Here is a 92,418-nt window from a genome sequence, read left to right as displayed (position 1 = left end):
GAATACATTACTAATACGCCATAAGGCGAGGGTGAAGCCTGGCCTAATTAAAGAGAAAACAACGAAGAAAGGGAGTTCTTGACATGGTGCCGCATAAGAAACAAGCATTTTCACACTGAGTTTCATTCTCTCTCCTTGCTGGTCGTCCAAAACCGGATCGGACCGGGAAAGAAAAGCCTACTCGTCAAACAACAAAAAGCGACAGGATTTGTCACACGGACGTGACCATCGTGTGTCACATGTCGAATATTTTCGTGACAGAAGGAATGAGAAACATTCCAAAAGGAAACGGCTCATGGGGTTCGCAAATACACGGCCAGGGCGGCCAGTCCCCAGGCAAGGCAACAGAGGCCGCTGGTGGCAGGGATCATCCACCATTTCAATTGCACGGCCTTGCCTCGTAGGTTGAAAGCGGCGCAGCACCGAAAAAGCGACAGAATCATCTGCATCAGCAGCCCAGAAATCGAAAGGGCAGGGACAGCGAAAACCCAAAAAATCGGGTCGGAAATCCATGAGACCGTCATGCCGTCAACTCATGACCCAATCGGCCAGAAGCGGCGGACGACCAAGACCGCGTATCTGCCGGAAATGACACTGAGCGGTCAATTCCACGCCGTTCTTGATGATGGAGACGGGTCGGTCTGACGACACGACAACCACCACGATATCCTCGTGTTGAGCAGTGAACCGCAGTGCGGAATTGAATCGCGCTCCACGCGCCCGATTCTCGCCGGGAACGCATCGACCATCCATAAGGCATCCGAATCCGTACAATTGCAGGTCCCGATAAATATGCAGGCCGCCATCCAATTTCGCCAATGAACAGGCAAGTTTGAGCTGACTGCTTTCCTGAAGATCGAGCGGGGCTTCGAGGTGCTGCCCGGCGGTCTTGAGAATCGAGGCCCCAGCATCCACGATCAGTGTACATCCGTGTTTGCGGTCGCGCACCCGATTCACGATGTGCGACGCGATGCGGAGCAGGGTGTGTTGATCTTCCATGGTCAAATCGGTTTCCAGCAATTGTTCTTCGAGCTGCACCAGATTGGCCTTGAGATTCGAAGACAGGAAACGACCATCGGAAAAACTGCAAACCAAATCGTCCTTGATCCATAAAAATCCATGTGTTCCGCTAAATTGTGCCGCCAAATACGCACCGGGCATGGGACCGATCGCTATGCCGAGCACCGTGGAGCCGTCCGAAACCAGCACCCGACCGGAAAATTCCACGGCCTGCAACAACTTGCGAACGTGCTTAGTATCAAACAACCGGGGCTGTTCATGCAGGGGGAATCGACAGATGAATCGCACCTGGTCAAGCTGGCTCGGTTCCACCACCACGATCCGTCCCCGTGGCCACGCGCCTTCTTCCTTGGTTCCGGAAATTCCCATGATCGCATCCAGAAAAGGATAGACTCGAATTTGCGTGTCCATCCACCCGAGACGACTCCGTTTATCGACGATATAATTTCGGATGGCATGGGTGGCGCAATGTTGCAGCATGAATCCCGCCGTGTCCAACCCCATGACGTTGCAGGTCTCGAAATTTTGCGAAACGAGTTCTGCGGCGTATTCCAACCAGTTGCTCGTCGGGCCAAGAGAACACATGTCCGGGTGTTCCTCGGTAAACCACATTTGGTAGTGCATGGGCCGGGAATGCGCGCCCAATGTGATGATACCGGAGAGATCCAACCCAGCTTTATCTGACGAAATCACGTCCAGTTCCTGACCAAGCGGAAGCCGACCGCGCCAGCGGTTCGAATTGAGATAATAGTCCCGTAATTTAGGCTCGTGGCCTTCCAGCAAATTTTGTGGATCGCAGATGCGGGGTGGAGAATTGCGCGTCTGGGCATAGACCACAGCGGCTCTGCTGCGAGAGGAAAAATGGGACAATCCCTGACGAAGTCCATCCAGAATATGAAAAATGCAGATACTTTCAAACGATGCTTCAGGCATTCCGGCTCCAACAGTCTGAATCGCTTTCTCACGAGAATTCATATGGACGGTAGACGAAAAATCTCAAGGCTGTCCAGAAGGAAGCCCAAAATTTTCCCCGCCATACAGTTACTCCCTGGCGGCCTCCAGCAGGTCCGCGAGTTCCCTAATCACTCCCTGACCACCTCGTGCCCTGGTCACGTAATCGGCCATGGCGAGAATGGATGGATGCGCGTCGGCCGGTGCCACCTTGAACCCGGCAAGGGCCATGCCCGTAGCATCATTCGTATCGTTGCCCACGAACAGAATTTCAGCGACCGATATGGACCGTTTCTCCGCCAATTCGAGCAGGGCGGTTGCCTTGTCCCGAATACCGTGAATCGCTTCCAGTCTGATTTTATCGGCCCGGGCCTTGACCACGGGATTAACCTCAGTACTCAGGATGACCTGTTCGATACCGAGCGACCGAATCATGCCGACCCCCATGCCATCGCCCCGGTTGGCACGAATGGACTCCCGTCCCTCCTGATCCACCTGAACCGTATTGTCCGTCATGACGCCATCGAAATCATACACGATCAGCCTGATGGAGCGGGCACCGGACAATCCGCGTTGTACGAGCGAAATCATTTCACCGTCCAACCCGAGATAGAGCGGCCTGTCGCCCATGAGTTTTTCTGCCCGTCCTCCGCCGTGTTCCAAAATGGCAGAAGCGGCCCGGTCCGTATCCGAAACTTCAAGGGTCAAGACCACACACCCTCCGGCCATGGCGTTTTCGGTTTCCACCAGCCGAATGCTCTGACCAAATGGCCCCACCAGCACCGAATCCCGCGCACAATCAAATCCAAGGGCCTTCTTGTAAAATGCGGCAGACCGCTCTCGATTTCTGACCAATAGGGTGACAATAGGGGAGGGCATTTTTTCGACTCCTTTGAAAAGTTACTCTGAAATAGACCGTACCGTGGGTATGCAAACGACGCAACTGCTCTACGACATTCACCGGAAACCATGCACACCCCGAACCTTCAGATTTCACAAAAACCGGGGAGGGCGGTCCTGAAGACAAATTGAATTCAAACGGGTTACCGTTATTACAAGAATTTCTCTCGTCTTTTTCACATAAAAAGGAAAGGACACAACGTCAGCGTCTTGGAAACACGCAACATAGCACGCTATGCAGTAGTTTATAGCAAACTATTTTTATCTTCTAACACTTAAAATATTTGACTATGATTTCAAGACAGCGAGAATTTCGACATTGGCAGCCTGCCAGGCGGGGTAGGCTCCGGCCACCAGGCCGAGGACACAGGAACCAATGAGAGTCGAGACCAAACTGGTGGGTTCTATGATGATGGGGAGGTCGGCGATCGTGCATCCCACGATGACCAGAATAACCGTGGTCAACACCCCCAGTCCACCGCCCACGGCGGCCATGAGACCCGACTCGAAAAGAAACTGACGGATGATATCCCGACGTCGGCCACCAACGGCTCGGCGCACACCGATCTCAACTCGACGCGCACGCACGACCAGAATCATGATGGACAAAATACCCAGTCCTCCAACCCCAAAGGAAATGGACGACGTGATCCCTCCCAAGGTGGTCATCAGGGCCAATGCCTGTTGTTGCAACTGCATGGCGTCCTTGGGTGACATGGAGCTGAAATCGTCTGGTTCCCCCGGATCGATCTTATGCCGCAACCGCATGATCGATTGGACCGCTTCATCCACAACAGCGCGACTGGCGTCCTTGGACAACCGCAAAAACACGCCGCTGGTCCAGGTCTGGTTACTGGCCCGCCGCATATACGTTGAGATGGGCACAAGCATCACTTCATCCTGATCGGTGCCGGAAAGATCCCGGCCCTTGGATTCCATGACGCCAATAACCCGAAAACTGGCCCTGAACAGATAGATTTGCTGCCCGACCGCTTTGGCTGGCTCGTCAAACAACAATCGGGCGATGGTTTGCCCAAGCACGCAGACCTTGGCTCGATCATCCACTTCCTGCCAATTGAAAAATCGACCAAATACGGGTCGAAAATTTCGAATATCCTGATAATTCGGCCACGCAGCCAACAACTGCGCGGTCACGGCATTTCCGTTTCCCCGAATCTGCATGGATTGCGCGACATAGGGGGTGCCTTCCATGACAGAGGGGACTCCGGCGATCAAGGCCTGAGCGTCCTGAATGGTGAAATTTCGGGTCACTCCGGAAAGCCGGGCATTCCCGCTTCGGGTAAAACGCACCTCGCCCGCCATGACAGAGTAGAGATTCGGCCCAAGCTTTTCCGTCTCCAATTCAGCCCGTTTCACCATGATCGTGGACACATGCTGAACCCCGGTAAAGGCAAGTGCCCCCAAAAAAACGCCCATCATGGCCAAAATGGCGCGCAACTTGTGCGCCGAAAGGGATGAGACAGCGATTCTAAAATTGAGAGGCATCATTTTTCACCTTCCTCAAGCCGACGATTTGATCACGATGACACAGGGTAGCCCGAATTCCATGCCGTATTTCCATTGAAAATATGCTGCCACAGCCGTTCAAAGGCATGTCCGGTGTTGTACTCGTCAAACGGGTCTTGTTCAACCAAGTGCAAACAGTGTTGATAGAAAGATATTGGCCGGGTTCGAATACGATCTCCTGATACACAAAAATTGCCCGTAGGCGCACGCACGATCAACTGTTCGGGCATGGGGACATGAAAAAGCTCTTCAAACACCGCACCGACAGGAATATCTCGCCCCCATCCGGCCCAACGGCCCTTGTTCTCCAGCTTCCGCAGATCATGAGGCCGCCCCAGCCGGTCACATTTGAGTTTGAACCAAGCCAGGCCTTTGAAGGGAAGGGCGCGATCCACAACATCCACAAGCTGCTTCCGCAAGCCGTCAACATCGGTTCTACCACGATCATCAAGGTGATCGAATGGGTCTCCCTGTACAAAAACATTCATCGGAGAAAGGGTCTCATACTCGTTGACGATATGCGTGAAATATGTGTGGGCTTCTCGACCAATATTCTCCAATTGGCGGGCATTTTCCGCTGGTGCATCACTTTTGTCGTACACGACAGAGTTATACCCCAGCCGCTCAACCCAACTGACATCCTCCGTGTATCGCGCAACGATCACCGTGACAGCGTCATCCATTCTTCCACCTTTCAAATTTTCGATTGACCACACGGTGATCACTATCGTTTTTCAGCCTTGACTCTGCTGATAAAAACCGCTTTTGCCGTCATTATTTTTTGCAGCAACCATTTGCACACTGATTTTATCCCGATCAGACAGACGTGATCACACAAAAAATCACGAAAAAGTATCACAATTTTAATAAGATAGGCAAACTCTACACATTTAGTCATCAGATTATCATCACGGGAGCATCGCATCTGGACATTCACAAAAAATATCACTCTTTCCTGATATTCCAGGGTCTTGTACGCCTCGTACATACCGTATTTCACCAAGCAACCATTTCACGATATCGCAGTCGCTGTCGTGCTTCAATGGCTTTTATCCAACTCAGTCGGGAATGACCCGGATATGTCTCCACGGTCCCTTATAAAACCGAACGACGAATGACACAGACATGGTCAAGGCATACAAGAGCAGGAACGTCCATGGTGCATAAATCTGTCGAATCCCGAGATAATTGAGTATCAACAGGGGGATAACAATACACATCATGGAACTCAAAAACATGGTTTTCATAATGTATTTAGTATCGCCAGCCCCTTTCAATCCACCCACGTGGACCACGGCTACCGCGTCAATCATGGTAAACACCGCCGTAAATTTCATGAGCATCACGCCCATGACCAACACATCATGAAAGTCTGCCGCCGATTCGCCACGAGCCTTGAACATGTTCATCAACACGTCCGGCAACCCGATAAAAAGCACCGCCATACAGGCCATATAGACAATCGCCAAATGCAGGACTGAACGGGTCGCATAGGCAGCCTGATCCGGTTTGCCGTCGCCCATGGCCTGTCCGACCATGACACTGGCCGCAACGTGCAGTCCGATCGTGGGCAAAAATGCAATGTTATAAATGGAAAAGACCGCATTGGTCGCAGCCAATTCGACTTGACCAAATCGACCGATCATGAAGACGAAAAACGACACCGCAAACAGATCAAGAAAAAACTCCACACCGCCCGGCAGCCCGAACCGCAAAAAACGCGTGAAGAGTTTCCGATCAAACCGCCACCCTGACCGCACTCGATACCATTTTTCATTCTCAGCGGTAAAAATCAGACAACTGTAACAGATCACAGGCAGGACATACCCGGTCACTGTTGCCAATCCCGCGCCGACAATACCCAACTCGGGAAACGGACCAACACCATTAATGAAACAGTAGTCCAACGGCACGTTCACGATCATGGCCAGCAAACTGATAACCATGATCGGCTTGGTCATGCCCCGACCAGAGTAGAAACAGGAAAGACACCCGCTGACAACAAACGCACCGCCACCCACTGTCAAAATCTTGAAATACGCAATCTCCAACTCAATAACCTGGGGAGGGTGCCCACTGAGTTCAAACAGGGGCCGGGCCAAAAACCACAGGGATGCCAGCACGACCCAGGCCGGAAGACAGAACCACAACCCTTGCCACAAAGACCGGCCGACGTCTTCATGCCGTCCCGATCCGGTAAACTGGGCCACGAACACACCGGCGTATTGAGCCACACCGAGAAAAAAGGCCAGAAACATGAACGCCGTCACACTGGCCGGCACAGAAGCCGCCAACGTGTCGGTCGAATAATTGCCCAAAAACATTCGATCGGTAAACGTCATCACCGTCGAAGACACCATACTCACGACAAGCGGAAAACCGATGACGAGGGCTTCTTTGTAGCCGCCTTTCGCCGTCCATCGTTCCATCACATTCATACCTATCTCCAAACACATTCAGTATCCAAATGTGTATAAATATTTGTTTTATTTTTTCCGTCACCACGTACCCCGTTTTTACAAATCCTTCTGTTCTCTTGTCCTTAGGAAGACTCCATGATAGTGGACTTCTTCCATACGAGATACACAGGGATATATATGTCGCACGCTGATACTTCTTTCTTTTTTACACGTATTTCAAATCTTTATCGACTTTACGCAAAAGCATTGGACGCTCGACTCGAGCCATACAACGTCCGGCCGGGATATATCGAAATCCTGAACAAACTCTGGCTGCAAGACACCATCACACAAAAACAATTGCATGCCCAACTTTCCATTGAACAAGCCACTCTGTCCAATACTTTAAAACGTATGGAACGTGATGGATTGATTCAACGGAAACGAAGTCACACAGACCGTCGCAGTGCGCTCCTGCTCCTGACGGATACCGCAAAAGACCTTCAAAAAACCGTCCACGCAGCCGTGACCGATCTTCAGTCGGTTGTCAACCAGGGTCTTTCTATTAATGACAGACGGTACTTTGCCAAAATTCTTCACCAAATGACGACTCATCTCGAAAGCGATGTCGAAAATCCCTGCCTCGTTCTTTTTGATGAAATTCTTGAAAAATAGAGAGAACTCCAACCATCCACAACTGCCCACGGCCTCTTGAGGAATTCGCTTTTTCTTGAAACGTCCGGCGGTCTGCCTGCCAAAAAACAGTTCTCAATCCACCCACCATCTTCGGAAGTGGGGCGCTGTGTCGCCACGGCAGCAAATTATCAGTCCGCACATGAAAAATCGGTCGCCATGGGCTGTTTTTTCTTTTTTTCTCTCAATCCATCGAAAAACCGATAAAAACCCGCGATCCCTTTGCATCATTGAACCTTTTCCACACCGATGCAGTCATGGCCCAATGCCCTTTTGCACTGGAGAAAACAACAACATACTGTAATTCCAATCTATCGACATTATTCTAGATTATATCTAGACAGCATGTGACATCATTGTACTTTGTTGACAATCTTTGACTCCTTATGTCAAAGATTGAACATCATACGTCAAATAGTGACATTATGAATACCAAAGAAGCACGCACGCCCCCAACCTTGTTTACAGTCCGTGAAGTTGCGGACTTTTTACGAGTGCATCAGCGAACAGCGTATCGACTCATTACACGCGGAAGTATCAAAGCGATCAAAATCGGTAGCCAATGGCGGGTACCGGAAAAAGATCTCATAGAATTTATAGAGAGTGGATGGAAGGTTGCCGCGTCCAAAGCCAAAAAAGGCCGGAAACCCGATCAATTCAAACTCCCCTTGGACTAAGGAGAAAAACATGTCAAAAAAACCAATTGGCGGTCACGGCGGAAACGATCCGATCCTCACTGTCAATCTGCCCAATGATTTTGGACAAGACATGGGTGTTACCGGCCACCTGATCGGCGAAGAAATGTACTTCGACGACAATACAGGGATGCTGACCATGGAAAAGCTGTACCGGGATGAAGAGGGCGCACTCGCCTATGGAATCATCTCAGCTATTGGTCATGCCCGGGAACGACGCGCGTACACCATCGAGGAACAGGACGAAAGTTGCATCGTCTCCAACGGCAGCCTCAATCTCGAATTTTCCTACGATGAACTGTTTGAGCTGCTAGCCGTTGCCATGGCCGCTGAAGTGGAAAGCCCGAGCAAACAGGTCAACGAACAGATTCGCCGCAGGCTGGCCGCCAACGAATAATCCGAATTTCCTGAAAGACAACGAAAGGGAGGGGCGTGTGCCTCTCCCTTTTTTTATTCCATGTAGATATGCTGGCCCGTGGATTCCATCACCGCGCACCAATAGTCGGAATCAATATTGATATTTCGCCGCTTGACGGTCACCAGGTCGAGAGGCAGATGAACCAGGCTTGATTTGAGCCGCGTCACTACCATGCCTGTTTTTCCGGCCATGGCCGCGTGAACGGCATTCTGTCCAAGGAATCCACAATAAATTCGATCACCCGCATTGGCCGGAACCGATCGAATAATATAACTCGGATCGATGAACTTCAAATTCATTTCCAATTCGCGATCGCGACAATGCTGTTTGAGCTGCGTGATGATATGTCCGCAAATATCACCCAACTTCGGATTTCCTGAGGGATCGCGTTCCAACGTTTTCCCCAACACATCCTGTCCGGCACCTTCTGCACACACGATGATTGCATGATCTCGATCACGCAGCCGTCTTTCAACCGCTTGCAGCAGCCCGTTTTCCCCTTCAAGGGTGAAGGACTTTTCCGGAACGAGCAAAAAATTCACTTCCTGAAGGGCGAGTGTGGCCTGCGCCGCGATGAATCCGGCTTCGCGCCCCATGAGTCGGACGAGTCCCACGCCCTTGTCCACGCCGGTGGCTTCGACATGTGCACACTGGATGGCTTCGGTGGCCTTTTCCACGGCAGTGTCAAACCCAAAGGAGCGACTGATGAAATTGATATCGTTGTCGATGGTCTTGGGGATGCCGATAACCGCAATCTTTTTCTTGCGGTCCGAGACCTCTTGCACAATGGACTTTGCGGCCCGCATGGCCCCATCGCCGCCAATGACGAACAAAATGCCGATATTGAGTCTTTCCAATGAATCGACAATTTCTTCAGAGTCTTGCAGTCCTCGCGACGAACCAAGAATAGTCCCGCCAAACTGATGAATATGCGAGACATTCTTCGGGGTCAGCTCTTTGACCTCATACCCATACTTTGGAATGAAACCTCGTAGTCCGTTGGAGATGCCGAAGACGGTATGAATACCGTAGTGGTAGTGGGCCTCATTGACGATGGAGCGGATCACGTCGTTGATACCGGGACACAACCCGCCACAAGTGACAATGGCGCACCGGGTCTTTGACGGATCAAAATAGACTTTTTCCCGTGGCCCGGCTTTTTCGAATTCCTTTTGCAGGGTGCCTGTCTTCAACTCAGTCAGTTCATCTGACGTCAACATCAATTGCAGGGGAGATGCCTCGTTGACATAGCGAGGATTTCTGACTGGGGTCTGTATCTTGGCAGGTCCTAATGTCGGAATATCTGTCGAGAATTCAAGGTTCTTTGTCTCCATCGCTCACGCTCCAACGGTTATTCATGCCGCCCTGCGAATCAAACGGGCACGGCGTCTCAGTTCAACTTGTCCACAACGAAACATCTGGCTCCGGAAGTTCGTCCATAGATTCGAGCAACTCCGCAGGTGTCGTGGTTGCTGCACCGACCTGACCGACCACAACGCCAGCCGCATAGTTGGCCAAGGTGCAGGCGGTCAAAAGATCAACCCCGGCGGAGAGGGCAAGTGCCGTGGTCGCGATGACTGTATCACCCGCTCCTGTCACATCAAAAACCTTTTGAGCAAAGGTCGGGATATGGTGAACCGTGTCCCGCCCCTCGAACAGTGCCATACCATCCGGGCCAAGCGTCACTAAAAGATTGGTACACTGCAATCGATCAAACAGCACTTCACCGGCCTTGAGCACAGACGCCTTGTCCGAAACCGCCATGGATGCACCTTCACCCGCTTCCTTGGTATTCGGTGTCAAAAGATCAACTCCGGTATACAAATCGTAATTCACGGTTTTCGGGTCAACCAACACTTTTGGGCGGGGCGAGCAGGTCTCGATCAACACCATGAACCGATCCATGAAAGAACGAGAAATCAATCCCTTACCGTAATCAGAAAGGATGATGACAGGATAATCCTGAACAACAGATTCAATGGTTGTAAAAAGTGCTTCCTGCGTCGCATCACTCAAAGGAGCAACCAGTTCGTGATCGACACGAACCACCTGCTGATTGTGTGCAATGACCCGCGTTTTCTTTGTCGTGGGGCGGGTGACGTCGCGAACAATCCGCGTCTTGAGTCCAGCCTTTTCACACAGATCGTCAAGCAGGCATCCATCTCTATCATCACCGACTACGGTGACGAGCAGAGGGGAACCGCCCAAATCAGCAATATTTCGTCCCACGTTCCCGGCGCCGCCAAGGACGACTGATTCCTCACGGACGTTGACCACTGGGACCGGGGCTTCCGGAGAAATCCGATCCACGGTTCCCATCAGGTAATGGTCGAGCATAAGATCACCGATTATCAATACATTATGTCCAGCCAGCGAAGCGACCGCTTTTCGAATTTTCTCTCGTGCCATCTTTCTGAATTCCATGCTTCATGCGTTATTCGTGTTACAGCAAACAAAGTGTCATCATGCACGTCATCACACTATGATTATCACCAAGCAATCAATTATCCATCAGGACCTCTTAGAAGTAGGATTCAGCGAGCAGACCGGAAAGGCCTCCAAGCTTTTCCACAACAGACCGCAAATCGTCTTCTGAAGCATAACTCACGGTAACTTTGCCTTTTTTCGACGATCCGGAAATTTTGACATTTATACCCAACGACTCGGACAACACCGACTGAAGATCTGCCAAACGAGGGTCCAAAGGCGTGCTTTTCGATGTGCCTGCCTTAGGCGTCCCTTTGGTCCCGACTTCATCTGCGCCCGGCAAACGACCATGTTCTTTGAAAAATGAAGCCTGAGCCTCAGCCTGACGCACGGTCAATCCATTTTCGACGATCCGACCATGAAGGGCCTTCTGTGTCTCGGCATCCGCAACCGCCATGATCGCCCGTCCATGTCCAGCAGAAAGGGCACTGTTTTGGATATCTTGCTGCACACTGTCAGGCAGATTGAGCAAACGTAATGCATTGGCAACAGCAGATCGGCTTTTCCCAACCTGTCGCGCCAGCTCTTCCTGACTCAATCCGAACTCCTGCTGGAGCCGCTGGTAGCCGAGCGCTTCTTCCACAGCGTTCAAATCTTCGCGCTGCAAATTCTCGATCAGGGCGATAGCCAGGCTTTCCTGGTCAGACATTTCCCGAATCAACGTCGGAATTTCTGTCAGGCCCGCTTTTTTAGACGCCCGTAACCGGCGTTCACCAGCGACCAGCTCAAAACGATTATTCCCGAGAGAGCGGACCAGAATCGGCTGGAGCACCCCACGAGTTTTGATAGAAGAGGCAAGATCTTTCAGTCCGGACTCTGAAAACTCTCGACGAGGCTGATGGGGATTTGGCGAAATCGCTTTCAGGGAGATCATCCGAACTTCTGCGGAATCGGCTGTGACCTTTTCATCTTCACGGACCCCACCCAACAGGGCATCAAGTCCGCGTCCCAATCCTCGATTACCTGACATCATAACAATTCTCCTCACACGTCTGATTACACGCTTGCTCATTGTGGCCTGAATGCCTATAAAACCCCGAAGACAAGCGAAACCAATCGGAGTAATCATGTCTGATCACATTAATGAACTCTTTGACAAAGACGGCAACCTCATTGGAGCGTTGCTGTCTGCTGAAGCCTGGACTACTGTCAAGAAGCCGGTTTTGGACACCCTGGGCATTGTTGACAATCATGCTGAACCTGAAAGGCCCGAACCGTTGGCCGACTGGGAAACCCTCAAACAGTACTGGGATTTTCCATACCCGGTCGACACCGATGTGGCCTGTGAACACTGTGGCAACTCCACCCAGGATTGGGCCAAGGATGACCCACGTCTCTTTAGATTGTCCAGTGCAAACCTCGCTGGCCTTGTGTGCTTTAAGTGCATGAAGTGTCAAGCCAAGATTCTAAAAAGGCATTTCAAAGACGAAATCACCACAGAATGTACACCATTCCAGTCTTCAAAAATATCATCTAAAGAAGGCCGATACTCTCGCTGATCGCCAGATTCTCACTTGTCCCGCCATGATGAACACATGGCGGGTCGCCTGCACTAAAAACATCTTACGCCCTGACAGCACTGCTTCTTGAGACCTCCTGAGCAAGCGCCAGATAGGCCTCGGCCCCTCGTGATTTTATATCATAGTTGATTACGGGTTTACCAAAGCTCGGAGCTTCCGATAACCGTACATTCCTCGGAATAATTGTTTCGAACAAGTGCTGAGGGAAGGCTTTACGCACTTCGTTTTTCACCTGCCAAGACAATCTGTTTCTGGAATCATACATGGTCAGCACCACGCCGAGAATTCCCAATTCGGTATTCAGACGTTTTCTCACCAGTTCATATGTCATGAGTAATTGAGCAATTCCTTCCAGTGCGTAATATTCACACTGCAATGGAACCAACATCTCTTTGGCTGCACACAGTGCATTGACCGTCAACAAGCCAAGAGAAGGAGGGCAATCGATTATGATGAAATCATATTTTTCATCAACGGTATCCACCAGCTCTCGCAGATAATATTCCCGCCCGAACTTATCGACCAGTTCAATTTCCGCCCCAACCAGATCCTGCGTCCCTGGCAATAAATCCAGAAACGGGACCCCAGTTTCACAAATGGCCTTCTCAATTTTTTTGGGATTGAAGAGGGCAGTATAGATATTCTCTCGCTGGTCGGCAGGGTAGAACCCCAACCCACTGGATGCGTTTCCCTGAGGATCGCAATCGACCAGCAACACCTTTTTTTCCATGACCGCCAACGACGCCGCAAGGTTCACGGACGTGGTTGTCTTGCCGACGCCACCTTTCTGATTTGCTACAACAATTCTTCGTGCCACAAAACCCTCGCTTTCATGCTCCAATTCACTCTCAAATGGATATTTCGAGTGTTTCACGTGAAACATTTACCCCGCATCCAATGTTTCACGTGAAACAAAAACCACTCTTTTCCTCTGCCATTGGTAGGCTGAAACAAAAACTAAGGCAAGTGCCGTTCAGCAAAAAGGGGAGAAATACGCAAAAAAACATGATCTTCACGCAATCATCGAGGAATCATGATCAAGAATCACCCCTATACGACACAAAAAAATCAGACCCTCAACACGGGTTGAGGATCTGATCTATAGGCGACCATGTCGCGATCAGGCGAAAGGGGACAGGCTGCGTCACCCTGTGGATGACATCAGAACGTCTCCAGACGGTCTGTTCTATTTATTATAATATTCGCGGTACCAATCAATGAAGTTCCGGATACCGACTTCGATGGATGTGTTGGGTTTGAAATCAACATCTCTGACCAGATCGCTGACATCGGCTTCCGTAGCAGGGACATCGCCTGGTTGCATGGGCATGTAATTATAAATTGCTTTTTTACCCACGACTTCTTCGATGACTTCGATGTACCGGGACAGCTCGACAACAGCATTGTTGCCGATATTGTACACGCGATAGGGGACCTTGCTGGAGCAGGGGTCCGGAGCGTTCCCGTCCCAATTCTCATTGGGCTGTGCAGTATGGTTGACCACACGGACAACGCCTTCAACAATATCATCAATATAGGTGAAGTCCCGTTTCATCTTTCCATAGTTGAAAACATTGATGGGCTTTTCTTCAAGAATATTTTTAGTGAACAGGAAAAGAGCCATGTCGGGACGGCCCCAAGGACCATACACCGTGAAGAAACGCAACCCTGTGGTCGGCAAGTCATACAGGCTGGAATAGGAATGGGCCATCATCTCATTGGACTTCTTGGTCGCTGCGTACAAACTCATGGGATGATCGACACCTTCATGCGGATTCAACGGCATTTTGGTGTTCATTCCATAGACAGAACTGCTTGAAGCATACACGAGATGCTCGACCTTATTGTGACGGCAGCCTTCCAAAATATTCAGAAATCCAACGACATTTGAATCGATGTAGGATTTGGGATTTTCAATGGAGTACCGAACGCCAGCCTGAGCAGCCAAGTTGACAACATGCGTAAATTTCTCGGCGGCGAACAGATCGCTCATGGGCTGATCGTCCTGGAGATTGATATTCACATGACGGAAAAGAGGGCTTTCGCCAAGAAGCGCCAAACGAGCTTTCTTGAGATTCACATCATAATAGTCATTGAGATTGTCCAAACCAACAACTTCATGCCCCTCACCAATCAATCGTCTGGAAAGGTGGAACCCGATAAATCCGGCAGCACCGGTGACAAGTATCTTCATATTTTTGTCTGTCCCTTATCCCCAACACTCTGGTCGGGATTAATGGTTGGGAATTGCATTTCAAGCGTCGCCGCCCGATATCATCAGCAGGTATATCGACACAGCGACATGTCAATGTGTCACCCGCTCATACTCCACACATATCACACAGCGCAAGTGTGAAAAAAATCATTTCTTGATACAGCGTGGTCATCTTTTTTAAAAAAACCACGTAAAAAATATGTATCAGCCCAAAATATCGGCTTAAACGCCCGGAAAGCCTTGTGCAGCAAGGGTTTTTCAAGGCATCTCCCAAAACTGCGACGAGAGACGTTTTTAGCTGGAAGAGGGGCGAAGGGCCGCCGAGGCTGCACGAGTCTCTCTCAAAGGGAATATGAACGAAAAACGGTCAAAAAGACTCAAAAGATCAATTAGAGCCGTATCTTGAACAATTCCTCAACGGATATTTGCTGTTCGTGCGGAAGCAAGGTCACCAAGTGTGAAAGCGGGGCCATTTTGTGCACGGTCACATATTCCAGCATGTGCGTTGTCACATTCGGGTCGGCATCAGGCAGAACAATTTTCAAGGCTTCTTCACCAAAACAGACAATGTTCGGCGCGCGCCATTGTTCCCATCCCTGCCAAAACATCTGTGTACTCGGTTGAAGTGTTCCATCTTTCAATGCCGCGACCGGCCAAAAATTCATCGTCCCTTGCGGCCACTTGAGATGAGCCTGAATGTTCTTCAGTACAGATGAACGCCGATGGTCAGGCTGACCACCAAAATCCAGCCCAAGCTCCATATACGTCATGAGGACTTTAGGCGCAGCGGAACGAGCAAACCGCATGAATCCATTCCACGGAGGAGGAAAGACGGGGGCAACGGGGCGTTGTGCTGGTTGCTGAACCCGGGTCTGCATTGGCCGCTGAACCGGGGGTTGAACCGGCTGTTGCACCGAGCCGTGTGTCGAGTGCTGCGACGGCGATATTGGCTGAGAAGATGTCCCGTGAGCCGGGTATTGGGCCGCCGGTTGCCGAACCGAAGAAGAGGCCTGTTGCGAAACAGGATGATCCGCTTCCGGCTCGGTCGTCACGGCGTGCTGTGAAGAACTATTTGAAAGGGCAGCTTCACCCACGACTGCTGTGCGCAAAACAAACTCAAGGCCGGATTCGATCCACGGCCTCAAGCTTTCTCGCGTTTTCAGTCGAGCAGAAGGTGATCCCATAATCTCCACGCTACTTCAGTTTTCGGCAGTTGCGACCACAATTCCTTGCGGCCCTTGGCATCCAACACAAAGACCTGATTTGTCGGAACACCAAATCCGCTGCCGTCCTTGGAAATATCATTGGCCGCAATAACATCGAGATTCTTGGACTCAAGCTTTCTTTCGGCCTGTTCTCGAAGATGCCGTGTTTCGGCCGCAAAACCAATGAGTTTTTGCGAACTCTTTTTGCACGTCCCCAAACTCTTAAGGATGTCCTTGTTGGTCTCGAACTCAATTGACAAACCGGCGCCAGCCGTGCTGGTCTTCTTGAACTTGTCAGTGCCATACGGAACAGGCCGATAATCGGCCACCGCAGCGGTCAAACATCCCATGTCCATTTCAGGCCACAGATCCATGCACGCTTCGTACATCTGCTGGGCAGTGGTCACAGACACACGGGCGATTCCGACAGGAAATTCGAGTTCGGTCGGTCCGGTCACAACAGTGACATCCGCTCCGCGCAAGTAAGCGGCCACGGCCATGCAGCCTCCCATGAGACCACTGGACGGATTAGACCAAAACCGGACTGCGTCCCAGGGTTCCCGAGTGGGTCCCAAGGAAACAAGCACCTTTTTCCCAGCCAGATCCTGAGGACTCAGGGCCTTCAAGGTCTCAATAAAAATAGCGTCAACAGGAGCCAGTCGTCCAGTTCCCGTATCGCCACACGCGACATGACCGGAATCGGGCTGAATCCGAATGTACCCCAATTCGCCCAGCATGTCCCAATTGCGCTGGGTGGCCGGAGCCGCCCACATGCGGGGATTCATGGCTGGAGCAATGAGCTTGGGACCGGAAAAAGCCAGAGCCTGGCACGACAGCATGTCGTCAGCCAGTCCAAACGCAAGCTTGGCCATAGTGTTGGCCGAAGCCGGGGCAATCACCATGACATCGGCAAGCTGCCCTGGTTCCAAATGATCGAACGTAGTATCTGAACCGGAATTCGCTTCAAACATCTTCGTATACACCGGGGATGCCCCCAATGCTTCAAAACTCAACGGCTGTATAAACTTGGTACAGGCCTCGGTCAGCACGGTGGAAACCATGCACTCGGATTCCTGAAAAGAACGCACCAAATCAAGTGCCTTGTACGCAGCAATGGAGCCGGTCACTCCCATATGGACGCGTTTGCCCATGAAACCGGAAAAACTGTAATGAGATTGCATTGAATTATTTACTCTTCAGGCCATGACCTGTCTCTTTGACTTCAACGGCAAATATGGTGGTTGTGGCTGTAGCGAAACTATCATCAATCTGAATCACACAGCTTTTGTTGAATTTCTCAAAATTCAACACATGCACCTTACTTGCCTTGTTATTGGAGAGCAGCGTCCAATTGTCCTTGGTCATATTGTTCACGAAATACTGCACCAGCTCCATGACTTCGACCCGACCAGAAAAACGCATGATCGCCGCACGAAACTTGGAATTGTCAAGCTTGTAGGAGTCGTCAGCCTTATAGCTGATCTCCTTGGGAATCATGATGTCGTCAAAATCGAGATAATAGTCCGGTTCCTGATATTGAGCGGAAGGGGACTGACCAGACACATTTCCGGTGGACGTCGTGCCCGTGGTCGTACACGCCATGAGTCCCAATACACACAAAAGCGGCAGTACCAATCTGAAAATACGCATGTGGTCTTCCTCCGAATACACTGAAATTTACTGATGCCTGCACCGATTCAAGACGCCGACGCCTTGAGCCGATCTATCTTGTCTTGCAGATATTTTTCCATCTCACGCCGATCCTTGCGAAGCCGTACAAGCTCCGACTCAAGAATCTGCAACTTGGCTTTAATGTCCGAAGTGTCAAACGTCAACTTGACCGTCATTTCTTCGATCTCGGCGTCTTTCTGCTCCAAGGCCTTGGTCTGCTCCAAAATTTCATCTGGCAACCTCGCCTCGGACATGGGCAGTTCCTTCAATTTTTTCTGACTACGCGCCAAAAGAACAAACGCAGTCTTGAGCTTCTGAATGTCTTCCTGCTGTGAATCAATGATGGTCTTCTGGTCGGCAATAACGCCCATACAGGCAGCAACCTTGCCGATAACCTCATTGAATGTGGATGCCAATTCCATGGAATTTTCCCGAGGAGCCACACCCGTGATCGACGAATGTTCCACCTCGATCGTCCGCGGAAACTCTGTCCGCAAGATCTCGTCGATCTCATTCGTCACACGGCCTTCACCGTAGAGTCGAGAAATTCGTTCGAAAATAACAAGCGATTCTTCAGGATACTTGGTGACACGGCCCATCTTGCGGCCGCCAAGGAAATCCTTGAACAGCGCAGCATACCGACGGGCGGTCGGTGCGGGGATTCGAGTGCGTTTGGCTATCTCAGCCACGGAAAGCCAATTCATATTTATGGAATACCATGATTACCACCAATATCAAGCCCCAAGCGAAAAGCGACCGTTTTGCACACAACATGCTGATATTACAGGAAAAGAAAAAGATTCCGTTGCATTTCCAGGTGTTGTACAACACAAAGTTCCTCCAACCGATGGATATATATTTATGGAAATACCCGAAGATTACCTGCTTGAAAGCTATAATTACGACCTTCCAGAGGACCAGATCGCCCAAGAACCGGCTGATCGTCGTGACGGATCACGCCTTTTGGTGCTCGACCGCACAACGAACACAACGACCGTGTCCACCTTTTCTGATCTGCTGGATCACCTCCCGGACAACGCCTTGCTCGTGGCCAACAATTCCCGAGTCATTCCGGCCCGGGTTTTTGGCACCAAGCCTACAGGTGGACGGGTCGAATTTCTGCTGCTCACCCCGTTGCCGCTCATCCAGTCTCGTGAAAAAGACGGCTGGACAACGGCCACAGTGGAAGGGCTGCTCCGTGCCTCGAAAACACCAAAACCCGGAACCACCATCACCTTTACCGACACGTTTTGTCTGGTCGCAGGGACAGCGGGCGAATTTGGTCGTTGGCAGGTCGAACTGCAATGGAAGGGCGATCTGACAGAACTTTTCACCGAGTTGGGGCACCTGCCACTGCCTCCCTACATCAAACGCCCGGATTGCGAGGCAGACAGAGAACGGTATCAGACCACCTATGCCAACGTAGACAAGACCGGATCCGTGGCCGCACCCACCGCCGGACTTCATTTCACGCCGGAAATACGGGGAAAAATCCAAGACAAAGGGATTGAATGGGCGGAAGTCACACTGTATGTCGGCTATGGCACGTTCAGTCCGGTCAGGGCAAAAGACATCCGTGACCACCAAATGCACTCGGAATATATAGAGGTTCCCGACTCTACCACCGCAGCAATTCTGAAGGCCAAAGCCGAGGGTCGCCCGGTCATTGCGGTGGGCACTACCAGCGCACGAACCCTTGAAGGCATGGTCCGAGAGTCCGGCAAAATCGGACCATTTCAGGGAGAAACAACTATTTTCATATCTCCGGGCTATGAATTCAAGGTCATCGATGGCATTCTAACGAACTTCCATTTGCCAGAATCATCGCTCATCATTATGATCTCGGCTCTTGCTGGAAGAAAGACTATTCTCTCGGCCTATGAACATGCCTTGAAAAACGGCTTTCGCTTTTTCTCCTACGGAGATGCGATGCTTATCATATAGACGGCTTTAACCTTTTACTATCATTCACAGAACTGGAGTAATACATGTCTCGAATCGAGGTCCAGGAAGATCGGTGCAAAGGGTGCTTGCTCTGCACCACCGTCTGTCCTGTTGACATCATCGTCCAATCGGACCGGTTCAACCTCAGTGGCTACAAGGTCGCTGAAGTGCCCGAAGCTGATGCGGACAAATGTACAGGTTGCGCATCCTGCGCCACTATCTGCCCAGATGTGGCAATCACAGTGTATCGCACCCCAAAGAAAAAGGGGGGCAAATAGTATGACCAAAAAAGCAGAACGCATTTTTGTTAAAGGAAATGAAGCCATTGCTCGCGGCGCACTCGCTGCCAAATGTCGCTGTTTTTTCGGGTATCCAATCACCCCTCAGAACGACATCCCCGAATTCATGTCGTCTGAAATGATCAAGGCCGGCGGCGATTTCGTTCAGGCCGAATCCGAAGTGGCCGCAGCAAACATGCTGCTCGGAGCCGGAGCAACCGGTGTCCGCGCCATGACCTCTTCCTCATCCCCGGGGCTTTCCCTGAAGCAGGAAGCCATCTCGTATATGGCCGGTTCAGAAGTCCCGGCAGTTGTCGTGAACATGAACCGTGGCGGACCGGGTCTTGGTGACATCGGCCCGGCCCAGGGTGACTATTATCAGTCCACCCGAGGCGGCGGGCACGGCGACTATCGCCATTTCACCTTTGGTCCCGGCACCGTGCAGGAAGCCTATGACCTGACCATCCGCGCCTTTGACATCGCCTTTGAACACCGGACTCCGGTTCTCATCCTCGGCGACGCCATTCTCGGCCAGATGAAAGAACCGATCACCCCGTGGGAACCTGAAGATGTTGACGAAAATGGCGGACGCGACTGGGCCATCACCGGCCGAGACGGTGGACGCGACAAACGTCTCATCAAATCACTCTTCCTCGCAGAAGGTGAACTGGCCGAGCAGAACAAACATCTGCAAGCCAAATATGACGCCTGGACCGATCTGGCAGAATGTGAACAATTTGAAACCGAAGACGCCGATCTCATCATCTGTGCCTACGGTTCCATTGGCCGCATCGCCAAGACCGCTGTCCGCAAATTCAGGAAAGACGGCAAAAAGGTCGGCCTGTTCCGACCCATCACCCTGTACCCGTTCCCGTCTGCCGAACTCAAGGCACTGGCCGAGCAGGGCAAACGCTTCCTGACCATCGAACACAATCTGGGCCAGATGCTCGACGATGTCCGCCTTGCGATCCGCACAGTGACCGATTCGGACTTCTACCCGATCTATCCCGGTAACCTGCCCACCCCGGACGAGCTCGAGGAGCCAATCCTCAAATGCTTGGAGGGTAAATAAATGTCAGATACACACGAAAAAATAGTATTCCAGAAACCGGAATCCGTTATCGATCGTCCCACCCACTATTGTCCCGGGTGTCACCATGGTGTCGCCCACCGACTGATCGGTGAATTGCTGGACGAGATGAACCTGGCGGAAAAGACCCTCATGACCACCTCCATCGGGTGTTCGGTCTTCCTGTATAATTACCTGAACGTGGATGCGGTCGAAGCCCCGCATGGTCGCGCACCCGCAGTCGCCACCGGCGTCAAACGTTCACGTCCGGACCACTTTGTCTTCACCTATCAAGGTGACGGCGATCTGGCCTCCATCGGCATGGCCGAAATCATGCACGCCGCCAACCGTGGCGAAAAGATCTGTGTTGTTTTCGTCAACAACACCGTCTACGGCATGACCGGCGGCCAGATGGCACCCACCACACTCATCGGACAGACCACGACCACCACTCCGGCCGGTCGGTGTCAGACCCATGAAGGTGCGCCCATCCGCATGACCGAGATCATCGCCTCCCTTGGCGGTGTCGCCTTTGCGGCTCGCGGCTCGCTGGACTGCGTCAAGAACATCCGTCAGGCCAAAAAGTACCTGAAAAAAGCCTTTGAATTCCAGCTCAACAACACTGGATTCGGTTTTGTGGAACTGCTGTCTGCCTGCCCGACCAACTGGAAAATGACCCCGTTGCAGGCCAACGAGCGCATCCAGAAGGAAATGATCCCGTACTACCCACTTGGCGTGTACAAGGACGTATCCGAAGAAGGAGGTGTCTGCTAATGCGGTACATGGATACCATCATCGCGGGCTTTGGTGGCCAGGGCGTCATGCTCATCGGCAACCTGCTCGCCTACGCAGGCATGAAAGACGACCTCAACGTCACCTATATCCCGGTCTACGGCCCGGAAATGCGTGGCGGTACAGCCAACTGCACCGTGGTTCTTTCTCAGGAAGACATTGGTTCGCCCATTATCCTTCGGCCCAAATCCCTTATCGCCATGAACCGCCCGTCTCTGGACAAATTCCAGCCGCGCGTGGAAGACGGTGGGATCCACATCATCAACTCCTCACTCATTGACATGGAGTTGGCTGATACGGATCGGCTGAAATGTTACGGCGTTCCCTGCAACGAGATCGCCGACGAGCTGGGCAACACCCGCATGGCCAACATGGTCGCCATCGGCGCGTTTGTGCAGGCAACCGGAATCATTCCTCTCGACGCCGTTATCGGCTCGCTCGAAAACGTGATTTCCGCTCGCTATCACAAACTTATTCCCGCCAACACGGAAGCCATCAAGGCCGGAGCCAAGCACGTCAGCTAGGCACCACCGAAACAGCACTTATACCGCGCCCTGTCAGCACACGCTGGCAGGGCGTTTTCCGTGTTCAAGGGACCGCTTCATCCCGTCTTTTTCAAAAAGGAGACTTACCAGATCGCGTCAGTTAACGAACCGTTCAAAGGATAGGAGAAGGTTTCACGCCCAACCGTCATTTCTCCGGTGAGTGAAAACATGGTGCGAAAAAGGTTGTCGGGATCAAGCGTGGCCGAGCCGGTTGATTTATACATGAACGGACTTTTCATGGAAAAATCGCGAATATTCATGGTCTCATGATCGATTTCAGCCATGAAGGCAAAATCTTCGACACTCTTGTCCCCAGGCAAAACCAGCCGTTGCGATCGAATATCCACCCAGCCCGAATGTGGCAACCGGGCACCATCAGGCAAGAAGAGGCTTCCGGATGCGCGCAATTCTCCTTTGAAATCACTCATGCCCAACAAATAGGTCAGGTTCAGGTCGCCTTCAAACTCGAACACGCCATTGGAAAACAACTCCAGCACACATTGCGGACCGCCGGTATCCAGTCGAACCGTGGCCAAAGGCGAAAATCCCATGGAGACATACGCGTGTTGAAATCGCAAGGCCCCAGGGGTCTGCGCCATGGTTATCCTCAAATTCCGCACACGAAAATTCAGCGGACCGTCCCGGTCGATCGCGTCCCATGTCAGCCCCACGGAAGGAAGCTGCATGTCCACACGGGCCAGGGCCGATGCCCAAATCTTGTTCCACGGCATGAACAACGCGATGCCGATCGCAAAACCCAACAAAATCAGGAAAAACCGGGCAAGAATCCGTCCCGGGAGGGATGAACGCGTCTGCAAAGAAGGCATGATGGCCATGACGATCACCGGGACAGCACGAGATGCACGTCAGCCAGACGCGGATCATCGTTGTTGCGAGTCAAAGTGAATTCAGGCGTTTGCAGACTGGCTCGGTCCCGCAAATCCTGCAAGAAATCTGTCAACATAATCAGGGTCACCCCGGTAAAAGTCACCTGAACGGCATCGTTTGAATCATTCAAGCCAGTGGACCGAATGGACGTCAAACGGCTCTCCAACATTCTCTCATCAATGATCCGCCACGTTGCGTCCTTGACCGTCAGCCGGGCCAGGTCTCCCTGTTTGGCCCGCAGCGCATGGATTCCCTGAACAATCGGCATCACCCGCGCGTATTGTTCCTTTTCGGCGACAATCTGCTGCTCCAAGGTGCTGGTAAACAGATACACGCCCACAAACACGGAAAAGAAAGCACCGGCCAAGCCGAGCAACACCATTTTGAAAAGCCGTTGTTGCGACGCTGGAGGCCAGTTGCTCCATGGATATGTCCGTTCATTGTGCGCCATTATTGCAACTCCACATGCAGAATAAACACCGAGCCGTTTTCCATGGGATCACGCTTGTATATTGAAAACAGGTAGTGATCGTCGTTGGTCAACGTCTCCATATATGCCTTGAATTCCTGTTCGCTCCCGGAAAAAACACCGCGAACCCGTCCGGTCTTGCCACTCAAGGTCACGCCTTCGAGCCGCAGATTTTCATCCGCAGGTCGGCTCAGGGCCGCAAGCAGTCTGAGCGGGTCCAACCCGATCCGTTTCGATGCCAGGAGCTTCCCGTGTTCAAATTGGAGACGGCCAAACGGTGAGTTACCGATATCCTGCCCAAGAGCTGAAATATATAAAGATTTTATTTCACTCCGAATCTGCGAAAGCTGTGTGAAACGGAACATGTACCGAAGTCCTTGTCCACCAAGAAACAGCCCACCGATCACGAGCACCCAGACCAGATTCCGAAGGAACCGTCTGGACGCCTTGCCGGACCTGAAGGCAGGGACAGAAGTATTGGATGCTGATTTCGTCATAATCTGTAGCATTGAATACGCGAAAGCCTGACACGGGGCAAGGTGCGGCCTAGCGATAGGCGCGGCAAAACAGGGTCCACCAGGTATCGAGTGGACCCTGCAAACTTTTTTCGTACTGTTTCAACTCCACCCAATTTCAACACGGACATTTCCAAAGGATGAAGCGAATTACTCAGGTTCTCCCGGAGGATGCTCCGTTGTTTGTGTCGCTTCATAGACGGCATTGCCAGAGGTTTCATCGTCATTGAAATTCATTGCATTGCCGGTATCAATATCTCGCTGATCGATTTCGTCCGCCATCTGTTCATACGTATCGCTCGTGGAATCCAGGGCCAGATCAATCATGCTCACAGAAAACCAGACAAGGGCGATCAAGGCGACCGCCAAAAGTATTTTCACCAATTTGCTGTCCATTTTCATCCCCCTCATATGTTGGCGGTGATCTCGGGAAACACCAGATAGAACATGATATACGCCATGATAAGGGTCAACGTGAGGTTGAAACCCTGTCCGCAAAGATAAAGGATCACGGGCTTGCCTCCCTTAAAATAAGGCGCCAATTCCCTGAAATTCGTTGCCAAACCAATCGATGCAAAGGCAAGGCAGAACAACCAGGCCCGCAGTGGGGCGGTCATCCCTCGAATAACACCGTTTTCAAGCAACGCGCTGCCCACATCCGTCCCAAACGAAGAGTAGAGCAGAGAGAAAAAGACCGAGGCGAAAATAAAGCCGAGAATAAACTTGGGAAAACGATTCCAGATTTCGCCGCCGCCTATTTTGACATCGTCATCTGTAACATCCACCCGCGTTGCCCAATACACGGCAATACCCAAGGCAATACCACCAATCAGCATGTTCTGAATCATCTTGATGGTTGCAGCCACATACATGGCTTCCTCGGACAAAAAAGCACCGGCAGCGGCCACGGCTCCAGTTGCGTCAAGCGTTCCGCCAATCCAGGCCCCCCCGAGAATATACGGCATCCCGGTCGCCTTGATAATCACCGGAAGCACGATCATCATCACCGAAGTAAAAAGCAAAGAAAGCCCGATGGAAAGCGTCAGCTCCTCCTTCTTGGCCTTGCACGCAGCGGCGGCGGCAATGGCAGCGGAGGTTCCGCACACTGACATATCCGCAGAAATGACCATATTCATGGTCTTGGAAGGAATCTTCAAGATCTTCTGACCGAATTGATACGACAGGATCAGCACGGTGGGCGTGACCACCCAGGCAACAAACAGCCCGGGAAGCCCGATGGCCAGAATCTTGGTAAAAAGCAATTCGCCACCAAGAAGCACCAACCCGGTCTTGATGTAATATTCCGTTTCAAGCGCGGGCTTCATCCACTTCGGCGTGCCAACGGTATTTGAAATAATCATCCCCGTGACAATGGCCCAGGCCGGATACCCGAACCCAAGCCGCTTCATGGTTTCCTGCTCTCCCATCATGTAACTGAACACGGCCAGGAGCATAAGCACTGGAAAGGCCAGGACAAACCCTTTGACGTCTTTGCCCATGGCATACGCACCAATGGCAAAAACACCGGCAAGCACCGCCGTCAACACGATCAGCCCAGGAAAAATATTGTACCCCGTCGCCTGAACCCGGGCCTTCAGCCCCTTGGCAATGCCGTGTGCCTCATGCCACGCGTCAATGGCGGCCTCGGCACCCTCATTCAGTATAATGTTGTCAAACCCGCTTGCACGGGCATCAGCTTCGGCCTGTTGAGCCAGCACAAACAAACCATTTTCCTGTTGCATCGCCTCCGCATAAAGGGCACGCGTGTCCTCGTCGGCCGCCATATCCTGCGCTGATCTAACAAAAGCCGTAAGGGGATTGAAATCCCACCGTTTCGGCCGAGCGACGTAGGAAGCTATCTTTCGCCCCAAAGGTTCCCGTCTGGCCTGAATACCGGCTTTCTCTTCGACCGCAGTATAATAATCGATGGTTTTGAACGGAGCCTCGGACGCTGCCAAGTCCAACTTCGCATTGATGGTTGTCAGACGACTTTCAAGATTGACAGGCCGACTCAGGCCGACAAACAACCCCAGGCCGACAAGCAAAAAGAAAAAACCCAGCCAAATGGCCCAATAATCTTCTGTTTTCCATACATCCGAAAATCCTGTCATGGTGCCTCCAAAAAAGATTTTTTGAGAGATACGTCACACATACCACGATGGGAGAAAAAAGGCACTTGTCCCCAAAACGAGCCGATCGAATAAAAAACCACTTCATTCGACAAGAATGTAAAAATACGTCATATGAATATGAGGACTGTCATGCGCTTTCAAAGGAGAATTCCATGAAGAAAAAAACGCTTTGCTCCCTGATGTGCCTTTTTTTCGTGTGGGGACTATTCGGTTCTCTCGCCTTTGCGAAATCACAACAGCCGAATATCCTCATCATTCTGACGGATGATGTCGGTATCCTCAATGTTGAAGCCTACCATCGCGGGTTGATGAGCAGCCGAACGCCAAATATCGACAGACTCGCCGATGAAGGCATGTTATTTACCGACTATTATTCACAGCCAAGTTGCACGGCCGGTCGATCCGCCATGATTACCGGCCAGCTCCCTGTCCGCACCGGTCTCCATTCCGTGGGCCTCCCGGGCGGTCCTGTCGGTCTGCATCCCGACACCCCGACACTCCCGGAACTGCTCAAGGAACTGGGGTACACAACCGGACAGTTCGGCAAAAACCACCTGGGAGACCGGGACGAATTTCTCCCGACAATGCACGGATTCGACGAATTCTGGGGATGGCTCTACCACCTCAACGCCATGGAATACACAACTGACCCCGAGTTTCCAAAAGGGGAGGCCGGGGCACCATTTGCTCCGCGCAACGTGATTCACGCATGGGCGACATCCGACGGAAAACAGACAATTGAAGATGACGGTCCACTGCCCCCCAAACGCATGAAAACACTCGATGATGAGGTCAACAAGCACACCCTCACTTTCATCAGAGATGCCGTGGACAAAAAGAAACCGTTCTTCGTATGGTATTGTCCCTCGCGAGGCCACGTCTGGACGCACCTTTCTCCCAAGTATGAAGCCCAACTCGGTCAGGAAGGGCAGGGCTTGCAGGAAGTCGTGATGAAGGACCTGGATGATCATGTCGGGGAAATACTCGATGAACTCGACACGCTTGATATCGCCGAAAACACCATCGTCATCTTCACCGCAGACAACGGCCCTGAAATCATGACCTGGCCCGATGGCGGCATGACTCCGTTCCGGGGAGAAAAGGGCACGACCTGGGAAGGTGGCGTCCGGGTTCCCATGCTCCTTCGCTGGCCTGAAAAAGTGGCTGCCGGGGCTGTTTCCAATGGGTTATTCGACGGTCTCGACCTCCTGCCGACACTGGTTGCCGCAGCGGGTGGTCCGTCAGACCTTCGGGAAAAAATGCAAAAGGGATATAAAAAACACACGGCATATCTCGATGGATACAACCAACTTCCCATGCTCACCGGGTCCGGTGAATCCACTCGAAAAGAAATCATCTATTACGAACGAGCCACGCTTCAAGCGGTCCGTTATGGCAATTGGAAAGCCCATTTCGTTGTCCAGAATCATGGTTGGGCAGGGGCCAAGGAAAAACTCAACGCACCATTGTTGTTCAATCTGCGACAGGACCCTCTGGAACGGACCGCTGAAGAATCAGGGATGTACCTCCGCTGGATGGGACAAAAGATGTGGGCCTTTGGTCCGGCGCAAATGATCGTGAAAAAACATCTGGAAACATTCAAGGACTGGCCACCGATATCCGCTGCCGCACAACAGAATGTCGAGAATCTCAGCAGCACCCTTGAAAATGAAGGGGGCGTTGGCCAGTAGGCCGTCCTTCCCAAGCCGACGGAAAATCGGTCCCGCACGTCACACAGAAAACGAACCAGCCCCTCACACGAAGAGGCTGGTTCGTCCTTTCATCGCTCCCGAGAGATATCTCGCGTGACAGCGGCTTCCCAGCCAACCATGGCACTTTTCCGGGCGTGTCCCCACCGATAGTGATGAATACGACCGGCTTTTGAAATAACCCGATGACACGGAATCAGGTATCCGATCGGATTTCTGGCAATGGCCGATGCAACCGCCCGAAACGCCTTTGGTTTGCCAATGGAGGTGGCGACATCCTGATAGGAGACGACAGCCCCTTCCTGAATGGCCAGTAGTGCTTTCCACACATTCACCTGAAAATTCGTCCCCTTGACGACCAGGTTCAAAGAACGGGACGCATCGTGCGCGTCTCGGTTGAAGACCTGATCGAGCACCAGAGAGATGGCCTGCCCATCCTCCGTGAACATGGCACCCGGCCACTGGTCGAACAATTGCTGCATCACATCCTGTCGATCACCATGCTGCACGAAACCAAGAGAGCAAATCCCGCGAGGCGTTGTTGCCAGCAGACATTCCCCGAAAGGAGAAGGGCCAAAACCGTAGGTAATCGTCAGACCACGTCCCTGTTTCTTGTATTCTCCGGGGGTCATGGCCTCAAAATTCACGAACAGATCATGCAACCGCCCGGGACCGGACAATCCGACATCGTGGGCAGCCTCCAACACGCTCCGAGCCTGGGCAAGTTTGTGTTTCGTATATTCAAGCGTCATGTATTGCTGAAATTGAAGGGGGCTTACCCCGGCCCAACGTTTGAATAATCTGTTGAAATGGAATTTACTCAAATTCACACTGGCCGCAATCGCTTCAAGGCTCGGTTGCGACGTGAAATTGTCTTCAATAAATAGAATGGCGCGTTCTATTCGGTCATACTCTTCCGAGTCAAATGCAGTGTCTTCCATGTATCATCCTCCATGCTGTGCAAAACCGAGAGTACCCGACTTCCGGTATGCCCGGCCACCCGAATATTGCTGTTTTCAGCACTATTCGGGTAAAAAACGGACTGAACACCGTGTTTGATATGGACTGAAGCCCCAAGGAAAAGCCATGAAAAAAAGCACGTGCTTCAGAGAAAAGAAAAGGGCTGTTGAACAGACTCCATTTCCCATTGAATACCAATTGACTGCGCCATACTTTTTTCATACACGATTCGATTGTTCTTGAATGTTTAGGCATAGATGAAAAAGGATTTCGAATGAAAATGAAAGAATTGAAGGTCATGGTCATTGCCCTGATCATGTTGGTTGGCATGGCCAGCTCGGCAGTGGCTGCGGCCCCCGTCAAGATCAAGGTCTTTGTGGGTGCCCAGTTTGAAATAGGCAAACTGAGCGGCGACAAGGCCGGTGAATTTCAGCACTGGTATGAAGGGTATCTCAAAGATTCGACGGAATATACGGTTGTCGGGGCCGAGCGGCCTGTCTGGGTCAACAAGGACGGCGTGGCCGGCAGTGTTCTGGGTATGGGCAAAGTGCGCAGCTCGTCCAGCATGACCGCCATTCTCGCAAACCCCCAGTTTGATTTCTCCGACACGTATTTCATCATCACCGGGTGCGGCGGCACGCCGCCCAGCGTTGGCACTGTGGCGTCCGTGTTCTGGGCAGACTACTTGGTGGACTACGATCTCGGGCACCGTTGGGGCGCAGGCGAAGTGCCTGAAGGCCAACCGCTGTTTTCCCTTCGCAAGGGATATGAAGCTGTTCGCACGATCACAATCAATCCCGAGCTGGTGAAGCGCGCCTTTGAATTGACCAAAGACACGCCGTTGAAGGACTCCGAAATGTCCCAGAAATATCGTCAGAAATACCCTCAGAAAACGGCACAACGGACACCGTTCGTTGGCGTGGGCACGCATGTGGCAAGCGATACGTTTTTCCACGGCCCGACCCTGTCCAAGGAAGCGCAATACGTCTGTGACGTCAACAACGCCGGCACCTACATCATCACCGAAATGGAAGGCGTTGCCGTTGGGTACGTCATCAAGAAGTTCGGCCATGGCGACCGGGTGCTGAGCCTGCGCACGGCAGTAAACTTCGATCAGGGGAACCCCAATGAGACCACGCTGGAACATCTCGATCCGGCTCCGGGCAACTACCCCGGCGGCTTTTCGACCGGCATTCGAAACACCTATGACGTCGGTTCCGTTTTCGTGAACGAAGTTGTCAGCCACTGGTCCGAATGGAAAGACGGCGTCCCCGCCAAATAAGTCCATTTTCGTCACCATCAAACACCACAGGGCCACCGCACGCGGTGGCCCTGTGTCTTTTCAACTCGCGGCTTCATGCACTGAAACCATTTTCTGACAGCTTGAGCACCAATAATTGTATCTGGGCTGAGACAACAAAAGCATCATGCCTGGAATAATGAATAGAATAACCCAGAAAGACACTGACCCAGCGAACCTCAATGACAGTTCTGGGTTGAGCCGTAAGCTTGTCAACACGCCCAAGGCGACACATACACATCCGCCAACTCGCTTATCGAGCTTGTGGACCTTGCTGTTGCATTCGTCACAATTCATACCTACTCCCGCATAAACCAATACGCTCATTGTTTTTCTTGATTTGGACATCATGAGGCAAAAACAACACCAAGGGCATGGGGACCATCCGGGGTCATTGATCATGCTTCCAACGATTCTGCCGCCAGGACCTTCGTCAAATATTTGGAACACCCCAAGCGGATCAGGTGCGGTCCACCGGCCAGTGTTTGGATCGTAATCACGCCAACAAACAGCACGTCTTATATCACGTTGCCCAATATGCCAGCAACAGCGCGCAGGGAACCAACTTGATCGTAATGCAAGGCTAAAGCCTGCCCCTATTGTCTGCGTGAAGAATTCAGGATATTCTCTCAAATGATGGCATCGACCGCTCGAATATCATGCACGAAATTGCATGTGTCCCATCTCAACCACTGAGGATTTTATGAAAACTCGTCTCTTGATTCCACCCTCTGAGGGAAAGGCTGATGGAGGGAAGAACAATCCCTTGAAGTCTGTATCGGGCATCACGGCTGACTTGCTTGCTGCGATTGAAAAAGCTGATCCTCAAAAATTATATGGACTCAAGGAAAAGGCGCTCAAAAAAGCACAGGCTGTCAACGCCAACGTCCTCAATTCAAAAACACTGCCAGCAATCGAACGCTATACGGGTGTTGTGTACGACGCTATTGCATATCACACGCTGAAAAACACATCCGACTTCAACGACAAAGTGCGCATCGTCTCAGGATTGTTCGGCCTTGTTGCCCCGACTGATTTGATTCCCAACTATCGTTTGAAAATTGATAAACTCCAGGCCGCCAAAAGGTGGGTAAATGCCAATTCAGAGCAATTGAAAAACACCTTTGTCATTGATGTCTTGCCGCAAGCACACAAGAAAGCGGTCAGATATGAGCATGGAATTGAAGTCGAATTCGTCCTGAAAAAAGCAGGAAAAAAGATGCCGGCCGGTCATCAGGGAAAACACATCAAAGGTCGATTTGTCAGATGGCTTATTGAAAATGCCATCACCGACCCAAAGCAATTCATAGATTTCACGGAAGAAGGGTATACGTGGACTGGTGAACTCTTCTTGAAGAACGTTTGACCCTTTTCAGGGACCACCAATTCCCCAAATCGTGCGGCCTGACGACACACCGTGCCCATGCTCCAAGCACGCGCTCACCCTGTTGCGAAGTCCGCTTTCTCTCAATGTGCAAAAAGCCGAGCGCGTTCTATACGCACTCGGCTTTGTTCCGTATCATGGTCGGTTCATATGGTTTCTAATATGAAACAGTGACCGCAGAAGAAACTTTTTTTGCCTTCTCCACAGCACTCGTCACGTCATCAGCAAGGGCCAGGGCAACGCCAAGCCGACGGACTCCAGCACATTCGCCTTTACCGAAAATCAGCATATTTGTATCCGGCTCGCGAAGCGCATCATCAACGCCATCAAAGGCGGGTTTGTCTGATGTGCCGTTGGATAAGATCACACTCGAAGCGGCGGCTCCGTATTGACGGATACCCGGAATCGGCAAGCCCAAAATAGCTCGTACATGCAGGGCAAATTCACTCAAATCCTGAGAGATGACAGTCACCAGTCCCGTGTCGTGCGGGCGAGGGGAGACTTCGCTGAAGAGGATATCATCATCTTTGACAAAAAGTTCAACCCCAAAAAGGCCGCGCCCACCCAGAGCGTCTGTAATTTTGCGAGCATAGTCTTGCGCTTTGGCAAGGGCGGCCTCACTCATGGGTTGCGGCTGCCAGGATTCCCGATAATCCCCATTGTCCTGTCGGTGCCCAATCGGCTCACAAAATGTTGTTCCATCGACGTGACGCACGGTCAAAAGGGTAATTTCATAATCAAAAGGAACGAATTTTTCGACAATGATACGCCCTTCGCCAGTGCGTCCGCCAGACTGGGAATACTCCCACGCCTTTTGGATATCGGCCTCACTTTTCACCGTGGATTGGCCTTTTCCTGAAGAGCTCATGACAGGCTTGATCACACAGGGGATGCCGATTTCAGCCACGGCCGCCCGGTATTCTTCTTCTGTGTCGGCAAAGCGGTAAGGCGACGTGGTCAGACCGACCTCTTCAGCGGCAAGACGCCGAATCCCTTCACGATCCATTGTCAGCTTCGTGGCATTGGCAGTGGGGACAACATTGAATCCCTCTTTTTCAAGCTCGACCAAAGTCGCCGTGGCAATCGCCTCGATTTCAGGCACAATATAGTCGGGTTTCTCTTCTGTGATGACTCGACGAAGCGCATCGCCATCCAGCATGGACATGGTATAAGAGCGGTGCGCCACCTGCATGGCAGGGGTGTCTTCATAGCGGTCAACCACAATGACCTCAACGCCAAGACGCTGCGCTTCAATCGCAACTTCCTTACCAAGCTCGCCACCACCAAGCAGCATCATTTTCTTTGCAGATGCCGTTTTGGCTGTTCCCAATAGTGTCATAGTAAAATCCCTTTGAATGAATTGAATTCACGCCGTATGCAGGAAGTATCCATGCCAAATTCCACCCCGAATTGAAAGGATTTCTCTTTTTGATTTCAGAGCGAGTATGGCTTGCAACGAACCAGAGAAGAAGGGTTGGTGAACGACAATTTTCAGGATGACTGTCGGCTCATTTAAAAACAAGGCCACACTCTCCAAGGAACAAACACGAAAAAAGGGGCGAACGATTTCTCGTTAACCCCTTATCTTTCCTCATGGTGCGCCAGGGAGGATTCGAACCCCCGGCCGTCGGCTTAGAAGGCCGATGCTCTATCCAACTGAGCTACTGGCGCACGGGCGTTTCTCATAATAGAGAAAATGGCAAAAGGTCAAGAATATTCGTGCCGGGCTATTATTCGCCGATGATCTTAACCAGGACGCGTTTCCGGCGGCGACCATCGAATTCTCCGTAAAAAATGCGCTCCCAGGTGCCGAAGTCGAGTTGGCCGTCCGTGATCGCCACCACGACTTCCCGACCCATGACCTGCCGCTTCATATGGGCGTCCGCATTATCCTCGTATCCGTTATGCCGATACTGATTCACCGGCTCGTGTGGAGCGAGTTTCTCCAGCCAGACCTCATAGTCATGGTGCAGACCGGATTCGTCATCATTGATGAACACCGACGCCGTAATATGCATCGCATTCACCAGGCACAGGCCTTCACGAATGCCGGATTCCCGCAGGCAGGCCTCCACGTCATCCGTGATATTGATGAACGCCCGGCGTGTCGGGACCTCGAAAAACAATTCCTTGCGATATGATTTCATGGAACATCCAATTTCTTTTTTTTAAACAAAACCACGTCAAATCAGCCCCTCCACAAATTGTGCAGGGGCGTCAAATTTCAGGGCACACGAGGTATTATCTCGTTTCAGCCAGATAGCCCAATTCGCGGGAAAAATCGTCGGTATCGACAGGTTTGTCGTGAAGCAAATGGCCCAGACGCATCATGGGACCGGTTGGGAAATCCTTGCTCCAGCGGTCATAATAGCCGGTAAAACCATACATCCACAGCATCTCGGAAGCCTGGGTAAAGACCTGATCCGCCAGTGATCGCCAGGTGGTCGTGATGTCGATTTTCCAGACAGGAAATTCGTCGCCATCCACTTCGCGTTTTCCCTTGAACTCGACAACGACGTCCAATCTGTTCTTTGGCCGGGGAGTGATTGTCCAATAATACAACCAACCTTCGCCACCCCATTCGAATTCAGTATGCCGATAATCCGACCCCATATCGGTTGGAGCGGACAGGCCATGGACATCGCACAGACACCGGAACAGATCCTTGAGCGGTTCGGAAAACGTGGAGTGAACGCTCAGGTCATAATGAGAATCTCCGGCTATCAGCCGACATTCCAACCGGCCCGAACTGATTTCGGGAAGAAAAAATTGAAAACGTTCACCAGCCATCCGTACCTCCAAGGAAAAACGGTTTCACAAAGACTACACAACTCCCCACAGATTGGCAAAAAGAATGGCGGTATCCCGCTGTTGCAGCGCGGACAAAACCATTTCACACCCCCTGTCAAGCTGCAATCTTATACGAATCAAATGATTTTACTGTACATTCAATGACATTCTCCGCCTTTGCAAAAAACCCGTGCTACGGTTGTCCAACCGGCCCGGAAGTCTCGGCAGACGGCCCTTTATATCGCGACAAAACGGTTTTTGCCCACGATTGTGAGGACACCCGTTGACAGGACACAGCTCGGATACCCGGACTCGTTGAAAACTCGTAAAGGACAAGGAGAAAACGATGTCCACAACTGTCAGTAATGGTTTTGTCACCCAATATGTTGAAATGGTCCATCAGGCCTATCAGGCCCAGGGATCAAAGATGCGCCAGACCGTCCGGCTTCAAACCGAAGTCGAAGGGTCGAAATGCGTTTTTCAGAAAGTCGGCAAGGGCGCGGCAGGCAAGAAAACCCGCCACGGCAACGTCCCGCTCATGAATCTCAATCACTCGAATGTGTCCTGCACGCTGTCTGATTGGTATGCCGCCGAGTACATCGACAAGCTCGATGAACTCAAGGACAAGGGCGATGAGAAACAGGTCGCCGCCAACGCCGGAGCCTGGGCCTTGGGCCGCAAGATCGACGAACTCATCATCACCAAACTCGGCGGGGCCGCCAACGTGGTCGCCCAAGCCGATACCGGGCTGACCAAGGACAAGATCCTTCAGGCCTTTGGAACGATGAACGCCAACGACGTGCCGGACGACGGCCACCGTTTCGCGGTTGTCGGGCCGCATCAGTGGAATGAATTGCTCAATATCCAGGAATTCAAGTCCAGCGACTATGCGGGCGAACAATATCCCTGGCTCAAAGGCACCGAATCCCGCACCTGGCTCGGCATCACCTGGATGTTCCACACCGGCCTGCCGCTGGATGACGGAATGCGCAAGTGCTTTGTCTATCATCGCAATGCCGCCGGGCTGGCAGAAGGGCAGCAGGTCAAGGCCTTCGTGGACTGGGTGCCGGAAAAAGCCGCGCATCTGGTTGACCACATGCTCAGTGCCGGAGCCTGTCTGATCGACCCCGACGGCGTCATCGAAATCCAGTGCGACGACGACGCAGTGATTCTCTAACCATCCCCCCAACCACAACCGGGGGGGATCAATCCCCTCCGTTCTCACTATGGAGAATTGAACAATGGCATATATCAGTGAAGACATGCGGCTCATGGGCGGCGTCCCGGGGCAGCAACTGTTCCTCTATCGCTCAAAAGACCCCATCGCCACCGTCAACCATATCGGATACTTCGACAAAGCTGCCATCGATTACACGCTCGACACCGGCGACATCATTCTCGTCTGCTCGGGCAACAATCAGGCCGAAGCCGTGGATATCCTCGTCGCAACCAATTCCAACGGCACCGTCTCAATGGTCAGTGGCACCTAGCCAACCAATACATTCCATCACTTGCAACAGGGCCTTCTGAAAAGAAGGCCTTTTTTTAGGAATGCCTTCGGCGACCAGAGAACCTTTTGAAAAAGGTTCTCTGGACTCTCCAAAACTTTTTGGGTCGCTGCGCGAGAGCTGTCGGCAGCGCGAGTTCGTGCGATTTAGTAGAAATACGGATTTTGGAATGCCTTCGGCGACCAAAGAACCTTTTGAAAAAGGTTCTCTGGACTCTCCAAAACTTTTTATGTCGCTGCGCGAGAGCTGTCGGCAGCGCGAGTTCGTGCGATTTAGTGAAAATACGGATTTTGGAATGCCTTCGGCGACCAGAGAACCCTTTGAAAAGGGTTCTCTGGACTCTCCGAAACTTTTTATCGCTCGCTTCGCTCGAAGCTGTCGGTAGCGTGAGTTCGTGCGCTCCTTGGGAGAGTGTTGTAAAAAAATGCTTTTTTTACAGACTCAATAAAAAACTTAAAACGCATTCTTTTTGCAAAACTCTCTTACTTCTTTCCCCATCCCCTCTTTCCTTTCTCCCACTTCTCCAATCCCACTCAACCGATAACGGATGGCCTCGCCGAAGGCGCGACAAAAAGTTCTGGAAGGGAGCCCAGAGGGGAACCTCTTCCAAGAGGTTCCCCTCTGGCCGTCGGAGACATTCCACATTCCACAGCCCACACCCCACACGACAGCCGTGCCCTCACACGAGCGCACACACCTGCCGAAGGCACACAAAAAGTTTAGGAAAAGAGAGGAATAGGGGGTCTGGGGAAAAGGGAGAGAAAAAAACCTTTTCAAAGGGTTTTTCTCTCCCTTTCCCCCAGTTGCCGAAGGCAATACCCCCACAAATTAGACACCCATGATGTTGTAGCCGGAATCGACAAACACGATATCGCCGGTTGTTCCAGAAGAGAGATCCGAGGCGAGATAGAGCGCGGTTTTGCCAACGTCATCGATGGTGATATTTCGATGCAAAGGGGCTTTTTCCTCGATACGACCAAGAATGGACTTGAAACCGGAAATACCGGACGCAGCCATGGTCTTGACCGGACCGGCAGAGATGGCGTTGATGCGGACATCAGCCTGTCCGAGATCCACGGAAAGATAGCGTACACAGGCTTCGAGAGCGGCCTTGGCGACACCCATGGCATTGTAGTTGGCCACGACTTTTCCGGCACCGTAATAACTGAGTGTCAAAACGGACCCACCGGGCTTGAGCAATTTTTCATAGGCACGGCACAGGGCGACCAATGAAAAAGAAGACACATCCAAAGCGACCTTGTAGCCTTCACGACTGGTATCGATGAAGCGTCCCTTGAGATCTTCACGATTGGCATAAGCAATGGAGTGAACAAGAATGTCCACATCGCCCCATTGTTCCTTGACGAGCTGCGCACCTGCGGCAATTTCATCGTCAGAGGTCACATCACATTTGAACATGAACTCGCCGCCAAGTTCTTCACAGATCGGTTCGAGCCGACGCTTGATCGGCTCTGCGGCGTAACTGAAGGCGAGACGGGCACCATGTTCCTTGAATTGCCGAGCGATTCCATAGGCAATGGATCGATCGTTGACCACACCAAATATCAGGGCTTTTTTTCCTTTTAAAAGCATATATTCTCCTTGCGTTGCCCCGGAGTATAGCTGCGTTTGGAATTTGTAGCGACCAAAAATATTTTATTGCGCAAAGATCGATTCCAAGATCCGGGCACTATTCGGCCCACCGTTCAGGTCCAAACCAAGCGGAGTGGCCTTCTGATCAAGTGCCCGTGCCATGTGACTGGTAAGGATGGACGGAACGAGGTCGTCGGATGTGATGACACGCAATCCGCCTTTTTCTTCAATACGCCGGGCGCGCATATTCTGCTCACGGTTCTGGAGGAACGGATACATCAATCCAAAGGTGTTGGTGGCCAACAGGTTCATGGTGGTGTTGTAACCGCCGAGAGAGACCGACAATCGGGCCAATTCCAGATAGGCGAGGAAGCGTTTGGTGAATCGCTTCACCGTGATGTGGTCATGCGCAGCGGCCCGGGCTTGAAGTTCCTGAACATGCGCGTCGGTGGCATAGGGACCAGTGAACATGACAAGTTTGTGCGGATGGGTTCCCTGAAGCAGGGGAGACGCGCCCATGATACCAGTGAGCATGTCGTGCCCAATGTGACCACCGCCAACGGAAGCGACGATAAGCGGGGTGTCACCCAAGTTCAATTCATCAGCCAGGGCAGCGGTTTCGATGGGATCGGGCTGGCGTGCGACATAGCCGGTATAATGCACTTCGGGGACAATGCCGTCCACACCGGGGAAGGTCTCGTCAAGCGTGACCAGATTGGGATCGGAATGGACCAGCACATGGTCGAAATTCGGGTTGAGATAGCCATGAACGCGCTCGACCTGCCGTTTCATGTCATTTTTTTCAACGAGAATATCTCGCACGCTACAGACGGCCTTGCAGGTGCCGTATTCTCCCTTGCGAACTTTCTTGAGAATGGGCAGCAGCTCGAAACGGAACTTTTTGCGGCCAAAGGGAAAAAGTTCGACCATGAAAATATCCGGCTGATATTCGGCCATGATCGCCTTGAATTGCCGCAGACGACGAACCAGAACCTCATCGACCTCAGCCCCTTCTTCAAGCGGAATGAAACGGGTGAATTTGGAATCCATCATCAGACCGGGAAGTTGAATCTGCGTCATGTTGGCCGGGGGATCGAAATCGACCTTGGCACCGCCTGTTACGAGAATGACCTCGTGGTTGGCCAGGCCTTTGACAATTTCAAGTGAACGGAACATGTGCCCCACACCAAGGACGTGCTGACAATAAAAGACAATACGCATTTACAACTCCATATTGAATTGACCCGGGGCCAACTCATTGTCCAGACATTCAATTCGATGCAAGTGATACGGTTTGATGGGAAGCGGTTCGTTGGGCATGAATTCCAATCCGCTCAACGCATAAACCAATGATTTGAGCACACAACTGTGGGTCACCACCAGAACGGCAACGTCCGGATGATCCTCGGAAAAATCGATCAACGCGTCACAGGCCCGCATCAACACGTCATTCCGACTTTCACCGTGTGGCGGTCGAAATTCAAACCCTTTATATTCCTGCTTTTTGACCTGTTTCTTTATTTTTTGCAGATCAGTATTATCCAGTCCGGTCCAATCTCCCCAGTCCTGTTCGCCGAGACGGCTGTCTTCGAACATCGGCACCTTGAGGGTCTCATTGATGATTGCAGCCGTTTCTTTGGCCCGATCAAGGGAACTGGTCACAATGCACTCAAAATTGCCTTGGGCCAGTGTTTTTGCCCATTTTCGAGCCATTTCACGACCTTCATCATTCAGGGACGTGTCCTGTATCCCCTGAATTCTGGATGCCTTATTCCAGTCGGTCAGTCCGTGACGCATACAAAAATACGTGGTCATTGTGTCACTCCATTACGCACAATGTCTTCCATGATGCGCACGATTTTTTGATAATTGATGTGGGTACAATGTTCATTTTGAACATAGTTGAAACACTGTGCTGACAGATCGGTTCGCAAATCGGGATGCGTCACCAACTGTCTGATGCCTGCGGTAAAATCATCCTGAGTGGCGTGGGTGATGAGACCGGTCCGGTTGTGCGCCACCACCATGGGCGCGCCTTCATCGTCCGTGGCGACCACGGGCAAACCACACATCTGGGCCTCCAGATAGACCATGCCCAGACTTTCCTTGAGACCGGGAAACGCGAATAGGTTTCCGGCACTGAAAATAGGACCAAGCGACCGCCGTTCAATCATTCCGAGAAAACGCACCCGCTCGCCGAGCCGGGTATGGGCCAGGGTTTCGAGATCAGTACGACACGGTCCGTCTCCGGCCACAACCAGCGTGATATCTTGGCCTTCCGCGACCAGTTCGGCGCAGGAATCGAACAGCCAGCGCAATCCCTGTTCCTTGACGCCGGGCCGCATCATGGCAGCGGTCACGATCACCACGGATGTTCCCGTGTTCCAGGTTGCTCGCAATGCGGCTCCGGCTGCTGTGTCGCGTTCAAGCAATCCCGTGGGAATTCCCGGTTCAACAGGGGAGTATGCGGTTTTTGGCAATAATTTTGAACAACCACGCACGTCGTTGCGCCGGTTGCAAAAGATGTGATCCGCCCGAAGCATGGCCCGTTTATTCAAGACATAGCCCGGCCAGGTGGCCAATTTCTTGCCCCGGTTTTCGGCGTAACTCGCCTGAATGATGAAGTAGGGTATCTGCAACCGACGAGAAGCGGTCGGACCGAAGACATCCGGCACCTTGTAGTAGGACCCGAACGTCAGCCAGCAATCCGCTCCACGGGCCGCATCAGTCATGCGATTGATCGCCCCCACGGCACCAAGCCAGCGGGAGGGCTTTTCATAAATTTTCTTGGCAGGAAAAAAGGGGAGTTCAACAACGTCATGCCCCAGATCCGTCAAGGTATTCGACAAATCCTGCGCAATTGTCACGTCACCCGAGACAGACGGATTATCCAATGGCTTGAATGGGGTGCAGAGGGCTATTTTCACTGACACCTCTCAGGGGATGAACGATACATAAAAGACACCTCTGTCACCATATCCACAGACCAACCAATCATTCCTCAATTCTTCGGAGGAACCAATGGAATCGGCTTTTTGGGAATGTCCGGCAGATTCGCCAACCGGGATTCCACAACCCGTCGATTGGGATAGGTATCGACAATGGATTCCAGCAAGGATTTCGCCTTGGCATAGTGCCGATCATTCTCATAGATATCAGCCAGCAAAAAAATGGAAAGGGCGCGTATTTCATCGGAAGTGCCGGATAATTCGAGCACCTTTTCAAGCGCGTTTTTTGCCTGGGACCAACTGGAAATAAAACTGTAGCTCTGCGCCAATTCATAGAGGCAATTCGCCTTGTCTTCGACATTGGGAGCTGTCTCGGCACAGAGTTGCAGGGTATCAGCCACTTCACCATAATTGCCCATATCCCGATACAAACGAGCCATACGCAATTGAGTTCGTGCCGTTTTTTCAGGGAATTCTGCGGCATGAAGCAAACATTTTTCAAACGACTCGATGGCCTTTTCCTTTTTACCAAGCACGGAATAGACATCTCCGAGCTGATACATGGCCTTCCAGCCGGATTCAGGATCATCACCAAGTTCCAGATACATGGCTTCCAGCAACACCACAGCCCGATCATATTCGCCTTTCACGGACACGGCAATTTCAACCAGCCGCTCCCAGGCCTCCTTTCGAAAGACACCTTGAGGTGCAGCCTGAAGATACCGTTCATATTCCTTTTCGGCTTCAAGATAGAATCCTTTGGAATACGATGAACGGGCTTGCTCAAGGTCATTCGCTCCCGGTGTCTTTTCGGTCGAGCAACCGACACAGCAAAAAAGGAGCAGGCACAATAGACTTATCTGAACAAAACCACGCATCCAACCCTCACAGATAGCAAAAATCGAAATGTATATATCACGGGATCATCCCGAAAAGCATCACGTTCAAAAAACAACAGATGGTCGGGAAAAAGGACAAGAGATTTTTGTCCACAGGACACATTCTTCCCTTTTTCCCGACCACTCAAAGGCTATTATACTACCTTATTTTGTTTCGTTGAACTCGTCTTCATCATCCATGACCAGATCAAATCCGGCCACCTTGTTATCAGCATCCATCCGCACCAGACGCACACCCTGTGTCGCACGACCTCGGGTCTGGCTGACTTCGCCAACCGACATGCGAATGACCTTGTTCTGTGTGGTCAGCAGGATAACGTCGTCGGATTCATTGACCATCCGGGCACCAATGACCTTACCGGTCTTGTTGGTGAGGCGCATGTTCAAAATGCCCTTGCCGCCACGAGTCTGGCGTCGGTACTGGTCAATGGATGTCCGTTTTCCGAATCCACCTTCCGAAACCGTGAGCAACTGATCCCGTTCGTCATCACCCGTGACTTCACAGGCCACCACTTCGTCATTGAGTCTGAGGGCCATGCCCTTGACTCCGGCGGTAGCGCGTCCCATGGGCCGGGCGTCATTGATATTGAACCGGATGGCTGAACCGTCTCGGCTGGCGAGAATGCAATCCACATCCCGATCCAGTTCCCGCACGGTCATCAGCTCATCGTTGTCACGCAGATTCACGGCTCTGATTCCGGTGGTCCGACAATTCGCGTACAAACCAATGGAAGACCGCTTGATCATGCCTTTCTTGGTCACGAACAGGAAGAACCGATCATCATCGAATTCCCGCAGGGACAGACAGGTCGCGATATGCTCATCCTTATCCAGCGGCAACAGATTGTTCACATGGCCGCCTTTGGCGTATCGGCTGCCTTCCGGCACCTGATGGACCTTGATCTTGAACATCTTGCCGAAGTTCGTGAACAGGACCAGATGCTGATGATTGGTGGTCAGCATGAAGGTGTGAATAAAGTCGCCATCACCCGTCTGAACACCGGCAATTCCCTTGCCGCCACGACGTTGAGCCGTGTAGTTCGACAACGGGGTCCGCTTGATATAGCCGCGTCTGGACAGGGTGATGACTGTCTCTTCATCGGGAATGAGATCCTCGATGTCGATAGAGTCGAGATCCGCCATGAGCAGTTCGGATTTCCGCGGGGTCGAGTAATTTTCCTTGATCTCGATCAGCTCGTCGCGAATAACGCCCTTGAGCACATCGGGATTGTCAAGAATAGACCGGAAGTATTCAATCTTTTTCATCAACTCAGCCAATTCTTCGAGCAGTTTGTCCCGCTCGAGACCAGTGAGTTTCTGGAGCCGCATATCCAAAATGGCCTTGGCCTGAATTTCGGATAACTCGAAACGGTCCATCAATGCAGTCCGGGCTTCTTCGGGAGAACCGGATGCGCGAATGAGTTTGACCACTTCGTCAATATTGTCGAGCGCGATGTGCAATCCTTCCAAAATGTGGACGCGTTTTTCGCACTTATCCAAATCGAATTTGGTCCGGCGGATAATCACTTCACGACGATGATCCAGGAAGTATTTCAACACCTCTTTCAGATTCAACAGCATGGGACGTTTGCCAACGACCGCCATCATGTTGATACCGAAGCTGCTTTCCAAAGGCGTGAATTTATACAGTGAATTGATGATGATATCAGCAATGGCACCGCGTTTGAGATCCATGACGATACGGATGCCGTTCCGGTCGGATTCATCACGCAGGTCGGAAATGCCTTCGACCTTTTTCTCGTGGACCAACTGGGCTATTTTTTCGACCAGCGTGGATTTGTTGACCGCAAAAGGAATTTCCCTGATGACGATCCGTTCTTTCTTGCCCTTATCGGCTTCTTCTCTTTCAACAACACCACGCATCTTGATGGACCCGCGTCCCGTGGTATAGGCGTCGATCAATCCCTGCCCACCGAAGACGGTGCCCCCTGTGGGGAAGTCCGGGCCTTTGATAAAGCCCATCATGGACTCGATGGAACACTCGGGATTATCCAAAAGATGGATGGTCCCATCAATCAGCTCGCCCAAGTTGTGGGGCGGGATGTTCGTGGCCATACCAACCGCGATACCCGTTGTTCCATTCAGGAGCAGGTTCGGCACCTTGGTCGGCAGCACGGACGGCTCTTGCAAGGTGTTGTCGTAGTTGGGATTGAAATCAACAGTCTGTTTCTCGATATCACCGAGAAATTCACCGCACAATTTGGCCATACGGACTTCGGTGTACCTCATGGCCGCCGCGGAGTCGCCGTCAATGGAACCAAAGTTACCCTGACCATCCACCAGCATGTCGCGCATGGAGAAGTCCTGAGCCATACGCACCAGGGCATCATACACGGCTGAGTCGCCATGAGGATGGTATTTACCGATGACGTCACCAACCACACGAGCGGACTTCTTGTACGCCCGATTGTGGTAGTTCCCGAGATCGTGCATAGCGTACAAAATACGCCGGTGAACGGGTTTCAACCCGTCACGTACATCCGGGATGGCGCGTCCTATGATGACAGAGAGAGAATACTCAAGATAACTTTTCTTGAGTTCACTTTCGATAGTAATCGTATCATTCATTCGTTTGCCTCAACCTTAAATATCAAGTTCTTGCACAGCCAGTGCATTCTTTTCGATGAATTCTCGACGGGGTTCCACATTGTCCCCCATGAGGTCCGTGAAGATGTCATTTGCCGCAGAGGCATCTTCAATGTTCACCTGGAGCATGGTCCGTTTTTCAGGATGCATGGTGGTTTCCCACAACTGATCCGGGTTCATTTCACCCAAACCTTTGTACCGCTGGATATACCAACCGCGATGGGCCTCATCGATGACCGCGTCATAGAGGCTGAAGAAGCCGGAAACAGCCTTCTCGCTGTCTTTCAGCTTCAACGTGAAGTCTGCATTGCCGCAAGCCTCTTGAAGCTCTCTATACGTATTGAAACCATTTTTGTAGACCTTGGAATAAAAGAACTCCATGGCCAATCGCGTCCGGTGTCCATTTTCATTTTCAAAAACGAGATACGTCCGATCCTTTTCCAATTCCTGATCGCGTTCTGTCTCGATTTCGGCTTGATACCCGTTGCTTTCAAAAATCTTCTTGAATGTCTCCGGGCTGTTTTCCTCAAAATACGTATACGAAATCCGTTCCGGGAAATTGAGCAGCTTCTGATACAGCATCGGCTCGATACCCACGGTTTCCGCCTCATTGAATCGACTCCGCAAGTCACGGATCTTTTCCATCAGGCCCATCAGCTCATTGCCGACATACGTTTTCTTCTCTGCTTCGATCGTCAGGTCGGCACCGATCTTTTCAAACAGGAAATTATCCAGTTCAAGATCATCCTTGATGAACTTCTCGAACTTGCCCTTGTGGGCACGATACAGAGGAGGCTGGGCAATATACAGATAGCCCTGGTTGATGAGTTCCTCGTACTGTCTGAAGAAAAACGTCAGCAGCAGGGTACGAATATGGGAACCATCAACATCAGCATCAGTCATGATAACGACCTTGTGATACCGAAGCTTGTTGTAATCCTTTTCTTCTTCCTCATTCCCGATACCGATACCGAGCGCGGTAATCATGGCCCGGATTTCCTTGTTCCCGAGCATCTTGTGCATACGGGTCTTCTCGACGTTGAGAATCTTACCCCGTAAGGGAAGGATGGCCTGGCATTTGGGATCTCGGCCCTGTTTGGCCGAGCCTCCAGCGGAATCACCCTCAACAATGAAGATTTCAGATTCCTCGGGTTTCTTGGACTGGCAATCCGCCAACTTGCCCGGGAGCGAGTTATCCGACAACGCGCCCTTGCGTCGAACCAGATCACGGGCCTTGCGTGCGGCTTCACGAGCGCGAGACGCATCCACGACCTTTTCAATGATAAACCGCGCTTCCTTGGGATTTTCCTCAAAGAAGGTATTCAGTTTTTCATAAATGACACCGGCAACCAACCCCGAAGCCTCGGAGTTCCCCAGCTTGGTCTTGGTCTGTCCTTCAAACTGCGGGTCAGGCAGTTTCACGGAAATAACCGAAGTCAATCCTTCACGAACATCATCGCCGGTCAGTCGTTTGACAAGCTTTTTCGGCAGGTCCGCGTTCTGGATGTAGTTGTTGATGGCGCGGGTCAATGCCGTCTTGTAGCCGGCCAGATGTGTTCCACCTTCAACAGTACGGATGTTGTTGGCAAAGGTGTGCGTGTTTTCCTTGTATGCCGAGGTGTACTGCAACGCGAACTCGACCACCATGTTTTCAGACTCGCCTTCACCATAGACAATTTCGCCGATGGCCGTCTGGTTCGAGTTGAGATCCGTCACATACTGGACAATGCCGCCAGCAAATTTGAATTTTTCACTTTCGGCTTCAGGATTGCGTTCGTCCTTGAATTCGATTTCCAGACCGGAATTCAAATACGCCAGTTCCTTGAAGCGTTTTTTCAGGACACTGTAATCGAATTGATTGACCTCGAAAATCTCTTCATCGGGACGGAAACGCTGGGATGTTCCCTGGGAATCGGCCGTACCGACTTCTTCCAGTTCCTGAACAACCGCACCGCGTTCGAATTTCATTCGATATGTGGTGCCGTCCCGTTTGACCGTGGTTTCCATGAATTCGGACAGGGCGTTGACGCATGACACACCAACACCGTGCAGACCACCGGAGACCTTGTATGAATCATTGTCGAACTTACCACCGGCGTGAAGGGTCGTCATGGCCAATTGGACAGCCGGAACTTTTTCCTTGGGATGAATGTCTACCGGAATACCACGTCCGTTATCAGTCACGGTGCAGGAGTTATCCATATGCAACGTGACCTTGATTTTGTCGCAATACCCGGCCATGGCTTCATCGATGGAGTTGTCGATGACCTCATAGACCAAGTGATGCAAACCACGGATATCGGTTGACCCGATATACATGGCAGGCCGTTTACGGACGGCCTCAAGCCCTTCAAGGACGGTAATTGATTCGGCGTTGTACTTTTGTTCGCTCATTTATGCGTTTTCCTCGGTGTAGTAAGTCTCTTCCTGGATCATCATCGGCATGACAATCACCTGATAGTCCTTGTCATCCTCGCCGGTCAGCCCGCAGGGAGCTTCGGTTCCGGTCAGGGTGAACTTCACTGTATCAGAATTGAAATGATTCAGAATCTCAATGAGGTTTCTGGTCGGGAAGGCAATCCGTTGCATGTCACCATTAAAAGTGGCGTCAATGGATTCCCGGGCCGTGCCGGTTTCCTGTCCCTGTGCCGAGATCGTGACCTCGGATCCGTCAAATGCGAAATAGGCGCACCGATTGGAGTCTGTATTGAACAGGGCCACGCGGGACAAGGCATCCACCAGGTCAAGCCGGTTCACTTCCAGCGTTGACACGGAATCATCACCCAACTTGGCCAGGAAGTTGTTGTAATTTGGATATTGATAATACGACAGCGGCAGGGTGAAGGTTTCCCGCTTGTCGCCAGTTCTGAAGAACAGCCGCTTGTCGGAAATGGCCAGCTCGATTTCATCGGCGGTCAACCACTTCTTCAACTCGGTGAGATATTTCTTCTGAATGAGCACGCCTTCTTCGGGAAGCATGGCGTAAATGTCATCGTTCACGAAATTGAGCATGGCGAACTGATGGCCATTCAATCCACACACCTCAACGGTCTTTTCTCCCAAAACATCTCTGGGAACCATGTAGATGCACGCGATTGCTTCCATGGAGTCTTCATCAGAAATGCAAAAGGAAATCTTGTCGATGATCTCATGCAGGAAATCACCCGACCAGAAAACCGTTCCATTCTCCGGGAAGGTGGAAAATTTCTGAAACCATTCAGGATCATTCACGGGGAATTTGTATTTCCTGGCTTTCTGTTCCACCAGGACATTCTTATTGTCTTCATCCGTTCTGATGGTCAGCTCTCCCTGACCACTCTTGAGCTGCTTGACCAGATCATAAAAGGCACGTCCCTGAACTCCGGCCAGACCGTCTCCTTCAAGAGCGGCTGGATATGATCCCATGAATTCAAGATTGGAGTCCGTACTCATGATATTCAGATTGCCTTCTTCGCATTGCAACCAGATGGTGCGAAGGAATGCGGCTCCGGTTTTGGCCGGGATGATGTTGGCCGATTTCTGGAGTCCTTCAATGATTTCATCTCTGTTCACTTTCAGAAACATAAATAATATCTCCTTTATTGTGATTTATTAGGGCGGTTCCTTTGTGCGTAAACCAATTAACTAACTTGAATGGCTGACTTTTTTTCGCACATTCAATGTGTGTCATTAGGAACCTTACTTTCGTAAAACGGTCACTTTCCACGTTTGTCACTCTAAGCGACATTTATTCTTCAACGTTTTCAACAGTTGTTTCAATTCGAAATCATCCTCTTGTAATTGTTGGATTTTTTTAACCGAATACAGGACTGTTGAATGGTCTTTTCCTCCAAACGCCCTGCCAAGGGCCGGATAGGATGTTTTGAGCATCTGACGACAAAGGAACATGGCAATTTGTCGGGCCTGAGCGATGTGCTGGTGCCGTTTTGTGCCGATGAGGTCTTTGACGTGGATGTTGAAATGTTCGGAAACCACAGTGAGGATTTTCTTTGGCGTCAAATCATCAGTGGTCTTTTCCTCGGTATTTGCCAGGATATGTTCAAAGTCTTTTTGAGACAGGTCCTGCTTGACCAGTTCCTTGAAGGCGAACAGCTTCAGGAGGATACCCTGGAGGTAGCGAAAATCCGTGAAGCGTTGCGCCAGCGTGAGGATTTGGTCCTTGGTCAGGGTCAATCGTTTTGCCTTCGCCTGACGTTGAATATACCCCACTCTGATTTCGAGATCAGGTTCTTTCAGCGTCACGATCAGGCCCCACCCAAGCCGGGATTGGAGACTGTCATCAAGAAAGTCGTAACTGGTCACCTTTTCTCGACATGCCAGAACCATCTGTTTCTTGTTGTCGTAGAAATGGTTGAAGATGTTCACAATTTCTTGCTGAAAGTGTGGGTACTCCTTGATCTTCTGAAAATCGTCAATAAAAATGAAATCGTATTCGAACAGGTAGTTTCGAGCCTTGAACGGGTCGCCCTTGAACCGGATGGTATACAGGGAGTTCAGCTCGTCCATGGACCCCATGAATACGGTTGAATAATCATTTTTTTTGCTGATTTCATTGCCCACGGATTTCAACAGGTGGGTCTTTCCGGACCCGCCCGGGCCGCAGATGATGAACGGATTGAACAACGATCCGATCTGTTTTGAGACTTCCTTTGCCGAAGCAATGGGGAAGTAGTTTTTCTTGTTGATGAGAAACGTCTCAAATGTGAACTCCTGCCCGAAAGGGAAGTCGATGCGTTTGACGACGTCGGCAACTTGGACGCCTTTGGCCTTGTCTGGTGCCTCACTGTCCTTGTAACTGACGAGATAGCCGTTCCCGAAGAACAGGTTCAGCTGTGCTTCAAACTTGTCCTGAATGTCCGTTTCAAACCATTTCGCGAAAAATGAATGGGGAAACCCGACAGTCAGGCGTTTGTTCTCCTCGGAATAGTCCAATTTCAAAGGGTCAAACCAACGCTTGAGATCTTCATCCGAGCATGTTTGTAGAAGGTGTTGACGAAGTGGCTCTTTCACGGTGTGATCTTTTGGTTAAATGTCATTTTCACGAGGTTTTTTCCCGGTGTCGGAAGGACTCGAAATGAATGTCTCAAAAATACCTCGAAATTTCTTAGGATCTATACCTTATAATATACCTAAAGCCAAGCTTTTCAGCCTGTATTCATGGGAAAATCCATTCGAAATTTACTCTTGAACAACCTGATATATGTTACCTGTTGAAAACATGATTTTTTCACATGGTGGGCCGTGATGCATTGTGGAGAAAATTTTTGGAAAACAACACGGTTTTCCTTCGTTCAAAATTCGATTACACCTATTCGAGCGACAAACGGGATGCTTTTCAGTATACACTGTGGGGTATGGAGTTCAGGCATGGAGCCGAGGATTCTTTTTGAACAGCAAGGTTCCTGATTACCGGAGGCGTTTTTGTATGGCACAATATGCGGTGAATAAGACGGTCAAAGAAATTAATGAACGGATTCGCAAGGGCAAGGCCGTGGTGGTCAATGCCGCCGAAATGATCGCGATCGTCAAGAAAGAAGGGAAGGTCAAGGCGGCCCAGGAAGTGGATATCGTCACCACCGGCACCTTTTCCCCGATGTGTTCATCGGGGCTTCTTTTCAACATCGGTCAACAACCGCCAGTCATGAAGGTTTCAAAGCTGTGGCTGAATAACGTCCCCTGTTACTCAGGCATTGCCGCCGTAGACGCGTATCTTGGGGCCACAGAGCCGTCCGAGGATGATCCCTTGAACAAGGTCCACCCAGGACGGTTTGCATACGGTGGAGCGCATGTGATGGAAGATTTGCTCCGTGGCAAGGCCGTGCATCTGCGCGCCGAGGCCTATGGGACGGATTGCTATCCACGCCGTGAGTTGGACAAGGACGTAACTTTGGCTGATCTGCCCAATGCGGTGATGTTAAATCCTCGTAATTGTTATCAAAATTATAATGCTGCCGTGAATCTGACCAGTCGCACCATCTATACCTACATGGGACCGCTCAAATCCAATTGTTCCAATGTGAACTTTGCCACGGCAGGCCATCTCTCGCCCTTGTTCAATGATCCCTATTATCGGACCATCGGCATGGGAACTCGCATCTTCCTCGGTGGCGGTATTGGCTACGTGATCGGCGAAGGCACCCAGCATGTGCAAAAGCCGACTCGCAATGAACGCGGTCTGCCTGAAAATCCGTCCGGGACACTTATGCTCAAGGGTGATTTCAAGCAGATGGATGTTCGTTATGTCCGCGCTCAATCGCTGATTGGATACGGTGTCTCTCTCGCCATTGGTGTCGGTATTCCGATTCCGATTCTCAACGAGGAAATGGCCTGGTTCACTGGTGTGTCCGATGCGGATATCACCATGCCCATCAAGGATTACGGCTACGATTACCCCAACGGCATTCCCCGCGAACTCGGTCGGGTGACTTTTGAACAGCTTCGCAGCGGCGAAGTGGAAGTCAATGGTAAAACCACCCCGACGGTGCCCGTCACAAGTTATTCCATGTCTCTGGAAGTTGCTGACAAGCTCAAGGACTGGATCGAAAAAGGCGAGTTCCTCTTGACCGAAAAAGTCGATGATATCCCTAGTTTCTAAGCAATAAAAAAAGAGAATTCAAAAGCTGCCGGCTCATGTCGGTAGCTTTTTTTTTGATATGCCTCCGGCGGCTGGGGGAAGAGGAGAGAAAAACCCTTTGAAAAGGTTTTTTTTCTCCTCTTCCCCCAGACCCCCATCTCTTCTTTTTCCCTAAACTTTTTATGTGCCTTCGGCAGGTGTGCGCGTTCGCGTGCGGGGAAGCTATCGTGTGGGAGGAGAATGCCTCCGGCGGCCAGAGGGGAACCTCTTGGAAGAGGTTCCCCTCTGGACTCCCTTCCAGAACTTTTTATCGCGCCTTTGGCGAGGTCCCATGACATCCGTTGAGTGAGATTGAAGAAGTGAGAGATATGAAAGAGGAAAGGGTAAAAGAAGTAAGAGGGTTTCGTAGAAAAGATATGTTTAAAATTATTCCATAGAGTCTGTAAAAAATATCATTTTTTACAACGATTTTTTAAAAGAGCACCGCCCTATGCCGCCGACAGCCTCGAGCGAAGCGAGCGACAAGAAGTTTAGGAGAGTCCAGAGAACCCTTTCCAAAGGGTTCTCTGGTCCCGCTGAAAGCGACCGCGTGGAATGCCTCCGGCGGCCAGAGGGGAACCTCTTGGAAGAGGTTCCCCTCTGGACTCCCTTCCAGAACTTTTTGTCGCGCCTCCGGCGAGGCCATCCGTTATCCGTTGAGTGGGATTGAAAAAATGAGAGAGTTCAAAGAGAAAAGGGTAAATGAAGTAAGAGAATTTCGTAGAAAAGATATGTTTAAAATTATTCCATGGAGTCTGTAAAAAATATCATTTTTTACAACGATTTTTTAAAAGAGCACCGCCCTATGCCGCCGACAGCCTCGAGCGAAGCGAGCGACAAGAAGTTTAGGAGAGTCCAGAGAACCCTTTTTAAAGGGTTCTTTGGTCGCCGAAGGCATTTTTTTCTTCACGCTTTCGTCCGCCCTGTGCTGCCGACAGCCTCGAGCGAAGCGAGCGATAAAAAGTTTTGGAGAGTCCAGAGAACCTTTTTCAAAAGGTTCTCTGGTCGCCGAAGGCATTCTTTATTTAACAGCGACCCAACTGGAGCTGATGGAAACGAGGGTCACGGCAGCGGCGAGAGTGAGGAGTTGTTGTGCTGGCAGGAATGATATTTCGAAGAGGAAGGGGGGGAAATTGAGTGCATCGGCGATGAAGGAATGAACGATTGCGAGCAGGAGGATGCCGAGTCCGGAGCCGATGAGACCTTGGATGCAGCCGCCGGTGAGTAATGGCCAGCGAATGTAGGCGGGTTTTGCTCCGACGAGGGAGAGTATTTCGACTTCATCCATGCGAGTGAGGAGCGAGAGCTTGATGGTGTTGTGCACAACGAGCGAGATAATCAATCCGAGAAAGGCGATGACGGGCCAGATGACGGCCTGTGCCATGGTGTGCCAGCTTTGGGCGAGATCGGCCTGAAACGGGGTGTATTTGACGGCATCCACGGCGGGCAACTCGTTGATGGCAGTGAGGAGTTGGTCGGCCCAGCCGGAATGTTGTGCCTGTGGTGGAACGGCGAAAGATGCCAGTGCGGTGTAGGGAAGCGGGTTGTTGTCGGCCAACCAGGAGAAGTCGCCGGTTTCTCCGAGCGTGGAGGCGAGTTCATTGAGTGCGGTTTGTGGGGTGAAGGTCTTGAATTTGGTCAGATGATCCATGGATTTGATGGATGTCCAGTCGTCGAGAACGGTTTGTACGTCGGCCCGAGTCTGCCAATAAATTTGAAAATCCACTTGGCCACGGGACTTGAGCAGTTCGAGATTGACGTTGTGCAATCCTATGAGAATAAGCCCGGTGAGGAGCGTGACCATGGCCACGGCGACGAGGGTGAGGAGTTGGGCAAAGGGATGGAGCCGCAAATCCGCAATGCCGCGCCTGGTAAGGCGAAGAAATTGGGCGATCATGACTGCACCTCGCCCAAAATGGGTTCTTCGTTTTCGGTCATTGGCTTGCTGACGTCCATGAGATGTCCGTCATGAAGATGGAGTATCCGCGCGTTTGGCACACATTCCAAGACCTTGTGACTGTGGGTCGCCATGATGACAGATGTTCCGTATGTGTTGAATTGCTTGAAAATTTCCATCAAATGCATGGTGAGTTCGATGTCGAGATTGCCGGTAGGTTCGTCAGCGAGGATGAGTTCCGGGTTGGCGACCATGGATCGGGCGATGGCCACCCGCTGCTGTTCGCCGCCAGAGAGCCGTTCGCAAATGGAATAGCTCTTGGTTTCCAAGCCCATGGCCCGAATGATGGCCCGGACGCGGCGTTCGAGATGAGTGCGTGGCATTCCTCGGACTTCGAGGGCCATGGCCACGTTGTCGAAAACGGTTCGGTCGAGAAGAATTTTGAAATCCTGAAAGACGACTCCGACCTTGCGACGCAGTTGGGGGATGTGACGTTTCTTGAGGGCGTTGAGTTGGAATCCGGCAACGGAAGCGCGTCCCCGGGTCATGGGCAGCGCACCGTAGAGCAACCGGAGTAAGGTGGTTTTTCCTGCGCCGGAGTGGCCGGTCAGGAAAAGGAATTCACCTTTGTCCAATGAAAAGGAGATGTCCTTGAGCGCCCAGTACGCACCGAAATTATATGAGAGGTGTTCGACATTGACCATAATGCGTCTCTATGTACCTGTCCTGACAGTTTTTGTACAGCCTGTGCATTTTTTTTCAGGAGAGCGTGTGTCATGGTGTTCCGATAACGGCCTTCATGACGGTCTGGCAGGTGTCGTCGTCGGGGACAAAGGCGGTTTCTCCGATGGCCACGACCGGGCGCATTCCGACTATGGAGTTGAGAATGTAGGCGCTGCGGTAGGAATCCAGGGATTCCATGGATATTCTTTCCGGGAGAATATCCAGGGTATTCATCGCGATGGACAGGGCAGTGGATTGCAGCTTGTGCGGGGATTTCGTGGTGACGAACGATGTGTCTTTTTTGAATATCAATGCCCCGGTGGTCGCTTCAAGCAGGTTTTCGCGAAAATCGAAAAGCGCGGCATCGTCGAATCCCCGGGCCTTGGCCTGTCGCATGGCCAAGTGAAAGAACATGTAGTTGGTTGTTTTGTGGTTGTTGAGGGTGGAAATATGGTGATCGTTGCAGACGCAAAGCCGATAGGCCTTGTACGGTTTCGGGGTATGCGGAGCCGCGGTGATGACTGGCGAGGCACTGTCTGTGCCCATGGGATAGAAGATGTTGATGCGTGCGGTCTGGCCGGTCAGTCCGTTTCTGTTGATGACCTGTTCGATGATGGTCTTGAAATCCACGGTTTCATACGGGATGTCAAAAGAACGGAGAGAGTGGAACACCCGATCGAGATGCAGATCGAGATGACAGACGTTCTGTCCGTTGTAATAGAGGGTTTCGAAAAACCCCGCACCATAGCGGAAGGCGGGCATGGTGGGATCGAGCTTGACCGGACCGAGGGTGTATTCGTTTTTGTAAAAGTGGATCATAATGCCCCCAAGTCGGTGAATTTTTCGGCTTTTGCCATGGTTTCATGATATTCGCTGACCGGATCGGAGTCCACCACGATTCCACTGCCGGCATACGAGTTGAGCTGTTGTGTCTGGATGTCATAGGTGGCGGTCCGAATGGCGATGGAGGATTCCATGGTCCGTTCGTCCTCGATGATGAAGATGGACCCGCAATAGATACCACGGCTATGGGGTTCCAGTCGCTCGATGATCTCCATGGAGCTTCTTTTCGGACAGCCGGTGATGGAACCACCCGGAAAGGCGTCCAGAAAGAGATCAAGGCAATCTCGGTCCGCCTTGAGCGTTCCGTGCACATCGGCATACATCTGGAGCAGATTGTCCACCGCAAAAATGGATTTGTGGTTTTCGACATGCACGGACCCGTATTCGCAATTGGCGGAAATATCGTTGCGGACCAGATCCACGATCATGGAGAGTTCCGCTGATTCCTTGGGTGAATCTGTCAATTCGGCGTATAAGTCCGGTGTCAGCGTCTCGAATCGAAGGGTGCCCTTGATCGGCTGGGACAGGACATGCCCTTCCCGGACCGTGAGAAATCGTTCGGGCGAGGTGGAGAGAATCCGTTGATCGCCGCTGGTGAACCAGGCGTAAAACGGGGCTGGATTGGACCGATACAAGGTTATGAACATGGCCAGGGGATCGAGATTCGGGCAGTGCCAGGACAGGCGTGTGGTCAGGTTCAATTGATAGGTATGACCGGACTTGATGTATTCAAGTGTTCGACGCACGCCGTCTTCATATTCGAGTTCGCCAAGGGAAGCGGTCATTGCCGAAAACATGTCCGAAGGAATGGCGGGTGTGTGACAGTTTCGGGATTGATCCAGCTCGGCAATCAGGCGTTTTTCGAGGGACTGATTGTCTGTGGTGATGGCGAGCTGTTCGTTTTCATAGGTGATGATCGCGGCGTATTTCTTGAGATGGCCCAAGGGAAAATCCAGCGGTTTTTCAGAAGGAATTCCGCGTAACAGCATTCCGTAGGTGTAGCTCAGAAATCCGATGGCCGGGCCGGGTGATCCAAAACAGAACGCCTTGATATCGGCAGGAGTGGTGGCGGCAGTGACGTGCAGCTCGCTGGTCCGCTGCACACCGATGATCGAACGGTTTCGAGTGGGGTAGCCGTCAGCGGACAGGAGCAGTTCTCCGTCCATGGTCCGGGCCAGATGTTCGGCATACCGGGTGAAACGGTCCAGACTAATTGATGCCGAGAAAGCGCAGTGCATAGGCAATGTACCAACCTCCATTTGGGGTCAGGAATGATTCGGGATGGAATTGGTAGCCCAAAATCCGTTTGTCCGCGTTGCCGAGACACATGATGGTGCCGTCCGCATTGGTGGCAAACACGTTTAATTCCGGAGCCTTGTGATTGACCTTGAGCGAATGATAGCGGGCGATGACCCGTGTTTCACCATCCATTTCGATGACGTCGGTCTTGCCGTGAACACAGTCGTCGAGCCGACCGATTGTCCCGCCGTGCAGGGCGTTCATGATTTGCATCCCAAGGCAGATTCCGAGCACTGGTTTGTTGAGACGAAAGACGGTTTCATAGCCAGGATATTCAGCCGGTTCACCGGGACCGGGTGAAATGACGATCAGATCATATGGTGAGAAATCAAACTGTTGCAGTTGCGAATACGGTGTGATGACAACGCTACAGTCTTTCACGGCCGATATCAGGAGATGCTCGAGATTCCGGGTGAAACTGTCGTTGTTATCAATCAGTAGGATATGCATGGATTGGACACCTTCATTTGGGCAATTGATGCTGCTTTTCAGGAAGGAGGAGACAAAAAACGGAAAAGGCGTGCCCGGATGAAAAATTAACGACATCCAGTGGTTTAAAACGATCGGTGTCACACGGGCATTTCCCGTGTGACATGATGTTGGTGCCGTGCGTCATTCGGTGTTCGCACCGCTGTGGAGAAACAGCGGCTTCAGGTGGCGATATCTTCGCTAGATTTTATCTTTGACCTGCCGGAAATACTCCTGAAGAAATTGTGAGGAAACTTCCTTTTCATTGACATCGAGTCGTTCGAGCAACACCACCAGGTTTCCTCTTGGAGTGGTTGTTGACGAAAAATACAGGGCCTGTGATTCCCCGTTGGGCGCGTGTATAATGAAAACCCAGACATCGCCGTGCTTGTACCATTGGGTCTGGGAAACACCGGCTTCTTCGGCCTCTCGGGTCAAAATCTCCACAAATCCGGACAGGGGCAATCGACCTGGCACTCCGAGAAACTCATCCACATCGTTCTTGATGACAATGGGGGTGTTCAAAAATGCGTCAGATGGCCGCTGGGATTCGGTGTCCTTTTCAAGAGAATAGGAATTCACTGCGCCTTCCGGGGTCCGGACATTGACGATTTTTCGGGCACGAACCGGCGATTCAGAATCCGTTTTGGGCGATGATTCTGGGGCTGAAGCCGACTTTTCGGGGACAATCTTCTGTTGGCCCATGAGTTGTTGCATGACTTCGCTATTGCGGGACTCGTGCTCAAGCAGTTGTTCCAGTGTGGATTCGACCTTGCGCAATCGCTGTTCGGCCTTGGCCTGTGCAGTCGCCAAGCCTGCCATACCCTGCATCATCTGTCCGGCGGTGGCGAAAAACTTTTCCATGTATTCCTGAGAAATTCCCGCAGGAGCGGCGACTTTGTGCGCGGACCCTGGTGTACGTCGAGGACGGGAAACCGGCTCCTCCTTGAAATTCTCCTTGAGCACCTTGAGCGTCTCGTTCACGGACATGCCTTTGGCAAAGCAATCGCGGATCATGAGACAGATACTTCCGGCTTCCTCTTTGAAGCGAATGGGTTTTCCCCGGGTCAAAACCGGAATGAAGCCGGGAAATTTGCGGCGGTAACTCTTGATGGTGGTTTCGGACACGCCACACAGGGAAGCGAGATCTTTATGCGTATAGGTATCTGCCATGATGTCTACTCATTTGGTTATATGAAAACAGTCGCACAGGGGGTATAAATCCCTGTCTGGTAAGGAATATATATCCTGAATATCTCAGTGTGATCCGCAGTTCCTGGCCTGTCAACAAATGCTGGTTTCAGTGCGGTTTCAATGTCGATTGTCCCTGATGAAAATCCGTGACCGGCGTGTTTTTTGATTCGCATGACGTATACCCATCGTCACCAATCGTCACCCCTGAAAAATATGGAGAAAACGAAAAACAAAACTTATCGATATCGTATAGCGAAAGAGGGTGGTGGTCAAGCGTTCGACCGGGTTTTTCCGCATGGAATTATCTGGCTAGTTGATTTTGATGGTGGCCACATCCTTTTTGGGGACGGTGACGAGTTTTTTATCGAGATTCTCATCCATGATATAGAAACTGTAGGTGTCCGGGCTGTCATTACCGATGTAGACATGCGCGTCTGTGAAGACCAGTTCCTTGCCTCGTTTGGTGGTGATGATGAAATTGTTTTGATCCTTGAACACGAACGCATTGAATCCTCGCAGGTCCGAGAATCGGGTGAAACTGACAATGGTTGATGACCGTCCGTTGAGTTTGCCGGACAGGTAGAGATAGAACTTGTCCAGCTTGACCAGTTCGGTGATGACCAGTGTCGAGCCGTCGGCGAGTTGCATGGTACCGACCGGGCCTTCCGGTATCGGGTCGGCCACGGCGGTGGGGTCGGCGGCCTGTGTCGGTGATTGATCCTGGGTCGCGGCGGCATCTGGCGGTGTGACGGGTGATTCCGGTGTTTCGTCTTTGGTGCCGCAGGCTGCGAGGGTCAATGCAAGCATCAGGGCAATGAATATGGTCCGCATGGGTCCTCCATGGAGTTGTCATTTGAAAGCCTGTTTTAGCAGGGAACCGGAGGAGAATCCAGAGCCGTTTTATCCAGATGCTTTTCGAATCGGGTGTGGGCAGGAAGTCGGGTCCCCGATCACGGTGTGGTCGGGGACCCGGTTGTTTAGAATCGTTCAAAGCCGTCTTCAGAGGATGGCAGTTGTTGTGTTGGTGTGCCGTGGGAAACAGCGCGCGTGCCACGGTTTTCATTGAGTTTGAAGAAACTGATGGAGGCATCCAGCTGTCGGACTTTGTCCGACAGACTGACAGCGGCGTCGGCAACTTGTGATGCGGCTGCGGCGTTGTGCTGGACCACTCTGTCTGATTCCTGCAAGGCCGTGGTGATCTGTGAGACACCGGTGTTCTGTTCCGCTGTGGCGGTCGAGATTTCCTGAATTAGCTGGGCGGTGGACTGAATGTCCGGGACAATTTGTTCCAAGAGTTTTTCGGCTTCTTCGGCGACCGCGACACTGCTGGACGACAATTCACTGATCCCGGCGGCCGCGTTTCCACTGCGTTCCGCGAGCTTGCGGACTTCTGCCGCGACAACGGCGAATCCCTTTCCGGCTTCACCGGCCCGGGCCGCTTCAATGGCTGCATTGAGGGCCAGCAGGTTTGTCTGCCGGGCGATGTCTTCGATGATGCTGATTTCTTCCGCGATTTTCTTCATGGCATTCAGGGTCCTGTTCACGGCCTCGCCACCCAGTTCAGCATCGTCAGCGGCCTTGGAGGCCACCTTTTCCGTTTTGTTGGCGGTCTCTGCGGCCAGTCGAATGCTGCCGGACATCTCATCCATGCTGGCGGAGACCTCTTCAAGCCCCGCAGCCTGTTTGGTGGCCCCCAGAGACAAGGCTTCACTCGCCTCGGTCAGTCCGCTGCATTCGGTGGAGACATCCGTGGAGACCTGCCGGACATTGAGCAATGTCTCATTGAGCCGGTCACTCATTGTCCCGATGGCCGTGAGCATGACGCCCATTTCATCGGTGCGGTCATTGGTCTTGATTCGGCCAAGATCTCCTTGGGAAATACGGGCAACCTGCTGACTGCAATCAGTGATGGGAGTCATGACGGACTGGTGCAGCACCCAGAGGATAATGAGCACCGGTGCAATGACCATGGCGAGCATGATGCCCATGATGATCCACATTACCGTGGAAATCATGGCTTCCTGCGGTGAAATATCCATGGAAAGAACAATTACGCCGATGGTTTTTCCTCGATAATCCATGACTGGGAACGCGCCTAGCGCCTGATCTCCGTCAATGAAAATCGAGGTGTCGTTCATGCCGTTTCGAAGCAGTTCCTCGGTCGCCGCTTCCCGTGTGACGGTGTTTTTTTGTCCGTAGACAAGGACGTATCGACTGTTTTTGATCGGGTTCTTTTTTTGGTCCTGCAATTTGGTGGTGATGGGGAGTAACCCGGAGTCCATGTACAGCAGGGTTTTCATGCCCCCGGACGACTCCATGGTTTTGAGAATACCGTCAAAACCGATGAGCACTTCGACAGACCCGAGGTGTGTTCCATCGGTCCCGGTGACGGGAGCCAGTCCCCGGATGGTGAATCCGCCTCGGCCAGGCTCGATGCCCTGGACTGGACGATGGTTCTGGTTGACGTCAATGACTGTATTGCGAAACGAGGAGAGATCGTCTGAAATGTCGACCCATTTGCCGTTTTTCTTGGCCTGTTTTTCTCGCCAGACCCGAACGAGGCTCCGTGCTGTGGGCAGATGAAAATGTGCCTTGAAGTTGGTTCCGGTCGCTTCCTTGTACCCCCGAAGCACTGGTGAAAGGGTGGTTCTCAGGCGTTCCCTTGCTTCCTGTGCTCGCGAGTCTTTCGGATCATTCATGTTTCCTTGGCTGGCAATGGTAAAGGCCTCCACCACTGCCGGCATTCTGCTGAACAGTGCGGCCTGTTCAAGGGCATTTCTGGACATCTTCGTGATGGATTGTTGGGTGTCTTCCACTTTTCCTTTAATGATAAGGGAAACGAAAGACCCTTTGAGCGTCTCGAATTGTGATGTGAGGCAGAATATTCCGCCTGTAATCATTATCAATGTGACGATTAATAGAGGGGTGAAAATTTTGGTTCTGATACCCATGGGAATCTCCCTGCATTCTTTTATGGATGATATGAAACTGTTCGTGACCCAATGGAGGGCCTTCATTATATAATGTTTCCACTCTTTCGCGTGGATGTGTTCTGAAAAATTTATGTCACAGTAGCAGAGACTCGTTCTCGTTCCTTTCTGATATATGAAAAAAGTGTTTTGGACATATCGCCATAGACTTTGATTGCATCCATATCCAATTCGATATGAACACGTTGCATCAATATTCTGTCATCACCATCGTGGACGTGTGGCATGATTCCGGCGAAAGAAAATCCGAGGTCTTCGCAGTCTGCAACCACGTCAGGGGATGCGGGAACTCCCAGTGGAAGGAGAATATACACAGCATCGTGACGGGCGTTTTCACACTGCCGAAATCCTTCGACAATTTCCTGTCGTGTGGTGGAGCCGATGGTGTGAACGGTGATGAAGGCGACATTCAATTCGTCAGGGAGCGGAAAGACCGTGACAGATGATTTTTCAATCAATGGCTGTGAGGAACCTGCTTCAAACGTCCTCGGGAGATCAAGCCAGGTGTAGATCTCGGCGATCATATCCCGATGGCGGGTGGGGATAAAGAGCGTCTTTGGTGTCCGGTCAAAGGCGTAATAATGGCTCATGACTGAGCCTTTTTCCTGCCGCGAGGTGGCGAGTTCCTTTGCTTGCATTCCCGAGGCTGCGATTCCCATGAGCAGAGAACAGGGGCGAGATCCCATTTCCTGCATCCCTTTTTGGGAAAAGGTGTGCGTAGTCACTGAACAATCGAAAATACCCCGGTCGCCTTCCTGTTCGGCAATATCGAAAAGCAGTCGTGCCAATTTTTTTGGCAGTCCCGGCGAACGGTATGTCGGGTCAACAAAGGCCAGCCCAAGTTCGGGAACCTTGACGGCCGGATCGTGATATTTGAAACCGGCATGGCCGATCATGGCCCCGCTTTCCGGGTCGAATGCCGTGACAGAGGTGAACTCATGGCGTTTTATTTTTTGGGTCAGTGCATCGAGATCATAGAGAAAATCTTCCTGAGTGAATCCGTAACATCGCCAGGCCAGCCGACAGACTTCAGCCAATTCATCGGGACTGGTCAATCGAATGTCCGGGTTTTTGACCGTTATCCGTTTTTTCCCCTGTCTGTCTGCTGTCGATTCGACCAGTTCCGGGGGCAACGCTCCGTATGCGAGTCGTTTCTTCAGCCGGGTTTCCTTGCCGTCTCGGCCATGGACAAACAGTTCGACGGAATCCATTGATTGGTGCATGAGCAGTGTGCCCAGCCCAGGTTTGTTCATGGTGTCCAGACTCTCAGGCGTGTAACGTTCAGCTTGTCGGCGATCAAAGGGAATCCCTTTCTCCCGAATGGAGATGACCAGCATGTCATCTTCTATGAAAAATTCGATATGGATTCGTTCATCAGGAGTGATTACTCCTGAAAAATGCTCGACAGCATTACAAAATGCTTCATCAACGGCGAGCTTGATGCCAAAAATTCCTTTTTCATCAAAAGAAAGTATTTTGGCAACATGCGCTGCACAGTCTACCGCAGACCTGGTCATCAGTGTGCGAACCGGAAGTGTGAGTTTGGCCAGGAAAATGGTTTTTGAAAATTCTGTCTGCTGCTTCATAATCCTCTCGTTACAGTCTTTCCCTTGATAAAGGGTATATTTGCGCGGGTCTATAGCTGATATCTTCAATTCATGCAACGGGTTATATAGATACAGGGCTTTTTCACATGCGGGCATGGGAGGAGCGTCATCAGGAAAAAAGCAGAAGAAAGGCTTGTCCGGCGGAGAGATTGCCCAAAAGAGCGATGAGGAGGAGCTTCCTTAAGAGTATAGCTGACAGTGTTGGTTCGTTAAAGGTATATTTGTTTGCGGAATCACGAGGGTTTGGGTAAGACTTTCAGTGCTGTTGCCAACCTCAGATGGATATTTCATATGATAGCCAAAGTCTCTTGCGCCGCCCTCATGGGCATTGACGCCTTCAAAGTCGAACTCGAAGTTGATTTTTCCCGGTCCGGGATGCCGTGTTTCACCATGGTGGGTCTTGCTGAAGGGGCGGTCAAGGAATCCAAGGAACGGGTCTTTTCCGCGCTCAAGAATTGTGGCTATAAAGTGCCTCCCGCCCGGATTACGGTGAATCTCGCTCCTGCTGATGTCCGCAAGGCAGGCAGTGCCTATGATCTGCCGTTGGCCATCGGTATTCTTGTGGGAATGGGGGTGCTCAGTCAGGAGGCCATCGATCCATGGTTTTTGGCTGGAGAATTGTCCCTGACCGGCGATCTTAAATCCGTTCCCGGCGTGTTGCCGCTGGCACTCACCGCGAACGAACAATCGGGCACGGGGATCATTGTTCCGGCGGCCAATGGACGGGAAGGGGCGGTGGTCAAAGATATTGCCGTTGTCGGTGCCACGGATCTCGGACAGGTGGTTCGTCTGTTGTTGGGGGAAGAAACCGTTGAGCCGATCGCTATAGATATCAAAACATTATGGAATGAACGGCAATCCCATCAAATTGATTTCAATGAGGTCAAAGGGCAGGAGCACGCCAAACGCGCCATCGAAATAGCGGCGGCTGGCGGTCACAACCTGTTGTTTATCGGGCCTCCCGGCTCGGGAAAGACCATGCTGGCCAAGCGGATTCCCACGGTTTTGCCGCCATTGCGTTTTGAAGAGGCGTTGGAAGTGACCAAGATCTATTCCGTGGCCGGACTGCTTCCCAAGGATCGGGCGTTGCTGGTGACCCGTCCGTTTCGGACGCCGCACCACACCATTTCGGACGTGGGATTGATCGGTGGTGGACGGTATCCTCAACCGGGTGAAACCTCTTTGGCACATCGGGGCGTGCTTTTTCTGGATGAGATGCCGGAATTCAAGAAAAGCGTGCTTGAAGTCCTGCGGCAACCACTTGAAGACGGGGAAGTCTCGATTTCCCGGTCGCTGATGACTTTGAAATACCCGGCGGATGTCATGTTGGTTGCGGCAATGAATCCCTGTCCGTGCGGCTACATGTCGGATGACACGCATGTCTGTACGTGTACCCCGCTGGCGGTACAGCGGTATCGGGGCAAGATTTCCGGGCCGCTTCTCGATCGTATCGATTTGCATGTGGATGTGCCCGCCGTGCCGTATGAAGATCTGAAACGGGCCGGGAGTACGGTGGATTCGGCCACCATGCGAGCTCGAATTTTGGCCGCGCGCGAAATTCAGCTCAAGCGGTACGCCGATCGACATTTTTCACTCAATGCGTCGTTGGAAGGCGGGGCTTTGGAGAAGTTTTGCGAATTGACAGAAGTTGAGCACGGCTTTTTGAAACAGGCTGTTGAATCGTTGGGACTGTCTGCGCGAGCGTATACGCGTATCCTGCGGATCGCCCGGACCATTGCCGATTTGGCGGACGAGTCCGCCATTGGGGTCGATCATCTGGCCGAGGCCGTGAATTATCGGGGGATGGACCGTGAAGGCGGGACGGCCTGTCAGTCTGCCGAGTGATGCTCGGAGATACTTCCACGGCCCAGCAGAACCGCGATCATGGTGGCGATGAAGAGAATGGCTCCGGCGGTCAGGGCATAGCGAAACCAGTCGATTTTGCGGGTCTGGAGCACGAACCAGTGGTTGGCGATGTTTTTGTACTCGGCGGGGGTGATATCGGAAAATCCCTGGTCCACCACAGTGAGAAGTGGGGTGTTTCCTTTGGCAACCGCCCCGTGAATGTTTCGTTTGAAGAGAATCTGTTTGACGAGAATATCCTGCCCTTTTTCGAGTTTTCGCAGTTCGAATCCAAGAATGGGGTGGTTTCCGGCGGCAGCCTGAATGGTTTCGTTAGCCAGTGCGTGTCGCATATCGCTTATTGCGGTGAATTGGCTGACCTTGAGCGTGGGATGGGCTTTTCTGATGAAGTCTTCTGTGTAGCCCTTTTTGAGAACACCGACGGTGAATGTGCTGTATAATCGAGAGAGTGCGACATCGTTATTTTTTGTGACAAGCAGGGCGGATTGAATTTCGTGAAACGGTATACAGAAATCCAGAAAGGCTGAACGTGTTTCACTCATGAACAGGCCTCCGTGGATATCGTATGTCCCTTGCGCCACGCCGGTCAGTGTCTTGTCCCATTGGGCGAATTCGAAATGAACGGGAATGGCAGTTTTTTCAGACCATTTTTTCCATATATCGATAAGGTAACCCTTGGGTGTTCCGTTGATACCCAGAAATGACAGCGGGGCGGAATTCGGCGGGTTGACCACGGTGACACCGTGATCGCGGTACCATGCCATATCCTTGGCCGTGGCCGCCGCATCCAGCACCGTTATCAGCAAGAATATACCCGTGATTAGGGGAAAAATGGTGAACATCCTGTACACAATCAGGAATTGGTGATTTTGGGGTCTCATAATGGCACCAAGCGTACCTGATGCTAACAGTTGTTGGCAATCATTCTCACAAAAAAAGAGGGGATGCCGGTGAGCATCCCCTCTTTTTTTTGTGAGAATGGAATTCGTCTAATTACATTCTGCCGAAGGCTTCCGCCAGTTTGACCCCATCCTCTTTTCCGGGATTGACCGGAAGTCCCATGAGGACGCCAAGACCTTCACTTTTATCGTGAAAATCCTTGGCAGACAACGAGGTAACCGTGGCTGTGTGGACCATGGCGTTCACCTTGATGACTTCCAGAGCCAGATCCAAGGAAGTGAAGTCGTGCAACCCTTCATCGATGACGACGAGTTTGACGGCCCCGTCCTTGACGGCTTCAAGGGCGGCTTTACCAGAGGACACCACATCGATTTTCTGTCCGCTGGAATCAGTCAGCGAGTCCATGAACTCACCAAGTGATTCGGCGCGGGTTGTTGCAAAGACGATAGACATGGGGTTTACCGGCCTCCGCCACACGTTTGTTCAGCGGTGAAAACAGGCAGGCTGTCATGCAGAAATGCTTCAATGGCAGTCTTGACTGTGGGGGCACCGTTGCCGTGGAAAACCTGGATGCCGACCTGGTTGAATCCCATGAGCGGACGCATTCCCATGCCGCCGGAAATCAGGGCCTTGACCTTGTGGTCAGCCAGGTATTGAACAGGAGCCATGCAGCCACCCTGTTCGTGGGGGCAGCTCGGGACCGTGGTGACTTCTTTGACGGCACCATCGGCGATCGCTACCAGTGTGTACATGCCGCAGTGGCCGAAGTGGGCGTCAACAGAGGCGTCCATGCCACCTGGTTCCGCAGTGGGAACAGCTACGAGAGTTTCCATATTCCTATCTCCTTCTGAAGGTTTGGTTATTTCTTGATATCCTTGAGCATGTCCAGAATGTCCGACCATGCCTGTTTCAGTGTCGCTGAAAGCGGTCCATCTTCATATTCTGTAATGACTTGGCGGTGTAACATCGAATCCACCACTTTTTTGTCATGCGGAAAACGGCCAACGACAGTATAGCCTTTTTCGGTACAGTATGTCTCTATTTTATCGGACAAATCCGGATTGATATCCCACTTGTTGATCAGGACGGCGACCTTGGTCCGGAATCCGTCACACAATTCGGCCACACGTTTGAGGTCGTGCAGACCGGAGAGTGTCGGTTCCGTCACCGCCACAGCCAGATCCGTTCCGGCCATGGAGCTGATGACCGGGCACCCGATACCAGGGGCACCGTCACACAGGACGATATCCAGCCCTTGCTCTTCAGCCATTTCCCGTGCCCGCTGTTTCAGCAGTGTGACCAGTCGCCCGGAGTTTTCCTCACCGGGAAAGAGTTGGGCGTGAACCATCTCGCCGAATCGGGTTTTGGAGACATACCATTGACCGCAATGCCTTTCCGGGAATTCAATGGCCTCGGCCGGGCACAGAGTTACGCAGACCTTGCAGCCTTCACACTGCATCGGATCGATGGTGAACAGGTCGTCTTTGTGGCTGATGGCATTGAATCGACAGAGTTCCTCGCATCGGCCGCAGCCTGTACAAAGATCGTTATCGATAACTGCCTCATTGCCGGACCTGAAGGATTCCTCGAATTCGATTTTGGGATCGAGCAAGAGGTGCAAATCCGGGGCATCCACATCCAGATCACAGAGAATGGCTTTGTCCGCGAGGTGCGAAAATGCGCCGGTGATCGAGGTTTTGCCTGCACCGCCTTTACCGCTGATAATGACGATCTCATGCATGGCTGACCTCCTTGGCTTTTTTGGCAGCAGCCCGCATGTTCTCACGCAAAGCCGTAAAGGTGGGTTCCAGTGGCTTGAGTGCCTTGGCGATCACATCACCTTTGGAATACGCTTCGGCGACTTCGCGGGAGTAGGGGATTTCCGCCCAGATGGGGATATCGTTGTCCGCACAGAAGTTCTGTACGGTGTTGTCACCGATTCCGGCGCGATTGATGATGGCGCCCATGGGTTTGCCCATGGGTTTGAATGCCTCCCACGCCAGCTTGAAGTCGTGGAATCCAAATGGTGTGGGTTCCGTGACCAGCACGATGCAGTCCGCGTCCATGACCGCGGCCATGGCAGGACAACTCACACCGGGAGGCGCGTCGATAAGGACATCGCCTTTGGCCTTGAGCGCGGGGAACTCTTCCCGAATTTGGCGCATGAGCGGAGGGCTCATTGCTTCGCCGATACGCAGACGGCCCATGATGAAGTCATTGCCGTCCGCTGTGCCCCGGCAGATTTCACCCAGCTCCCGTTTGCCGGGAGTGAGTGCGCCTTCGGGACAGACTTCGAAACACCCGCCGCATCCGTGACACATCTCCGGAAAGGTCAGCAGGGTATCAGCCATAATCGTAATTGCCTTGAATTGGCATATGTCGGAACAGGCCCGGCACTTGGTGCATTTGTCTTCGTCAGCCTCTGGCACCTCGATATACGCCTTCTGAATGTCGTTCAGTTCCGGCTTGAGAAAGAGGTGCAGATTCGGCTCTTCAACATCCAAATCCACCAGAGTGATGGGGGTATCCCAGAGGGCGGCCAGGGACGAAGACATGGTTGTCTTGCCCGTACCGCCCTTGCCGCTGGCTACGGCGTAGATCACTTGTTGCCCCCTGCTTGTGCGTTGGCGTTGTCGGCCATTGGCACTTCGCCTTTCTTGAATTTTTCAATTGCTTCACGCACGGTCATTCCGGCCACATCCTGGCCGATTTTGACACCGGCGGCCTGCAAGGCGGTGAAGGCCTTGGGACCGACAAATCCGGTCAGGAGCACTTCGGCACCAGCGTTTGCCACGTTTTCAGCAGCCTGGATTCCGGCACCCTGAGCCATGGCCTGAGAAGACCCGTTGTCCAGGTATTCGGCGTTCATGGTGTCGAGATCGACGACGACAAAGCCACCGGCTCTGCCAAAACGGGGATCTACTTTGTCGTCGAGGGTCGGTCCTTCACTGGTTACTGCAATTTTTTTCATCGTATTATCCTTAACTTGTTGGGTTGAATTGAATTGTTGTGATGTATTTCCTGTGCCCATGGAACGAGCCATTCCTTGGTTGCCGCCGCTCATGCCTTGACCACCCATGCCACGGCCCTGGCCGCCCATGCCTCGACCGCCGCCGCCCATGCCGCGACCTTGACCTTTGCCCGGGCCCATTCCGCGACCCTGGCCACCAACGCAGCGACCCTGACCCGATTGACGGCCTTGTCCCTGACCTTGACCTTGTCCCTGACCTTGGCCCTGACCCATTCCGCGGCCTTGTCCTTGACCCTGGCCTTGGCCCATTCCACGACCTTGACCCATTCCGCGACCACCGCCTGATCCATTACCGTTCATACCTGGCATAGCTTCCTCCTCATCTTTTAAAGACGAGTTGTCCGATTGCATTTTGGGGCAGGGTGCCCCTTTACAAGCAAGGGTGTAATGTCCGCCTTCAATGCGAATGGCGTGTCCCTTGGTCAATGCGTGTGCAACGATTGACCGGGCCGCACCGAGAATTCGTCCGAAAGTGGCACGGGATACTCCCATTGCCTTTGCCCCGTCCATCTGGGAAAGCCCTTCCGCATCCGCAAGGCGTATTGCTTCGAGGTCTTCGAAGGTCATCGTGGCACTCTTCAGTTTCTGCATGGGAATTCCTTGCGGCTTGTAAAAAGTCGTATCGGGTTCCTGTTGCACCATCCGCCGTTTTTTCTGTCGTCCCATGGTTCCCTCTTCTCATATGAACACGTGTTGAAATGACCATACGCTGATAATCCTTATCGTCAAGCGAAATGAGCATATGCTCAAAAAAAATTTTATAAACAGTGATAAGTCAATAGGGTATCGGCCCCTATCATTTTTTTCGATAATAAAATATATTGTCATCGAATATTCAACCGTACAGGGTGGGCGTGTGAACAAAAAATGGCTGTTTTTTTTCATTATTTTTTTCAATTCGTTTGTATCTCCCGCCTATGGAGAAACGGTGACGGAAGTCTATACCACTGGTCCGGCATGGGAGACCTTTACGCATGAGGACGGGACTGGGTTGTATCATGAGGTGCTTGACGCGGTGTTCGCCCTGTATGGAATCACGGTGAAGCATGAATATGTTCCAACCAATCGGGGGGATGAGTTAGTGCTCTCGGGTCAAGCGGATATGATGATTTGTGATGACAGGGCCACGAGTTCCAATTTGCATTTATCCCGGTATCCTTTGTACGTGAACGACTACCATGTCTTTTATAACAAGGAGACGGTTGGCCAGTGGCAGGGGGTGGACACGCTCAGGAACAGGGAAGTTGTCTGTCAGCTTGGCTATTACCATGAATGGGATTTTTCCGTGCCGGTCCACATCAGGGACATGTCGTCCGGTATCAAATGTTTGCAAATGATCCTGATGGGGCGGTCAGATTTCTACGTGGATGACCGGCTTTTCATCGAACATTCCATTGAAGTCTCCGGCCTTCCATTCAATCGTGACGAGTATGATTGTCAGGTCGTGGGGACCAGATCTTATCATCCAGTTCTGGGCAACACGCAGCGGGCTGACCAGGTCATGCGTTTGTTTGACGAAGGAATCATGGCCCTGCACAAGGCCGGGAAATTGGCCGCTATCTATGAAAAGTGGGGACATCAATACCCGGACTTTGACCGCTTTTAATTCGTGAGTTTTCCTTCATGGACAACTGATTTAACTCCGTGTAAAGACCTCTCCCATGCGTACTCAAGCAGATAGGCTCCGCCACACAATTATGTTTGAAGTCATCGGACTTCTCACCTGTACCCCGCTTGCTTCCTGGATTCTTGATCGGGAATTGCTCAAAGTGGGGACCATGTCCATGATCATTTCCCTGACAGCCATGGGCTGCAATTACATATTTAATCTCGCTTTCGACCATCTGCTCGTGAAGTTGGGGCGAAAGGTCAATGACCGGCCGCCGTGGCTCAGAGCCGTTCATGCCGTGAGTTTCGAGGCCAGCCTGCTGGTTCTTACTGTTCCCTTTGTCGCATGGTGGTTGGAGCTTTCTCTCTGGGCCGCCTTTGTCACGGATATTGGCTTCGCCCTGTTCTTTCTGGTCTATGCCTATCTCTACAATTGGGCGTATGATGCCATATTCCCCATGCCCTCGGATCAACCACAACCGACCGGCCACTAAATCGGAGGAACATCCATGTTCGGCACCCATGATCTCGTATTGTTCATACTTTCTGGGCTGCTTTTGAATATCACTCCCGGACAGGATGTTTTTTATATTGTGAGCAGGGGAGCCTCCCTCGGTTGGAAAGGCGGTGCCCTGGCTGCGCTCGGGGTCGGCTCCGGCTGTTTCGTTCACGTTTTCGCCGCAGCCCTTGGGCTCTCCGCCATTCTCGCGACATCCGCCACCGCCTTCATGATCGTCAAGTATGCTGGTGCCGCCTATCTCGTCTGGATCGGTGTCACCATGTGGTGTGCCGGGAAAAAAGATGCGCCCTCCGTATCCCATCAATCCCTTTCCAAGCGAAAGGTTTTTGCCCAAGGTTTTTGGACCAACGCCCTTAATCCCAAAGTCGCCCTTTTCTTTCTCGCCTTTCTCCCCCAATTCGTGTCCGCCAACGCCCAATCAAAGCCCCTGGCCTTTCTCTTTCTCGGTATTTTGTTCACCCTGAATGGCACACTCGTCAATTTCGGCTGGGCATGGACTGCCGCCAAGGCTTCAAATGCCTTGGGCAACGGTGGCAAATACCAGCACTGGATCAAACGTGCCGCCGGTACCCTCTTTATCGGATTCGGTCTCCGCCTCGCCCTCACTGACTCAGCCTCATAGCCTAGTATGAAGAATTGCCTCCGGCGGCTGGGGGAAAGGGAGAGAAAAACCTTTTGAAAAGGGCTTTTTCTCTCCCTTTCCCCCAGACCCCCTATCTCTCTCTTTTCCTAAACTTTTTATGTGCCTTCGGCAGGTGCGCGCGTCCGCGTGAGGGGACGGCTGTCGTGTGGGGTGTGTGCTGTGGAATGTCTCCGACGGCCAGAGGGGAACCTCTTTCAAGAGGTTCCCCTCTGGACTCCCTTCCAGAACTTTTTGGCGCGCTTTTGGCGAGGCCCTACGACATCCGTTGAGTGGGATTGAAGAAGGAGGGGATGGGTTAAGAAGTAAGAGAGCTGTGCAGAAAAGACGTGTTTTGAGTTTTTTTTAATAGAGCCTGTAAAAAAAAATATTTTTTATGACGCCTTCCCAAAAACCGCACGAACTCACGCTGCCGACAGCTTCGAGCGAAGCGAGCGACAAAAAGTTTCGGAGAGTCCAGAGAACCCTTTTCAAAGGGTTCTCTGGTCCCGCCGAAGGCGACTGCCGGTAGGCTCCCGCTGAAGGCGACCCCCGGTAGGGCCACGCTGAAGGCGACTGCCGGTAGTCTTTATTACAAAACGGTTTTGATATCGAGATCGAGTTTGGCGTTTTCCATGGCGGCGGTTTCACCGAGCACGCAGATGGCGCCGTGTTGAGCGTTGATTTGCATGGCTTTGGCGAGTGCTTTGAAATCATCCTTGGTTGTTGCGAGGGCCTGGTCTCTGAGTTGTTGGAGGGCGTCGTCATCCTGGTGGGTGAGATGTCGAATGAGGGCGGTGAAGCCTTTGGCATCTGGCAACTGGTAGGAGTCCATTTCGCCGATGGCACCGATGACGGCTTTTTCGAGTTCGTCGGTAGAGACATCGAATGTTTCGAGATAGTTGGCAACGTTGTCAAAGGCGACGACGGTTTTGGCGACGTTGGGATCGCGATAGGAGACGAAGGCGAGCGCACCGCTGAGTCGGTCCATGAGGCAGAAAGCACCGTAGGCTCCGCCTTGGACGCGGACTTTTTCCCAGAGGTAGCCGGTTCGGATGAGTTTGTTGATGACCTGTGCCGAGCCGGTGAAGGAGAAGCCGTGGTCAGAGACAGAGCAGCCTTTGCCGACATAGTTGACCTGTGCGGGGATGGCGAGTCCTTCTCGGGCGGGCAGATCAGGGATGGCGCGCGTTACGGTTTCGGCGTCGGATTCGGGCAATGCAGTGATGAGCGTGCGAAGATCGGCTTCGATGGGGGTGAAGGTCGCAGCATCCATGGTCGCGTTGATGATGAGGGTGTTCTTGGCGATGACGAGTGAACGGAAACGTTCGAGATCGTCGGCCACGGATTGGAAATCCTGCTCAACCCGCTGTTCGAGATGGCGCAGGAAGTTGAGATTGGTCAGTCCCGACATGGCTTCTTCCATGGCATGCCCGACGTGCGTCCGAGCGCGGAGCCGGGTGGCAACGACCATGTGACCGGAGGGAACAAGTCGTTGTTCGGCGCGGGCGCGGGCTTCGGCAACGATGCGAGCGACGCGTTCCTTGTTGTCGAGGGTGGCGGATGTCAGGATTTCCGTGAGGATGTCCAAGGTTGGGGAGAGCTTGTCACTGGTGGCCTTGGTGCGAATGAACAAGCGAGCCGCCGCGAGTTTCGAATCGCGAATGGGCGAGGAAAATGGCTGGGCGGAGATGCCGCCGGATGTGCGGGCAATGCGCTGGGACAAGTCGATGTAGTCCCGCTTGGCGGTGCCTGATTCGAGCAGAATGCGACCGAAAATACCGGCGTAGGGCACGAGATTTTCCGGCACGCAGGAGAGATCGAATCCGAAATCGAGATAGCCGATACCGTTGGTGGGCAGATCGTGCGAGACGAGCGTGCGGCCTTCGATGTCGCGGATGTCGGTGGGAATGATGCGATTTTTCAAGGGAAGATCCGTGACGGCCAAACGGGGAATGGAGGCCAGTGCTTCCGGGCTGTCCGGCGCGGCCTGCAAACGGTTCAATTCCTTGGCCTCGGCCATGACCGCTTCGATTTGTTCGTCGGACATGGCTCTTTTGGCGGCAGCCAGTCGATCGGATTCGGTTTTGGCCTGTTTCCGGGCCATTTTGTGATCCGGTTCGAGCAACACCGTGGTGCGATGCGTGTTGTGCAGGAAGAGGCGGGCCAGAAGTTCCTCGAAGATCTTGTCGCCGTTGGCAACCCAGCTTTTGATGTTGTTGAGGGGCTTTTCAAACGGCAGGAGCAGCAGGGGATCACCGTCGTTTTCGTCGTCGTAGAGCCAGGAAGACAGGGCCTGGAACATGAGTGACAGACCGCGCGGATAGGAGCCGGTGTTGTTTTCCCGCAGGGAGAATTCCACGGAATTGATCGCGGCTTCGATGTCGCGGGCGTCAATGCCGTTTTCCACGAGATCCTTGATGGTGTGGAAAATGATGGATTCGACCTTGATGGCGTTGGACGGGTGCATTCCCTTGAGTCCGATGGAGAAAAACATCTGGCGAATGTCCGCTTCGAGACCGACACCGGCGAGATCGTCACCGAGATTGGAATCCATGAGTGCTTTTTTGAGCGGGGAACTTGGCAACCCGACAAGGATGTGTTCGAGCACATGTAGGGCCAGATTCAGGTTCGGGTCCGCAGTCTCGGCCAGCAACCAGTTGACCGTGAACATGCCCTTGGCCAGACGGTCGGAGGCAGGATAACCCTTGCGGATGGCCTTGGCCTCGGTGAACCGTTCCTGAACAGGAATGCGGGTTGAAGTCACGTCTATGGCATCGAATCGGGAGAAGACCGCGTCCAGAATTTCGAGCCGTTTTTCCGGGTCGTCGTCGCCGTAGAAAAAGGCGTAACCGTTGGACGGATGGTAGTGATCCTTATGAAATTTCATGAATTGTTCAAAGGTGATATCCGGGATGACCGCCGGGTCTCCACCGGAATCCAATCCATAGGTGATATCCGGGAACAGGGATTGCTGGGAATGTTCGTACAGCAGGGAATCGGGCGAGGAATACGCGCCTTTCATCTCGTTGAACACCACGCCTTTGTACGTGAGGTCACGGTCCTTTGCTTCCAATTCGTAATGCCATCCCTCCTGTTTGAGGGTGTTTTCCGTGAGACGGGGGTAGAAAACCGCGTCCAGATAGACATCGATGAGATTGTAGAAATCCTGCACATTGGCCGATGCCACGGGATAACAGGTCTTGTCGGGAAAGGTCAGGGCATTGAGAAAGGTCTGGAGCGATCCCTTGAGCAGTTCGACGAACGGCTCCTTGACCGGGAACTTGTCAGATCCGCACAGGACCGAGTGTTCCAGAATGTGTGCGATGCCCGTGGAATCCTCGGGCGGCGTCCGAAAGGAGATGCCGAAGACCTTGTTCTCGTCGTTGTTTATCATGGACACAACCCGTGCGCCGGTCTTGTCATGCCGGTACACAATGGCTTTGGTGTCCATTTCCGCGATGTCCATTTCCCTGACTTTGGTGAAACCGTGGCTCATATATACTCTCTTTGTTGATGTCGTGGTGCTGCCGGAGTGTTCACACCTTTTTCGTTCCGGCACGAAACTTCAGTATACACGACCTCGCTCCGGGGGAAAAGCTCGGAAAACCGCAAAAAAGACTTGACGATATTTCGTCTTCACCGTAGTTACTTGATAACGCGAATCGTTACTATTAAAATAACCAAGCAAAGATGAAGGATATGTATATGAGCACTGAACATACCAACGAAGAGACCATGCCTGATTTTGCCAAAGTCGGCCAACCTGTTCCCGAGTTTGTCATGGAATCCTATGACCCGACCGAGGGCGGATTTTGTGAAGTGGACCTGGGGGCGTTGCGCCGGGACGGCAAATGGGTTGTCCTGTTTTTTTATCCTGCGGACTTCACGTTTGTCTGCCCCACGGAATTGGCTGATTTGGCCGCCAAGCATGAGGTTCTGAAAAAAGAGGGAGCCGAAGTGATTTCCGTGTCCACGGACACCAAATTCACGCATCTGGCCTGGAAAACAGATGAGCGGTTGCTGGCGGATGTCCGGTTCAAGATGGCTGCTGATCCCACGGGTGAAGTCTCCCGGTTCTTTGACGTCTGGGATTTTGATACCGGTCTGGCTCTGCGCGGAACCTTTGTCATCAACCCGGAAGGGATGTTGGTTTCGTCGGAAGTCAACTATTACAATGTCGGTCGAAATGCCGACGAACTGGTTCGGAAAATGGAAGCAAATACCTACTTGAAGGACCATCCTGCCGAAGCGTGCCCAGCCAAATGGACACCGGGCGAAAAAACATTGACCCCCAGCGAGAAAATGGTGGGTAATGTGTACGAAGCATTGAACGACTAGTTACGATCTCACACTCTCGTAACTGCTGTTGCATACAACGTCCCTGTCGGTTGATCCGGCAGGGACGTTCATGGTTTGGGCGGGTGATGGTCAGGACAGGATATCCTGCAACGCGTGTTCAAGGGTGGGGATGGCAAATTTATATCCCGCCTTGCGCAATCGGGTCGGGTGGGCCATTTGGCCTGACAGAAGCAGTTCGTCTGCCATTTCTCCCAGAAAGAGTCGGAGTATTGTTCCGGGAATTTTCATGGCTGACGGTCGGCCCAGCACGGTCCCGAGGGCCTTGGCAAAGTCGCGAAAGAGGACGGGTTCCGGTGCGGTCAGATTGTACGGGCCGTGTGTTGCCGTGTTTTCGAGCAGGAATCGGATGGCTTTGACCTCATCGGCCAGATGAATCCAGGATACGCCTTGCTGGCCGGACCCCAGTGGGCCTCCCATATAGAATTTGAACGGTGGCAGCATCCGTTCGAGCGCGCCGCCATTGCCGAGTACCATGCCAGTCCGAAGGAGGCACCGGCGGACCCCCATGGTCTCCAGTTCTGCGGTTGAGGCTTCCCACTGACGGGTGACATCAGCCAGAAATCCCGTGCCGGACGGGGTGTCTTCGTCAACAGGAGTCTGGTCACACGGACCATAGTAACCCACCGCCGAGGCCTGAATCATGACCGATGGCAGGGCACCACAGTCTTTTATGGCCTGCACCAGCCGTGTACCGGTCTTGACCCGGCTGTCGAGGATTTGTTGTTTTCTGGCCGTGGTCCAGCGGCCAGCGGCGATATTGGCCCCGGCCAGATTGATGATGGCCGTTTCCGGGCCGATCAGGGCGGGCCAGTCGCCATTGTCCCAGTTCAGACCGATGACGCCTGTTTCAAAAGTGTCAGCCACCTTTGCGGGACGTCGGGACAGAATGACGATTTCCCAACCGTGGTTCTTTAGCTCTTCAACGAGGGCCTGACCGATGAAGCCGGTTCCTCCGGCAATGAGTGCACGCAATTGACGCTCCTTCCTGTTTTCTGTCGCTTATACGTAAATGGCATATCGTAAAAGGAGCACGGGACACAGTATAATTCCAATTCAATGACAAAGGGAAGGTTCACGAGCGTTGATTTCGGAGGGAGATTTCGGGACGACGGGGAGAAAAAGGGAGGAAGGGAAAGGATCAGGCGTCCGGCAATTCGAAAATGAAAACAGTGCCGATGGGGTCGTTTGCCTGGGCACGGACCTGCCCGCCGTGATCGGAAACAATGGTTCTGACAATGGTCAGTCCCAGGCCGGTTCCACCTTTCTTTTCGGTATAGTACGGCTCGAATAATCGGGATGAATTGTCTGGCAGCCCCGGTCCATTGTCCGCGACGGTCACGATGATATGTCCTTTTTCAGTGTCGTGGGTGGCGGAGATCTCCACCTGGGCGTCGTATCTGTCCTTCAAGGCTTCGGCCGCGTTGGTGAGCAGGTTGATAAGCACTTTGCGAATGGCTTCGCGATCAAACGGGAAGTCGGGCAGGGGCGGCTCCGGGGAAAGCGTCCAACTGATTTCCCGGTGGGTGTTTTCGAACATGGCCGAGACTTCTTCAAGCAGCGGTGCCAGTGAATCGGGTTTGGGCTGAACGTCCGGCAATTTGGCATACGCGGAAAATTCGGTGACCATGTTCTGTAATCGTTCAACTTGATTGACGATCAGGCCGGTACATTGATCGAAGGTCGGTTCGCTGATGGTCTCGCCATATTTGCGTTGCAGCCGTTGGGCCGACAGTTTGATGGGGGTCAGCGGGTTCTTGATTTCGTGGGCGATGCGTCGTGCGACTTCCCGCCATGCCGCCAGCCGCTGAATCTTTTCCAGCTCGGTGATGTCTTCAAAAACCGCGACATGTCCGGCGTCACGACCACCCACATTCTTGAGCGACACCACATTGACCAGTACCTTGATGGTCTTGCCGCGCACAGGTAAATCCAGTTGTCGCTGCCAGACGCCACCCGATTTTGCCGACAGTTGTTTCAAGGCGTCTTCCATCATCCGGGCAAAATCCCCGGACAGGAAGTGGTGTGGTTTTCGTCCGATGAGAATCGCACCGGGGATGCCGAGGATGCTTTCGGCGGCAGTGTTGACCGTGCCTATACGCCCGGCGGAATCCATGGAAATGACCCCGGAGGTGATGTTGTTGAGTACGGCTTCGATGTATTGACCGCGCCGTTCCAGTTCCTGATTCTGCTGGGCCAGCCTGATGTTGGCCTGTTGGACGGATTCCTGACTTTGTTCCAGGTCTTCGGCCATTCGGTTGAAGGATTGGACCAGAAAACCCAGTTCGTCATCGGATCGGTCTTCGAGTCGGACGGACAAGTCGCCTCGCCCGATGCGTTCGGTTCCCATGGCCAGGGCCTGAACCGGCGCGGACAGCTCCTTGGCAAGCCGGAAGCCAAACCAGATGGCCCCGAGGATGATGAGCAGGGCCATGACACCAAGCGTCAGATAAAGATTCATTTTCCACGGATATTTCCGTGACTTGAGTTTTTTATATTCATCCAGACCGCGCACGATCTGATCGAGTCGGTGCAAAAGTCCCTGTCCGACGGTTTCTCCGATGACGAGATATCCTGATCGTCCTTCATCTACGGGCGTGACTCCAAGCACGAGATCGCTGCCGGGTTTGGGGATGATGGTTGTCCAGGATCGAGGATCGGCCTTGAGCGACTGCCAGTCGATTTTTTTCTTGATTTCCGGCCATGAGCCACGCCATTGGGCTGAGGAGTGGGTGTTCTGCTCATTGCCTTCCGGGGTGATGACACCGACCAGACTGAGGTCATATTCGCCGAATTTTTTTTCCAGATATCGATCCATGGCCTTGCCGCCCCAGGCGAATTGGGAGGAAATGATCTCGCCGATCATGACCGATCCACGCCGTTCGAGCCGGTCTTGTGCCGAGCCATAAAAGGCGCGGCCCAGCTCAAGGGCCTGTTCCATGGATTCTTCCACTTGTCCCTTGAACCAGTAATCCACCGAGGTCTGGACGAATTTGACCGAGACCAGATAAATGAGGGCCGTCGGAATGAGGGACAAAGAAATAAAGGCCAGTACCAACCGGGTTCTGAGCTTGGAACCAAGGACTTTTCGGCGTCGATCCAGAATGAGGCGGACCGCATTTCTCGCCACGTAAAAGACCATGGCCAACAAGAGCACTACGTTCAGGATGAGGAGATTTAATATAAGGTAATAGTCGCCGCTCAAGTATTTCAACTCAGCCCAGGTCAGGCCGAGAATGAGCACCAGAAAGACGACAGCGAAAATGTATTCCCGTTTGCGCCGCTTTTTTTCCCTGTGGGTGGAAGAGCTTATGCGAATTGGATCGGGCGTCATCGGGCGTGACCTTTGCTAGTAGGTAAAGTCGAGCTGAAACGAGTTGTTGGCTCCGGCATCCCAGGACCAGAAATAAACGTATCGCATGAATCCTTCAGGCGCGTCTTTTTCGGTCATGGAGGTGTGTAGCCGCAGACTGTATTTCGTGCCCCTGTCCAACAGTGCCCACGACCCCAGTCCCGCTTCGATCACGCTCCACCCCTGATCCAGCAGATGGCCCAGATTCTTGTTGCGCAACGGTGTTTCCCGACCCGGAAGTGTCATGACGAATTCCTGTGTCAGTGGATCGAATTCCAATTGGCTTTCAAACAGTTCGGAAGAGATCTCGCTGTCGAGCCAATATGTGCTTTCTTCAAAGAGTTTCACCGAGCATTTCAACACCAGGACAGCCCCGTCTTCAAGCTCTCCCTTGAGCACGGGTTTTTCTTCCACAGTCACACCGAATCGGGCGGTCAGGCGACCATCCACATTGGCAAGGGACGGGGCCATGAGGCTCAGGCTCTGGGCGGAGGCGTTTGTGGCAAGTATGAGTGCGATCAGGATGGCTCCGAAAACAATCCCGATTCGCTGGGGGGCAATGTCTGTCATTATCTTCAAGGCCATATCAGTCGCTGATACAAAGAACAAGTCCTCCGGGGTTGTGTTTTCCTTGTGGATTGACATATCCTGTGTCAGCATTTTCAGAATTTCATGCTCAACCGCTCACAACGGAGTCAGTCATATGCAAAAGGAACTCTTGCTCGCCATCGGCGATGACCGCGCCGCCTCGTTTAATTTGCGTTTTCTCAAAGAACTTTTTGATAATTTTTGTGACATCAAGTTGACGCTTTTTTATGTCGCTCCCAAGTCCGCTTCCTGGGCCATGCACGAGGAAAATCTGGTGCCGGCCGGTGATGATCTTGTGGAATTCATGGCTCACAAGAAGGACAAGGGGAAAAAAGCCCTTGTCGAGTCCCGGCAGTGGCTCAAGGATATGACCGGGTGCCCTGATGACAATGTTCGGATCAAAGTCATTCATTCCAGAAAAGGCACGGTTCGAGAATTGATCGAGGAGTGTCGAAGCGGGCTGTATGATGCCATGCTCCTTGGCCGGAAGGCTTTTTCGTGGTTCGAAGCGGTGTTCGAAAATTCCGTGTGTCACGAATTGATCTGGCAGGACATTGATTTTCCCATCTGGGTGTGCAAGCGGCCCACTGGCGAACCGCGTCACGATGTATTGCTCTGTCTGGATGGTTCCGATGCCAGCCTGCGCATGGCGGATCACGCCTCATACATGTTGGCTGACGAGACAAAACACGCCTTCACGCTGTTCCATACCGTGCCGAAAGAGGCTGAAATCGCAGTGTCCGATCCGATTTTCAATGCGGCGGTGGAGGTCATGGAACGCAACGGTGTCACCCGCGAACGGATTGTCTTCAAGCCCGTGGTGGAAAGGAACGTGGTCAAGGCCATTGTACAGGAAACGGCTCAGCACCCATATGCGGCGGTGGGCGTTGGTCGTCATGGTACCACCAGACAGGGCACGAAGGAAAACCTGTTTCCAACCTCGGTGTCCATCAATCTTTTGCGACAGCTTCCTGACACGGCCCTGTGGGTGAGCAAGTAGCTTTTCAGGCCTTTTTCAGGGACCGATCCGTGCCCCTGTCAAGGTGTTTTTTTATACCTGTCGGCTGATTCGAGTATACATTCAATGACATTTGCCGGTTTTGCGAAAAACCGGGTCTATCCTTCTGGAAAACACTTTCACAGGAGGATTTTTCGTATGGGAGGATCAGCAATGGTAGCCGCAGCCATCATCAGTTCTGTCGCCACGACAGCCACGACCATGATGCAAAAGGACACTGGTTCATCTGGCATGGAAGACGAGCGCAAGGCTCGGGAAGCGGAACAGCAAAAGCGGGAAGCCGATGCGCGTCGAAGAGAGCGGGAAAAGGTTCTTGAAGCCCGGCAGTTGGAAGACAAGCGCACGTCAAAGGCCCTTTCGGGCGGTTCGGCATCGCTTGTCGAAGAGGAAAAAGCCAGCCCGACACGGCTGAAAACCAAGCTGGGGGAATAGCATGGACGCAACAGAACGTGCTCGTTCCCTGCTGACACGATTCAGCGGATTGGAAGAGCTTCGACAGCCATGGGTCAGTTCCTGGCAGGAGCTGACCGAGTACATGCTGCCTCGCAAGAACAGTTTCACCGCACTCGGTGGGGTCTCCTCATTTCGCGGTCAGACGGGCGATGAACGCATTTTCGATTCCACTCCCATGTATGCGCTGGAGCTTTTGGCGTCATCATTGGGCGGGTTGCTGACCAATCCGTCGCTGCCGTGGTTCGATATCTCGGTCAAGGATCGACAGTTGGCTGACAGCAGCGAAGTGCGGGCCTTCCTTCAGGAGGCGCGTGAACGGATGGTGTCGGTGTTCAATGCCGAGGATTCCGGGTTTCAGACCCATGTCCACGAATTGTATCTGGACGTGGCACTGCTTGGAACAGCGGTCATGTATGTGGAGGCGGACACCACCACCTTTGTCCGGTTTTCCACTCGTCCATTGGGTGAAGTCTATGTGGCCGAATCCATTCGAGGACAGGTGGACACCGTGTATCGCAAGTACGAGATATCGACTCGGCAGGCGATTCAGGAGTGGGGGAGCCGCTGTTCGGACGAAACCAAGCGCAAGGCCGAGGACAAGCCGGATGAACCCGTGGAAATTCTCCATGCGGTCTATCCTCGTTCCGATCGAAATCCGACGGGATTTGGGGTGGCGAACTTTCCCTATGCCAGCGTGTATATGGAAACAAAAAACAATCATATCGTGGAGGAGAGCGGGTATCTGGAAATGCCGTACATGGTCCCCCGATGGGCCAAGGCCACCGGAGAAACCTATGGTCGCGGCCCGGGGCAGACTGCCTTGTCCGATACCCGGGTGCTCAATGCCATGGCGCGAACTGCGCTCATGGCTGCGGAAAAGATGTCCGACCCGCTGCTCATGGTACCGGACGATGGATTCCTTGGGCCGGTCCGATCCGGTCCAGGCGGGTTGTCGTATTATCGGGCAGGATCATCCGATCGGATCGAGGCCCTGCCGGTGCATGTGGATCTCGGAGCGACCGAAGAGATGATGAATCAACGTCGCGAATCCATCCGGCGTATCTTTCTCAGCGATCAGATCGCTCCGGAAGGCCCGGCTGTCACCGCCACCGAAGCGGTCATCCGTCAGTCCGAGAAGATGCGGGTGCTTGGTCCCGTACTGGGCAGATTGCAAACTGAATTCCTCAGTCCGCTGATCAAGCGGGTTTTCCGTATCATGCTTCGTTGTGGTGGATTGCCGCCGTTCCCGGAAGGGCTATCCCCCGAGGACTTGGATGTGCACTACACCTCGCCGGTCGCTCGTGCCCAGAAGCAATATGAGGCGCAGGGACTCTCCCAGACCATGGAATACCTCAGCCCGCTGGTGGGCGGAGCCGATGCTTTTGGCATCATGGACAACTTCGATACGGACCGGGTGGCCCGGCATGTGGCTGAACTCTTTGACACGCCGTCGGACTATTTGAAGCCGCAGGAAGACGTTGCCGCTGTACGTGAAGGCAAGAGCAAAACGGCCAGCGGTGCCCAGACAACGGCGTTGGTGACCAGCATGGCCACCATCGCCAAGACCTTGTCCGAGTCCTACACGGATCGGCCCAATGTCCTGACAGAACTTTGGGGATTGCTCACCGGAGTGCTGGGAATCAACGGGCCGCCGCCGGAACATATGGTCCCGGACCCGAATGTCGATTCGTCCTCGATCATGTCGCCCGGGCAGGCCATGCAGCCGGGGCAGAAACCGATGACCATGGAGGATCACCATGGCTGATCATACCGCATTGGAATTGCATCGAGCTTATAAACGGCTGTTCGAGTCGGTCGATGGAGAAACCGTCATGCAGGATTTGGAGCGGCGAGGGAATATGCACTGTTCCTCGTTTTCCACTGATCCGGGGCGAACGCAGTTCAACGAGGGCCGCCGATCGCTGGTCCTGCATGTGCAGCATATGCTCAACGAGCAAAACTTTATCAACAAGGAAGAGAATCGATGAAAATGACGACAAACAGACAGTGGCAGAAAACCCTTCCCGAAGAGTGGACCGTCAGGCAGGCGGATGAAAACGGCGTTGAAACCGAGATGCCGTTGCGAGATCACCCCGTGCTTGCCAAGTACGGCTCCAAGGACGAGGCAGTGAAGGCCCTGGTTCATGCTCAGCGCATGATTGGCAAGAATCCGGAGGGCTATGTTCGTCTCCCCGGTGAAGCTGATGGGCCGGAAGAATTGGCCGCGTTTTATGCTGCGCTGGGCCGTCCCGAAGCGGCAGACGGCTACGAGTTGCCGGAGGTGGAGGTGCCTGAAGGATTCGAGGTCCGACAGGATTTGATCGAAGGACTCCGCCAGAAGGCCTATGAACTTGGGCTGACTCCGAAACAGGTCTCAGGGTTGTATGAATGGTTCATGCCGCAGGTGATGGATGCTCATTACGGATTGGAAAATGAGGCACAAACTTTGCGGGACTCTGAGTTGGAATCCTTGCGGTCGATCCATCGTGGCGACACGCCGACCATGCTCGACAACGCCTTGCGCGCCGCCGAAGTCATTGGTGGCGACGATCTTCTGGCCGCACTTGATGCCACTGGAGCAGGAAATCGGGCTGCGGTCGTCAATGCTTTTGCCAAGATGGCTCCGCTGGTCCTTGAAGGCGGATTGCGCGGTTCCGGCAAGGGCTGGGGTGAGGATCTGTCCATCGAGCGGCTGCGGGAGATGATGAAAGACCCTCGTTTCAATGATCCTTCCAAGAAAGATCCTTCTTTCGTGAAAAAGGTCAACGAAGGGTTTGAACTGCTGTATCCCGGTGAATATATCCCGGGGAGCAGGCTGTAATTTAAAGAAAACAGGCCGGGGAACAACGTTGTTCCCCGGCCGATTCGCGTGAAGGGTGAAACGAGTCTTCATTGGTGACAGTGTTTCGCGACTTGACACGGGCGGTCATGCCGGACACAACGGACGCGCATGCAAAATCTTATTGAATTGACAAAAAATGACCTTGAGGCGTTCGTTGCCGAAGATCTGAAGGAACCCCGTTTTCGGACGGAGCAGATTTGGCAATGGCTGTGGCAGAAACGCGTCCGTTCCATCGACGCTATGACCAACCTGTCGAAATCACTCCGGGAAAAGGTCGCGACCATGGCGACCATTGCCTGGCCGGAAATCGCCAGGGTTGCCACCAGCAAGGATGGCACCATCAAATTGCTGTTGCGTATGGGAGACGGCGCGCTCATCGAGACCGTGCTCATTCCCATGAATGACCGCTACTCCCAGTGCCTGTCCACACAAGTGGGCTGCGCCATGGCGTGTACCTTCTGCAACACCGGCAAGCTCGGATTCGAGCGCAATCTGACCTATGGTGAAATCATGGGACAGATTCTGGTGGGCCGCCAATATCTGGAAGATCAGGGACTGAACCCGCTCAAGAACCTGGTGTTCATGGGCATGGGAGAGCCGCTGCTCAATCTCGATACGCTTATTAAGGTATTGACTGATTTGCCGTGCGAACGGGGCCTGTCTCTGTCGTGGCGTCGGTCCATGGTGTCCACGGTCGGTTTCCCCGACAAGCTCAAGATTCTGGGCGACCTCGAAATCGCTCTGCCAGCCATTTCTCTGCACGCCCCCACCCAGGAGCTGCGTGCCAAGATCATGCCCAAGGCCGCCAAGGTCCATCTGGACGATCTCATGGCGAGCCTCAAAGTGTACCCCATGCGCTCTCGCGAACGGATTACCTTTGAGTATCTGCTTCTCAAGGGCGTCAACGATTCAATGGAACACGCCGACCAACTGGCCAGACTCATTGACCGGAGAAAAGGCAAGATCAACCTGATCGCCTACAATGCGACAGAGGGAATGCCCTATGACGCGCCGGATCGGGCACAGGTCGAAGCCTTTGAAAAACGGCTGTGGGATCACGGAATGACCGCGTTCATCCGCCGTTCCATGGGATCGGACATCAAGGCCGCCTGCGGCCAGCTCAAGGCTGACAGTATCTGATCTTTCGTACAGACAACAGGTTCAGCGAAGTGCTTCGCTGAACTGTCTGGCGATCATGACCATGTTGTCCGCCCACTCTTCCGCCAGCGGGTCGGCTTCGACCACCTGACCGTGAATGGCCTCGGCAATGATCCGTGCGGATTTTGCCGAAAATTGCGGCTGCACGAAGATTGCCGTGATGGATTCTTCGGTGGCCAGATTGATCACAGCGGCCAATTCCTTGGGACCCGGGTTTTTCCCTTCCATTTCAACCGGCACCTGAATCAATCCGTAGTCCCGGGCAAAGTAGCCCCATGATGGGTGATAGGTCAGGAAATGTCCGCCCTTGGCAGTGCCCAGCAATCCCTTGATTTGGGTGTCAACATTCTGCACCGTGGCGAGAAAATCAGTATATCCTTTTTGATAAATGGCTTGGCCCTCGGGATCGACGTGTGTCAGGGCAGTCAGGATGGCCTGTGCCATCTGGCGGACCATGGCTGGAGAATTCCAGACATGCGGGTCCATGATACGGCCGTCATGGGCATCACCGTGAGTGTGCCCATGGCTTTTTTCATGGTCAGCATCGTGCCGATGTGTTGCCATGGGCATCAAATCCAGCCCTGATGCGACGTTGACCACGGGCATGTCGGGATTGGCACTCTGAATGCGAGGCAGCCAGGTTCGTTCAAAGGGAACGCCGATAGCCAGATAGAGCCGGGCGGCACTCAAGGCAACCATCTGCCGAGGTTTCGGCTCATAAGTGGCCGGACTGGCTCCTGGTTGCACCATGACTTCGACCGAGATCCGGTCTCCGCCGATGGATTCCGTAAAATATTTGAGTGGGGCAATGGAGACCGTGACGGACAGCGGTTCAGCCTGGGCCGGAGTCGTCAGCAGTATCAATGCAAACATTCCCGCAAGGATTTTCAAAGGTGTCATGGAATCGGACCTCTTTCGGGTTTGAGGTGGCAGGACAAACACATCCATTGAAAAAGGATACGTATTCCCGCCTTTGAGTTCAACTCCTGTTTCGCATACATCCGATTTTTGGTGTTGACTGTCCGTCAGATGAAATTTCCGGGGTGCATTGTTCCTTTTTTTTGGGTAGGGTGGAACGATGGATACCCAAACAGTCCTTTTCGCATTCGGCCTGACCGTGTTTGCCGGTTTGTCGACCGGCATCGGCTCTGCCATCGCTTTTTTTGCCCGGCAGACCAATACCAAATTTTTGTCCCTGGCCCTTGGTTTTTCCGCCGGGGTGATGATTTATGTTTCCTTTGTGGAAATATTGGTCAAGGCCAAAGACGCTTTGACCTCGGAGCTCGGTGAGGTCACGGCCTCATGGGTGACGGTCCTTTCCTTTTTTGGTGGCATCGCTTTGATTGCCATCATCGACAAATGCGTTCCCAGTTATGAGAATCCGCATGAAATGCATTTCATTGAAGAAATGGAGCAGGGAAAGGAAAATTTGCCCAAGGACGAAACCCACAATTTTGACAAGCTCAGGCGGACGGGTATTTTCGCGGCCATTGCCATTGCCATTCATAATTTTCCGGAAGGACTGGCCACCTTTTCGGCCGCGTTGACTGACCCGGCGTTGGGCATCGCCATTGCCGTGGCCATCGCCATCCACAACATCCCCGAAGGAATCGCGGTGTCCATTCCGCTCTTTTACGCCACAGGTGATCGGAAAAAGGCCTTTTTCTATTCTTTCCTGTCGGGTTTGTCCGAACCTGTCGGCGCACTCATCGGGTACCTTATCCTGATGCCCTTTTTTTCGCCTACGCTTTTCGGCGTGCTTTTTGCCGGGGTCGCCGGAATCATGGTGTTTATTTCCTTTGACGAATTGCTTCCCGCAGCCGAGGAATTCGGTGAACACCACCTTTCCGTGTACGGCCTGATTGCCGGTATGGCGGTCATGGCGCTCTCGCTCCTTCTTTTCCTGTAGAAAGAGCCGGGAACGAGCCTGCCTTTGCATAAAAAACTGTGTGTGTCCGTGAAGGTGCCGTTTGATGAGATGGCATTCTGTTCTTTGACGGGTATTCAGGGTGTCTCGGCAGGTTCATTGGGTGCCGGATACATCGTGCTTTTACGGCTTGACTGAAGCCAGTTATCATTCACCATTTTACAGACTGTTGTGTTCTCCCGGCAATCTGATCGGCAAGATATTGGACTGAAACCAGCCGGAAGCCCTTGTGGCCCGGGGGTTGCCATCTGCCATCGACATATGTATGGGTAAGCCCCTGCTATCCAAATCGGATAGACGACATATAGTAAGGAGTGCATCATGGCATCCAACGTAGACGAAATTACCATCAATTATTCCGAGGACAACCAGCTCATCGTGAAAGAGCTGGATAAGGTCATTCTGTCCAAGGGCGCATGGACGACGATTGTTTTTCGGTATCAGGAACTCAATCGTGCCAAAGGCGAATACGGTCCGGAAAAATACACTATCCGCCGCTATCAGAAAGTCGATGGCACCTACCGTCCCAAATCAAAATTCAACATTTCCAGCCAGGCGCAGGCCCAGAAGATCGTGGACGCACTGAGCGGCTGGATTTCCTAAGATCATGTATTTGGGTGCCCATATGTCCATTGCCGGTGGGCTGTACATGGCCTTTGACCGCATTGGGGCTGTCGGCGGCACCGCATTGCAGATATTTACCCGGAATCAGCGGCAGTGGAAGATTCCGCCGCTGTCCGGGTATGACATCGATCTTTTTGCTGAAGCGTGGAGCCGTTGGGGCGACTATCCGATCTCGGCGCATGATTCTTATCTCATCAATCTTGCGTCCAACAAATCGGAACAGGTCGAACGATCCATTCTGGCTTTTTCCGAAGAACTTCGTCGCATCGAAGCCCTGTCCATCCCCTGGCTGGTGACACATCCGGGATCACATCTCGGCACTGGTGTCGAGGCCGGGATTGAACGGTACGCAGCCAATCTGGATAGAGCCATCGAGCAATCCGGGACCGCGTCGGCCACCGTCCTGCTCGAAACCACGGCAGGGCAGGGGACCAACCTCGGGGCTACCTTCGAGGAATTGGCCGAGATCATCCGACTGTCAAAATATCCTGATCGATTGGGCGTGTGTTATGACACCTGTCATACCTTTGCCGCTGGCTACGATATTCGCACGCCGGAGACGTATGGTGCGACGTTTGACGCGTTTGATCGGATCATCGGGCTGGATCGGCTGCAATTTTTTCATGTGAACGATACCAAAAACGAATTCGATTCGCATAAGGACCGGCACGAACACATCGGAAAAGGGACTATCGGATTGGACGGTTTCCGGTTGCTCATGCAGGATCAACAGTTTGCCGCTGTTCCCAAGACACTCGAAACGCCCAAGGATGCAGACTTGCAGGACGATGTCCAAAATCTGCGAACCTTGCGCGAACTCGCTGAAAAAGCATAGACTGTCCCATGTCCAAACTCGATGCCATTATCTTTGATTTTGACGGCACATTGGCCGACGTGTCTCTGGATTTTGATCGCATGAAGATCAAGATTGCGGCACTGGGCGAGGTTTTCATGGACGAACGGCCGGTTCCCAATGCCAAGCCCGCGCTTGAGTGGCTGGAAGAGCTTGCCGGGAGCGTCATGGAACGCGATCGAGCCGAAGGGCTGGAGTTTCTCTCTCGCGGCCGGCTGGTCATCACGGCCATGGAGCTGGACGCGGCCCGGGATGGTGCGCTTTTTGATTTCACCCGCCCCGTGCTTGCTGACCTGGAACGCCGGGGAATCGCTGTTGGCGTTATTTCTCGAAATATTTCGGCAGCCGTCAAAACGGTTTTTCCGGATATCGAACAGCACACGCGAGTCTTCATCCCGCGTGAAGATGCTTCACAGGTCAAACCGAATCCCGCCCATTTGCATCAGGCCCTTTCGGCCATCAATGCCGACACTCGGAGTGCGCTCATGGTCGGCGATCATCCCATGGATGTGGAAACCGGCCACCGGGCTGGAACCCTGTCCGCCGCTGTGACCAGCGGCAGCTCTCGTGCCACGGCTTTTGTCGGGCATGAGCCTGATTTCATCTGCGCCGATGTTGCGGCACTCATGGAAGAACTCGCCTCAGTCAATCTCATCTGATTTTTTTTCGGCAAAGCCGACGATTCCACTCCGAAATATAATATCACCAGATATCACTTTGCACTAGGGATGTAATGGTGAACTCCCAACGTCCCCCTGAAAACCATGTAGGAAATGACAGAAGTCCAAGGAGAAGTGATGCGTTTCAAGGATTGGAATCTCAAGTACAAGATTTTGTTGCCAACGTTTTTTGTCATCTTCGTTGTCATGACAGCAAGTACCGTTATTCTCACGCTGAAAGCGCAAAATATGGCCGTTGAGCAGGCCGAGGAAAACGCGAATCGCTTGGCTTATGGGCATAGTTTGGAGGTCGGGGAGTCAATGGATCTGGCCATGACAGCCACACGCACCATGGCGGCAGCCTATGAGCAGGCCGTCAATTACACCACCATTCCCGATCGGGAATATCTGGATGCCTTTGTCATCGATGTGCTGGAACGGCATGAGGAATTGGCGGGTGCATGGTGTACTTTTCTTCCCGGCAAATTTGATGATCGAGAGGAAGAGTATCGGGATACGTACAAGGGGACGTACCGCACCTGGTATCACCGTGATGGGGGGAAAATCGCTTCGAGCTTTGCCGGAATCAGTGGATTTGAAAATGAAGAATGGTTTGTAAAGCCCATGGCCGGCTCGGTTGAAACCATTGCGGAACCCTATCCATGGGACGTTGATGGCAAACGATTCTGGCTCGCGTCCACCGGGCACCCTGTCAAAAAGGATGGAAAGAATATCGGTATTGTCGGTGTTGATTTTTACCTCAATGATCTTCAGAAAATTGTTAACGAGATCAAGCCGTTTGAGACGGGCTATGCCTTTCTCATGACGAACAAGGGGACGGTTGTCGCGCATCCTGATGCGGATAAGACAGGGAAGAATATCAGTGATTTCATGGGGAATGAGGAAGCCAGTCACGTGGGGCGCGCTGTCAAGGCCGGGACGTATTATTCTCATGAAACCGTGACCTCCACTGGAGATTGGTATATTTCTCTGGCTCCCATTTCCATCGGTCGGACTGGAGAGCCATGGAGTCTCGCTGTTGCTGTGCCAATGGACACGGTGCGTGAACAGGCTGATTCCTTTGCGTACATGTCCGGCATCATGGCCGTCATTGCCATCGCCATTCTTTTCGTGGTCCTTCTCGTGATTGCCAAAATTATTACGACACCGATTCTCAAGGGCATTTCGTTGGCACAGAGCCTGTCCGAAGGTGATTTGACCAAGGATATCGATGTCGATCAAAAAGACGAAATAGGTGCTCTTGCCACTGCCTTGCGGACCATGACGTCGCAACTGAAAAATGTAATTGGTTCGGTGAGTTCATCCACGGAGAATGTGGCCTCAGGCAGCGAAGAGCTTGCGGCGTCCTCGCAGAGCATGGCGGAGGGTGCGTCAGAGCAGGCCGCCAATGTCGAGGAAGTTTCCGCGTCCATGGAGGAAATGGCGTCCAATATTCAGGCAAATGCGGAGAATGCGGGCAAGACGGAAATAATTGCTCGCACGGCAGCGCAAAGGGCCGAAGAAAGTGGTGTCGCGGTTTCGCAGGCCATGCACGCCATGACGGACATTGCCGAAAAGATATCGGTCATCGAAGACATCGCTCGTCAGACAAATCTGTTGGCGCTCAATGCGGCTATCGAGGCCGCCCGAGCCGGGGAACATGGGAAGGGATTTGCCGTGGTCGCCGCTGAAGTGCGGAAGCTCGCTGAACGGAGTGGAGTGGCCGCATCCGAGATCAGTGAATTATCCACGTCCACGGTCCAGGTGGCTGAAGATGCGGGTGGTAAACTCGATCAACTGGTGCCGGAAATTCAGGAAACAGCCAAATTGATTCAGGAAATTACGACAGCGTCCAATGAGCAGAGTGCCGGCGTCGAACAGATCAATGCCGCGATTCAGCAACTGGATCAGATTATTCAACAAAACGCTTCGTCTTCAGAGGAAGTCGCATCCACATCGGAAAGTCTTGCTAGTGAAGGTGCGCATCTGCAACAGGCGATTAGTTTCTTCAAGCTTGGATCAGAGAGCCGACACATCACACAGCAGTCGGTGGTCAAACGGCCAACATCCCTTCGGCTCGAAGCCGCTTCTTCCAAGCCGACGTCCACGGGCATGGAACTCGACATGGGAGACAGCAACGAGTTCGAGCGGTTTTAACGCAAACAAAAAAGGCGGGAGCGTTTTTTTCGCTCCCGCCTTTCATGAATTTCGTCTCTTCTAAAGATTTACCAGTTCATATTCTCTCGACCCAAGGCCGATTTCTTCCGCATAATCCAGGCCAAACGCCTGCGGAACATGCTGGTGGATGGCCAGGAACTTGTTTTGTCCCGGCGTGACGCCAAAGGGAAGTTGGCTGGGATACAACGGCTGGGCGGCGTTGACCAGATCCATGGACGCCTGGTCCACAGCGACGGGGTCAAAGCTTACCAACACGCCGATATCAGGACAGATGGGCGCATCGGTAAACCCGACACAGTCACAGTCCGGCACCACATCCATCACGAAATTGACATGCAGACTCGGGGTCTCTTTGGTCGCCAGAACGCCTTTGGCATATTCCATCATTCGTTCCAGGAATTCCTGTACGCCCATTTTCCAATCCACTTCCAGTCCACCATGGCGGCAAGCCACGAAGCAGCCGCCGCAACCGACACATTTTTCAGCGTCAAGGGCGATTTTTCCTGTGGATTCTTCAAGGTATAATGCGCCGGTTTTACACGCCTTCAGGCACGATCCACACGCGGTACACGCGTCCTGATTGATGATCGGTCCTGTGGAGAAATGTTGCTGCATCTTGCCTTTTTTGCTGGCAGCGCCCATGCCAATATTCTTGAGCGCACCGCCATACCCGGCCATTTCATGGCCCTTGAAGTGATTCAACGTCACCATGAAGTCAGCCTCTGCGATGCTGCCCGCAATATAGGCGTCTTCGATATGTTTGCCGCCAATCGGGACAGGTACTTCATATTCGCCACGCAGTCCGTCTGCGATAATGACGGGAGCGTCGAGCATCAGCGGGTCCCATCCATGGTGCGCCGCGCACATGGCATGAGAAACCGCTTCGCCTCGCTGGCCCACGTACAGTGTGGATGCGTCGGTCAAAAACGGTTTGCCGCCTGATTCCCGAACAAAATCCAGAATCGGTTTGATCCACAATGGCCGGAGAAATCCCGTGGTTCCCTGTTCGCCAAAATGTAGTTTAATTGCCGTCAGGTCGCCATCCTTGATATGTTGGCCACCCTTAACCGCTTTCAGCAAACTCCGCATCCGTTTGCCAAAGGGCATTTTGACCGTTGCCCGTAAATTCCAGAAAAATACCTTTGATGCCATCGTTCCATCCTTATGTTCAATGTGACTTCAATTATGTACCACCAAGCAAAACGCGAGGAAACCCCTACCGGAGGTCACCTTCAGCGAGACCAGCCCTACCGGGGGTCACCTTTGGTGAGACCAGCCCTACCGGGGGTCACCTTCGGTGAGACCAGGACGCTGTCCTGGACCTGCCAGAGAACCCTTTGAAAAGGGTTCTCTGGACTCTCCTAAACTTTTTGGGTCGCTTCGCGAGGGCTGTCGGCAGCGTTTGTCCGTGCGGCTCTTGGGAGGTCGTTGTAAAAAATTGTATTTTTTACAGACTGTATGGAGAAATTTTACAAGGGCTTCTTCTTTCTTTCCCCATACCCTATTCCCTCTCTCCTTCTTCTTCAATCCCACTCAACGGATATCGTGGGACCTCGCCGAAGGCGCGCCAAAAAGTTCTGGAGGGGAGTCCAGAGGGGAACCTCTTTCAAGAGGTTCCCCTCTGGCCGTCGGAGACATCTTCTGACAGAAGACCGTCTCTGTTAAGGGAGGCTTCCTTCTTTGATTGATTATGATCCTCCAGCCGATGATGAGGGTTTTGACGGGAAGATCGAATAAAGTTCAGGAAAAGAGCTGTATAGAAACCGAGGCAAAAGGGAAGGGAGAGCCCATTTCAGAGGGGGAGCTGTTTTTTTGCGTGCGACTTTCAAGTCATGTTCCCCTGTCGGTCTATAATAAAGGAATAGGGCGCTGAAAATAAAGTGAATAAATTCAGGTGATTGAAAATTGAGAGAAACGAAATGAATGAAAAGGTAAAAAAAGTATAAAAAGGTGTTGACGTGGAAGGGGGAAAACCCTAGTTTCCCCTTCCTGCCTGTGAGTGGGGTCAGCGTTTTGAAAAGACTTTGAAAAAGTTGAAAAAAAGGGTTGACGGGAGCTTCTCGAAAGTCTAGTTTCCCCTTCCTGCCTGACGGCGGGAACGTTCTTTGAGAAAAAGACAGAATGGTCTTTGACAATTAAATAGCGAGTTGAGCAAATAAGATCACGATAATCACAGCCCGTTTAATTACGAGTAAGAATAA

General features: G+C 52.4%; 87 protein-coding genes, 1 tRNA gene and 1 pseudogene. 33 read left to right on the top strand and 56 right to left on the bottom strand.

The features are described 5' to 3' along the window. Positions 1 to 293: 293 nt before the first annotated feature. From GO013_RS11220 to GO013_RS11195, 6 genes are all read right to left on the bottom strand, one after another. Positions 294 to 524 carry a competence protein ComEC gene (locus GO013_RS11220; protein ID WP_163811150.1) on the bottom strand — a complete coding sequence of 77 codons (231 nt, stop codon included), beginning with the start codon at positions 522 to 524 and terminating at the stop codon, positions 294 to 296. A 4-nt stretch (positions 525 to 528) separates the two neighbouring features. Beyond that, complete coding sequence (locus tag GO013_RS11215; protein ID WP_163811148.1) at positions 529 to 1,953, bottom strand: diadenylate cyclase; 1,425 nt, start codon at positions 1,951 to 1,953, stop codon at positions 529 to 531. A gap of 108 nt (positions 1,954 to 2,061) precedes the next feature. After that, positions 2,062 to 2,850, bottom strand: coding sequence for an HAD hydrolase family protein (locus GO013_RS11210; RefSeq protein WP_163811146.1), 789 nt, complete (start codon positions 2,848 to 2,850; stop codon positions 2,062 to 2,064). Between the two features lie 309 nt (positions 2,851 to 3,159). Then, complete coding sequence (locus tag GO013_RS11205; protein ID WP_163811144.1) at positions 3,160 to 4,380, bottom strand: ABC transporter permease; 1,221 nt, start codon at positions 4,378 to 4,380, stop codon at positions 3,160 to 3,162. A gap of 29 nt (positions 4,381 to 4,409) precedes the next feature. After that, the gene (locus GO013_RS11200) at positions 4,410 to 5,081 is read right to left on the bottom strand and encodes a DUF3431 domain-containing protein (RefSeq protein WP_163811142.1); all 672 of its coding nucleotides are present in this window, start codon (positions 5,079 to 5,081) and stop codon (positions 4,410 to 4,412) included. Between the two features lie 375 nt (positions 5,082 to 5,456). After that, positions 5,457 to 6,836, bottom strand: a complete 1,380-nt coding sequence (locus GO013_RS11195; RefSeq protein ID WP_163811140.1) for an MATE family efflux transporter — start codon at positions 6,834 to 6,836, stop codon at positions 5,457 to 5,459. A 117-nt stretch (positions 6,837 to 6,953) separates the two neighbouring features. Between GO013_RS11195 and GO013_RS11190 the strand changes: the two genes are divergently transcribed. From GO013_RS11190 to GO013_RS11180, 3 genes are all read left to right on the top strand, one after another. Beyond that, a complete protein-coding gene (locus tag GO013_RS11190) occupies positions 6,954 to 7,472 on the top strand; it encodes a MarR family transcriptional regulator (RefSeq protein WP_163811138.1) in 519 nt (172 codons plus the stop codon). A gap of 443 nt (positions 7,473 to 7,915) precedes the next feature. Continuing rightward, complete coding sequence (locus tag GO013_RS11185) at positions 7,916 to 8,167, top strand: helix-turn-helix domain-containing protein (protein ID WP_163811136.1); 252 nt, start codon at positions 7,916 to 7,918, stop codon at positions 8,165 to 8,167. Between the two features lie 10 nt (positions 8,168 to 8,177). Then, entirely contained in the window at positions 8,178 to 8,582 is a 405-nt protein-coding gene (locus tag GO013_RS11180; RefSeq protein ID WP_163811134.1) for a hypothetical protein, read from the top strand. Between the two features lie 53 nt (positions 8,583 to 8,635). Here GO013_RS11180 and GO013_RS11175 read toward each other — a convergent pair whose 3' ends face one another. From GO013_RS11175 to GO013_RS11165, 3 genes are all read right to left on the bottom strand, one after another. Next, entirely contained in the window at positions 8,636 to 9,937 is a 1,302-nt protein-coding gene (locus tag GO013_RS11175; protein WP_163811132.1) for an ATP-dependent 6-phosphofructokinase, read from the bottom strand. A gap of 61 nt (positions 9,938 to 9,998) precedes the next feature. Next, a complete protein-coding gene (gene rfaE1 / locus GO013_RS11170) occupies positions 9,999 to 11,012 on the bottom strand; it encodes a D-glycero-beta-D-manno-heptose-7-phosphate kinase (protein WP_163811130.1) in 1,014 nt (337 codons plus the stop codon). Positions 11,013 to 11,124: 112 nt separating this feature from the next. Further along, on the bottom strand, positions 11,125 to 12,063 hold the full coding sequence (locus tag GO013_RS11165; protein ID WP_163811128.1) for a ParB/RepB/Spo0J family partition protein: 939 nt from the start codon (positions 12,061 to 12,063) through the stop codon (positions 11,125 to 11,127). Between the two features lie 94 nt (positions 12,064 to 12,157). Between GO013_RS11165 and GO013_RS11160 the strand changes: the two genes are divergently transcribed. Beyond that, complete coding sequence (locus GO013_RS11160) at positions 12,158 to 12,589, top strand: hypothetical protein (protein ID WP_163811126.1); 432 nt, start codon at positions 12,158 to 12,160, stop codon at positions 12,587 to 12,589. A gap of 64 nt (positions 12,590 to 12,653) precedes the next feature. On the opposite strand, the gene GO013_RS11155 is transcribed toward GO013_RS11160, so the two are convergent. From GO013_RS11155 to GO013_RS11130, 6 genes are all read right to left on the bottom strand, one after another. Then, entirely contained in the window at positions 12,654 to 13,427 is a 774-nt protein-coding gene (locus tag GO013_RS11155; RefSeq protein ID WP_163811124.1) for an AAA family ATPase, read from the bottom strand. Between the two features lie 369 nt (positions 13,428 to 13,796). Continuing rightward, the gene (locus tag GO013_RS11150) at positions 13,797 to 14,804 is read right to left on the bottom strand and encodes an NAD-dependent epimerase (protein ID WP_163811122.1); all 1,008 of its coding nucleotides are present in this window, start codon (positions 14,802 to 14,804) and stop codon (positions 13,797 to 13,799) included. A gap of 410 nt (positions 14,805 to 15,214) precedes the next feature. Beyond that, positions 15,215 to 16,009: a hypothetical protein gene (locus tag GO013_RS11145; protein ID WP_163811120.1), complete on the bottom strand. Its 795-nt coding sequence runs from the start codon at positions 16,007 to 16,009 to the stop codon at positions 15,215 to 15,217. Next, positions 15,985 to 17,211 (bottom strand): bifunctional phosphopantothenoylcysteine decarboxylase/phosphopantothenate--cysteine ligase CoaBC, encoded by a 1,227-nt coding sequence (gene coaBC, locus GO013_RS11140; RefSeq protein WP_163811118.1) that lies wholly within the window; start codon positions 17,209 to 17,211, stop codon positions 15,985 to 15,987. Before coaBC ends, GO013_RS11145 begins: the two co-directional genes overlap by 25 nt. 4 nt (positions 17,212 to 17,215) lie before the next feature. After that, a complete protein-coding gene (locus GO013_RS11135; RefSeq protein WP_163811116.1) occupies positions 17,216 to 17,680 on the bottom strand; it encodes a hypothetical protein in 465 nt (154 codons plus the stop codon). 47 nt (positions 17,681 to 17,727) lie between these two features. Further along, positions 17,728 to 18,405, bottom strand: coding sequence for a hypothetical protein (locus GO013_RS11130; RefSeq protein ID WP_163811114.1), 678 nt, complete (start codon positions 18,403 to 18,405; stop codon positions 17,728 to 17,730). A gap of 157 nt (positions 18,406 to 18,562) precedes the next feature. On the opposite strand from GO013_RS11130, the gene queA reads away from it, so the two are divergent. Genes queA through GO013_RS11105 form a run of 5 tightly spaced genes read left to right on the top strand, consistent with a single transcriptional unit; the run spans position 18,563 to position 22,308 of the window. Continuing rightward, complete coding sequence (gene queA / locus GO013_RS11125; RefSeq protein WP_163811112.1) at positions 18,563 to 19,645, top strand: tRNA preQ1(34) S-adenosylmethionine ribosyltransferase-isomerase QueA; 1,083 nt, start codon at positions 18,563 to 18,565, stop codon at positions 19,643 to 19,645. 44 nt (positions 19,646 to 19,689) lie between these two features. Then, positions 19,690 to 19,923 (top strand): 4Fe-4S dicluster domain-containing protein, encoded by a 234-nt coding sequence (locus tag GO013_RS11120; RefSeq protein ID WP_163811109.1) that lies wholly within the window; start codon positions 19,690 to 19,692, stop codon positions 19,921 to 19,923. A gap of 1 nt (position 19,924) precedes the next feature. Continuing rightward, positions 19,925 to 20,995 carry a 3-methyl-2-oxobutanoate dehydrogenase subunit VorB gene (locus GO013_RS11115; RefSeq protein ID WP_163811107.1) on the top strand — a complete coding sequence of 357 codons (1,071 nt, stop codon included), beginning with the start codon at positions 19,925 to 19,927 and terminating at the stop codon, positions 20,993 to 20,995. Then, on the top strand, positions 20,996 to 21,766 hold the full coding sequence (locus GO013_RS11110) for a thiamine pyrophosphate-dependent enzyme (protein ID WP_163811105.1): 771 nt from the start codon (positions 20,996 to 20,998) through the stop codon (positions 21,764 to 21,766). Further along, positions 21,766 to 22,308, top strand: coding sequence for a 2-oxoacid:acceptor oxidoreductase family protein (locus GO013_RS11105; protein WP_163811104.1), 543 nt, complete (start codon positions 21,766 to 21,768; stop codon positions 22,306 to 22,308). The genes GO013_RS11110 and GO013_RS11105 overlap by 1 nt, the downstream gene beginning before the upstream one ends. Before the next feature lie 104 nt (positions 22,309 to 22,412). Here the strand turns inward: GO013_RS11105 and GO013_RS11100 are convergent, their stop codons facing one another. The 5 genes from GO013_RS11100 to GO013_RS11080 form a co-directional block, all read right to left on the bottom strand. Continuing rightward, a complete protein-coding gene (locus GO013_RS11100; RefSeq protein WP_163811101.1) occupies positions 22,413 to 23,165 on the bottom strand; it encodes a hypothetical protein in 753 nt (250 codons plus the stop codon). Positions 23,166 to 23,170: 5 nt separating this feature from the next. After that, entirely contained in the window at positions 23,171 to 23,668 is a 498-nt protein-coding gene (gene gspM, locus GO013_RS11095; RefSeq protein ID WP_163811099.1) for a type II secretion system protein GspM, read from the bottom strand. Then, positions 23,668 to 24,183, bottom strand: a complete 516-nt coding sequence (locus GO013_RS11090) for a hypothetical protein (RefSeq protein WP_163811096.1) — start codon at positions 24,181 to 24,183, stop codon at positions 23,668 to 23,670. Before GO013_RS11090 ends, gspM begins: the two co-directional genes overlap by 1 nt. A gap of 168 nt (positions 24,184 to 24,351) precedes the next feature. Continuing rightward, positions 24,352 to 24,597, bottom strand: coding sequence for a hypothetical protein (locus tag GO013_RS11085; RefSeq protein WP_163811094.1), 246 nt, complete (start codon positions 24,595 to 24,597; stop codon positions 24,352 to 24,354). Positions 24,598 to 24,608: 11 nt separating this feature from the next. Further along, entirely contained in the window at positions 24,609 to 26,312 is a 1,704-nt protein-coding gene (locus GO013_RS11080; RefSeq protein ID WP_163811092.1) for a putative sulfate exporter family transporter, read from the bottom strand. A 173-nt stretch (positions 26,313 to 26,485) separates the two neighbouring features. On the opposite strand from GO013_RS11080, the gene GO013_RS11075 reads away from it, so the two are divergent. Beyond that, positions 26,486 to 28,024, top strand: a complete 1,539-nt coding sequence (locus tag GO013_RS11075) for an arylsulfatase (RefSeq protein WP_203529545.1) — start codon at positions 26,486 to 26,488, stop codon at positions 28,022 to 28,024. 89 nt (positions 28,025 to 28,113) lie between these two features. On the opposite strand, the gene GO013_RS11070 is transcribed toward GO013_RS11075, so the two are convergent. Beyond that, the gene (locus tag GO013_RS11070) at positions 28,114 to 28,983 is read right to left on the bottom strand and encodes a methylated-DNA--[protein]-cysteine S-methyltransferase (RefSeq protein WP_163811091.1); all 870 of its coding nucleotides are present in this window, start codon (positions 28,981 to 28,983) and stop codon (positions 28,114 to 28,116) included. Positions 28,984 to 29,276: 293 nt separating this feature from the next. Between GO013_RS11070 and GO013_RS11065 the strand changes: the two genes are divergently transcribed. Then, positions 29,277 to 30,284: a purine nucleoside permease gene (locus GO013_RS11065; RefSeq protein WP_163811089.1), complete on the top strand. Its 1,008-nt coding sequence runs from the start codon at positions 29,277 to 29,279 to the stop codon at positions 30,282 to 30,284. A gap of 721 nt (positions 30,285 to 31,005) precedes the next feature. Beyond that, positions 31,006 to 31,668, top strand: coding sequence for a peroxide stress protein YaaA (gene yaaA / locus GO013_RS11060; protein WP_163811087.1), 663 nt, complete (start codon positions 31,006 to 31,008; stop codon positions 31,666 to 31,668). A 175-nt stretch (positions 31,669 to 31,843) separates the two neighbouring features. On the opposite strand, the gene purT is transcribed toward yaaA, so the two are convergent. The 4 genes from purT to GO013_RS11040 form a co-directional block, all read right to left on the bottom strand. Continuing rightward, on the bottom strand, positions 31,844 to 33,025 hold the full coding sequence (gene purT, locus GO013_RS11055) for a formate-dependent phosphoribosylglycinamide formyltransferase (protein ID WP_163811085.1): 1,182 nt from the start codon (positions 33,023 to 33,025) through the stop codon (positions 31,844 to 31,846). Positions 33,026 to 33,280: 255 nt separating this feature from the next. Next, positions 33,281 to 33,357, bottom strand: a tRNA-Arg gene (locus tag GO013_RS11050). 59 nt (positions 33,358 to 33,416) lie between these two features. After that, entirely contained in the window at positions 33,417 to 33,833 is a 417-nt protein-coding gene (locus tag GO013_RS11045; RefSeq protein WP_163811084.1) for a secondary thiamine-phosphate synthase enzyme YjbQ, read from the bottom strand. Between the two features lie 94 nt (positions 33,834 to 33,927). After that, entirely contained in the window at positions 33,928 to 34,476 is a 549-nt protein-coding gene (locus GO013_RS11040) for a hypothetical protein (RefSeq protein WP_163811082.1), read from the bottom strand. A gap of 346 nt (positions 34,477 to 34,822) precedes the next feature. On the opposite strand from GO013_RS11040, the gene GO013_RS11035 reads away from it, so the two are divergent. Both GO013_RS11035 and GO013_RS11030 read left to right on the top strand, forming a co-directional pair. Next, positions 34,823 to 35,653 (top strand): phage capsid protein, encoded by an 831-nt coding sequence (locus GO013_RS11035; protein ID WP_163811080.1) that lies wholly within the window; start codon positions 34,823 to 34,825, stop codon positions 35,651 to 35,653. 64 nt (positions 35,654 to 35,717) lie between these two features. Beyond that, a complete protein-coding gene (locus GO013_RS11030; protein WP_163811078.1) occupies positions 35,718 to 35,966 on the top strand; it encodes a hypothetical protein in 249 nt (82 codons plus the stop codon). Positions 35,967 to 36,812: 846 nt separating this feature from the next. Here the strand turns inward: GO013_RS11030 and GO013_RS11025 are convergent. The 9 genes from GO013_RS11025 to GO013_RS10985 all read right to left on the bottom strand — a co-directional run bounded on the left by GO013_RS11025 (position 36,813) and on the right by GO013_RS10985 (position 49,041). Then, the gene (locus tag GO013_RS11025) at positions 36,813 to 37,577 is read right to left on the bottom strand and encodes an enoyl-ACP reductase (RefSeq protein ID WP_163811077.1); all 765 of its coding nucleotides are present in this window, start codon (positions 37,575 to 37,577) and stop codon (positions 36,813 to 36,815) included. A 63-nt stretch (positions 37,578 to 37,640) separates the two neighbouring features. Then, positions 37,641 to 38,798: a glycosyltransferase gene (locus GO013_RS11020; protein ID WP_163811075.1), complete on the bottom strand. Its 1,158-nt coding sequence runs from the start codon at positions 38,796 to 38,798 to the stop codon at positions 37,641 to 37,643. Next, positions 38,799 to 39,392: a histidine phosphatase family protein gene (locus tag GO013_RS11015; protein ID WP_163811073.1), complete on the bottom strand. Its 594-nt coding sequence runs from the start codon at positions 39,390 to 39,392 to the stop codon at positions 38,799 to 38,801. It abuts the gene before it with no gap. Beyond that, positions 39,389 to 40,504: a glycosyltransferase family 4 protein gene (locus GO013_RS11010; protein WP_163811071.1), complete on the bottom strand. Its 1,116-nt coding sequence runs from the start codon at positions 40,502 to 40,504 to the stop codon at positions 39,389 to 39,391. The genes GO013_RS11015 and GO013_RS11010 overlap by 4 nt, the downstream gene beginning before the upstream one ends. A gap of 74 nt (positions 40,505 to 40,578) precedes the next feature. Then, a complete protein-coding gene (locus GO013_RS11005; protein ID WP_163811069.1) occupies positions 40,579 to 41,403 on the bottom strand; it encodes a tetratricopeptide repeat protein in 825 nt (274 codons plus the stop codon). A 165-nt stretch (positions 41,404 to 41,568) separates the two neighbouring features. After that, on the bottom strand, positions 41,569 to 44,013 hold the full coding sequence (gene gyrA, locus GO013_RS11000) for a DNA gyrase subunit A (protein WP_163811067.1): 2,445 nt from the start codon (positions 44,011 to 44,013) through the stop codon (positions 41,569 to 41,571). A 15-nt stretch (positions 44,014 to 44,028) separates the two neighbouring features. Next, positions 44,029 to 46,425 (bottom strand): DNA topoisomerase (ATP-hydrolyzing) subunit B, encoded by a 2,397-nt coding sequence (gene gyrB / locus GO013_RS10995; protein ID WP_163811065.1) that lies wholly within the window; start codon positions 46,423 to 46,425, stop codon positions 44,029 to 44,031. Beyond that, the gene (gene dnaN, locus GO013_RS10990; protein ID WP_163811063.1) at positions 46,426 to 47,595 is read right to left on the bottom strand and encodes a DNA polymerase III subunit beta; all 1,170 of its coding nucleotides are present in this window, start codon (positions 47,593 to 47,595) and stop codon (positions 46,426 to 46,428) included. A 147-nt stretch (positions 47,596 to 47,742) separates the two neighbouring features. After that, positions 47,743 to 49,041, bottom strand: coding sequence for a DnaA/Hda family protein (locus GO013_RS10985; protein WP_163811061.1), 1,299 nt, complete (start codon positions 49,039 to 49,041; stop codon positions 47,743 to 47,745). 415 nt (positions 49,042 to 49,456) lie between these two features. Between GO013_RS10985 and GO013_RS10980 the strand changes: the two genes are divergently transcribed. Further along, positions 49,457 to 50,626, top strand: a complete 1,170-nt coding sequence (locus GO013_RS10980; RefSeq protein ID WP_163811059.1) for a homocysteine biosynthesis protein — start codon at positions 49,457 to 49,459, stop codon at positions 50,624 to 50,626. A 1,039-nt stretch (positions 50,627 to 51,665) separates the two neighbouring features. Here GO013_RS10980 and GO013_RS10975 read toward each other — a convergent pair. The 9 genes from GO013_RS10975 to GO013_RS10935 all read right to left on the bottom strand — a co-directional run bounded on the left by GO013_RS10975 (position 51,666) and on the right by GO013_RS10935 (position 61,644). Next, the gene (locus GO013_RS10975) at positions 51,666 to 52,541 is read right to left on the bottom strand and encodes an FtsX-like permease family protein (RefSeq protein WP_163811057.1); all 876 of its coding nucleotides are present in this window, start codon (positions 52,539 to 52,541) and stop codon (positions 51,666 to 51,668) included. Next, on the bottom strand, positions 52,538 to 53,245 hold the full coding sequence (gene ftsE, locus GO013_RS10970; RefSeq protein ID WP_163811055.1) for a cell division ATP-binding protein FtsE: 708 nt from the start codon (positions 53,243 to 53,245) through the stop codon (positions 52,538 to 52,540). Before ftsE ends, GO013_RS10975 begins: the two co-directional genes overlap by 4 nt. Before the next feature lie 70 nt (positions 53,246 to 53,315). Further along, on the bottom strand, positions 53,316 to 54,083 hold the full coding sequence (locus GO013_RS10965) for an aminotransferase class IV (RefSeq protein WP_163811053.1): 768 nt from the start codon (positions 54,081 to 54,083) through the stop codon (positions 53,316 to 53,318). After that, positions 54,080 to 55,345: an anthranilate synthase component I family protein gene (locus tag GO013_RS10960; RefSeq protein ID WP_163811051.1), complete on the bottom strand. Its 1,266-nt coding sequence runs from the start codon at positions 55,343 to 55,345 to the stop codon at positions 54,080 to 54,082. Before GO013_RS10960 ends, GO013_RS10965 begins: the two co-directional genes overlap by 4 nt. Further along, entirely contained in the window at positions 55,317 to 55,856 is a 540-nt protein-coding gene (locus GO013_RS10955) for an aminodeoxychorismate/anthranilate synthase component II (RefSeq protein WP_163811049.1), read from the bottom strand. The genes GO013_RS10960 and GO013_RS10955 overlap by 29 nt, the downstream gene beginning before the upstream one ends. Before the next feature lie 219 nt (positions 55,857 to 56,075). Then, complete coding sequence (locus tag GO013_RS10950) at positions 56,076 to 57,047, bottom strand: helix-turn-helix domain-containing protein (protein ID WP_163811047.1); 972 nt, start codon at positions 57,045 to 57,047, stop codon at positions 56,076 to 56,078. Between the two features lie 330 nt (positions 57,048 to 57,377). Next, positions 57,378 to 57,899: a hypothetical protein gene (locus GO013_RS10945; RefSeq protein WP_163811045.1), complete on the bottom strand. Its 522-nt coding sequence runs from the start codon at positions 57,897 to 57,899 to the stop codon at positions 57,378 to 57,380. Between the two features lie 146 nt (positions 57,900 to 58,045). Further along, positions 58,046 to 60,019: a methyl-accepting chemotaxis protein gene (locus tag GO013_RS10940; protein WP_163811043.1), complete on the bottom strand. Its 1,974-nt coding sequence runs from the start codon at positions 60,017 to 60,019 to the stop codon at positions 58,046 to 58,048. 110 nt (positions 60,020 to 60,129) lie between these two features. After that, the gene (locus tag GO013_RS10935) at positions 60,130 to 61,644 is read right to left on the bottom strand and encodes a GNAT family N-acetyltransferase (RefSeq protein ID WP_163811041.1); all 1,515 of its coding nucleotides are present in this window, start codon (positions 61,642 to 61,644) and stop codon (positions 60,130 to 60,132) included. Positions 61,645 to 61,956: 312 nt separating this feature from the next. Between GO013_RS10935 and GO013_RS10930 the strand changes: the two genes are divergently transcribed. Further along, positions 61,957 to 63,510, top strand: coding sequence for a YifB family Mg chelatase-like AAA ATPase (locus GO013_RS10930; RefSeq protein ID WP_163811039.1), 1,554 nt, complete (start codon positions 61,957 to 61,959; stop codon positions 63,508 to 63,510). Here GO013_RS10930 and GO013_RS10925 read toward each other — a convergent pair. From GO013_RS10925 to GO013_RS10900, 6 genes are all read right to left on the bottom strand, one after another. Further along, positions 63,495 to 64,334 (bottom strand): transporter substrate-binding domain-containing protein, encoded by an 840-nt coding sequence (locus GO013_RS10925; RefSeq protein ID WP_163811036.1) that lies wholly within the window; start codon positions 64,332 to 64,334, stop codon positions 63,495 to 63,497. The two genes, GO013_RS10930 and GO013_RS10925, sit on opposite strands and share 16 nt — an antisense overlap. A gap of 187 nt (positions 64,335 to 64,521) precedes the next feature. Continuing rightward, positions 64,522 to 64,881, bottom strand: coding sequence for a hypothetical protein (locus GO013_RS10920; RefSeq protein ID WP_163811034.1), 360 nt, complete (start codon positions 64,879 to 64,881; stop codon positions 64,522 to 64,524). A gap of 5 nt (positions 64,882 to 64,886) precedes the next feature. Beyond that, the gene (locus tag GO013_RS10915) at positions 64,887 to 65,261 is read right to left on the bottom strand and encodes a NifB/NifX family molybdenum-iron cluster-binding protein (protein WP_163811033.1); all 375 of its coding nucleotides are present in this window, start codon (positions 65,259 to 65,261) and stop codon (positions 64,887 to 64,889) included. Between the two features lie 26 nt (positions 65,262 to 65,287). Continuing rightward, positions 65,288 to 66,169 carry an ATP-binding protein gene (locus GO013_RS10910; RefSeq protein WP_163811031.1) on the bottom strand — a complete coding sequence of 294 codons (882 nt, stop codon included), beginning with the start codon at positions 66,167 to 66,169 and terminating at the stop codon, positions 65,288 to 65,290. Further along, complete coding sequence (locus GO013_RS10905) at positions 66,162 to 67,031, bottom strand: ATP-binding protein (protein ID WP_163811030.1); 870 nt, start codon at positions 67,029 to 67,031, stop codon at positions 66,162 to 66,164. The genes GO013_RS10910 and GO013_RS10905 overlap by 8 nt, the downstream gene beginning before the upstream one ends. After that, on the bottom strand, positions 67,028 to 67,399 hold the full coding sequence (locus tag GO013_RS10900; protein WP_163811155.1) for a NifB/NifX family molybdenum-iron cluster-binding protein: 372 nt from the start codon (positions 67,397 to 67,399) through the stop codon (positions 67,028 to 67,030). Before GO013_RS10900 ends, GO013_RS10905 begins: the two co-directional genes overlap by 4 nt. 75 nt (positions 67,400 to 67,474) lie before the next feature. On the opposite strand from GO013_RS10900, the gene GO013_RS10895 reads away from it, so the two are divergent. Then, positions 67,475 to 67,744: a hypothetical protein gene (locus GO013_RS10895; RefSeq protein ID WP_163810991.1), complete on the top strand. Its 270-nt coding sequence runs from the start codon at positions 67,475 to 67,477 to the stop codon at positions 67,742 to 67,744. A gap of 108 nt (positions 67,745 to 67,852) precedes the next feature. Here GO013_RS10895 and GO013_RS10890 read toward each other — a convergent pair. Next, positions 67,853 to 68,125 (bottom strand): annotated as a pseudogene (locus GO013_RS10890) (DUF134 domain-containing protein); the annotation flags it as partial. Between the two features lie 262 nt (positions 68,126 to 68,387). Here GO013_RS10890 and GO013_RS10885 point away from each other — a divergent pair. The 3 genes from GO013_RS10885 to GO013_RS10875 are packed head-to-tail and all read left to right on the top strand — an operon-like array spanning position 68,388 to position 70,209. Next, positions 68,388 to 69,065: a transporter substrate-binding domain-containing protein gene (locus tag GO013_RS10885; protein ID WP_343219565.1), complete on the top strand. Its 678-nt coding sequence runs from the start codon at positions 68,388 to 68,390 to the stop codon at positions 69,063 to 69,065. 55 nt (positions 69,066 to 69,120) lie between these two features. Beyond that, positions 69,121 to 69,561: a PACE efflux transporter gene (locus tag GO013_RS10880; RefSeq protein ID WP_163811026.1), complete on the top strand. Its 441-nt coding sequence runs from the start codon at positions 69,121 to 69,123 to the stop codon at positions 69,559 to 69,561. A gap of 15 nt (positions 69,562 to 69,576) precedes the next feature. Then, positions 69,577 to 70,209, top strand: coding sequence for a LysE family translocator (locus GO013_RS10875; RefSeq protein WP_163811024.1), 633 nt, complete (start codon positions 69,577 to 69,579; stop codon positions 70,207 to 70,209). A 589-nt stretch (positions 70,210 to 70,798) separates the two neighbouring features. On the opposite strand, the gene GO013_RS10870 is transcribed toward GO013_RS10875, so the two are convergent. Then, positions 70,799 to 73,705, bottom strand: coding sequence for an insulinase family protein (locus GO013_RS10870; protein ID WP_163811022.1), 2,907 nt, complete (start codon positions 73,703 to 73,705; stop codon positions 70,799 to 70,801). A gap of 209 nt (positions 73,706 to 73,914) precedes the next feature. Here GO013_RS10870 and GO013_RS10865 point away from each other — a divergent pair, with 209 nt between their 5' ends. Next, positions 73,915 to 74,547: a peroxiredoxin gene (locus tag GO013_RS10865; RefSeq protein ID WP_163811021.1), complete on the top strand. Its 633-nt coding sequence runs from the start codon at positions 73,915 to 73,917 to the stop codon at positions 74,545 to 74,547. A 90-nt stretch (positions 74,548 to 74,637) separates the two neighbouring features. Here GO013_RS10865 and GO013_RS10860 read toward each other — a convergent pair whose 3' ends face one another. The 3 genes from GO013_RS10860 to GO013_RS10850 all read right to left on the bottom strand — a co-directional run bounded on the left by GO013_RS10860 (position 74,638) and on the right by GO013_RS10850 (position 78,502). Continuing rightward, a complete protein-coding gene (locus tag GO013_RS10860; RefSeq protein WP_163811018.1) occupies positions 74,638 to 75,540 on the bottom strand; it encodes a TIGR01777 family oxidoreductase in 903 nt (300 codons plus the stop codon). 166 nt (positions 75,541 to 75,706) lie between these two features. Further along, positions 75,707 to 77,899 (bottom strand): ATP-binding protein, encoded by a 2,193-nt coding sequence (locus tag GO013_RS10855; RefSeq protein ID WP_163811016.1) that lies wholly within the window; start codon positions 77,897 to 77,899, stop codon positions 75,707 to 75,709. A gap of 15 nt (positions 77,900 to 77,914) precedes the next feature. Further along, positions 77,915 to 78,502 (bottom strand): DUF4390 domain-containing protein, encoded by a 588-nt coding sequence (locus GO013_RS10850; protein WP_239057836.1) that lies wholly within the window; start codon positions 78,500 to 78,502, stop codon positions 77,915 to 77,917. A 118-nt stretch (positions 78,503 to 78,620) separates the two neighbouring features. Between GO013_RS10850 and GO013_RS10845 the strand changes: the two genes are divergently transcribed. From GO013_RS10845 to rlmN, 6 genes are all read left to right on the top strand, one after another. Beyond that, the gene (locus GO013_RS10845) at positions 78,621 to 79,505 is read left to right on the top strand and encodes a universal stress protein (RefSeq protein ID WP_163811014.1); all 885 of its coding nucleotides are present in this window, start codon (positions 78,621 to 78,623) and stop codon (positions 79,503 to 79,505) included. 156 nt (positions 79,506 to 79,661) lie between these two features. Continuing rightward, on the top strand, positions 79,662 to 79,955 hold the full coding sequence (locus GO013_RS10840; RefSeq protein ID WP_163811012.1) for a hypothetical protein: 294 nt from the start codon (positions 79,662 to 79,664) through the stop codon (positions 79,953 to 79,955). Position 79,956: 1 nt separating this feature from the next. Beyond that, the gene (locus GO013_RS10835) at positions 79,957 to 81,741 is read left to right on the top strand and encodes a portal protein (protein ID WP_163811010.1); all 1,785 of its coding nucleotides are present in this window, start codon (positions 79,957 to 79,959) and stop codon (positions 81,739 to 81,741) included. Then, positions 81,734 to 81,964 carry a hypothetical protein gene (locus GO013_RS10830; RefSeq protein WP_163811008.1) on the top strand — a complete coding sequence of 77 codons (231 nt, stop codon included), beginning with the start codon at positions 81,734 to 81,736 and terminating at the stop codon, positions 81,962 to 81,964. Before GO013_RS10835 ends, GO013_RS10830 begins: the two co-directional genes overlap by 8 nt. Beyond that, positions 81,961 to 82,797 carry a hypothetical protein gene (locus tag GO013_RS10825; RefSeq protein ID WP_239057835.1) on the top strand — a complete coding sequence of 279 codons (837 nt, stop codon included), beginning with the start codon at positions 81,961 to 81,963 and terminating at the stop codon, positions 82,795 to 82,797. Before GO013_RS10830 ends, GO013_RS10825 begins: the two co-directional genes overlap by 4 nt. Before the next feature lie 129 nt (positions 82,798 to 82,926). Beyond that, a complete protein-coding gene (gene rlmN / locus GO013_RS10820) occupies positions 82,927 to 83,958 on the top strand; it encodes a 23S rRNA (adenine(2503)-C(2))-methyltransferase RlmN (RefSeq protein ID WP_163811006.1) in 1,032 nt (343 codons plus the stop codon). Between the two features lie 21 nt (positions 83,959 to 83,979). Here rlmN and GO013_RS10815 read toward each other — a convergent pair whose 3' ends face one another. Beyond that, positions 83,980 to 84,876 carry a zinc ABC transporter substrate-binding protein gene (locus tag GO013_RS10815; RefSeq protein ID WP_163811004.1) on the bottom strand — a complete coding sequence of 299 codons (897 nt, stop codon included), beginning with the start codon at positions 84,874 to 84,876 and terminating at the stop codon, positions 83,980 to 83,982. Positions 84,877 to 85,054: 178 nt separating this feature from the next. Here GO013_RS10815 and zupT point away from each other — a divergent pair, with 178 nt between their 5' ends. From zupT to GO013_RS10790, 6 genes are all read left to right on the top strand, one after another. After that, a complete protein-coding gene (zupT, locus tag GO013_RS10810; protein ID WP_163811002.1) occupies positions 85,055 to 85,885 on the top strand; it encodes a zinc transporter ZupT in 831 nt (276 codons plus the stop codon). Between the two features lie 24 nt (positions 85,886 to 85,909). Then, positions 85,910 to 86,041, top strand: coding sequence for a hypothetical protein (locus tag GO013_RS17425; protein ID WP_275406356.1), 132 nt, complete (start codon positions 85,910 to 85,912; stop codon positions 86,039 to 86,041). Between the two features lie 183 nt (positions 86,042 to 86,224). Then, complete coding sequence (locus GO013_RS10805) at positions 86,225 to 86,506, top strand: hypothetical protein (protein ID WP_163811000.1); 282 nt, start codon at positions 86,225 to 86,227, stop codon at positions 86,504 to 86,506. A 4-nt stretch (positions 86,507 to 86,510) separates the two neighbouring features. Continuing rightward, on the top strand, positions 86,511 to 87,362 hold the full coding sequence (locus GO013_RS10800) for a deoxyribonuclease IV (RefSeq protein WP_163810999.1): 852 nt from the start codon (positions 86,511 to 86,513) through the stop codon (positions 87,360 to 87,362). An 8-nt stretch (positions 87,363 to 87,370) separates the two neighbouring features. Continuing rightward, complete coding sequence (locus GO013_RS10795) at positions 87,371 to 88,039, top strand: HAD family hydrolase (RefSeq protein WP_163810997.1); 669 nt, start codon at positions 87,371 to 87,373, stop codon at positions 88,037 to 88,039. A gap of 138 nt (positions 88,040 to 88,177) precedes the next feature. Continuing rightward, positions 88,178 to 90,196 carry a methyl-accepting chemotaxis protein gene (locus GO013_RS10790; RefSeq protein ID WP_163810995.1) on the top strand — a complete coding sequence of 673 codons (2,019 nt, stop codon included), beginning with the start codon at positions 88,178 to 88,180 and terminating at the stop codon, positions 90,194 to 90,196. A 60-nt stretch (positions 90,197 to 90,256) separates the two neighbouring features. Here GO013_RS10790 and GO013_RS10785 read toward each other — a convergent pair whose 3' ends face one another. Further along, complete coding sequence (locus GO013_RS10785) at positions 90,257 to 91,369, bottom strand: DUF362 domain-containing protein (protein WP_163810993.1); 1,113 nt, start codon at positions 91,367 to 91,369, stop codon at positions 90,257 to 90,259. Positions 91,370 to 92,418: the final 1,049 nt, after the last annotated feature.

This window comes from Pseudodesulfovibrio sp. JC047 (assembly GCF_010468615.1).
Lineage (GTDB): Bacteria > Desulfobacterota > Desulfovibrionia > Desulfovibrionales > Desulfovibrionaceae > Pseudodesulfovibrio.
Note: the sequence above shows the minus strand (reverse complement) of the source record. Positions and strands in the feature narration are given on the sequence as shown.

Coding starts and splice junctions, on each gene's coding strand:
- GO013_RS10930 (WP_163811039.1), top strand. CDS start 61,957: ATGATAGCCAAAGTCTCTTGCGCCGCCCTCATGGGCATTGACGCCTTC.
- GO013_RS10950 (WP_163811047.1), bottom strand. CDS start 57,047: ATGGCAGATACCTATACGCATAAAGATCTCGCTTCCCTGTGTGGCGTG.
- GO013_RS11215 (WP_163811148.1), bottom strand. CDS start 1,953: ATGCCTGAAGCATCGTTTGAAAGTATCTGCATTTTTCATATTCTGGAT.
- GO013_RS10830 (WP_163811008.1), top strand. CDS start 81,734: ATGGCTGATCATACCGCATTGGAATTGCATCGAGCTTATAAACGGCTG.
- GO013_RS10880 (WP_163811026.1), top strand. CDS start 69,121: ATGCGTACTCAAGCAGATAGGCTCCGCCACACAATTATGTTTGAAGTC.
- GO013_RS11105 (WP_163811104.1), top strand. CDS start 21,766: ATGCGGTACATGGATACCATCATCGCGGGCTTTGGTGGCCAGGGCGTC.
- GO013_RS10795 (WP_163810997.1), top strand. CDS start 87,371: ATGTCCAAACTCGATGCCATTATCTTTGATTTTGACGGCACATTGGCC.
- GO013_RS10875 (WP_163811024.1), top strand. CDS start 69,577: ATGTTCGGCACCCATGATCTCGTATTGTTCATACTTTCTGGGCTGCTT.
- GO013_RS10865 (WP_163811021.1), top strand. CDS start 73,915: ATGAGCACTGAACATACCAACGAAGAGACCATGCCTGATTTTGCCAAA.
- GO013_RS10790 (WP_163810995.1), top strand. CDS start 88,178: ATGCGTTTCAAGGATTGGAATCTCAAGTACAAGATTTTGTTGCCAACG.
- GO013_RS11110 (WP_163811105.1), top strand. CDS start 20,996: ATGTCAGATACACACGAAAAAATAGTATTCCAGAAACCGGAATCCGTT.
- queA (WP_163811112.1), top strand. CDS start 18,563: ATGGAAATACCCGAAGATTACCTGCTTGAAAGCTATAATTACGACCTT.
- GO013_RS11165 (WP_163811128.1), bottom strand. CDS start 12,063: ATGATGTCAGGTAATCGAGGATTGGGACGCGGACTTGATGCCCTGTTG.
- GO013_RS10845 (WP_163811014.1), top strand. CDS start 78,621: ATGCAAAAGGAACTCTTGCTCGCCATCGGCGATGACCGCGCCGCCTCG.
- GO013_RS10935 (WP_163811041.1), bottom strand. CDS start 61,644: ATGAAGCAGCAGACAGAATTTTCAAAAACCATTTTCCTGGCCAAACTC.
- GO013_RS11090 (WP_163811096.1), bottom strand. CDS start 24,183: ATGACGAAATCAGCATCCAATACTTCTGTCCCTGCCTTCAGGTCCGGC.
- GO013_RS10870 (WP_163811022.1), bottom strand. CDS start 73,705: ATGAGCCACGGTTTCACCAAAGTCAGGGAAATGGACATCGCGGAAATG.
- GO013_RS11040 (WP_163811082.1), bottom strand. CDS start 34,476: ATGGCTGGTGAACGTTTTCAATTTTTTCTTCCCGAAATCAGTTCGGGC.
- GO013_RS10785 (WP_163810993.1), bottom strand. CDS start 91,369: ATGGCATCAAAGGTATTTTTCTGGAATTTACGGGCAACGGTCAAAATG.
- GO013_RS10910 (WP_163811031.1), bottom strand. CDS start 66,169: ATGCATGAGATCGTCATTATCAGCGGTAAAGGCGGTGCAGGCAAAACC.
- gyrB (WP_163811065.1), bottom strand. CDS start 46,425: ATGAGCGAACAAAAGTACAACGCCGAATCAATTACCGTCCTTGAAGGG.
- GO013_RS11135 (WP_163811116.1), bottom strand. CDS start 17,680: ATGCGTATTTTCAGATTGGTACTGCCGCTTTTGTGTGTATTGGGACTC.
- GO013_RS11015 (WP_163811073.1), bottom strand. CDS start 39,392: ATGACCACGTATTTTTGTATGCGTCACGGACTGACCGACTGGAATAAG.
- GO013_RS10980 (WP_163811059.1), top strand. CDS start 49,457: ATGGCACAATATGCGGTGAATAAGACGGTCAAAGAAATTAATGAACGG.
- GO013_RS11075 (WP_203529545.1), top strand. CDS start 26,486: ATGAAGAAAAAAACGCTTTGCTCCCTGATGTGCCTTTTTTTCGTGTGG.
- GO013_RS11020 (WP_163811075.1), bottom strand. CDS start 38,798: ATGCGTATTGTCTTTTATTGTCAGCACGTCCTTGGTGTGGGGCACATG.
- GO013_RS11195 (WP_163811140.1), bottom strand. CDS start 6,836: ATGAATGTGATGGAACGATGGACGGCGAAAGGCGGCTACAAAGAAGCC.
- GO013_RS11030 (WP_163811078.1), top strand. CDS start 35,718: ATGGCATATATCAGTGAAGACATGCGGCTCATGGGCGGCGTCCCGGGG.
- GO013_RS11145 (WP_163811120.1), bottom strand. CDS start 16,009: ATGGGATCACCTTCTGCTCGACTGAAAACGCGAGAAAGCTTGAGGCCG.
- ftsE (WP_163811055.1), bottom strand. CDS start 53,245: ATGGTCAATGTCGAACACCTCTCATATAATTTCGGTGCGTACTGGGCG.
- GO013_RS11120 (WP_163811109.1), top strand. CDS start 19,690: ATGTCTCGAATCGAGGTCCAGGAAGATCGGTGCAAAGGGTGCTTGCTC.
- GO013_RS11085 (WP_163811094.1), bottom strand. CDS start 24,597: ATGGACAGCAAATTGGTGAAAATACTTTTGGCGGTCGCCTTGATCGCC.
- GO013_RS11130 (WP_163811114.1), bottom strand. CDS start 18,405: ATGAATTGGCTTTCCGTGGCTGAGATAGCCAAACGCACTCGAATCCCC.
- GO013_RS11205 (WP_163811144.1), bottom strand. CDS start 4,380: ATGATGCCTCTCAATTTTAGAATCGCTGTCTCATCCCTTTCGGCGCAC.
- zupT (WP_163811002.1), top strand. CDS start 85,055: ATGGATACCCAAACAGTCCTTTTCGCATTCGGCCTGACCGTGTTTGCC.
- purT (WP_163811085.1), bottom strand. CDS start 33,025: ATGACACTATTGGGAACAGCCAAAACGGCATCTGCAAAGAAAATGATG.
- rfaE1 (WP_163811130.1), bottom strand. CDS start 11,012: ATGGCACGAGAGAAAATTCGAAAAGCGGTCGCTTCGCTGGCTGGACAT.
- GO013_RS10815 (WP_163811004.1), bottom strand. CDS start 84,876: ATGACACCTTTGAAAATCCTTGCGGGAATGTTTGCATTGATACTGCTG.
- GO013_RS11150 (WP_163811122.1), bottom strand. CDS start 14,804: ATGAAGATACTTGTCACCGGTGCTGCCGGATTTATCGGGTTCCACCTT.
- GO013_RS10800 (WP_163810999.1), top strand. CDS start 86,511: ATGTATTTGGGTGCCCATATGTCCATTGCCGGTGGGCTGTACATGGCC.
- GO013_RS11220 (WP_163811150.1), bottom strand. CDS start 524: ATGACGGTCTCATGGATTTCCGACCCGATTTTTTGGGTTTTCGCTGTC.
- GO013_RS11160 (WP_163811126.1), top strand. CDS start 12,158: ATGTCTGATCACATTAATGAACTCTTTGACAAAGACGGCAACCTCATT.
- GO013_RS10940 (WP_163811043.1), bottom strand. CDS start 60,019: ATGGGTATCAGAACCAAAATTTTCACCCCTCTATTAATCGTCACATTG.
- GO013_RS10965 (WP_163811053.1), bottom strand. CDS start 54,083: ATGATCCACTTTTACAAAAACGAATACACCCTCGGTCCGGTCAAGCTC.
- GO013_RS11210 (WP_163811146.1), bottom strand. CDS start 2,850: ATGCCCTCCCCTATTGTCACCCTATTGGTCAGAAATCGAGAGCGGTCT.
- gspM (WP_163811099.1), bottom strand. CDS start 23,668: ATGGCGCACAATGAACGGACATATCCATGGAGCAACTGGCCTCCAGCG.
- GO013_RS11035 (WP_163811080.1), top strand. CDS start 34,823: ATGTCCACAACTGTCAGTAATGGTTTTGTCACCCAATATGTTGAAATG.
- GO013_RS11070 (WP_163811091.1), bottom strand. CDS start 28,983: ATGGAAGACACTGCATTTGACTCGGAAGAGTATGACCGAATAGAACGC.
- GO013_RS10805 (WP_163811000.1), top strand. CDS start 86,225: ATGGCATCCAACGTAGACGAAATTACCATCAATTATTCCGAGGACAAC.
- GO013_RS11180 (WP_163811134.1), top strand. CDS start 8,178: ATGTCAAAAAAACCAATTGGCGGTCACGGCGGAAACGATCCGATCCTC.
- coaBC (WP_163811118.1), bottom strand. CDS start 17,211: ATGCAATCTCATTACAGTTTTTCCGGTTTCATGGGCAAACGCGTCCAT.
- GO013_RS11185 (WP_163811136.1), top strand. CDS start 7,916: ATGAATACCAAAGAAGCACGCACGCCCCCAACCTTGTTTACAGTCCGT.
- GO013_RS11190 (WP_163811138.1), top strand. CDS start 6,954: ATGATAGTGGACTTCTTCCATACGAGATACACAGGGATATATATGTCG.
- GO013_RS10825 (WP_239057835.1), top strand. CDS start 81,961: ATGAAAATGACGACAAACAGACAGTGGCAGAAAACCCTTCCCGAAGAG.
- GO013_RS11005 (WP_163811069.1), bottom strand. CDS start 41,403: ATGCGTGGTTTTGTTCAGATAAGTCTATTGTGCCTGCTCCTTTTTTGC.
- GO013_RS11175 (WP_163811132.1), bottom strand. CDS start 9,937: ATGGAGACAAAGAACCTTGAATTCTCGACAGATATTCCGACATTAGGA.
- GO013_RS10975 (WP_163811057.1), bottom strand. CDS start 52,541: ATGATCGCCCAATTTCTTCGCCTTACCAGGCGCGGCATTGCGGATTTG.
- GO013_RS11025 (WP_163811077.1), bottom strand. CDS start 37,577: ATGCTTTTAAAAGGAAAAAAAGCCCTGATATTTGGTGTGGTCAACGAT.
- GO013_RS10945 (WP_163811045.1), bottom strand. CDS start 57,899: ATGCGGACCATATTCATTGCCCTGATGCTTGCATTGACCCTCGCAGCC.
- GO013_RS10955 (WP_163811049.1), bottom strand. CDS start 55,856: ATGCATATCCTACTGATTGATAACAACGACAGTTTCACCCGGAATCTC.
- GO013_RS11115 (WP_163811107.1), top strand. CDS start 19,925: ATGACCAAAAAAGCAGAACGCATTTTTGTTAAAGGAAATGAAGCCATT.
- gyrA (WP_163811067.1), bottom strand. CDS start 44,013: ATGAATGATACGATTACTATCGAAAGTGAACTCAAGAAAAGTTATCTT.
- GO013_RS10960 (WP_163811051.1), bottom strand. CDS start 55,345: ATGCACTGCGCTTTCTCGGCATCAATTAGTCTGGACCGTTTCACCCGG.
- GO013_RS10920 (WP_163811034.1), bottom strand. CDS start 64,881: ATGTCTATCGTCTTTGCAACAACCCGCGCCGAATCACTTGGTGAGTTC.
- GO013_RS10850 (WP_239057836.1), bottom strand. CDS start 78,502: ATGGCCTTGAAGATAATGACAGACATTGCCCCCCAGCGAATCGGGATT.
- GO013_RS11200 (WP_163811142.1), bottom strand. CDS start 5,081: ATGGATGACGCTGTCACGGTGATCGTTGCGCGATACACGGAGGATGTC.
- GO013_RS11080 (WP_163811092.1), bottom strand. CDS start 26,312: ATGACAGGATTTTCGGATGTATGGAAAACAGAAGATTATTGGGCCATT.
- GO013_RS11100 (WP_163811101.1), bottom strand. CDS start 23,165: ATGGCCATCATGCCTTCTTTGCAGACGCGTTCATCCCTCCCGGGACGG.
- GO013_RS10835 (WP_163811010.1), top strand. CDS start 79,957: ATGGACGCAACAGAACGTGCTCGTTCCCTGCTGACACGATTCAGCGGA.
- GO013_RS10855 (WP_163811016.1), bottom strand. CDS start 77,899: ATGACGCCCGATCCAATTCGCATAAGCTCTTCCACCCACAGGGAAAAA.
- rlmN (WP_163811006.1), top strand. CDS start 82,927: ATGCAAAATCTTATTGAATTGACAAAAAATGACCTTGAGGCGTTCGTT.
- dnaN (WP_163811063.1), bottom strand. CDS start 47,595: ATGTTTCTGAAAGTGAACAGAGATGAAATCATTGAAGGACTCCAGAAA.
- yaaA (WP_163811087.1), top strand. CDS start 31,006: ATGAAAACTCGTCTCTTGATTCCACCCTCTGAGGGAAAGGCTGATGGA.
- GO013_RS10900 (WP_163811155.1), bottom strand. CDS start 67,399: ATGAAAAAAATTGCAGTAACCAGTGAAGGACCGACCCTCGACGACAAA.
- GO013_RS11045 (WP_163811084.1), bottom strand. CDS start 33,833: ATGAAATCATATCGCAAGGAATTGTTTTTCGAGGTCCCGACACGCCGG.
- GO013_RS10915 (WP_163811033.1), bottom strand. CDS start 65,261: ATGGAAACTCTCGTAGCTGTTCCCACTGCGGAACCAGGTGGCATGGAC.
- GO013_RS10840 (WP_163811012.1), top strand. CDS start 79,662: ATGGGAGGATCAGCAATGGTAGCCGCAGCCATCATCAGTTCTGTCGCC.
- GO013_RS11065 (WP_163811089.1), top strand. CDS start 29,277: ATGAAAATGAAAGAATTGAAGGTCATGGTCATTGCCCTGATCATGTTG.